Annotated in this window: 110 protein-coding genes and 4 pseudogenes (1 of these 114 only partly in view); 53 read left to right on the top strand and 61 right to left on the bottom strand. The window is 71.1% G+C overall.

Translation table 11 applies throughout. The features are described from left to right. Positions 1–533 (bottom strand): maltotransferase domain-containing protein (locus tag ACZ49J_RS24705; protein WP_467451828.1); only part of this gene is annotated, 533 nt, incomplete at its 3' end. 60 nt (positions 534–593) lie between these two features. Next, the gene (locus ACZ49J_RS24710) at positions 594–905 is read right to left on the bottom strand and encodes a DUF5133 domain-containing protein (protein WP_467451841.1); all 312 of its coding nucleotides are present in this window, start codon (positions 903–905) and stop codon (positions 594–596) included. Between the two features lie 298 nt (positions 906–1,203). Here ACZ49J_RS24710 and ACZ49J_RS24715 point away from each other — a divergent pair, with 298 nt between their 5' ends. Next, on the top strand, positions 1,204–1,776 hold the full coding sequence (locus ACZ49J_RS24715; protein WP_467451827.1) for a pep a2: 573 nt from the start codon (positions 1,204–1,206) through the stop codon (positions 1,774–1,776). Further along, positions 1,773–3,941: a glycogen debranching protein GlgX gene (gene glgX / locus ACZ49J_RS24720; RefSeq protein ID WP_467451826.1), complete on the top strand. Its 2,169-nt coding sequence runs from the start codon at positions 1,773–1,775 to the stop codon at positions 3,939–3,941. Before ACZ49J_RS24715 ends, glgX begins: the two co-directional genes overlap by 4 nt. 4 nt (positions 3,942–3,945) lie before the next feature. Here the strand turns inward: glgX and ACZ49J_RS24725 are convergent, their stop codons facing one another. From ACZ49J_RS24725 to ACZ49J_RS24760, 8 genes are all read right to left on the bottom strand, one after another. Continuing rightward, positions 3,946–4,773, bottom strand: a complete 828-nt coding sequence (locus ACZ49J_RS24725) for a VOC family protein (protein ID WP_467451825.1) — start codon at positions 4,771–4,773, stop codon at positions 3,946–3,948. 147 nt (positions 4,774–4,920) lie between these two features. Beyond that, positions 4,921–5,880, bottom strand: a complete 960-nt coding sequence (locus ACZ49J_RS24730) for an LLM class F420-dependent oxidoreductase (protein ID WP_467451824.1) — start codon at positions 5,878–5,880, stop codon at positions 4,921–4,923. A gap of 194 nt (positions 5,881–6,074) precedes the next feature. After that, a complete protein-coding gene (locus tag ACZ49J_RS24735) occupies positions 6,075–7,334 on the bottom strand; it encodes an MFS transporter (protein ID WP_467451823.1) in 1,260 nt (419 codons plus the stop codon). Continuing rightward, positions 7,325–7,840, bottom strand: coding sequence for a MarR family winged helix-turn-helix transcriptional regulator (locus tag ACZ49J_RS24740; RefSeq protein ID WP_467451822.1), 516 nt, complete (start codon positions 7,838–7,840; stop codon positions 7,325–7,327). The genes ACZ49J_RS24735 and ACZ49J_RS24740 overlap by 10 nt, the downstream gene beginning before the upstream one ends. Before the next feature lie 33 nt (positions 7,841–7,873). Beyond that, entirely contained in the window at positions 7,874–8,404 is a 531-nt protein-coding gene (locus tag ACZ49J_RS24745) for a DUF2269 family protein (RefSeq protein WP_467451821.1), read from the bottom strand. 278 nt (positions 8,405–8,682) lie between these two features. After that, a complete protein-coding gene (locus ACZ49J_RS24750) occupies positions 8,683–9,666 on the bottom strand; it encodes an aldo/keto reductase (RefSeq protein WP_467451820.1) in 984 nt (327 codons plus the stop codon). Positions 9,667–9,741: 75 nt separating this feature from the next. Beyond that, on the bottom strand, positions 9,742–10,602 hold the full coding sequence (locus ACZ49J_RS24755; RefSeq protein WP_467451819.1) for a fructosamine kinase family protein: 861 nt from the start codon (positions 10,600–10,602) through the stop codon (positions 9,742–9,744). Positions 10,603–10,643: 41 nt separating this feature from the next. Beyond that, positions 10,644–11,174, bottom strand: a complete 531-nt coding sequence (locus ACZ49J_RS24760) for a GNAT family N-acetyltransferase (RefSeq protein WP_467451818.1) — start codon at positions 11,172–11,174, stop codon at positions 10,644–10,646. A 204-nt stretch (positions 11,175–11,378) separates the two neighbouring features. Between ACZ49J_RS24760 and ACZ49J_RS24765 the strand changes: the two genes are divergently transcribed. The 12 genes and pseudogenes from ACZ49J_RS24765 to hemC all read left to right on the top strand — a co-directional run bounded on the left by ACZ49J_RS24765 (position 11,379) and on the right by hemC (position 20,867). Next, positions 11,379–11,930 (top strand): RNA polymerase sigma factor, encoded by a 552-nt coding sequence (locus tag ACZ49J_RS24765; protein WP_467451817.1) that lies wholly within the window; start codon positions 11,379–11,381, stop codon positions 11,928–11,930. Further along, a complete protein-coding gene (locus tag ACZ49J_RS24770) occupies positions 11,927–12,757 on the top strand; it encodes a zf-HC2 domain-containing protein (protein WP_467451816.1) in 831 nt (276 codons plus the stop codon). The genes ACZ49J_RS24765 and ACZ49J_RS24770 overlap by 4 nt, the downstream gene beginning before the upstream one ends. Before the next feature lie 100 nt (positions 12,758–12,857). Continuing rightward, positions 12,858–13,667 carry an ABC transporter ATP-binding protein gene (locus tag ACZ49J_RS24775; protein WP_467451815.1) on the top strand — a complete coding sequence of 270 codons (810 nt, stop codon included), beginning with the start codon at positions 12,858–12,860 and terminating at the stop codon, positions 13,665–13,667. Then, on the top strand, positions 13,664–14,995 hold the full coding sequence (locus ACZ49J_RS24780; RefSeq protein WP_467451814.1) for a hypothetical protein: 1,332 nt from the start codon (positions 13,664–13,666) through the stop codon (positions 14,993–14,995). Before ACZ49J_RS24775 ends, ACZ49J_RS24780 begins: the two co-directional genes overlap by 4 nt. After that, the gene (locus ACZ49J_RS24785) at positions 14,992–15,600 is read left to right on the top strand and encodes a hypothetical protein (RefSeq protein ID WP_467451813.1); all 609 of its coding nucleotides are present in this window, start codon (positions 14,992–14,994) and stop codon (positions 15,598–15,600) included. Before ACZ49J_RS24780 ends, ACZ49J_RS24785 begins: the two co-directional genes overlap by 4 nt. Before the next feature lie 162 nt (positions 15,601–15,762). Further along, a complete protein-coding gene (locus ACZ49J_RS24790) occupies positions 15,763–16,194 on the top strand; it encodes a hypothetical protein (protein ID WP_467451812.1) in 432 nt (143 codons plus the stop codon). Between the two features lie 121 nt (positions 16,195–16,315). Further along, entirely contained in the window at positions 16,316–18,070 is a 1,755-nt protein-coding gene (locus tag ACZ49J_RS24795; RefSeq protein WP_467451811.1) for a S8 family serine peptidase, read from the top strand. A 190-nt stretch (positions 18,071–18,260) separates the two neighbouring features. Then, positions 18,261–18,551 (top strand): hypothetical protein, encoded by a 291-nt coding sequence (locus ACZ49J_RS24800; RefSeq protein ID WP_467451810.1) that lies wholly within the window; start codon positions 18,261–18,263, stop codon positions 18,549–18,551. A gap of 104 nt (positions 18,552–18,655) precedes the next feature. Next, positions 18,656–18,763: pseudogene (locus ACZ49J_RS24805) on the top strand (DUF4396 domain-containing protein); the annotation flags it as partial. A gap of 121 nt (positions 18,764–18,884) precedes the next feature. Beyond that, a complete protein-coding gene (locus ACZ49J_RS24810; protein WP_467451809.1) occupies positions 18,885–19,292 on the top strand; it encodes a four-helix bundle copper-binding protein in 408 nt (135 codons plus the stop codon). A gap of 69 nt (positions 19,293–19,361) precedes the next feature. Continuing rightward, complete coding sequence (locus ACZ49J_RS24815; RefSeq protein ID WP_467451808.1) at positions 19,362–19,811, top strand: DNA-binding protein; 450 nt, start codon at positions 19,362–19,364, stop codon at positions 19,809–19,811. Positions 19,812–19,931: 120 nt separating this feature from the next. Beyond that, positions 19,932–20,867, top strand: a complete 936-nt coding sequence (hemC, locus tag ACZ49J_RS24820; RefSeq protein WP_467451807.1) for a hydroxymethylbilane synthase — start codon at positions 19,932–19,934, stop codon at positions 20,865–20,867. Positions 20,868–20,884: 17 nt separating this feature from the next. Here the strand turns inward: hemC and ACZ49J_RS24825 are convergent, their stop codons facing one another. After that, positions 20,885–21,802 carry an SMP-30/gluconolactonase/LRE family protein gene (locus tag ACZ49J_RS24825; RefSeq protein WP_467451806.1) on the bottom strand — a complete coding sequence of 306 codons (918 nt, stop codon included), beginning with the start codon at positions 21,800–21,802 and terminating at the stop codon, positions 20,885–20,887. A 97-nt stretch (positions 21,803–21,899) separates the two neighbouring features. Here ACZ49J_RS24825 and ACZ49J_RS24830 point away from each other — a divergent pair, with 97 nt between their 5' ends. Together ACZ49J_RS24830 and ACZ49J_RS24835 are read left to right on the top strand one after the other, a co-directional pair. Next, a complete protein-coding gene (locus ACZ49J_RS24830) occupies positions 21,900–22,337 on the top strand; it encodes an Lrp/AsnC family transcriptional regulator (RefSeq protein WP_467451840.1) in 438 nt (145 codons plus the stop codon). An 88-nt stretch (positions 22,338–22,425) separates the two neighbouring features. Next, positions 22,426–24,468, top strand: a complete 2,043-nt coding sequence (locus ACZ49J_RS24835) for an NAD(+) synthase (RefSeq protein ID WP_467451805.1) — start codon at positions 22,426–22,428, stop codon at positions 24,466–24,468. Positions 24,469–24,498: 30 nt separating this feature from the next. On the opposite strand, the gene ACZ49J_RS24840 is transcribed toward ACZ49J_RS24835, so the two are convergent. The 7 genes from ACZ49J_RS24840 to ACZ49J_RS24870 form a co-directional block, all read right to left on the bottom strand. Next, on the bottom strand, positions 24,499–25,290 hold the full coding sequence (locus ACZ49J_RS24840; protein ID WP_467451804.1) for a sugar phosphate isomerase/epimerase family protein: 792 nt from the start codon (positions 25,288–25,290) through the stop codon (positions 24,499–24,501). Beyond that, entirely contained in the window at positions 25,287–27,236 is a 1,950-nt protein-coding gene (locus tag ACZ49J_RS24845; protein ID WP_467451803.1) for a DUF2264 domain-containing protein, read from the bottom strand. Before ACZ49J_RS24845 ends, ACZ49J_RS24840 begins: the two co-directional genes overlap by 4 nt. Positions 27,237–27,309: 73 nt before the next feature. Then, complete coding sequence (locus ACZ49J_RS24850) at positions 27,310–28,290, bottom strand: hydroxyacid dehydrogenase (RefSeq protein WP_467451839.1); 981 nt, start codon at positions 28,288–28,290, stop codon at positions 27,310–27,312. 44 nt (positions 28,291–28,334) lie between these two features. Beyond that, the gene (locus ACZ49J_RS24855; RefSeq protein ID WP_467451802.1) at positions 28,335–29,201 is read right to left on the bottom strand and encodes a carbohydrate ABC transporter permease; all 867 of its coding nucleotides are present in this window, start codon (positions 29,199–29,201) and stop codon (positions 28,335–28,337) included. Continuing rightward, positions 29,198–30,175 carry a carbohydrate ABC transporter permease gene (locus ACZ49J_RS24860; protein WP_467451801.1) on the bottom strand — a complete coding sequence of 326 codons (978 nt, stop codon included), beginning with the start codon at positions 30,173–30,175 and terminating at the stop codon, positions 29,198–29,200. Before ACZ49J_RS24860 ends, ACZ49J_RS24855 begins: the two co-directional genes overlap by 4 nt. A 9-nt stretch (positions 30,176–30,184) precedes the next feature. After that, positions 30,185–31,495, bottom strand: a complete 1,311-nt coding sequence (locus ACZ49J_RS24865) for an ABC transporter substrate-binding protein (protein WP_467451800.1) — start codon at positions 31,493–31,495, stop codon at positions 30,185–30,187. 179 nt (positions 31,496–31,674) lie between these two features. Next, a complete protein-coding gene (locus tag ACZ49J_RS24870) occupies positions 31,675–32,769 on the bottom strand; it encodes a LacI family DNA-binding transcriptional regulator (protein ID WP_467451799.1) in 1,095 nt (364 codons plus the stop codon). Between the two features lie 388 nt (positions 32,770–33,157). Between ACZ49J_RS24870 and ACZ49J_RS24875 the strand changes: the two genes are divergently transcribed. The 3 genes and pseudogenes from ACZ49J_RS24875 to ACZ49J_RS24885 all read left to right on the top strand — a co-directional run bounded on the left by ACZ49J_RS24875 (position 33,158) and on the right by ACZ49J_RS24885 (position 35,837). After that, on the top strand, positions 33,158–33,616 hold the full coding sequence (locus ACZ49J_RS24875) for a hypothetical protein (protein ID WP_467451798.1): 459 nt from the start codon (positions 33,158–33,160) through the stop codon (positions 33,614–33,616). A 389-nt stretch (positions 33,617–34,005) separates the two neighbouring features. Next, positions 34,006–34,413 (top strand): RidA family protein, encoded by a 408-nt coding sequence (locus tag ACZ49J_RS24880; protein ID WP_467451797.1) that lies wholly within the window; start codon positions 34,006–34,008, stop codon positions 34,411–34,413. 262 nt (positions 34,414–34,675) lie between these two features. Further along, positions 34,676–35,837: pseudogene (locus ACZ49J_RS24885) on the top strand (alpha/beta hydrolase family protein). Between the two features lie 109 nt (positions 35,838–35,946). Here ACZ49J_RS24885 and ACZ49J_RS24890 read toward each other — a convergent pair. From ACZ49J_RS24890 to ACZ49J_RS24905, 4 genes are all read right to left on the bottom strand, one after another. Next, the gene (locus ACZ49J_RS24890) at positions 35,947–36,276 is read right to left on the bottom strand and encodes an antibiotic biosynthesis monooxygenase family protein (RefSeq protein WP_467451796.1); all 330 of its coding nucleotides are present in this window, start codon (positions 36,274–36,276) and stop codon (positions 35,947–35,949) included. A 133-nt stretch (positions 36,277–36,409) separates the two neighbouring features. Further along, positions 36,410–38,629 (bottom strand): protein kinase domain-containing protein, encoded by a 2,220-nt coding sequence (locus ACZ49J_RS24895; RefSeq protein ID WP_467451795.1) that lies wholly within the window; start codon positions 38,627–38,629, stop codon positions 36,410–36,412. Between the two features lie 101 nt (positions 38,630–38,730). Further along, complete coding sequence (locus ACZ49J_RS24900) at positions 38,731–39,207, bottom strand: GNAT family N-acetyltransferase (RefSeq protein ID WP_467451794.1); 477 nt, start codon at positions 39,205–39,207, stop codon at positions 38,731–38,733. Between the two features lie 25 nt (positions 39,208–39,232). After that, positions 39,233–39,820, bottom strand: a complete 588-nt coding sequence (locus tag ACZ49J_RS24905; RefSeq protein ID WP_467451793.1) for a helix-turn-helix domain-containing protein — start codon at positions 39,818–39,820, stop codon at positions 39,233–39,235. 46 nt (positions 39,821–39,866) lie between these two features. On the opposite strand from ACZ49J_RS24905, the gene ACZ49J_RS24910 reads away from it, so the two are divergent. Next, complete coding sequence (locus ACZ49J_RS24910) at positions 39,867–40,391, top strand: GNAT family N-acetyltransferase (protein WP_467451792.1); 525 nt, start codon at positions 39,867–39,869, stop codon at positions 40,389–40,391. Positions 40,392–40,482: 91 nt separating this feature from the next. On the opposite strand, the gene ACZ49J_RS24915 is transcribed toward ACZ49J_RS24910, so the two are convergent. Then, the gene (locus tag ACZ49J_RS24915) at positions 40,483–40,992 is read right to left on the bottom strand and encodes a DinB family protein (protein ID WP_467451791.1); all 510 of its coding nucleotides are present in this window, start codon (positions 40,990–40,992) and stop codon (positions 40,483–40,485) included. A gap of 306 nt (positions 40,993–41,298) precedes the next feature. On the opposite strand from ACZ49J_RS24915, the gene ACZ49J_RS24920 reads away from it, so the two are divergent. Next, complete coding sequence (locus ACZ49J_RS24920) at positions 41,299–41,898, top strand: hypothetical protein (protein WP_467451790.1); 600 nt, start codon at positions 41,299–41,301, stop codon at positions 41,896–41,898. 6 nt (positions 41,899–41,904) lie between these two features. On the opposite strand, the gene ACZ49J_RS24925 is transcribed toward ACZ49J_RS24920, so the two are convergent. Beyond that, complete coding sequence (locus tag ACZ49J_RS24925; protein WP_467451789.1) at positions 41,905–43,056, bottom strand: DUF4037 domain-containing protein; 1,152 nt, start codon at positions 43,054–43,056, stop codon at positions 41,905–41,907. Between the two features lie 209 nt (positions 43,057–43,265). On the opposite strand from ACZ49J_RS24925, the gene ACZ49J_RS24930 reads away from it, so the two are divergent. From ACZ49J_RS24930 to ACZ49J_RS24965, 8 genes are all read left to right on the top strand, one after another. Next, positions 43,266–44,411 (top strand): SchA/CurD-like domain-containing protein, encoded by a 1,146-nt coding sequence (locus tag ACZ49J_RS24930; RefSeq protein ID WP_467451788.1) that lies wholly within the window; start codon positions 43,266–43,268, stop codon positions 44,409–44,411. Positions 44,412–44,500: 89 nt separating this feature from the next. Further along, complete coding sequence (locus ACZ49J_RS24935) at positions 44,501–44,917, top strand: cupin domain-containing protein (RefSeq protein ID WP_467451787.1); 417 nt, start codon at positions 44,501–44,503, stop codon at positions 44,915–44,917. Beyond that, a complete protein-coding gene (locus ACZ49J_RS24940) occupies positions 44,914–46,182 on the top strand; it encodes a beta-ketoacyl-[acyl-carrier-protein] synthase family protein (protein WP_467451786.1) in 1,269 nt (422 codons plus the stop codon). Before ACZ49J_RS24935 ends, ACZ49J_RS24940 begins: the two co-directional genes overlap by 4 nt. Further along, positions 46,179–47,432, top strand: a complete 1,254-nt coding sequence (locus tag ACZ49J_RS24945; protein ID WP_467451785.1) for a ketosynthase chain-length factor — start codon at positions 46,179–46,181, stop codon at positions 47,430–47,432. The genes ACZ49J_RS24940 and ACZ49J_RS24945 overlap by 4 nt, the downstream gene beginning before the upstream one ends. An 18-nt stretch (positions 47,433–47,450) precedes the next feature. Beyond that, positions 47,451–47,720, top strand: a complete 270-nt coding sequence (locus tag ACZ49J_RS24950; RefSeq protein ID WP_467451784.1) for an acyl carrier protein — start codon at positions 47,451–47,453, stop codon at positions 47,718–47,720. A 1-nt stretch (position 47,721) separates the two neighbouring features. Continuing rightward, on the top strand, positions 47,722–48,201 hold the full coding sequence (locus tag ACZ49J_RS24955; protein ID WP_467451783.1) for an SRPBCC family protein: 480 nt from the start codon (positions 47,722–47,724) through the stop codon (positions 48,199–48,201). An 11-nt stretch (positions 48,202–48,212) separates the two neighbouring features. Continuing rightward, entirely contained in the window at positions 48,213–48,545 is a 333-nt protein-coding gene (locus ACZ49J_RS24960; RefSeq protein ID WP_467451782.1) for a TcmI family type II polyketide cyclase, read from the top strand. Positions 48,546–48,690: 145 nt separating this feature from the next. Next, entirely contained in the window at positions 48,691–49,605 is a 915-nt protein-coding gene (locus tag ACZ49J_RS24965) for an alkaline phosphatase family protein (RefSeq protein ID WP_467451781.1), read from the top strand. 9 nt (positions 49,606–49,614) lie between these two features. Here ACZ49J_RS24965 and glpK read toward each other — a convergent pair whose 3' ends face one another. Beyond that, positions 49,615–51,129, bottom strand: a complete 1,515-nt coding sequence (gene glpK, locus ACZ49J_RS24970; protein WP_467451780.1) for a glycerol kinase GlpK — start codon at positions 51,127–51,129, stop codon at positions 49,615–49,617. Positions 51,130–51,140: 11 nt separating this feature from the next. Beyond that, positions 51,141–51,971, bottom strand: a complete 831-nt coding sequence (locus tag ACZ49J_RS24975; protein WP_467451779.1) for an MIP/aquaporin family protein — start codon at positions 51,969–51,971, stop codon at positions 51,141–51,143. Positions 51,972–52,198: 227 nt separating this feature from the next. Between ACZ49J_RS24975 and ACZ49J_RS24980 the strand changes: the two genes are divergently transcribed. Together ACZ49J_RS24980 and ACZ49J_RS24985 are read left to right on the top strand one after the other, a co-directional pair. Then, entirely contained in the window at positions 52,199–52,423 is a 225-nt protein-coding gene (locus tag ACZ49J_RS24980) for a hypothetical protein (protein ID WP_467451778.1), read from the top strand. A 230-nt stretch (positions 52,424–52,653) separates the two neighbouring features. Further along, positions 52,654–53,133 (top strand): GNAT family N-acetyltransferase, encoded by a 480-nt coding sequence (locus ACZ49J_RS24985; protein WP_467451777.1) that lies wholly within the window; start codon positions 52,654–52,656, stop codon positions 53,131–53,133. Between the two features lie 12 nt (positions 53,134–53,145). Here ACZ49J_RS24985 and ACZ49J_RS24990 read toward each other — a convergent pair whose 3' ends face one another. Next, a complete protein-coding gene (locus ACZ49J_RS24990; RefSeq protein WP_467451776.1) occupies positions 53,146–54,411 on the bottom strand; it encodes an MFS transporter in 1,266 nt (421 codons plus the stop codon). An 86-nt stretch (positions 54,412–54,497) separates the two neighbouring features. Continuing rightward, the gene (locus ACZ49J_RS24995; RefSeq protein ID WP_467451775.1) at positions 54,498–55,805 is read right to left on the bottom strand and encodes an SGNH/GDSL hydrolase family protein; all 1,308 of its coding nucleotides are present in this window, start codon (positions 55,803–55,805) and stop codon (positions 54,498–54,500) included. Between the two features lie 164 nt (positions 55,806–55,969). Between ACZ49J_RS24995 and ACZ49J_RS25000 the strand changes: the two genes are divergently transcribed. Both ACZ49J_RS25000 and htpG read left to right on the top strand, forming a co-directional pair. Next, positions 55,970–56,437, top strand: coding sequence for an SRPBCC family protein (locus ACZ49J_RS25000; RefSeq protein WP_467451774.1), 468 nt, complete (start codon positions 55,970–55,972; stop codon positions 56,435–56,437). Between the two features lie 313 nt (positions 56,438–56,750). Next, the gene (gene htpG / locus ACZ49J_RS25005) at positions 56,751–58,682 is read left to right on the top strand and encodes a molecular chaperone HtpG (RefSeq protein ID WP_467451773.1); all 1,932 of its coding nucleotides are present in this window, start codon (positions 56,751–56,753) and stop codon (positions 58,680–58,682) included. A gap of 144 nt (positions 58,683–58,826) precedes the next feature. Here htpG and ACZ49J_RS25010 read toward each other — a convergent pair whose 3' ends face one another. The 4 genes from ACZ49J_RS25010 to ACZ49J_RS25025 form a co-directional block, all read right to left on the bottom strand. Beyond that, positions 58,827–59,609, bottom strand: coding sequence for a DUF899 domain-containing protein (locus ACZ49J_RS25010; protein ID WP_467451772.1), 783 nt, complete (start codon positions 59,607–59,609; stop codon positions 58,827–58,829). Positions 59,610–59,970: 361 nt separating this feature from the next. After that, positions 59,971–61,044, bottom strand: coding sequence for a glutamate--cysteine ligase (locus ACZ49J_RS25015; RefSeq protein WP_467451771.1), 1,074 nt, complete (start codon positions 61,042–61,044; stop codon positions 59,971–59,973). 314 nt (positions 61,045–61,358) lie between these two features. Next, positions 61,359–61,562 carry a hypothetical protein gene (locus ACZ49J_RS25020; protein WP_467451770.1) on the bottom strand — a complete coding sequence of 68 codons (204 nt, stop codon included), beginning with the start codon at positions 61,560–61,562 and terminating at the stop codon, positions 61,359–61,361. A gap of 247 nt (positions 61,563–61,809) precedes the next feature. Continuing rightward, the gene (locus tag ACZ49J_RS25025; protein WP_467451769.1) at positions 61,810–62,481 is read right to left on the bottom strand and encodes a MerR family transcriptional regulator; all 672 of its coding nucleotides are present in this window, start codon (positions 62,479–62,481) and stop codon (positions 61,810–61,812) included. 108 nt (positions 62,482–62,589) lie between these two features. On the opposite strand from ACZ49J_RS25025, the gene ACZ49J_RS25030 reads away from it, so the two are divergent. Next, positions 62,590–63,012 (top strand): DUF3291 domain-containing protein, encoded by a 423-nt coding sequence (locus ACZ49J_RS25030; RefSeq protein ID WP_467451768.1) that lies wholly within the window; start codon positions 62,590–62,592, stop codon positions 63,010–63,012. A 28-nt stretch (positions 63,013–63,040) separates the two neighbouring features. Here the strand turns inward: ACZ49J_RS25030 and ACZ49J_RS25035 are convergent. The 6 genes and pseudogenes from ACZ49J_RS25035 to ACZ49J_RS25060 all read right to left on the bottom strand — a co-directional run. Continuing rightward, positions 63,041–63,394: pseudogene (locus ACZ49J_RS25035) on the bottom strand (ribosomal maturation YjgA family protein); the annotation flags it as partial. A 302-nt stretch (positions 63,395–63,696) separates the two neighbouring features. Beyond that, a complete protein-coding gene (locus ACZ49J_RS25040; RefSeq protein ID WP_467451767.1) occupies positions 63,697–64,980 on the bottom strand; it encodes an alginate lyase family protein in 1,284 nt (427 codons plus the stop codon). A 305-nt stretch (positions 64,981–65,285) separates the two neighbouring features. Next, on the bottom strand, positions 65,286–66,245 hold the full coding sequence (locus ACZ49J_RS25045) for a hypothetical protein (RefSeq protein ID WP_467451766.1): 960 nt from the start codon (positions 66,243–66,245) through the stop codon (positions 65,286–65,288). Positions 66,246–66,303: 58 nt separating this feature from the next. Continuing rightward, positions 66,304–66,468 carry an SAM-dependent methyltransferase gene (locus ACZ49J_RS25050; RefSeq protein WP_468350392.1) on the bottom strand — a complete coding sequence of 55 codons (165 nt, stop codon included), beginning with the start codon at positions 66,466–66,468 and terminating at the stop codon, positions 66,304–66,306. A 216-nt stretch (positions 66,469–66,684) separates the two neighbouring features. Further along, entirely contained in the window at positions 66,685–67,875 is a 1,191-nt protein-coding gene (locus ACZ49J_RS25055) for an alginate lyase family protein (RefSeq protein WP_467451765.1), read from the bottom strand. A gap of 693 nt (positions 67,876–68,568) precedes the next feature. Beyond that, positions 68,569–69,297: an aggregation-promoting factor C-terminal-like domain-containing protein gene (locus ACZ49J_RS25060; protein WP_467451764.1), complete on the bottom strand. Its 729-nt coding sequence runs from the start codon at positions 69,295–69,297 to the stop codon at positions 68,569–68,571. Positions 69,298–70,019: 722 nt separating this feature from the next. Between ACZ49J_RS25060 and ACZ49J_RS25065 the strand changes: the two genes are divergently transcribed. After that, positions 70,020–70,583, top strand: a complete 564-nt coding sequence (locus ACZ49J_RS25065; protein WP_467451763.1) for a snapalysin family zinc-dependent metalloprotease — start codon at positions 70,020–70,022, stop codon at positions 70,581–70,583. A 607-nt stretch (positions 70,584–71,190) separates the two neighbouring features. Here ACZ49J_RS25065 and ACZ49J_RS25070 read toward each other — a convergent pair. After that, a complete protein-coding gene (locus tag ACZ49J_RS25070; protein WP_467451837.1) occupies positions 71,191–72,447 on the bottom strand; it encodes an MFS transporter in 1,257 nt (418 codons plus the stop codon). Between the two features lie 181 nt (positions 72,448–72,628). Here ACZ49J_RS25070 and ACZ49J_RS25075 point away from each other — a divergent pair, with 181 nt between their 5' ends. Beyond that, positions 72,629–73,009 (top strand): ArsR/SmtB family transcription factor, encoded by a 381-nt coding sequence (locus tag ACZ49J_RS25075; RefSeq protein WP_467451762.1) that lies wholly within the window; start codon positions 72,629–72,631, stop codon positions 73,007–73,009. Positions 73,010–73,326: 317 nt separating this feature from the next. Here ACZ49J_RS25075 and ACZ49J_RS25080 read toward each other — a convergent pair whose 3' ends face one another. Continuing rightward, the gene (locus ACZ49J_RS25080; protein ID WP_467451761.1) at positions 73,327–74,046 is read right to left on the bottom strand and encodes a DinB family protein; all 720 of its coding nucleotides are present in this window, start codon (positions 74,044–74,046) and stop codon (positions 73,327–73,329) included. Between the two features lie 183 nt (positions 74,047–74,229). Between ACZ49J_RS25080 and ACZ49J_RS25085 the strand changes: the two genes are divergently transcribed. Continuing rightward, a complete protein-coding gene (locus tag ACZ49J_RS25085) occupies positions 74,230–74,886 on the top strand; it encodes a TOPRIM nucleotidyl transferase/hydrolase domain-containing protein (RefSeq protein ID WP_467451760.1) in 657 nt (218 codons plus the stop codon). Positions 74,887–74,949: 63 nt separating this feature from the next. Here the strand turns inward: ACZ49J_RS25085 and ACZ49J_RS25090 are convergent, their stop codons facing one another. The 14 genes and pseudogenes from ACZ49J_RS25090 to ACZ49J_RS25155 all read right to left on the bottom strand — a co-directional run. Then, a complete protein-coding gene (locus ACZ49J_RS25090; protein ID WP_467451759.1) occupies positions 74,950–75,627 on the bottom strand; it encodes a 4'-phosphopantetheinyl transferase family protein in 678 nt (225 codons plus the stop codon). Positions 75,628–75,668: 41 nt separating this feature from the next. Beyond that, the gene (locus tag ACZ49J_RS25095; RefSeq protein WP_467451758.1) at positions 75,669–75,923 is read right to left on the bottom strand and encodes a hypothetical protein; all 255 of its coding nucleotides are present in this window, start codon (positions 75,921–75,923) and stop codon (positions 75,669–75,671) included. Beyond that, positions 75,916–77,076, bottom strand: a complete 1,161-nt coding sequence (locus ACZ49J_RS25100) for an acyl-CoA dehydrogenase family protein (protein ID WP_467451757.1) — start codon at positions 77,074–77,076, stop codon at positions 75,916–75,918. Before ACZ49J_RS25100 ends, ACZ49J_RS25095 begins: the two co-directional genes overlap by 8 nt. After that, positions 77,073–77,726 carry a hypothetical protein gene (locus ACZ49J_RS25105; RefSeq protein ID WP_467451756.1) on the bottom strand — a complete coding sequence of 218 codons (654 nt, stop codon included), beginning with the start codon at positions 77,724–77,726 and terminating at the stop codon, positions 77,073–77,075. The genes ACZ49J_RS25100 and ACZ49J_RS25105 overlap by 4 nt, the downstream gene beginning before the upstream one ends. After that, positions 77,723–78,637, bottom strand: coding sequence for a hypothetical protein (locus ACZ49J_RS25110; protein ID WP_467451755.1), 915 nt, complete (start codon positions 78,635–78,637; stop codon positions 77,723–77,725). The genes ACZ49J_RS25105 and ACZ49J_RS25110 overlap by 4 nt, the downstream gene beginning before the upstream one ends. Positions 78,638–78,643: 6 nt before the next feature. After that, positions 78,644–78,940, bottom strand: coding sequence for an acyl carrier protein (locus ACZ49J_RS25115; protein WP_467451754.1), 297 nt, complete (start codon positions 78,938–78,940; stop codon positions 78,644–78,646). Positions 78,941–78,972: 32 nt separating this feature from the next. Then, the gene (locus tag ACZ49J_RS25120) at positions 78,973–80,268 is read right to left on the bottom strand and encodes a type III PLP-dependent enzyme (RefSeq protein ID WP_467451753.1); all 1,296 of its coding nucleotides are present in this window, start codon (positions 80,266–80,268) and stop codon (positions 78,973–78,975) included. Beyond that, positions 80,258–81,847 (bottom strand): preATP grasp domain-containing protein, encoded by a 1,590-nt coding sequence (locus ACZ49J_RS25125; protein ID WP_467451752.1) that lies wholly within the window; start codon positions 81,845–81,847, stop codon positions 80,258–80,260. The genes ACZ49J_RS25120 and ACZ49J_RS25125 overlap by 11 nt, the downstream gene beginning before the upstream one ends. A gap of 35 nt (positions 81,848–81,882) precedes the next feature. Further along, a complete protein-coding gene (locus ACZ49J_RS25130; protein ID WP_467451751.1) occupies positions 81,883–82,815 on the bottom strand; it encodes a 3-oxoacyl-[acyl-carrier-protein] synthase III C-terminal domain-containing protein in 933 nt (310 codons plus the stop codon). Beyond that, positions 82,815–83,099, bottom strand: coding sequence for an acyl carrier protein (locus tag ACZ49J_RS25135; RefSeq protein ID WP_467451750.1), 285 nt, complete (start codon positions 83,097–83,099; stop codon positions 82,815–82,817). The genes ACZ49J_RS25130 and ACZ49J_RS25135 overlap by 1 nt, the downstream gene beginning before the upstream one ends. A 46-nt stretch (positions 83,100–83,145) precedes the next feature. After that, positions 83,146–84,924: an acyl-CoA dehydrogenase gene (locus ACZ49J_RS25140; RefSeq protein WP_467451749.1), complete on the bottom strand. Its 1,779-nt coding sequence runs from the start codon at positions 84,922–84,924 to the stop codon at positions 83,146–83,148. Next, positions 84,921–86,636 (bottom strand): acyl-CoA dehydrogenase family protein, encoded by a 1,716-nt coding sequence (locus ACZ49J_RS25145; protein ID WP_467451748.1) that lies wholly within the window; start codon positions 86,634–86,636, stop codon positions 84,921–84,923. Before ACZ49J_RS25145 ends, ACZ49J_RS25140 begins: the two co-directional genes overlap by 4 nt. Continuing rightward, complete coding sequence (locus ACZ49J_RS25150) at positions 86,633–88,405, bottom strand: fatty acyl-AMP ligase (RefSeq protein ID WP_467451747.1); 1,773 nt, start codon at positions 88,403–88,405, stop codon at positions 86,633–86,635. The genes ACZ49J_RS25145 and ACZ49J_RS25150 overlap by 4 nt, the downstream gene beginning before the upstream one ends. Positions 88,406–88,740: 335 nt before the next feature. Continuing rightward, positions 88,741–88,918, bottom strand: a pseudogene (locus tag ACZ49J_RS25155) (IS256 family transposase); the annotation flags it as partial. A gap of 131 nt (positions 88,919–89,049) precedes the next feature. On the opposite strand from ACZ49J_RS25155, the gene ACZ49J_RS25160 reads away from it, so the two are divergent. The 3 genes from ACZ49J_RS25160 (at position 89,050) to ACZ49J_RS25170 (ending at position 90,878) form a co-directional block, all read left to right on the top strand. Further along, the gene (locus tag ACZ49J_RS25160) at positions 89,050–89,325 is read left to right on the top strand and encodes a hypothetical protein (RefSeq protein ID WP_467451746.1); all 276 of its coding nucleotides are present in this window, start codon (positions 89,050–89,052) and stop codon (positions 89,323–89,325) included. Between the two features lie 530 nt (positions 89,326–89,855). Next, the gene (locus tag ACZ49J_RS25165; RefSeq protein WP_467451745.1) at positions 89,856–90,113 is read left to right on the top strand and encodes a hypothetical protein; all 258 of its coding nucleotides are present in this window, start codon (positions 89,856–89,858) and stop codon (positions 90,111–90,113) included. Between the two features lie 207 nt (positions 90,114–90,320). Next, positions 90,321–90,878, top strand: a complete 558-nt coding sequence (locus ACZ49J_RS25170) for a dihydrofolate reductase family protein (protein ID WP_467451744.1) — start codon at positions 90,321–90,323, stop codon at positions 90,876–90,878. A 717-nt stretch (positions 90,879–91,595) separates the two neighbouring features. Here ACZ49J_RS25170 and ACZ49J_RS25175 read toward each other — a convergent pair. Continuing rightward, positions 91,596–93,077: an alpha/beta hydrolase gene (locus ACZ49J_RS25175; protein WP_467451743.1), complete on the bottom strand. Its 1,482-nt coding sequence runs from the start codon at positions 93,075–93,077 to the stop codon at positions 91,596–91,598. A gap of 551 nt (positions 93,078–93,628) precedes the next feature. On the opposite strand from ACZ49J_RS25175, the gene ACZ49J_RS25180 reads away from it, so the two are divergent. Then, positions 93,629–94,690, top strand: coding sequence for a glycoside hydrolase family 5 protein (locus tag ACZ49J_RS25180; protein ID WP_467451742.1), 1,062 nt, complete (start codon positions 93,629–93,631; stop codon positions 94,688–94,690). A gap of 116 nt (positions 94,691–94,806) precedes the next feature. Here the strand turns inward: ACZ49J_RS25180 and ACZ49J_RS25185 are convergent, their stop codons facing one another. Continuing rightward, on the bottom strand, positions 94,807–95,805 hold the full coding sequence (locus tag ACZ49J_RS25185) for a helix-turn-helix transcriptional regulator (protein WP_467451741.1): 999 nt from the start codon (positions 95,803–95,805) through the stop codon (positions 94,807–94,809). A 135-nt stretch (positions 95,806–95,940) separates the two neighbouring features. Between ACZ49J_RS25185 and ACZ49J_RS25190 the strand changes: the two genes are divergently transcribed. Beyond that, the gene (locus tag ACZ49J_RS25190; RefSeq protein WP_467451740.1) at positions 95,941–96,336 is read left to right on the top strand and encodes a RidA family protein; all 396 of its coding nucleotides are present in this window, start codon (positions 95,941–95,943) and stop codon (positions 96,334–96,336) included. 384 nt (positions 96,337–96,720) lie between these two features. Here ACZ49J_RS25190 and ACZ49J_RS25195 read toward each other — a convergent pair whose 3' ends face one another. Both ACZ49J_RS25195 and ACZ49J_RS25200 read right to left on the bottom strand, forming a co-directional pair. After that, complete coding sequence (locus ACZ49J_RS25195; RefSeq protein ID WP_467451739.1) at positions 96,721–98,019, bottom strand: cytochrome P450; 1,299 nt, start codon at positions 98,017–98,019, stop codon at positions 96,721–96,723. Positions 98,020–98,030: 11 nt separating this feature from the next. Further along, entirely contained in the window at positions 98,031–99,380 is a 1,350-nt protein-coding gene (locus tag ACZ49J_RS25200) for a glutamine synthetase family protein (protein ID WP_467451738.1), read from the bottom strand. Positions 99,381–99,572: 192 nt separating this feature from the next. On the opposite strand from ACZ49J_RS25200, the gene ACZ49J_RS25205 reads away from it, so the two are divergent. From ACZ49J_RS25205 to ACZ49J_RS25250, 10 genes are all read left to right on the top strand, one after another. Next, positions 99,573–99,761 (top strand): ferredoxin, encoded by a 189-nt coding sequence (locus ACZ49J_RS25205; protein WP_467451737.1) that lies wholly within the window; start codon positions 99,573–99,575, stop codon positions 99,759–99,761. A gap of 5 nt (positions 99,762–99,766) precedes the next feature. Continuing rightward, entirely contained in the window at positions 99,767–100,975 is a 1,209-nt protein-coding gene (locus ACZ49J_RS25210; protein ID WP_467451736.1) for an NAD(P)/FAD-dependent oxidoreductase, read from the top strand. Positions 100,976–100,987: 12 nt separating this feature from the next. After that, entirely contained in the window at positions 100,988–101,794 is an 807-nt protein-coding gene (locus ACZ49J_RS25215) for an acetoacetate decarboxylase family protein (protein WP_467451735.1), read from the top strand. Positions 101,795–101,826: 32 nt separating this feature from the next. Continuing rightward, entirely contained in the window at positions 101,827–103,293 is a 1,467-nt protein-coding gene (locus tag ACZ49J_RS25220; protein ID WP_467451734.1) for an aldehyde dehydrogenase, read from the top strand. After that, positions 103,286–104,206 (top strand): 3,4-dihydroxyphenylacetate 2,3-dioxygenase, encoded by a 921-nt coding sequence (locus ACZ49J_RS25225; RefSeq protein WP_467451733.1) that lies wholly within the window; start codon positions 103,286–103,288, stop codon positions 104,204–104,206. The genes ACZ49J_RS25220 and ACZ49J_RS25225 overlap by 8 nt, the downstream gene beginning before the upstream one ends. A 39-nt stretch (positions 104,207–104,245) precedes the next feature. After that, entirely contained in the window at positions 104,246–105,091 is an 846-nt protein-coding gene (locus ACZ49J_RS25230; protein ID WP_467451732.1) for a fumarylacetoacetate hydrolase family protein, read from the top strand. Between the two features lie 33 nt (positions 105,092–105,124). Continuing rightward, complete coding sequence (locus tag ACZ49J_RS25235) at positions 105,125–105,733, top strand: TetR/AcrR family transcriptional regulator (RefSeq protein ID WP_467451731.1); 609 nt, start codon at positions 105,125–105,127, stop codon at positions 105,731–105,733. A gap of 166 nt (positions 105,734–105,899) precedes the next feature. After that, on the top strand, positions 105,900–107,345 hold the full coding sequence (locus ACZ49J_RS25240; RefSeq protein WP_467451730.1) for an APC family permease: 1,446 nt from the start codon (positions 105,900–105,902) through the stop codon (positions 107,343–107,345). Between the two features lie 57 nt (positions 107,346–107,402). Next, positions 107,403–108,893 (top strand): aldehyde dehydrogenase, encoded by a 1,491-nt coding sequence (locus tag ACZ49J_RS25245; RefSeq protein ID WP_467451729.1) that lies wholly within the window; start codon positions 107,403–107,405, stop codon positions 108,891–108,893. Then, on the top strand, positions 108,890–109,591 hold the full coding sequence (locus tag ACZ49J_RS25250) for a gamma-glutamyl-gamma-aminobutyrate hydrolase family protein (RefSeq protein ID WP_467451728.1): 702 nt from the start codon (positions 108,890–108,892) through the stop codon (positions 109,589–109,591). Before ACZ49J_RS25245 ends, ACZ49J_RS25250 begins: the two co-directional genes overlap by 4 nt. A gap of 12 nt (positions 109,592–109,603) precedes the next feature. Here ACZ49J_RS25250 and ACZ49J_RS25255 read toward each other — a convergent pair whose 3' ends face one another. Then, on the bottom strand, positions 109,604–110,176 hold the full coding sequence (locus tag ACZ49J_RS25255) for a MarR family winged helix-turn-helix transcriptional regulator (RefSeq protein WP_467451727.1): 573 nt from the start codon (positions 110,174–110,176) through the stop codon (positions 109,604–109,606). A gap of 58 nt (positions 110,177–110,234) precedes the next feature. On the opposite strand from ACZ49J_RS25255, the gene ACZ49J_RS25260 reads away from it, so the two are divergent. Next, positions 110,235–111,188 carry an LLM class flavin-dependent oxidoreductase gene (locus ACZ49J_RS25260; protein ID WP_467451726.1) on the top strand — a complete coding sequence of 318 codons (954 nt, stop codon included), beginning with the start codon at positions 110,235–110,237 and terminating at the stop codon, positions 111,186–111,188. A gap of 74 nt (positions 111,189–111,262) precedes the next feature. Here the strand turns inward: ACZ49J_RS25260 and ACZ49J_RS25265 are convergent, their stop codons facing one another. Then, entirely contained in the window at positions 111,263–111,466 is a 204-nt protein-coding gene (locus tag ACZ49J_RS25265) for a response regulator transcription factor (RefSeq protein ID WP_467451725.1), read from the bottom strand. Between the two features lie 34 nt (positions 111,467–111,500). Next, a protein-coding gene (locus ACZ49J_RS25270; RefSeq protein WP_467451724.1) for a hypothetical protein crosses the window boundary here: on the bottom strand, positions 111,501–111,777 show its 3' portion. The gene runs 125 nt beyond the window's last position; the window shows 277 of its 402 coding nt (coding positions 126–402); its start codon lies off the right edge, out of view; the stop codon is at positions 111,501–111,503.

Here is a 111,777-nt window from a genome sequence, read left to right on the forward strand (position 1 = left end):
GGATGGCGGGCCAGGACCTCGTCGACCTCGGGGGTGAGCGCGGCCGCGAGACGGGAGGCGGCCGGACGCGACTCGTCCCGCAGGGCGTCCACGGCGGTCAGGACCACGGCACGTGGTGCGCCCTTGGGCACTCCCGCGGCGGCCCGCTCGTACAGCTCGGCGCCTTCCTGGAGCACGAGGCCGGTGTCGAGGCCCGCCGGGATCTTGATCCCGGCGTGGTGCCGCCAGGTGGCCACAGGGTCGCCCCAGGCCTCCACCCGGTACGTCCACAGCCCCGGCTCACCCGGTGTGACGTCGGCGCCCCAGCGGTCGGTGCCGGGCGCCAGCTCGCGCATCGGCGTCCACGGGCCCGTACGGCCGTCGGGGTCCTTGAGGACGACGTTGGCGGCCACCGCGTCATGACCCTCCCGGAAAACCGTCGCCGAGACCTGGAAGGTCTCACCCGCGACGGCCTTGGCCGGGCGTCTGCCGCACTCGACGGACGGCAGGACATCCCGGACCGGGATGCGGCCGATGGCTGGCGTCGACCTCATGTGTTCCACCTCCGCCGTGCTCGGTGCCGGGCCCATCCGATGACCGTGCCCGACGGTTTCCTACCTCCCTGACGTGCTGCCTCCTGGTGGCCGGTAGCGGCGGACGGCCGGAGGGCCGCGTCTGCCCACGTGGCGCTGCTGGGACTGGCCGTTCTCCCGCAGATAGGTGACCAGGTTCGACCGCAGGTAGCGCTCGGCGGCCTCCACGGCCTCCCGGGCGCAGCGCTTCCCCATCAGGACGCACAAGGTGTAGCCCGAGTCCTCGAAATTCCCCCTCGCCGTGCGGTCGGTCGGGGCCGCGAGCATCACGCGTTCCCACGCCCGGTACCGCTCCAGATGCCGGGCGACCTCGGCTTTGGCGGGCAGCAGCATGGCGCTGGTCACCTTTCCACGCTCTCGACGGGGGGCACGGTCTCCCGGACGAGCCGCAACCGTGCACTCAGGCGCCGGCCGCTGTCGGAGGCCGAGACCTTCACTCATGGTGCACGGATCGCGACCCAGCGTCTTGTTGGAACTTCAACCACCTCGTGGGTCTCTCATGTTGCACGAATGGCGTAGCACTCCCACTCTGGAGTGACTCAGAAGCGATCAGTGCTCACGCCTCGTGTTCAGGGCTCCGTCCGTGACGACGAAGACGAGCGAGAGCTTCGCAGGTGAGGAGCCAACGACGATGAAGACCGCGGTGCCCTGCTACTACCACCTCGACGTGGAGGTGAGCCCGGAACGGGTCGGACAGGTGAGGCGCATCCTGGCCGCCCACCTCCGGTACTGGGATCTGGACACGCTCGTCGAGCCCGTCTGCCAGGGCGCGGAGCTGCTGCTGCGCGCCATCGACGAGCACGCCAGGGACAAGAGGACGTCGATCGAGATGTGGTGGAACCGCCACCATGTCATCACGGCCTTCGGCCAGAACGACCGGCACCTGAGGCCCGACCAGGATCTGCGGTCGTGCCTGGTGAGCATCGCCGCGCTGAGCGACGGCTGGGGCTGCTGTCCCACGGCCACCGGCAGCACGCTCATCTGGTTCTCCCAACGTGCCCGCGCAGGCGAGCGCGCGCCCCTCGTCCCGACGGCACCCGTCCCGACGGAACGGGAGGCCCTCCAGGCGCCCCGCGACATGCCGGTCCCCGTGCTGGCCGGCCCGGAGGACATGACGTCCGACGAGCGGGAGGGCGAGGCGCCGGTTCTCGCCCTCGCCGGCTTCGAGGGCACCATGCCGGACGAGCCGGACGAGGCGCCGTGACCGCCCGGTCGCGCCGGAAACGGGTGCCCGCGTGGAGCGGGCACCCGTACCCACTGGGCGCCGCCTTCGACGGCGCGGGCACCAACTTCGCCCTGTTCAGCGAGGTCGCCGAAGGTGTCGACCTCGTCCTCGTCGACGACGACGGCACCTCCCGTTCGGTGCCGGTCACCGAGGCCGACGGATTCGTGTGGCACTGCTACCTGCCCGGTGTCGGGCCCGGGCAGCGCTACGGCTACCGGGTGCACGGCCCCTGGCGCCCGCCCGCGGGCCACCGCTGCAATCCGGCGAAACTGCTCCTCGACCCGTACGCCACGGCGGTGGACGGAACTGTCGACGACCACCCCTCGCTCTACGAGCGGGCCCCGGCCGGACCCGCCCCCGGCGACAGCGCCGGGCACACCATGCTGGGCGTGGTGACCGACCCGGCCTTCGACTGGGGCGACGACCGGCCTCCCCGGCGGAGCTACGCCGAAACGGTGATCTACGAGACGCACGTCCGCGGTCTGACCCGCACCCACCCGGAGGTCCCCCCGGAGCTGCGGGGGACCTACGCGGGCCTCACGCACCCGGCGATCCTCGACCACCTGACCTCGCTCGGCGTGACCGCGATCGAACTGATGCCGGTGCACCAGTACGTCCAGGACGGCGTTCTGCGGGGACGCGGTCTGTCGAACTACTGGGGCTACAACACCATCGGCTTCTTCGCCCCGCACAACGGCTACGCGGCCCACGGCACCCGCGGCGAACAGGTCACCGAGTTCAAGTCCATGATCAGGGCCCTGCACGCGGCCGGGCTCGAGGTGATCCTCGACGTTGTCTACAACCACACCGCCGAGGGCAACGAACAAGGGCCCACCCTGTCCTTCCGCGGCATCGACAACGCCTCCTACTACCGTCTGGTCGACGGCGACTGGGCCCACTACTACGACACCACCGGCACCGGCAACAGCCTCCTGATGCGCCACCCGTACGTCCTTCAGCTGATCATGGACTCGCTGCGGTACTGGGTCACCGAGATGCACGTCGACGGCTTCCGTTTCGACCTCGCGGCCACGCTGGCCCGGCAGTTCCACGAGGTGGACCGGCTGTCGGCGTTCTTCGACCTGATCCAGCAGGACCCGGTGATCAGCAGGGTCAAGCTCATCGCCGAACCGTGGGACGTCGGCGAGGGCGGCTACCAGGTCGGCAACTTCCCGCCGCTGTGGTCGGAGTGGAACGGCAAGTACCGTGACGCCGTACGGGACTTCTGGCGCGGCGAGGAGCACACTCTCGGTGAGTTCGCCCTCCGGCTGACCGGCTCCTCCGACCTGTACGAGCACAGCCGGCGCCGCCCGCGCGCCAGCGTCAACTTCGTGACGGCACATGACGGGTTCACCCTGCGTGACCTCGTCTCGTACAACGACAAGCACAACGAGGCCAACGGCGAGCACAACGAGGACGGAGAGAGCGCCAACCGTTCCTGGAACTGCGGAGCCGAGGGCCCCACGACCAACGTCCGCGTTCTCGCCCTGCGCGCCCGTCAGCAGCGCAACTTCCTCGCCACCCTGTTCCTCTCCCAGGGCATCCCGATGCTCTCCCACGGCGACGAACTGGGCCGCACCCAGCGCGGCAACAACAACGCCTACTGCCAGGACAACGAGGTCTCCTGGATCGACTGGCGGCTGACCGGGGAACAGCGCGAGCTGATCGACTTCACCCGGGGCCTCATCGCCCTGCGCGCCGCCCACCCCGTCCTGCGCCGCCGCCGCTTCTTCCGCGGCGACACCGTCACCCACGCGGGCCAGCCGCTGCCCGATCTGATGTGGCTGCGGCCGGACGCCCGCGAGATGACGGACGAGGACTGGCGGCGCTCCGACGCGCACTCCGTCACGGTCTTCCTGAACGGCGACGCCATCGCGGAACGCGACCCGTACGGCCGGCGTGTGGTGGACGACTCGTTCCTGCTCCTGCTGAACGGCTACTGGGAACCCGTGACCTTCCGCCTGCCCGACGTCACGTACGGCGAGCGCTGGACCACCCGTGTCGACACCGCCGCCCCGCAGGGCACCCCGGACGAGGCGGAGTACAAGGCGGACGCGGAGATCGTCGTCGAGGCCCGCAGCCTTGTGCTGCTGTCGCGGCCCTCCAGGGCCGTACGGAGCGGCGGTGACGATCCACTGACCTGACGCGTCAGTGGTCCGGCTCCGGCCGCCAGGTCACATCCGGCCGCCAGGTCACCGTGAACTGGGCGCCGTCCGGGTCACGCAGGACGGCCTCGTCCTCGCTCTGCCGCAGCACGGTGCCGCCGTGCTCCTCCACCGTCTTCGCGGTGGCGGCCACATCGGAGACCGCGAAGTGGACCTGCCAGTGGGGCCGGATCGTGGGGTCGGGCGCCGCCTCCAGCGCCCCGGAGCTGATCCGGGCCACGACCTTGCCCCGGCTGCGCAGCACGACCTCGTTGCCCTCGTAGTGGACCTCGCAGCAGCCCGGACGTTCCGTGGCCCATTCCAGGACCTCTCCGTAGAAGATCGCCGCATCGAAGGCGTCCCGTGTGTGCAGCCTGATGAAGGCCGGAGCGACCCGGAGCCAGGCGTCCCACTCGGCGATGAGCTCGCCCTCCCAGATCCCGAAGGTCGCCCCGTCGCGGTCGGCCACCAGAGCCGCCCGGCCCGGCGGAAAGGAGAGCGGCCCGACGGCCACCGTGCCCCCGCGCTCCCGGGCCCGGGACACGGCCTCGTCGGCGCTGGGCACTGCGAAGTACGGCGTCCAGGCGACGGCCACCTGCCACATCGTCGCCACCCCGGCGATCCCCGCGACCGGCGCCCCGTCCTGCAGCGCGATGCGGAAACGGTCCCCCAGCTTCGCCGACCGCCACTCCCACCCCAGCACCGCGTGGTAGAAGTCCTCCGTGGCCCGCATGTCGCGGCTGGTCAGGCTCACCCAGCAGGGGGCTCCGAAAACGGAATGGCTCGAGACGACGTTCGTCGTCCCGCTGGAACGTGTCGAGTCGTGATTCATGGCAGTAGCGTCCTGGTCTCGTCGACCGGCCCACGCCGGCAGGACACCAGTGTCCGGCCTGACGCGGGTCCGGCGCCTGTCGAGTACCCCGGGAATGCCGTCGAAACGGGCGCGGCAGGGGGGCCGGCGTCAACGGGTCCAGGCCCGTCACTCATCCGTATGGCGTCCGGCCGTACGGATGACATGAGGGTCGGTGCCGGCACCGACAGGGAGCAGATCGGCGAGGCGACGCCAGGCGTCGCGGGGGAGGGAGTCGCGGGGCTGGTCGTCGACGACCTGGAGGGCCACATGGTCCGCTCCCGCCTGGTGGAGGGCGTCGATAGCCGCCCGGACCCGGTCCTGGTCGCCCCACGCGAACACGGCGTCGATGAGCCGGTCACTGCCGCCGCCCGTGAAGTCGTCCTCGGTGAAGCCGAGCCGCAGGAAGCTGTTGGTGTAGTTCGTCAGCCCGAGATAGAGGGAGAGGTAGTCGCGGGCGATCGCCCGGGCGCGTCCCGGATCCGTCTCCAGCACCACCTTCAACTCCGGTGCCAGCAGCGGGCCGTCTCCCAGGATCTCGCGGGCCTGAGCGGTGTGCTCGGGTGTGACCAGGTACGGGTGCGAACCGGCGGCCCGGTCGCGCGACAGTTCCAGCATCCTCGGCCCGAGCGCCGCCAGCACCCGCCGCCCGGCCGGCACACCCGCGGCGTCCAGCGCGTCCAGGTACTCCACCATGGCGGAGTAGGGGCGACGGTACTGGTCGGTCCGCTGGGCGTGACTCACCCCGAGGCCGAGCAGGAAACGACCGGGATGGGCGGCCTCCAGACCGGCGAACCCCCGGGCGGAGTCGGCCGCCCCGTACTGCCAGATGCTCTGGATACCCGTGGCCACCGTCACCCGCTCGGTCGCCTCCACGAGCGGCGCGGCGTGCTCCACCGCGCTGTTGCCGCCCAACCACACCGCCCCGAACCCGAGTTCCTCCAGCTCGGCCACGGCCTCCGCGCGCTCACCCCGCCGCGCCGGGTCCTCCGACCGCAGCCCGAAGCTCCAGATGCCGTACCGCCCGACGGCCTCCTTCGCCGAGCTCCCGTGGTTGACAGCGGTCACGTTCCCGATCGATTCCGACATCGGCTCCGATTCCCTCCGTACTCGATGCTGCGTGGTGCCAAGTGATCCACAAGTGCCAACGGGTGCGGGGCTCGGGATAGTCCCGAACGGTCGTCGACGTCCCAAGTACGCGACACCGGCGCCCTGGACGAGGCACAGGTGCCGCTCAACCACGGCACTGCTCGCCGTGCCGTGCCGTGAACGAGCGGCGTCGGCTATGAGCCGGCCGAGGGCGGGTGGGGAGCGGGCGAGGCCGTGGACCACCGGCGCAGCCCCGGCGTCGTGACTGCCACCAGGGCGACGGCGCCGAGGCAGAGGAGGCCGCCGCTGACGAGGGCCGCCGTTCCCGACGCGGCGTCCGCGACGAGACCGCCGCGCAGGTTGCCGAGGTCGGGGCCCGCCTGCCCGACGACCTGGTCGGCGGCGCTGACGCGCCCCAGGAGTTCTTTCGGCGTGTGTGTCTGGACGATGGTGCCGCGGGACACCACGGAGACGGTGTCGGCGGCGCCGGCCAGGACGAGGAAGGCCAACCCGGTCCACGGATCCGGCGACATGCCGAACAGCGCGAGGGCCGCGCCCCACGCGGCGGACCCACCGAGCATGACCAGGCCCGGGCGGGGGAGCCGAGTGAAGGTCCCGGAGAAGAGGGACGCGATGGTGCCGCCGACGGCCATCGCGGTGAGGAAGAGTCCGAGCGTTCGTGGACTGCCGCCGAACCGCTCCGCGTTGATCAGGGGGAACAGACTGATCGGCATGGACAGCACGGTGGTGGCCAGGTCCGTGACCAGCGCTCCGCGGATGACGGGAGTCCTGGTCAGGAAGGCCAGGCCGTCCAGGACTCCGCGGAGGCCGGGCCTGGAGGGCTCGCCTGCGGGGTCCATCCTCGGCAGACCGAAGGCACCGTACAGCGCGGTGCCGAAGGTGGCCGCGTCGATCACGTAGCAGGTGCCGACTCCCAGGGCGCCGACGATCAGCCCGCCCAGTGCGGGTCCCGTCAGCATGGCCCCCTGGAAGGAGATCCGCCGCAGCGCCAGCCCGGCAGCCAGTTGGTGTCCGGGCAGAAGGTGGGGGATGAAGGTGTGGGACGCCGGGCCGCCGCCGGCGGTGAAACAGGACTGCGCCGCCACCAGTACCAGCACACCACCGGCCGGCAGGCCTCCGAGGAAGCCCTGGAGCGCGAGCAGGACTGAGCAGACGGCTTGTCCGCAGGTCGTGAGGAGGTAGAACTTCCGCCGGTCGACGCGGTCGACGAGCGATCCGGCGAAGAGACCGAGCGTGACGAGCGGGATCGCCTGTGCCAGGCCGACCGCGCCGGTCCACGTGGTGCTCCCGGTCGTCTGCCAGACCTGGAACATCACGGCGACGGCCGTCATCTGGCTGCCGAGACCGGAGAGGGTCTGCCCGATCCACAGTCGCCGGAACGGCGGCGACGACCGCAGCGGGGTCACGTCGAGCAGTACGTGTCTCAGCGCCACTCGGGGTCCTCAGCCAGTTTCTGGGCGATCCGGTCGTGAAAGCTCCTGCGCTTCAGGGCCTGCTCGATGTCGGCGACGACCCGGCTGAGCGGGTAGGGGATCTCCGCCTCGATCTCGGCGAGGGCGGCCTCGGTCGCTCGCCATTCCGCCGCCAGCCGGCCGACGACACCGCGAGCTCTGTTCGTGAGCGTCACCTTCTTGCTGCGCGCGTCCTCGCCGACGACGGTCTCGACCCAGCCGGCCGCGCGCATGGCGGCCACCTTCTGGCTGAGCGCCGAGTGTGTCCTGCCGACCGACTCCGCCAGTTCGCTGATGGACATTGGCCCACGGGCGTGGAGGCGAAGCAGCTCCATCACGAAGCTCGGCTTGAGTCCTTCGATCCGTCCCTCGGAGTAGATCCGGGCGATGTCCGCGTCCATCGACGCCTGGAGCCGGCGCAGAGGCCGCCAGAGGCTGTCGTGGGTGGGGTCGTCGGGTACGGGGGATACGGGGCCGGGTTCGGTCATGGACGAATCGTAACAGCACTTATATAAGCACTGTTACGACCTGTTCGTCGCCGACGCCACCGGCCCGCGGGCGGACGCGCGCAGCCTGCGGCCCCGCCGTGTCGGCCCCCAGGGCTTGAGGACCGAGAGCACGGTCATGAACACGTACGCGGACAGCGACACGATGGGCCCGAACAGGACGTCGCCCGCGTCGGGGAGCGGCCGGCCCGCGGCGACGGCGGCGACCGCGGAGTTCACCCCGGGGCGCAGCGCGAGGGCCGTGGCGGTCGTCGTGGCCAGGGTCAGCCAGAACTTCGTGCAGACCCACCGGTACCTGGCCAGACCCCATGGCGTGCCGAGGGACAGCGCCAGCCCGCTGAGGAGTGTCAGGAACGCGACGGGGAGCAGGAGCCAGTCGGCGAAGAGCTTCATGGCCCGGACGGAGGCCTCCACGGTCGCCGCGGACCCGGTGGTGGCCGCGGCGACCCCGAGCGCGAGCAGCCCGAGCGTGAGCCCGAGCCAGCCCGCTGAGGCGACCACATGGACGACGAGGAGAACCCGGCGTGCGGGTCGGGTGAGTTTCACCCGGCTCACGGTGCCGGGCGGGAGCGGCGAGCGCGTCCGACGGCGGGAGTAACCGCGCGTACCGGCCTCGGCGTACAGGACGAGACGTCATCTCGTCGCTGGGGCGGTGGCGCGCGCGACCACGAGGCCATGGCGGGCGTCGTCGCCCGCCCGGGGGAAGCGGCGCAAGCGCGCACCTTTCCCACGGGCGGACGGAGACAGCCCGCACGGCCCACCAAGCGGCAGCCTGACGGCCTGCGGGCGGCGGCCGCGGTTTTCGCCGACGGGGCCCTGGCGGCCTACCAGCGGCCTTCCACCTGATCCTTGATCCTGCGGTCGTACAGGTCCTGGATCGCGGTGAGCGTCTCCTCGGGCAGCGGCGCCCCCTTCGCGGCGGCCGCGTTGGCCCGGGCCTGCTCGGGCGAGCGGGCCCCGGGGATGACGGTGCTGACACCCGGCTGCTGGATGATCCAGCGGAGCGCCAACTGGGCCGGGGTGTACCCGTCCGGGGCGAGGGCGGCGAACTCGGCCGCCGCTTCCACGCCCGTCTCGAAGTCGACACCGGAGAACGTCTCACCCTGGTCGAAGGCCTCGCCGTGCCGGTTGTACGTGCGGTGGTCGTTGGCCGCGAAGACCGTGTCCTTGGTGTACTTGCCCGACAGCAGCCCCGAGGCGAGCGGCACCCGGGCGATGATGCCCACGCCCGCCTTCTCGGCCGCCGGGAGCACCTCCCGCAGCGGCTTCATGCGGAACGGGTTGAAGATGATCTGCACGCTCGCCACGTTGGGCCGCGTGATCGCCGTGAGCGCCTCGGCGCAGGTCTCCACACTGACGCCGTACGCGGCGATGCGCCCCTCGTCGACGAGCGTGTCGAGGGCGTCGAACACCTCGTCCGACGAGTAGACGGGCGTCGGAGGGCAGTGCAGCTGCACCAGGTCGAGGCAGTCGACACCGAGGTTGCGCCGGGAACGGTCGTTCCAGGCGCGGAAGTTGTCCAGGACGTAGTTCTGGGGGATCTGCTCCACACGACGGCCCATCTTCGTCGCGACCAGCACGTGCAGATCGGGCCGGCCGCGCAGGAAGGCGGCGATGGTCTGCTCGCTTCGCCCGTCCCCGTACACGTCGGCCGTGTCGAAGAAGGTCACCCCCGACTCGGCCGCCGCCTCCAGTACCTTCAGGGCGTCCTTGTCGTCGACGTCCCCCCAGTCGGCCCCCAACTGCCAGGTGCCCAGCCCCACGACCGACACCTGCTGACCCAACCTGCCGATTACGCGCTCATCCATGCGCTCAGTCTGTCATCCGCCGGCCAGCAACCCACGGGCACGTCATCCTCCGGTAGGTCATCCGCCGTCGCCATGTCAGCCGGTCAGGGCCGCGCGGGCCGCCGCCAGCGACTGCTCGGCGTAGCCACGCCCGAACAGCACGGTGTGGACCAGCAAGGGGAACAGCTGGTGCAGCGGGATACGGTCGGCCCAGCCGTCCGCGAGGGGCGCGGAGTGCTGGTAGCCCTCCAGGACGTGGTCGAGATGGGGACAGCCGAAGAGGTGGAGCATCGCCAGATCGGTCTCGCGGTGTCCGCCGTGCGCGGCCGGGTCGATCAGCCAGGCGTGTCCGTCGGCGCCCCACAGCAGGTTGCCGTTCCACAGGTCGCCGTGGAGCCGGGCGGGCGGCTCGGCGGGGCCCGCCAACTCCGGCAGCCGCTCGCAGACTCGCTCCACCACGGCCGCCTCGGCGGTACGTATGACGCCCTCGTCGACCGCCCGGCGCAGATAGGGCAGCACCCGGTGCTCGGCGTACCAGTGCGGCCAGTCGGGCCCCGGGGTGTTCCGCATCGGAGCGAGCCCGATGTACGCGTCGGCGGGGCCGTCGGGTGGCGCGGCACCGAACGCCGCCGCGCCGGCGGAGTGCAGGGCGGCCAGATCGCCGCCGAACCGGACCGCCGCCTGCCGGCCGGGCCGACCCCGTGGGACACGCTCGGTCACCAGCCAGTGGGCGTCGTGGCCGTACACGGCGGGGACACGGACCGTCCCGGCCTCGCCCAGCCAGCGCAGCCCCGCCGCCTCGGCCCGCACCGCCCCGGGCCCGTCCCCGCGCTTGACCATCACGATTCGGCCGCCGTCGAGGGTGACTTCGGCGAGCGCCGATGACAGCGGGCGCTCGCCCGTCGTCCGGCGTCCGGTGATCCGCTCCGCAGCCCTCCCCGGGCTCTCACTGCACACAGGCACCAGGGTAGGGCCGCGGCCGGCAGGGGCCCGCGCCGTCAGCCGAGGCGGCGGGCCAGTACCTGTCCCGGCCAGGCCCCGGACAGGAAACGCTCGGTGGGGGCGAAGCCGTTGCGCTCGTAGAACGCGACCAGTTCGCCTCCGCCGCCCGCCCAGCAGTCCACCCGCAGCAGGCCCACACCGGCCCGCCGGGTCTCCTCGGCGGCATGGGCCAGCAGCGCCGCGCCGACGCCCAGACCGGCGTGCCGTCGGTCGGAGACCAGCAGCCGGACGTACCGCTCGGGTTCGCCGGCCGGCGTGATCGGCAGCTGTGGGCTGGGTCCGGTGTCCAGCACCAGGGCTCCGACGGGTGTGCCCTCCGACTCCGCGATGTACGGGGCGTTCTCGGTCGTGTACCGCTCGACCCGTGCCACTCCGCCGGGCCTCCGTGAGAACGGTGTCGTGCCCCATTGCTCGGTGATGCCGCGATCGTTCATCCAGGCCACCGCCGCGTCGAGCATGTCCAGCATGGCGGGCGCGTCGGACGGGCCGCCTGGCCTGATCCGTATGCCGGATGGGGTGTCGTTCACGGCGGAAGCCTATGCGCCGCCGCACCCGGCGCCGTTCGGACACGAAACCCACGGCGCGCGACAGGGCGGAAGCGGTGCGGACAGCCGGGGAGAGGGGCTGGCTCCAGCCGTCCCGGCATCCTTGTGAGGGGCATCACAGCCCATGAGTGAACCCGCGGGGGTGTTCGGAACGACCGGCCTGATGTGTGGAGAAGAGTGACCGCCATGAGGCGGTTGGACGAGGAAGGCCTGCTGCGCAGGGTGGCCAAGGGCGACCGCGCGGCGTTCGAGGAGTTCTACCGCCGTACCTCGCCGTGGCTCGCGGTGCGGCTGCGCCGCCGTTGCGCCGACGAGCAGATGGTGGGGGAAGTGCTGCAGGAGACCTACCTCGCGGTGTGGAGAGCGGCGGGCTCGTTCGCCGGCAGCGCGGCCGGCGGCAGCGCGGCGGGCTGGCTGTGGACGGTGGCCGCCCGGCGGCTCGTCGACGCCTTCCGGTCCGAGGGACGGCACCGGACCAGCGTCCGCGTCGCGGCGGTCGTCGACACGGCCGACGCGGACACCCCCAGCGCCGAGGAGACGCTGCTGGAGACGATGCTGTCGGGCGACGTGGGCGACGCCCTCGCCACGCTCGCACCCGAACTGCGGCAGGTCCTGCAGGCGTTGGTCCTGGACGGGCTGAGCGTCCGGGAGACCTCGACGCTGCTCGGCATACCAGAAGGAACAGTCAAGACGCGGGCGCGGCGCGCGAGGCTGGCCATGCGGAAGGCGATGTCATGAGCGGTACCACGGGACCCCACGCGGGGCGCGACCTGATCACCGCCTATGTAGCGGGGGACACCACGCTGCCCGCGGACGCGGAGTGGGCGCTGGAAGCGCACCTGGAGGCCTGCCCCGAGTGCAGGCGACGCGTGGCCGAGGCGGTGTCGGCGCACGCGCCCGCGGTGAACACGCTGCTGGACGACGTGTGGGCCGAGGTCGACGCGACGGCACTCGGCCGGCCCGCACCCGTGCGGTCCCGGCTGCTGCGCGGGGCGCGCCGCTGGGCGCCGCCCTCGCAGCAACCGTGGCTGCTGATGAGCGTGCTGATGGTTCTCTCCGCGCTCGGCATCGACATGCTCTCCCGGGGGACGACCGTGCCGTCGCTGGTGCTGCTGTTCTCCCCGGTGGTCCCTCTGCTCGGTGTTGCGGCCGCCTGGACCCGGCGGCTGGACCCGATGGGCGAATTGACGGTCACCACACCGCGTGCGGGGCTGCGCCTCGTGCTGCGGCGCACGGCGGTGGTGCTCGGCGTGGTGATCCCGGTCCTGGCCGTGGCAGGGGGCGTCGTCGGAGTGTCGCCGGGCCTGTGCCTGCTGCCGTGCCTCGCCTTCACGCTGGGCACACTCGCGCTCGGCACGGTGACCGGCGTACGGCGCGCGGCCGCGCTGCTGGGGACGGCATGGGTCCTCGGGGCGATCATGCCCAGTCTGTTCACTGCGCGGCTGTCCGTGCTGCTTGCCCCCCAGAGCCTGCCCGCCTGGGGCCTGGCCGTCATGTTGTCCGCCCTCGCGGTCACGGTACGGGCCCGCGCCTTCACCGTGCTGCCCGGCAGAGAACTGCCCTGACACACAAGCGACTTCCGACCAGCGACTTCTCACCAGTGGCTTCCCGCCAACGGGCGAAGTCACGAGCGACTTTCCAGCAACCAACCAACAGGAGCAACGCATGGTACGCACGGTGGCCTCCGCCGATCTGGCGCCGACCACGTACGCCTGGCACATACACGCCCAGGACCTCCGCGTGCGGGCCGGACGCCGCACAGCCGTCGACGGCCTGGACCTTCGGCTCGGCCGAGGCGTGCACGGACTGCTCGGCCCCAACGGCGCCGGCAAGACGACACTGATCCGCTCCCTGGCGACCGTGCTGCAACCGGCGGGAGGCGAACTGGAGTTGCTGGGCCGGCGGATCGGAGCCCGGACCGACCTGCGTGCCCTGCGCAGGAGGATCGGGTACCTGCCGCAGGACTTCGGCTACTACCCGCGGTTCACCCTGCGCGAGTTCGTGGAGTACATGGCCTGGCTGAAGAAGATGGACGCGACGCAGGTTCCCGGAGCGGTGCAGCGCGCGATCGAGCGGGTCGGACTCGCCGCTCGCGCCGACGACCGGCTGAAGACGCTGTCCGGGGGCATGCTGCGCCGCGCGGGCATCGCCCAGGCGATCGTGAACGATCCGGACCTGCTTCTGCTCGACGAGCCCACTGTGGGCCTTGACCCGGCACAGCGTCTGGAGTTCCGCACTCTCCTGCGTGATCTCGGCGAGCAGGCGTGCGTGCTGGTGTCCACCCACCTGGTCGAGGACGTCGCCGCGTCCTGCTCCAACGTGGTGCTCGTCGACCAGGGCCAACTGGTCTTCGAGGGAACACCGGAGGAGATCGCCGCCCTCGGCGACGCGCGGGACGTCGGGGACAGCCCGATCGAGCGCGGCTACACCGCCCTCCTCGCTCGCCCACGCGCACGGCGGGAGGCGGGCCGATGAGCATCCGGATCCTGGGCACCGAACTGCGCCGCTCCTCCGCGGTGGTCATCGGCACGCTGATCGCCGCACTCGGCGTCGCCGGACTGTGGTCACTCGTCATGTCGCAGCAGGGGGAGCTGTGGGACACGCAGTGGACGATGCTGGCCGCCTTCCAGCGGATCATGCTGGTCCTGCTCTGGCCGCTCGCCCTCGGTGGAGGCGCCTGGCAGGCCCGGCGTGACCGCCGCTCGGGCATGGAGGAACTGCTCGGCACCACCCCGCTGCCGGCCTGGCGGCGTACGCTGCCCATCGCCGTCGCACTGGCGCTCTGCCTGATCCTCGCCTACCTGGTGACGCTCGCCGCGGGCGCCGCCCGGGTCGCCGGCAGGACCGACTACCTCCCCGGCGAATGGCTGCCCATCACGGCCGTGGGGGTGCTGGCCCTCGTCGCCGCCGGATGGCTGGGCATGGGCGTCGGCCGGCTGATGCCGTCGGCCTACACCCCTCCCGTCCTGGTGGTGGCGGGCTTCCTGCTGCTGCTCCTTCCGGTCCAGCTGTCCAAGTCGTCGGAGCCCGGCCCCGCTTCGCTGCTGGCGCCCAACCTCACCGAGAACTTCGACGAGTTCACCACGATCGCCGCCTCGGTGAGCCTGGCACAGTCGCTCTGGTTCACGGGTCTCGCCGGCAGTGGGCTGTTGCTGTTCATGGTCGCGCGGCGTCGCACGGCGGTCGTCGCGCCCCTGCCCGCGGTGCTCGGCCTCGTACTGGCGATGCCGCCGCTGGGAGCCGCGCCGGCCGCGGGCCTGCAGCGCGACGAAGGGGCGACCGCCGAGGTCTGTACGCACGACGGTGGCCCCACGGTGTGCGTGACCAAGGCGCACGAGCGGGGCCTGCCCGAGCTCGTCGGACCGGCCCGCCGCGCACTGGAGCTGATGGGGAAACTGCCCGACGCGCCCACCTCGGTGCACGAGGTGACCGGCGACCGCCCCGGCCCCCAGCCGGCCCGCGAGGTGTGGCTGCACGCCGACACCTACGTGTCCGGTCGTGGTTGGGCCGCCGACGGTGAGGACGCGCTGGTCGCCCAGATCCTGGCCGGAGCGGGCACCCGCCCGTGCGAGCCCGTGGCCTACGGTGCGCGCGCTGTCGTGAGCGCGTGGCTGTACGGCCGGTACCCGGCGCCGGGCCTGCCCCCTGTGCTGGGCGAGGAGGCAGGCAAACGGGACGCTGCGTGGCGGAAGTTGAGAGCGCTGCCCGCCCAGGAGCAGGTGCGCCGGATCGCCACCGTACGCGACGCCGAACGCAGGTGCCGGGGCAACCTCGATGAGGTGCTGGCCGAGGGGGCCTCATGACGCGGCTTCTCACGCTGTACCTGCGTTCGCGTCAGGTTCCCGTCGCACTGGGCGTGGCGGCGGCCGGGGTCGGCGGGGTGGCCCTGCTCGGCAACGCCCCCGAACGACCGCTGCAGACGCACATCTTCGCCGTGCTCTCCCTGGGCCTCGGTCTGGGTGTGCTCGGCAACGGCCTCGGCGGTGCCGCCGCCGCACTGGAACGTACGGCGGCGATCCGCTGGGCCGGATGGCGCACCGCGCACCTCGGGGCGGTCGCCGTCGCGGTGTTCGTCGTGGCGGCCGCCACGAGCGACGCGTCGACGGGCGTCATCCTGCGCGCCACGGCCGGACTCGTCGGACTGACCGCGCTGGCGGCGACACTGCTGGGCCACCAGCTCGCCTGGACCCTGCCGACCGCCGGGGCGGGAGCCGCCGCGGTCCTGCCACCCCTCACGGAACCGGAGATCCTCAGCGTCCTCACCTGGCCGATGCAGCCATCGGACAGCACGACAGCGACCGTGGTCGCGGCCGCACTGGCCGTCGGCGGGCTGGTCGCGTACGCCGTCCGAGGCAGCCGTCCGGATTCCGCGGAGCGCCCTGCGCCGTCGCGGTCACCGCGTTCCTAGTCGGCCTCCAGTCGGGGCACTCGTCCCCCGAGAGGCGACCTCGGATTGCGGCCCGGTCGGAGCCGTCTTAGCTTCAGACACGTCGTGCTGTACGACAAAGCCGATATATCCGTTATCGGCTTTCCGCCTTGATGGCATCGAAATGGAGCATTCATGTCGGTGATGACCGGTACCCAACCCATGCAGCAGGCCGGTGGCCCGCAGCAGATCGCCCAGCTGGTTCAGCAGACCATCCAGCAGGCGTGCCAGCAGACGGCCCAGCAGGTCGCTCAGCAGGTGCAGCAGACGTTCCAGCAGATCCAGCAGGTTCAGCAGCAGCTCCAGCAGCAGGGCATCGCCCACCAGGCGCACCCCTACCTGGCGCTCGCGCTGCACCGCTCGCTGCACGCCGGCATCCGCCACGCGGTGGAGCAGTCCGTACAGCAGGCGCTGCCCACCGCCATCGTGAACCTGCTCCAGCAGAGCCAGCAGGGGCAGCAGGGCCAGCAGTGGGGCGGTGGTTTCGGCCAGCAGTACCAGCAGCAGCCGTACGGCCAGTACCAGCAGCCCGGCTTCGGCTTCGGCCAGATGAGCCAGCCGTTCGGTATCGGCTGACCTGAGGGCGGCGCGATGCGGTGTGCCCGGAGCGGTTACCGGGCACACCGCATCAGTTTGTGAGCGTGAGCCGCCCCGTCGCCCGATCAGAAGGTCAGTTTCGCGCAGGTACGACGTAGGCGTGGTGAAGGTGGACGTGATGGTCAAGGAAAGGCCCGGAAACAGCCGTGCGAGCGGGTCCGAGGGTGGCGGCGAGGGTGGGCCCGAACCCGAGGGCAAGAAAGCCGAACCAATCAAGAAGGGCGCGCGGTCCCCGGTCTCGGTGCAACCGCGCCGGGAGCGGTACATGGTGACACCGCTGCCCCAGCATCTGCTCCCACCAGGAGTGTCCGAGCTCAGCATGGACGCGGTGTGCGACCGGCTGGAACGGATGACCGAGGTCAAGGTGGTCCGCAGGCTCCAGCCGTCGGAGAAGCTCCGTTCAACCGGGCTGCACCCCTCCTGCCCGGAGATCGCGGTCGTGGAGGCAGCCGAGTCGCAGGTACCGGCGATGCGGTCGCTGCACGTGCACATCGAGCCGGACCTGCCGCTGACCGGCACAGGACCCGCCGCCGCGGCGGCCGCGGGGATCCTGCCGCTGCGCGATCCGGGACTCGTCCTGGCGATGGACGAACCCGTGCGGATCTCGCTGCGGGTGTGCGGACCGGAAGGCGAACCGCTCGCCGGTGCGGGGGTGTTCCTGATCGGGGCGACCTGGCCGGGGCAGGGGGTCACCGGGGACGACGGGACGGTCACCGTCACCTTGGCCACGGAGACCCCGGAGTCCATCCAGTCCCTGTACGTCCGCCCCACGGGCGGCTACCTGGACCGCTGGATCCATCGCCCGGAACTGTCGGTCACCCAGGAGAACCAGGTCACCCTCACACCGCTGGGCAAGGTGGCCCCGGGGCTGGAGGAGAGGCAGAGCTACGGCTGGGGCCAGAAGGCCATGCGGCTGGACCGGCTGCCTCCCACGTTCCGCGCCTTCGGAGTCAGGATCGCGCTCATCGGTTCGGGCGTCGCCGCGGACCACCCCGACCTCAAGGAACGGGTGCGCTCCGGAATCGCTCTCGATCCGGACAAGGAACCCGCCTGGGCCCGCGACATGGTGGGCACGGGCACACACGTGGCGGGCATCATCGCCGGAGCGGACACCGCCACGGGGCTCGTCGGCATCGCGGTGGACGCCGACCTCGAAGTGTGCCAGGTGCTGCCCGACGGTTGTTTCAGCGACCTGATCGCCGCTCTGGACCACTGCATCGAGCGCGAGACCGACATCGCCCACATCGCCGTGGCCGCCCCCTACTCGTCCGCCCTCGTCTCCCGCAAACTCGCCGACGCGAACGCCGCGGGTGTCGCCTGCGTGGCCCCCGCGGGCGACACGGGCGGGCCTGTCGCCTTCCCGGGTTCCCTGCCCACCGTGTTCGCCGTGGGCGCGCTGGGAGCCTTCGGCACCTACCCGGCCGACACGTCCCAGGCCACCCATTCCGGTTCCCAGCTCACGCCGGAAGGGCTGTTCGCCGCGCCGTTCAGCTGCTACGGCCCGGGAGTCGACGCGGCCGCGCCCGGTGTGGCGGTGCTGTCGTGTTCCTCGCAGGGCGGATACGTGGCCCTCGACGGCACGGCCGCGGCCTCGGCCCACGTCGCCGGTCTCGCCGCCCTCGTGCTCGCCCACCACGAGGACTTCCACGGCCAGTTGCTGCCCCGTGGGCCCGGCAGGGTGAACCACCTGTTCGAACTCGTCGCCGCCAGCTGCCGCAGGCTGGCCGCCCCCGGGACCGTGGAGGCGTCCCGCGTCGGACGCGGTATGCCCGACGCCCTCGTCGCCCTCGGCCTGGCCCCGGGAGTACAACTCGCCCCGGCCCTGTCCCCCTACACCCCCTCGATGGCCGGTTAGGCCGGCCCGGGCCGGGGATCACCGATGGCGCCCGTTCTGGAAGGAACGGGCGCCATCGGGCGCTCCGGGCAGGCCCGACGCCCGCTGCCGCGCGAGGCGACGCGAGACCGGGGGCGGCGCCATGCCGGGGCTGACCGGTCGGCTAGGATCCGAACAGGATTTGAACTCGTTCAAACAGGGGGAACATGTCATGCCCGCATCGACCATGCCCGGCCGCACCGACACACCCGCCACAGCTCTGGGCCCCACCGCCCTGGTGCTCGGCCTCTTCTCCGCCGTGGGCGCATGGGTGCCGGCGCTCGTGGTGATCACACTCCCGTGGGCGGTCCTCGCCGGCGCCCTCGCCGTCACGTTCGGAGCCGCGGCCGTCCACTACGCCCGCCACGGCATCGGCCGCCTGGGGACCGCCATCGCCGGAACCACCCTCGGCGGCGCGGGCCTCGTCGGCACCGTGACCCTTCTGTGGGCACTCGGCGCCTGAGACCGTTCCGCCGCGGCGTCCGTGCCGGGACGCAGCCCCCGCGCGGTGGCTGCGGGGAGCCGTGGCGCGGGCCGCGCTGAGGACGGAGGGCGACGCTTGGAGTGGCGCTGCTGGGCGGGTTCGCGGTCGCCTTCCCGGTCACCACGCAGGTCGACAAGTGGATGACCGGCCGCGGCGAGGGGCACGCCGTCGTACACGCCTCCCACCCATGACCGGACCGACGCCGGCGCGTTTGCTTCCCCGGGCCTGAGCCAACTCGGTGAGGAGCCGGAGTCCGAAGAGGCGGACCGCTCCCGGTCCGCCGGCTTCCGGCGGGAAGAGGAGTGATGCGTCATGGCCACGGTCAAGGACATGCTCGCCACCTACCCGGCCGACCTCGGGCAGGTCGACCGCGACAAGCTCACCCGCTGCATCGAGGAGTGCGTCGCCTGCGCCCAGGCGTGTACGGCGTGTGCGGACGCCTGTCTGTCCGAGGGCATGGTCGGCGAGCTGACCAAGTGCATCCGTACCGACATGGACTGCGCGGACATCTGCAACGCCACCGCGTCCGTGCTGTCCCGTCACACCGGCTACGACGCCAACATCACCCGCGCGATCCTCACCGCGTGCGCGACCGCCTGCAAGGCCTGCGCCGACGAATGCTCCGCGCACGCCGACATGCACGAGCACTGCCGCCTGTGCGCCGAAGCGTGCCGCTCCTGCGAGCAGGCCTGCAACGACCTCCTCCAATCCCTCGGGTGATCAGCGATGTGAACGAGTTGTTTACAACAGTCAGTTGACGTGGGGGTGCCGGCCGGGCATGCTGACGCCATGTCCGCCAGCCCTGATCAGCCCGCCGACCCCTTCACGCCCCCGCAGCCGGAGCGCGCCCGCGCGCAGCGCGTCCACGCGTCGCTCTTCCGCATCGCCGAGCGGCACGCGGCCACCGACGAGCAGCGCCGCCGGCAGGTCCACCCGTCGGTCCTCGCTCCACACGAAGCCGTCAGGCTCGTGTCGTTCCTGCTGAGCGGGACCGCACGGCCGGACGAGGGAGAACCGGAGGTGGATCAGGCCGACATCACCGCCGCGCTGAGCCTCGTCCCGCTGGTTCGGGGAGAAATGGACGAGCTCGAAGCCGGGCTGCTCCAGATGGCGCGAGGCCGTGGCATGACCTGGCAGGAGATCGCTTTCGGGCTCGGGCTCGGCACGCCGCAGGCCGCCAGGCAGCGGTACGAACGACTGGCGAGCCGCGCCTCCACCGAGGGGGAGGGTGCGGAGTAGAAGGGCGTTCCCTGTATTGGCGCACACCTGTGCGAGACATCCCACTTCCGGGGCGTGCGCCTGAGCCGGGCTCTCGGATTGTTGCTCGAAGCCCGCGCGCGAGGGCCTACCGTGGACGGCATGACCGACCCCGAGCTGATCCGCATCGTCTCCCGGGACTCGCCCATGGCCCTGGCCCAGGTGGAGCGCGTACGCACCGAACTGGCCGCACTCCACCCCGGCGTCCGCACCGAGGTCGTACCGGTGAAGACGACCGGCGACAAGTGGATGGGAGACCTCGCGAAGGTCGAGGGAAAGGGGGCGTTCACCAAGGAGGTCGACGCCGCCCTCATCGCCGGGCAGGCGGACCTCGCGGTGCACTGCGTCAAGGACATCCCCGCCGACCGCCCGCTGCCTGCCGGGACCGTCTTCGCCGCCTTCCTCAAGCGCGACGACATCCGTGACGCCCTCGTCCATCCGGGCGGCCTCACCCTGGACGAACTCCCGGTCGGTACCCGCATCGGCACCTCGTCCGTACGCCGCGTCGCCCAACTCGCCGCCTCACACCCGCATGTGGACTGCGTGCCCATGCGCGGCAACGCCAACCGGCGCCTGGAAAAGCTCGCGGGCGGCGACGCCGACGCACTCCTGCTGGCCGTCTCCGGCCTCGAACGCATCAACCGCCCGGACGTCATCACCGAGATCCTTCCGGCCGACGTGATGATGCCCCCGATCGGCGCAGGGATCCTCGCCCTCCAGTGCCGCGAGGACGACACCGCCCTCATCGACACCGTCAGCGCCCTCGGCCACGCCGACACCCACCGCGAGGCCACGGCCGAGCGGATGTTCCTCCACGTCCTCCAAGGCCACTGCAACTCACCCATCGCCGGCTACGCCAGGACCGAACGCAACGGCGAACTGTCCCTGCGCGCCTGCGTGTTCACCCCCGACGGCAAGACCGTCCTCAACGCCCACGAATGGGCGGGCCGCCTCGACCCGGCCACACTGGGGACCGCCGTCGCCGTGGCACTCCTCCGCCAGGGCGCACGCGAGCTGATCGACTCCATCCCTCACTGACGGCACGGCGAACGGCCTCACAGCACCCTGGGCAGGCCCGTCACGGACATCATCAGGGAGTACAGCGAGGTCGTCGCCGTGATGAACAGCTTGTTGTTCCTCGGGCCGCCGAAGGCGATGTTGGAGACCGGCTCGGGCACCAGCAGCCGTCCGATCAGCGTGCCGTCGGGGTGGTAGCAGTGCACGCCGTCGTCGAACGCGGCGGCCCACAGCCGCCCCGCGTCGTCGAGACGGATGTTGTCGAAGCCGCCGTCCGTGCGCTCGGCGAAGACCCTGTCGTGGGTGAGAGTGCCGTCGTCGCGCACGTCGAAGACGCGGATCCGCGCCGCTCGTGTGTCGGCGACGAACAGCCTGCTCTCGTCCGGTGAGAAGACCAGGCCGTTCGGTCCGTCGAAACCGTCGGCGACGCGGCGGACGCCGCCCGTGACGGGGTCGATCCGGTAGACGTCACAGGAGCCGATCTCACTCTCGGCACGGTGTCCCTCGTAGTCGCTGAGGATCCCGAAGTCGGGGTCCGTGAACCAGACCGAACCGTCGGAGCGTACGACCGCGTCGTTCGGGCTGTTGAAACGCCTGCCCTCGAAGCGGTCGGCGAGCACCGTGACACGGCCGTCGTGCTCGGTACGGGTGACCCGGCGGTTGCCCTGCTCGCAGCTCACCAGCCGGCCCTCACGGTCGAGCGTGTTGCCGTTGACGTACCCGGCCGGGGAGCGGAACACCCCGGTGGTGCCCGTGGCCTCGTCCCAGCGCAGCAGGCGGTCGTTGGGAATGTCGCTCCAGACCAGCTGCCGCCAGGCCGGCAGATAGAGCGGCCCCTCGGCCCACCGGCAGTCGGCGTACAGCCGCTCCAGCCGCGCGTCGCCGCTCGCGCACCCTTCGGTGTGGAAGCGCTCGTCCAGGACCTCGTACAGATTCTTCAGCACCACGCCGGACACGGCCCGCCTCTTCTCCAAAGCTGCTGAATGAGATTCAGCAGAATCCTAATGCGTCCGAACCAGATATGGTGGAGGCGTGGGGATGGTCAACGGGATCGTGGACGACGTCGACAGAGCACTGATCGCCGAGCTTCAGCGCGACGCCACCCAGGCCTACGCGGCACTCGGCAGAGCGGTCGGCCTGTCCGCCGCGGCGGCCCATGACCGGGTACGCAAGCTGCGTGAACGCGGTGTCATCCGCCGTACGACCGTGGACGTCGACCCGGCCGTCCTCGGGCGGGACGTCCTCGCCTTCGTCATGGTCGACGCGTCGGCATGGATGGGGGACGCGGCCGAATCCTTCGCCGCCGTCCCCGAGATCCAGGAAGCCCACATCATCGCGGGCACCGCCTCCGTCCTCGTGAAGGTGCGCACGGCCACCACGGAGCAACTGCAGGACGTCCTGCGGCGGCTCTACACGATCGAGGGCGTGAGCGGGACGCAGGCCACGGTCGTACTGGAGACCTTCTTCGAAAGGCCCGTCCGCGCCGACTGAGACCGCCGACTGATACTTGCTGGTGCAGGGATGCATCCGTCACGTGTCCCCGTCACATGGAGCTGCCGGAAAGGGGCACCTTCGCATCGTGAACTTCTGGTCCATCTACAGCCACGGCTTCGCGCGGATCGCCGCGTGCACCGGTCACGCGGCAGTCGCCGACCCGCCCGCCAACGCGGAGGCGGTCCTCAGGCAGGGCCGCCGGTGCGCGCAGGAGGGGGTCGCCGTCGCCGTGTTCCCCGAACTCTGTCTGTCCGGATACTCGATCGAGGACCTGCTGCTGCAGGACGCGATGCTCGACGACGTCGAGACGGCCCTCCAGACCGTGGTGGCCGGGTCGGCGGACCTGCTGACGGTCCTCGTCGTCGGTGCCCCGCTGCGCCACCGCAACCGGATCTACAACTGCGCGGTGGTCGTGCACCGCGGGCGGATCCTCGGCGTGGCGCCCAAGTCCTACCTGCCGAACTACCGCGAGTTCTACGAGAAGCGGCAGATCGCCCCGGGTGACGACGAGCGCGGCGGGACGATCCGGATCGGCGGCGCGGCCGTGCCGTTCGGCACGGACCTGCTCTTCGCGGCCGAGGACGTCCCCGGCCTCGTGCTGCACGCCGAGGTCTGCGAGGACATGTGGGTGCCGGTGCCCCCGAGCGCCGAGGCGGCCCTGGCCGGAGCCACCGTCCTCGCCAACCTCTCGGGCAGCCCGATCACCGTCGGCCGGGCCGAGGACCGCAAACTGCTGTGCCGCTCGGCGTCCTCGCGCTGCCTCGCCGCCTACGTCTACGCGGCGGCCGGACTGGGCGAGTCGACCACCGACCTGTCCTGGGACGGCCAGACCATGATCTACGAGAACGGCGTCCTGCTGGCCGAGACCGACCGCTTCCCGCAGGACGACCAGTACGCGGTGGCCGACATCGACCTCGACCTGCTGCGGCAGGAACGGCACCGGATGGGCTCGTTCGACGACAACCGCCGTACCCACGCCGCACGGACCGGCGACTTCCGGCACGTGTCGTTCCGGCTCGACCCGCCCACGACCGACCTGGGACTGCGCCGCCGGGTCGAGCGGTTCCCGTTCGTGCCCGCCGACCCCACCCGCCTCGCCCAGGACTGCTACGAGGCCTACAACATCCAGGTCGCGGGTCTGCAGCACCGACTGGCGGCCATCGGCGGCCCGAAGATCGTCATCGGAGTGTCCGGGGGCCTCGACTCCACCCACGCTCTGATCGTCGCCGCCCGGGCCATGGACCGCGCGGGCCGACCCCGCAGCGACATCCTCGCCTTCACCCTGCCCGGGTTCGCCACCGGCGAGCACACCAAGGGCAACGCCCACAAGCTGATGCGCGCGCTCGGCGTCACCCCGGCCGAACTGGACATCACGCCGACCGCCCGGCTCATGCTCCAGGAGATCGGCCACCCGTTCTCCTCGGGAGAGCCCCAGTACGACGTGACCTTCGAGAACGTCCAGGCAGGGCTGCGCACGGACTACCTGTTCCGGCTGGCCAACCAGCGCGGCGGCATCGTCCTCGGCACCGGCGACCTGTCGGAACTGGCGCTCGGCTGGTGCACCTACGGCGTCGGCGACCAGATGAGCCACTACAACGTCAACTCCGGTGTGCCGAAGACGCTCATCCAGCACCTGATCCGATGGGTCATCAGCAGTGGCCAGTTCGACGAGGAGACCAACGAGACACTGGCCGCGATCCTCGACACGGAGATCAGCCCGGAGCTCGTGCCGGGGGAGGAGCTGCAGTCCACCGAGTCCAAGATCGGCCCGTACGCGCTGCACGACTTCACCCTCTTCCACGTCCTGCGCTACGGCATGCGGCCGTCGAAGATCGGCTTCCTCGCCTGGCACGCCTGGCACGAGAAGGACGCCGGAGCGTGGCCGCCCGGGTTTCCCGAGGCCGAGCGGGTGGCGTACGACCTGCCGGAGATCTGGCACTGGCTGGAGTACTTCTGCCGCCGCTTCTTCGCCTTCGCGCAGTTCAAACGCTCGGCCATGCCGAACGGGCCGAAGGTCCTGGCCGGCGGTTCCCTGTCCCCTCGCGGCGACTGGCGCGCACCGTCCGACAGCACGGCGAAGGCATGGCTGAGGGACCTCGCCCGCTGGGACGTGCCACGCGCCGACTGAGTCCGGGCCGAGGCGGCAGAGGCGGCCGCCTCAGGCCGCCAGCGACCGGAGCGTCCCGGCCTCACGGGCGAGGATCCTCTCGTCGTTGCCGGGGACGAACTCCAGGAGGACGTCCAGCGGCCGGCCGCGTGCACCCAGGCGGGCGAGGACCGCGCTCCACAGCCCGGCACGGGTGGCGAGCGGGTGGCGGGTGGTCCCGGGCCACCAGGAGAAGGCGTGCACCGCGGCCACCCGGTCGATCACCGTGTCGAGTCCGGAGAGTGCCTCGGCGTCGGGCACGTCGAGCGGCGGCTGCCAGTAGGTGCCGACAGCCGGGTGGTCCACCTCGTCGAGCAGCCGGAGGGTGCGGTCGGCGCCGTCGGTCAGGGTGTTGCGGTGGAACTCGTACGCGAGTCGCACACCCGCGTCCGCCGCGAGCGCCGCAGCCCGGCGGGTGTCCTCGACGACCGCCGCCCGCCCCTCGGGCGACATCGCCTCGGTGCCCGCCGCCCCCGCCCAGATCCGGATGCGGGGCGCCCCGAGCAGCACGGCGGAGCGCAGGACCCCGTCGAACTCCGCCGGGTCGGTGTGCCCGGCGCGGTAGTACGAGCCGTACGAGGCGACCGCCAGGCCCGCGTCCTCGGTGGCCGCGCGCACCCGGGCGGCCACGGCCTCGTCGCCCGCCGGTACGTGGATGTCGGCGCCCCACTCGACGCACTCCAGTCCCGCCTCGACCGCGGCCGCGAGAACACCGTCGACGTCGAGGTGGCGCAGGGTGACGGAACACAGCCCCAGGCGCGGCATCACGCCGGAAGCACAGGGAGCACCGGAAGCGCCGCTCACGCGGGCTCCTCGGTGACCGAGGGCACGCCCGTGCCGAAGTCGACGACGGTACGGCCTCCGTCCGCCCAGCGAACGGCGACCGCGAGACCGCTCACCTCGGCGGTCGCCTGCCCGGCGAGGGACGGCGCGCCGGGTTCGCCGGTGAGGGAGGCCAGCGCGGCGAACACCGTACGGGCCGGTTCCATCCCCACGGTGCCGGTGAGTTCGGGGACGAGGGCCCAGGGACCGTACGCCGTGCCCTGCGGGGCGCGGACCGCGGTATGCGACTCCCAGCCGTACAGACCGAGCAGCTGACTGGTCACCTCCGGCCCGTCCAGCCGTACCTCCGCCCGCACGTGCCGTCCGGTCTCGGAGGCGGCCCCCGGCGCGAGCGCGACGGCCCAGCCGCTGTGGTGGACCGGGGTGCCGACCGGTACGCCAACGGTGCGGTGCACCCGCAGTTCGAGACGGCCGCGGGCCAGCGTGAGGCTCTCGATCCGGGCCGAGGGGAGGACGGGACCGCCCTCGGGGAAGACCGGCCGGTGCCACGAGGCGAGCCAGTGGGGACCGGCGGCGAGAGGCTCGATACGGACGCGTGCGCTGCGCAGGCCGCGGACCTGGAGCGCGATGTGGTTGTCGGGGACGTTGGCGGCGCTGGTCGGGCCGGTGCGGGTGGAGTACGCGAGACGGGCGTAGAGCGGGTTGCCCGGGGCGCGTTCCGGTTCCCGGAGGTCGAGTTTGCAGCTGCCATGGTTGTGCAGACGCGCCAGACCGTCCGCGCCGGTGGTCTGGACGAGCAGCCCGGGAGCGGGAAGGGCCGCCGCGCGGTCGGGGCCCTCGGCGGGCGCCCTCTCCTCGGTGGCCGTCCACACCGGGTCCTCGGGCGGGATCAGCAGGGCGAGGAACCCCTTGGAGGCCCAGTACGGCGAGCCGGGCCCGGAGTAGCGCTGCAGGGTCGCCTCGTGCGGGCCGTACCAGCCGAGGCTGAGCACGCCGTCCTCGGTCAGGGCACCGCGGTCGAGGAAGTGGCGGAGCGCCCCGCTGAGGACGCGGCGGGTGGCGCCGGGGGCGAGCGGTGTCCGGTCGGTGAGGGCGCCGAGGGCCACGGCCGTGACGGCGGCGAACCGGTACGTGAGGGAGCGCCCGTGGTGGACGGGCGCTCCGTTCGCGTCGAAGAGCAGCGCGAAACCGTCGAGGAACTCCCGCAGCCGCGGGCCGAGCCGGCCGAGCAGTTCCCGGTCGCCCGCGAGGTGGGCGTGGAGCAGCGGGTAGAAGTGCAGGGCCCAGCCGTTGTAGTGGTCGAAGGACCGGCCGTCGCCGTCGGAGTACCAGCCCTGCCCCCGGTACCAGCCGTCCAGCAGGTCGAGCCCCCGCTCGATCGCGCCGCGCGTCTCGGCGTCACCGCGCCCGGCGGACTCCAGGAAGCCCGCGACGGTCAGGGGGAAGAGGTACCAGTTGTTGGGGGCCGGGGTGTGCCGCAGTGCGCCCCGCAGCCACCGCTCGACGCGGTCCTGGTCGTCGGCGGGGAGACAGTCCCAGGTCCAGGGCGCGGTCAGCCGCAGCGCCAGCGCCACGGAAGCGGACTCCACCATGGGCTGGCCCTGGATGCCGTGGTGGCCGATCTCCGGCCAGGACTCGGCGTCGTCGCGGCCGGGGGTACGGGTGCCGCGCGCCAGGCCGGCGGTGTAGCGCTCCAGGAAGCCGTGCGGGTCCTTGCCGGACGCCCCCGCGGTGCGGAACGCGGCGAGCAGGAACGTACGGGCGAACCCCTCCAGGCCGTCCGAGCGCACTCCCGACTTCGAGGGCGGCCCCGGCAGGTCGATCAGGGCCTGGCCGGGCGTGGCGTAGCGCAGGGCGGAGGCCAGCAGCCGGTCGGCGGTCGCTTCCCAGTGGGCGCGGGTGAAGCCGGTGTACGGGCTGAGGGTGCGGTCTTCCTCGGCGGCGGTGGGGAAGGGGTGCTCGGGCATGGGAGGGGCCACGTCTCCTGTTCGTTCCTGTTCGTCCTGTTCGGTCCGGCAGGCGCGGGTGAGGTGGGTGTGTTCAGGCGAGGCGGGCCAGGTGTTCGGGCCGGACCGGATGGGCGAAGGGGCGGCCGAGGGCGTACGACTCGACCTCGGCCAGCGCCAGGTCGGCGAGGCGGCGCAGTTCCCCGCCCTTGGAGCCGGCGATGTGCGGGGTGATGACGACGTTCGGGCAGTCCCACAGCGGCGAGTCGACGGGCAGCACCTCGGGCTCGGTGACGTCCAGGATCGCGTTGAGCCGCCCGGAGACCACCTCGTCGGTCAGGGCTCCTTGGTCGACGACGGCGCCGCGTGCGGTGTTGATGAGCGTGCCGCCGGTACGCAGCCGGGCCAGCAGCTCGCGGCTGACCAGACCACGGGTCTCGGGCAGCAGAGGTGTGTGCACGCTCACGACGTCACTCGACGCGAACAGCTCCGGAAGGGAGACCGGCTGCGCCCCGAGCTCCCGGGCCTCGGTGTCCGAGACGTAGGGGTCGTGGAGCAGGACCGTCAGATCGTGCGGGCGGAGTAAGCCGATGACGCGGCGCCCGATGACCGAGGCGCTCAGGATGCCCACGGTCCTGCGGTAGTTGCCCGCGCCGGGGTGGCGTTCGTTCCAGTCGATGCGGCGGCGTTCGAGGCGGTAGAGGCGGGCGGTGTCGAGGACGCGCTTGTTGGCGAGCAGGATCATGGCGAGGGTGTACTCGGCGACCGGCACGGCGTTGGCCGCGGCCGCGGAGGACACCGAGATGCCGCGCTCCCAGCACGCGGGGGTGATGTGGTGGCGTACGGTCCCGGCGGTGTGCACGACCGCGCGCAGCCGGGGCGCGGCCTTCAACGCCGCCTCATCGACGGGCGGACAGCCCCAGCCGGTGATGAGCAGTTCGGCGTCGGCGAGCGCGCGGTGCGCGGTGGGGGTGGTGAGATCGTCCAGGACGAGGTGCGGGTCGATGTCGGTGAGGGCGGCCAGCCGGGCCCGTACGTCGGTGTCGAGGACCTGTCGCGCGGTCCTGTGCGCCATGGCCAGCACGGCGCGTGGGCGGTGGGGGGCCCGGACGGGTGGGGTCACTTGACGCTCCCTGCGGTGAGGCCGGACTTCCAGTAGCGCTGCAGCGTGACGAAGGCGACGACCAGCGGCACGACGGCGAGCAGCGAGCCGGTGACGACGAGCGGGTAGTACTCGGGTGAGACGGTGGCGGAGCTGTTCCAGGTGTAGAGCCCTAGGCTGAGCGGATACAGGTGCTGGTCGGAGAGCATCACCATGGGCAGGAAGAAGTTGTTCCAGATGGCGGTGAGCTGGAACAGGAAGACGGTGACGAATCCGGGGCCGAGCATGCGCAGGCTGACACGCACATACGTCTGCAGCTCGCCCGCGCCGTCCACCCGGGACGCCTCCAGCACCTCGTCGGGTACGTAACCGCTGCTCAGCAGGCGGGCGAGGTACACGCCGAACGGGTTGAACAGCACTGGGACGAACACCGCCCAGAAGGTGTTGACCAGGCCGATACCGGAGGCCACCAGGTAGAGCGGGAGGGCCAGTACGGTCGGCGGGACCATGACGCCGGTCAGTACGAGCCCGAACAGCTTCTCCTTGTGCCGGAAGTCGTACTTGTCGAAGGCGTACCCGGCGGCGACGCTGATCAGCGAGCCGACGAGGGCGCCGACCACCGCGTACAGCAGGCTGTTGACGTACCACCGGCCGTAGACGCCCTCCTCCATGGAGAACAGGTCGGTGAGGTTGCGCCCAAGGGAGAAGTCCCCGAAGGAGAGGATGTCGCTGCTGAAGAGCGCGTCGGAGTTCTTGGTGGCGGCCAGCAGCAGCCAGATCGCGGGCAGCAGGGTGTAGAGGGCGGCGAGGCCGACCACGGTGTTGGCGACGGCGCGGCTGGTCAGTCTGCTGCCGCCGGGCGCGGTGGGGGTCGTGGTGGTCACTTGGCGCTCCGTTCCCTGCGGCCGGACCATCGCGTCACGGCGTACGACAGGGCGCAGGTGACGAGGAGGAGGATGACGGAGGCCGCGGAGGCCAGCCCGTAGTTGTTGCGGCGGAAGGCCGCGTCGTAGATGTACATGTTCGGGGTGAAGCGCGAGTTGACCATCGGCGTGGCCTGGTTCATCAGCATCGGCTCGGTGAACAGCTGGAGTGCGCCGATCAGCGCGAACATGCACACCATCACGACGGACCCCTTGATGATGGGCACTTTCACCATGAGCGCGGTGCGCAGGCCCCCGGCGCCGTCTATCCGCGCCGCCTCGATCACCTCGCGCGGCAGGGCCTGGAGCGCGGCGTAGAAGATGACCATGTTGTAGCCGAGCCCGCTCCACAGCGCGATGTTGACGATCGACGGAAGCACGGAGTGCAGCCCCAGGAAGTCGACGCTGATGTCTGCCTGGGCGAACAGCTTGATGACCGGGCTGAGGCCGGGGGTGTACAGGTACAGCCAGATGACGGCGGCGATGATGCCGGGCACGGCGTGCGGCAGGTACAGCATCATCTGCGCGGTGCGCCGCAAACGGATCAGCCCGGAGTCGAGGAGCAGGGCGAGCGCGAGCGCGCCGGCCACGACGACCGGCACGAAGATCACGCAGTAGAGGGCGATGACGCCGAACCCGGACACGAAGCTCGGGTCGTCCAGAACGGCGAGGTAGCTGCGCAGCCCGGTGAAGACGGTGGTGCCGCCGCCGAAACCGAGGCCCTTGTGGTCCTCCGAGAAGAAGCTGAGGTAGACGGCGTAGCCGACGGGGACGAGGAACACGGCGACGAGCAGAGCCGTGAACGGGGCCAGGAGCGTGACGCAGGCGAGCACCTGCTGTCGGCGTCCGGCCTTACGGGGGCGGGCCGGGCTCGCTGCCCGCGCTGTCGTGGCCGTCCGTTTGCCCGGTTTCCCTGGAGAGATCACTGTGCTCACGGGTGCACCTCAGTTGGTAGTGACCGACAGGCCGAGGCTCTTCAGATCCGGCAGCGTCCTGCGTTCGCCTTCACGCAGTGCGCCGATGATGGTGCCGCTGCCGGCTCCCGCCTTCGCGAAACCGTCCTCGACGGAGGTGATGGTGGAGGTCATGCGCGGCCCCCACTTCCACCGGGGGGAGATCAGCTCGGCGGACTGCTGGAAGAGGCCGAAGATGTCCTGGCCCGAGTAGTAGCTGGTGTCCATCTCCTCGCGGGCCACGGGAACCAGGTCGGGCACCACGGGGAACGCGCTGCTGATGCCACTGGAGAGTTTGGCGCGCAGGGCGTCCGGGCTGGTGACCATCCAGGTGATGAACTCCAGCGCCTCCTCGGGGTGCCGGCTGTCCTTGGTGACGGCGAAGGTCGACCCGCCCTGGGTGCCCAGGGACGGCTTGGCCGGGTCCCACTGGGGCAGTGGCGCGATGGCCCACTTGCCCTTGCCGCTGGGAGTGGAGTTCATCAGCGAACCCGCCGCCCAGGCGCCCGCCATGTAGCCGACGGTCTCTCCGCTCTGCAGATGCGCCCGCCACTGCTGGCTGTCCACCGGCTCGACCCGCACCAGGTCCTGGTCCACCAGGCGCTGCCAGTACGCGGCGACCTTGCGGGTCGGGGCGTCGGCCATGGAGATCCGCCAGGTGTCGCCGGAGGTCCTGAACCACTGGCCGCCGGCCTGCCAGGCGAACCCGGCCATGTGCTGCGAGCCGTTGGTGAAGAAGCTGGCGATACGGGAGCGGGGCTGGGCCTTCTTGAGCTTGCGGGCCGAACTCTCGAACTCCGCCCACGTCCTGGGCACCGGGATGTCGTACTTCGTGAAGACGTCCTTGCGGTAGAAGAACATCATCGGCTCGATGTCCACCGGCACGGAATAGACGCGCCCGTCGAGGGTGGTGAGGTCCAGTGCCTGCGGGAGGATCTTCCGGCGCACCGAACCGGGCAGGAGCTCGGTGATGTCGCGGGGCACGCCGTCGATGGCGTAACCGGGCAGCTGGGGGTACTCCATGGTGGCGACGTCGGGGGCGTTCCCGGCGCGGGCGGCGTTGCTGAGCTTCGCCCAGCCGCCCTGGGGGCCCGAGGGGACCTGCTGGTAGTCGACCCGGACCTTGTCCTGGATCCGGTTGTACTCGTCGACCACTTCCTGTGTGCCGCGCAGCGCCGACCAGAAGGTGAGATGGACCGGACCGCTCCTGGCGCTGGTGCTGCTGCCCGAGGCCGAGCAGCCCGTCATCAAGACGGCGAGGATCGTGAACAGAGCCGCTCCGACCCTGCGGGTACTTCGCATGAGCCCTCCCGCGTCCTTGCTGGGTTACGGGCATCCTCAGCGGCGAACGAAAAAGGCGTCAATAGATCGAACAGAAGAAACTGAAGCGGTCAAACGAACATCCTGCGCGCGGAGGGACCCGCGAATCGGAGGACACGGGACCGGGCGCGGATCGAACGCGGGACCGGACCGGGCAGTCGTCACACCGCCGGCGGTGCCGTGGTCGTGGACTCCCTGATCACGAGGTCCGGGAGGAGTTCGATGTGGCGAGTGGCGCCGGGCCGCAACCCGCCGCGCACCATGTCCAGCCGCCGCAGCAGCAGGTCGACCCCGACCCGGCCGAGCTCCGCCTTGGGCGGGGCGACGGCCGTCAGCGGGACCGGCCCCATGTCGGCGACCACGTCGTTGTACGCGACCACCGAGCAGCGCCCCGGCACGTCGACGCCTGCCGCCTGCAGCCGCTGCACCAGGACCAGCGCGTCCATGTCGCTGTGGATCAGCACCGCCGTGGCACGGCTCTCCCCGACGGTCTCCGCCAGATCGACCGCTCGCGGGTCGGCGGCGCTCGGGTCGGGCCCGGCGGTGCGCGAGCTGAGGATCGTACGGCACCCGTCGGCGAGTCCCCGGGCGGCGGTCTGCTCGGCGAACTCGGCTCGGATGACCCGCGCGGTGGGGCTGTCGTCGCGTGCGGCCAGAACGATCCGCCGGTGCCCGAGGCGCACCAGGTGCCCGAGCGCCAGATGGACACCGAACGCGTGGTCCGAGCGCACACAGTCCAGCGAGTAGATCCCGCCGGTCCGTGCGGGACGCCGCTCCACCAGCACCGTGGGAACGTCCAGCGCGGCCAGCCACGAGTGGTCCGCCTCCGCCTCGGCCCGCGTGCGCCAGTGCGGCGACAGCAGCAGACCCCGCGCCCCCGCGTCCAGCGCCTGGTGCACCGCCTCGCGCTCCGCTCCCGCGTCGCCGGCGGCGATGTGCAGCGCGAGCCGCAGGCCCGCCTTCTCCGCGGCCTCCCGCGCGCCCTGCACGGCCTCGGTGAGGTAGGTGTTGCTGTCGGAGACGACCATGGCGACGGCGTCACCCCCGGTGGCGACCTCCTCCGGCACCGGCCGGAGCGAACGCACCACCCCGTGCCCGCGGCGCACTTCCCCGCGCCGGGCCATCTCCTCGACGTCCCGGCGCACGGTCACGACGGAGACGCCGAGTTCGCCGGCGAGATCGGTGATGCGCGCGCGGCCCCGGTCCCGCACCACTTCCGCGATCCGGCCCTGCCGCTTCCGCGCCGACTCCCGCATGGCCCCACCGCTCTCGTTGGCGTCCTTCGCGTCGCGCGATCGGTTGCGCGCGACGCGCTCATGGTACCGATCAATCGATCAATACGCTGCCTGTCAGGCTGAGGGGGAGGGGTCCGGGCCGTGCGCTATACTGGATCTTGAGCTGGTCGCCAGAACTCCTGGTGCCCGGTTGTGCGTTGGTGGTCCAAGGAAAGACGTCCCGCTTCCTGCGGGGAGATGCAGGTGCAAGGCCTGCCCGGCGCTCCGATGGATACGAGGGTCCGCCCCGCGTCACGCGGGACGGGCCCTCGTTCTTTGCGCGGTAACGCCGACCGATGAGTTTTCCGCCCCGCGGCCGTCCTGTCTTCACCAGGCATGGATGGCGGGCGACGCGAAAGGGGCGTTCATCGTGGATGGAGCCACCCGTGAGGAAGCCTTGGAAAGGCTGGACGTTCTCGTCGGCGAGTGGGCGGTCGAGGCCGACTTTCCCGGTCTGGCCGCGCCACCCGCGCGCAGCGTGTTCGAGTGGACGCTGGACGGACGTTTCCTCGTCCAGCGAACCGAGATCGCGCTTGCCGAGGTTCCGGACAGCATGGCGATCGTCGCGGCCGATCCCGAGACCGGTGGATACAGGCAGCACTACTTCGACGCGCGGGGCGTTGTCCGGGTGTACGCGATGACCTTCGCCGACGGGGTGTGGCGGCTTCTGCGTGAGGCGGCGGACTTCTCGCCCCTGTCGTTCCGGCAGCGGTTCACCGGATACGTCGGCGACGACGGCAACACCATCCGCGGCACCTGGGAGATGGCGAACGACGGATCGACCGCATGGGAGAAGGACTTCGCGCTGACCTACCGCAGGAGCGGTTGAGCCGGCGTACGGCCGGCGACAACGCACGAGCACCCGCCCTGGACAACCCAGGGCGGGTGCTCGTATGTGGAGCGCCGGGCAGGCCTTGCACCTGCATCTCCCCGCAGGAAGCGGGACGTCTTTCCTTGGACCACCAACGCACAACCGGACACCAGGAGTTCGGGCGACCAGTTCGAGACCAAGCTTAACGCACCCCCGGCATCGGCGTGACGACGTCCTCGAGGTGCCGCTGAACTGCTTGGTCACCATGAGGTTCCTCAGTCACTGAAAAGTGCGTTCTTCCATGTCAGCGCTCACTCTCCTACGGTTCCCGAGTAACCGAGAGAGACCGCGCGGGTCCTGCCCCCGAAGGAGGGCGCACCCACTCTCCTGACAAGAAGGCGGACAACATGGCCATCACACTCGTCAACCCCAGTGGACTGCCGAAGATCGACGCGTACCGGCAGGTGTCGATCGCGACCGGGTCGAAGCTGGTCTTCGTCGCGGGGCAGGTCGCCTGGGACGCCGAGGGGGTGACCGTCGGCGAGGGCGACCTCGCCGCCCAGGTCGAGCAGAGCTACCTCAACATCGGCACCGCCCTCGCCGAGGCAGGTGGTTCCTTCGACGACGTGGCGAAGCTGACCGTCTACGTGGTCGACTGGACGCCGGACAAGATGCCCGCGCTGCTGGAGGGGATCTCCCGGGCGGCCGCCGCACTCGGAGTCACCCCGGTGCCGCCGGCCACGCTGCTGGGTGTCGCTGCTCTGGACGTACCCGACCATCTGGTCGAGGTGGAGGCCACCGCGATCATCGACTGACCAGGCGTTCCACGCTCCGAGGGCTCGGCAGACCCGGCTTGTGGGCGTCTACGCCCCAGCCCTGACGACAGGTCAGGACCATCCGGATCAGGCCGCGACCGTTATCAGCCCGCACCCGTTCCGGACGGCCGGCGCGGGCGCCCCCCGCCGGTCTTCCTAGGTCCTCGGCATGACGACGCGCCCCCGCATCCGCCCGTGGGCTGATCACGGATCAGCTCACCGCAGGAGGTGGGCAGGGACGCTGTTTCCTAGGCTCACCTGCATGAATCGTCTGACTCGCGGCGCCACCGCCGCGTTACTCGGCCTGTCCCTCGCCTTGCTGGGGTCGGGGACGGCCCACGCCTCACCGGCATCGGCCGACGTGCCGATCGCCGGGGAGAGCGACCGTGTCCACCTCGAACTGCCGCGCCCCACAGGGCCGCTGGCGGTGGGGCGCGACACACTGCATCTGGTCGACACGGACCGCCCCGACCCGTGGGTACCGCAGGCCGGGGCACGCGAGCTGATGGTCTCGCTGTACTACCCCGCGCTCTCCGGCCGCGGCGGGACGGCACCGTACATGACCACTGACGAGGCCCGCGCCTTCCTGGAGGACAGGAACCTGGCCGAGGTGGTGCCCACCGAGACGCTCAGCGGCACCCGCACCCACGCCCGCCCCGGTGCCACCCCCGTCCGCGGGAAGTTCCCGCTGGTCGTGCTGTCACCGGGATTCACCGTCAACCGCTCGACACTCACCCTGCTCGCCGAGGAACTGGCCAGTCGGGGCTATGTGGTCGCCACCGTCGACCACGCCTACGAGTCGGTGGGCACCACGTTCCCGGGCAACCGGCTTCTCACGTGCGCCGCCTGCGACAAGGTCGACGAAGCCGGGTACGAAGGCGTCCCCCGCGGCAGGGCCCAGGACATCTCCTTCGTGCTCGACCGGCTGACCGCTCGCTCCCCGGCGTGGCGGTACGCCGGCATGATCGACCCCAAGAGGATCGGCATGGCGGGCCACTCGATCGGCGGTGCCTCCGCCGCGTCCACCATGGTGGGCGACCGGCGTGTGCGTGCCGGCCTCAACCTGGACGGCTCCTTCTTCGACCCGGTCCCGGCGGGTGGCCTCGGCGGCCGGCCGTTCATGGTGCTGGGCACAGAAGACGAGGACGACTCCTGGGTACGGGACTGGCCGAACCTCGACGGGTGGAAGCGCTGGCTGAGGGTCGCTGGTTCCGGGCACTTCACCTTCACCGATGTACCCGTGCTCGCCGACCAGCCTGGGGCTCCTGCCTCCGGAGGAGCCCCTGTCGGGCGATCGGTCACAGAAGATCACCCGCCGCTATGTGACGGCCTTCTTCGACCTCCACCTCAAAGGCGCCAGCCGGCCCCTGCTGGACGGGCCGTCGTCCCAGTACCCGGAAGTGAGTTTCCACCGGACCCGCTGAGGCGCGGCGGGGAGAGCGGCTCGGTACGGACAGGCAGGCGCAGATCCGCGCCTGTGCGCCTGCCCACCGAGCCACAGGGGCCTTTGGCCCGGGGGCGGCGGCGACCTGCCTACGCGCCGGCCGGACCCGCCTGCTGCACCACCTCGAAGGACCAGAGTGTGGATCCGCTGGCCGCCGGCTTGGGCCGGTCACCGCTCTCCGCGTCGCCGCCCTGATGGGCCGCCTTCATGGGACCCTCCATCCAGGCCTGGAAGGACTCCTCGTCACGCCACCGCGTGTAGACGAGGTAGGTGTCGGTGCCCTCGACGGGACGCAGGAGTTCGAACCACTCGAATCCGTCGGAGCCCTCCACGGCGTGGGCACGGGACGCGAAGCGCTTCTCCAGGGTCTCCCGCTGCTCGGCGGGGACGGTCAGTACGTTGATCTTGACGACGCTCATGGACCCATCCTGCCGTACGGCGACCGGCGGGCGAGGAGCGGCTCGGCCGTTGCGAGGCTGGTCCTCGTCCTTCTGCCGATCAGCGGCCCGTCGGTGGCGTGGGCGAGCGCGGCCGCCGCTGGACGGGGCGGGCTCACGCGGAGGAGACGTCGGCCACCGAGAAGACACCCGGCCCACTGATCCCGTACAGCACCCCGTCCACCAGCAGCGGTGGTGTCGGGCTCGGCGTCAGCTCCTCGAAGGAGCGTCCCTCCGTGTCGAAGGACGGGTCGGTGCGCCCGATCACCTTGCCGGTGCGCGGGTCGAGAGCGAGGATGCTGGTGTCCGGCATGGTGACGTACAACCGGCCGTCGTGGATGGCCGGTTCGCTGAAGACGCGCAGATCGCGTGAGCTTGTCCAAAGCGGCTTCCCGCGCTTCAGATCGAGCGCGAGCAGGGTTTCGTTGCCGTAGTCGAAGATGTACATGGTGTCGCCGTGCACCAGCGGCGGTGCCTCCGGCTCGACGCTCCACGGGAAGTCGACACGGCGGGTCTTCCCACTGCCGAGGTCCTGGACGAAGAAGGCCGCGGAGACCCCGGTGTCGTCCTCCCAGCGCGCGTAGTACGCCGTACCGTCGTGGACCGTGGCCAGCCACAGATCACCCTTGGGTGCTTTGACCGTGGCCACCGTCCGGCCCGTACGCGCGTCGACGCGGGCGATCCCGCCGGAGCCCCCGCGCAGGTCGGCGTAGAGGGTCCCCTCGGGTCCCGCGTGGAAGGGGCTCGACGAGGTGGAGGTCAGCTCGCGGCGCCACAGCTCCTTGCCCGTGCGCGGCTCGTACGCGGCATAGCGGGCGGTGTCGGACGGCCCGAGCTGGTCCAGCCGTACGACCAGTACGCCGCCCATGTACGCGAACTCGCCCAGCGGACCGTCCAGATGCCACAGCCGCTTGCCGGTCCTGCCGTCGAAGGCGTCCACTCCCTCCGAGCGGTCGGCGCTGTTGACGTACACCACGCCGTCATGGACGACCGGCTCGCGCAGTGAGAAGCCGCTGACCTTCTTCGCGCTCATGGGCTTCGTCCAGTCCACCTGGCCGTTCGCCGGATTCAACCGCATCAGCGCGATCGTCGGGGACGAGCAGAACACCCCCAGCGCGTCCGCGGTGCACGTCGGGCCCATGGCGAACGGCTCGTCCTCGTCCGGCTTCAGGGCGTTGTGCCAGGGCTTCCATCCGGGAGGCACCGCGCCGCGGGGTGCCGTCCGCGAGCCGTCCTGGCCGGCCTCACCGACCACGGTCGCGGGGCTGTCGGCCAGCTGGACCACTGAAGCCGTCCCTGCGATCCCGAGGACGACCACGCCCGCGAGGGCGGTCCACAGGGCCTTCCTGCCGCGCCTCGGTCCGCTCCTGCCGTCCTGCTCGCTCTTCTCCGCGTCGCCGGACTTGCCCGTCGCGCCGGACTCGCCCGTCACGTCGGCCGTCCCGGGCGGCTGCGTAGCTGTTCCCGGCGGCACCGGAACCGGGGGCCGCTTTTCGACGGGCCCGTTCTCGGGCAGCTCCTCCGGCAGCTCGGCCAGCGCGTCCAGCACCTCGCCCGACGTCGGCCGGTCAGCGGGCTCCTTCGTCAGACAGGCCGACACCAACGGGCGCAGCCGCTCAGGAAGACGGCCCAGCTCGGGCGTGCTGTGCACGGTGTTGTACGCGGCGAGGTAGGCGTTCTCCGCCTCGAAGGGGCTGCGCCCGGTGGCCGCGTACACGAGCACCGCTCCCAGGGAGAAGACGTCCACGGCGGGGCCGACCTCACGCGGGCTGACGAACTGCTCCGGGGCCATGAACGGCGGCGAGCCCATCACCATGCCGGTCTGGGTGCGGACCTCACTGCTGGCCGCGCGTGAGATGCCGAAGTCGATGACGCGTACCGCCCCGTCGTTGTCCCCCTCCTCCAGCAGTACGTTGCTGGGCTTGAGGTCCCGGTGCACGACCTCCGCACGGTGGATCTCACGCAGTGCCTCGGCGAGTTCGGTGCCGAGGCGGCGCAGCGCGGGCCAGTCCAGCGGACCCGACTCGGCGACCCGCTCGGCGAGCGTGCGGCCCGGGACGAACGCGGTGGCCATCCACGGCCGTTCCGCGTCCGGGTCCGCGTCCACGACCGGTGCCGTGAACGCTCCGCTGACCCGGCGCGCGGCCGCGACCTCCTGGCGGAACCTGGCCCGGAACTCGGCGTTGTCCGCGTACTTGGTGTGCACGACCTTGACGGCGACGGCCCGCCCGGAGACCGACCTGCCCAGGTAGACGACGCCCATGCCGCCGGCCCCGATGCGCGCTTCGATCCGGTACCCGCCGACGGACCGCGGATCGTCCTCGCGCAGGGTCACCGTTTCTCCTCCACCGGTTCTGGCCTGAACGGCTCCGACGGGACCCCTCTGGCATGGACCGCTCACTTTAGTGGCACACCGTCCCGCCCACCACGAGCCCGTCAGCCGGGCAGGGTGAGAACGACCTCGTCGATCTCCTCGCCGCGCGCGTTGGCGAAGCCGCGTTCGGTGCCGGTCACCACGAATCCGGACCTTTGCAGCACGCGGAGGGAGCCGCCGTTGTCCGCGGCCGCGCGGGCGTGCAGGGGACGGTCGGCAACGACGGCGAGCAACGCGCGCAACGCGGCCGTAGCGGCTCCGCGCCCCCAGTACTCACGCCCGATCCAGTACGTGACCTCGCGCTCCTCGGGCGGGCCGAACACGGCGGCGTGGCCGACGATCTCCCCGCCCCCGCCGACGACGGTGCGCATGACGACGCCCGGATCGCGGCGGATCCGGGCCCAGTGCGCGTCGAACGAGGCACGGTCCGAGGGGTCCTCGGCGGTGAACGCGGCCATCCGCACCCCCTCGGGATCGCTCATCTGGGCGAAGAACACCGCCAGGTCGCTGTCCCGCACTTCTCGCAGTGTGACGTTCACCAGGACCTCCAGGTAGGGGACCTCGTCATGGTGCCGGGCGGCGCCGTTGCGCGGAGCGGGGACGCATCACGAGGGCGGCCACATGATAAGTGCACGGCGCCGGGCCGGGGTTGGCGTAAGCATGGGTGACGTCGGCGGCGAAGTAGGCGGAGTCCCCGGCGCCGAGGTCGAGTTCTTCGTGCCCCACGGTCAGCCGGAGGGCTCCGGACTCCACGGCGATGAACTCGTGGGAGCCCGGGGCGTAGGCGGGGAAGGCGCCGGCGTCGCAGCCCGGCGGCAGAGTGGTGCGGATCCATTCGAAGTTCACTCCGGGGACCACCGGGGAGAGGATCGTCCGCCGCCATCCGCCCGGCTCGTCGACGGTGTCCTGCTCGGCCGCTCGTCGCACGACGGCGCGGCTGTCCGCGCAATCGGCGACGAGTTCGGGGAGAGGAACGCCGAGCCCCTCGGCGATGCGGGCGAGGACGGTGATGGTCGGGGCCTTCTGCCCGCGCTCGACCGAGGACAGCATGCTGACGCTCACCTCGGCGGCGTCCGCCAGGTGCCGGAGCGTCAGGCCCCGGTCGTTCCGTAGTCCCTGGACGCGCCTGCCCAGCGCCAGCAGATCGAGCATTTCGCTATAATAGCGCTTTGTTTCACTATAGAGAAAAGAGCCGCTGGTGGCAGATTCCGACGTGACGATCCGCCCGGCGACCCCGCGGGACCTGAAGGCGGTGGCCGACATCTACGCGCACTACGTCCTGCACACCGTCGCGACCTTCGAGACGACCCCTCCGGGCGTCGACGACTGGGAGCGCAAGCTGGACGATCTCACCGGCCGCGGTCTGCCGTTCGTCGTCGCGGACGTCTCCGGGCAGGTGGCCGGTTTCGCGTACGCGGCACCCTGGCGGCCCAAGCCCGCCTACCGCCACACGGTGGAGGACACCATCTACCTCGCCCCGAGCGCCACCGGCCGGGGCCTGGGCGGCGCCCTGCTGCGCGAGGTGATCGCCGGGGCGGCCCGGGCCGGAGCGCGGCAGATGATCGCGGTCGTCGCCGACACGGGCAGCGAGGCCTCGGCCGCACTGCACCGCCGTTTCGGATTCACCGACGCCGGCCGCCTGACCGGTGTCGGCCGCAAGCACGGACGGTGGATCGACACACTGCTGCTGCAACGCGACGTGACGACGGGCGAACCGGAATGACCCGCAGCCGTACCACCTGCGGCGGCGCGGCCCGGGTGCACGGGTTCCGTCAGGGAGTGAGCCGCGGGTCCTTCCGGGGCGGGCCGCGGACTCAGGCGCCCACGGTCCCGTCGATCCCTTCCCGCAGAAAGTCCGCGTGCCCGTTGTGGCGGCCGTACTCCAGGAGCACGTGCACCATGACCATCCGCAGCGAGACCTCCTCGCCCCACCTCGGCTGATACCCGGCGAGGTCCAGGGACCCGGCCTCCCGCTCGATCCGCCGCGAGACCGCCACCTCGGCCTCCCATGCCGCGAACGCCTCGGCCCTGGTCGACGCACTCGCGTCGTAAGCCGCCTGGAAGTCGATCTCGTCGGACCAGACCATGGGCGCGTCGTTGTCCTCGAACACGCGGCGGAACCAGGCGCGTTCCACCTCCGCCATGTGCCGCACCAGCCCGAGCAGCGACAGCGTGGACGGCGGCATCGACTGCTGCCGCAACTGCTCGTCGGTCAGTCCGTCGCACTTCATGGCGAGGGTCGCGCGGTGGTAGTCGAGGAAGGCCCGCAGCGTCTCGCGTTCGCTTCCGAAGTGGGGCGGACCTGTGCGGTTGTCGCTGGTCACTGGCGGTGCTCCTGATCGGTACCTGTCCGGGCGGTCAGTATCCACCCCGGTCGGCGCTCACCGGAGGGAGATGAGGACTTGCCAGTGGGACCGCCGTGTTCGACGAACGCGGGCTGGTTGTGCGGCTGAGCAGGAGAGTTGACGTTGCCGGTGCGGTGGAGCGGCGCTTCGCCGGACCGGGAGTCCGGATCGGCAGCCAGGCCCGCGGTGGGATTTGACCTGCTCGAACCGGCCCGGGCAGGATCGCCGTGAGCCGGCCGGGCACGGGCGGCGGGCAAGGGCAACGGCACGGGGGAGAGGCCGGCGTTGAAGACGCACACGCGTGACGGCGGGTATCCGCGGAAGACCGGACCCGGCGGGAGCACGGCGGCCACCCGCAAGACGGGCACCGCGAGGGGCGCCGGTGGCCGGGCGGGAGCCGGAGTGCTGGGTGTCCTCGTCCTGCTCCTCGGCCTGATCCTCGTCGGCGTGGGCTATGAGGACGGCCCCAAGAAGGTGGCCGACGGCACGCCCGGGACGATCACCATCGCGCGGTGCGGCGAGGACAACGGCACTGACGACGTGGAGTGCTCGGGAACGTTCCGCTCCGACAACGGCCAACTGCGGTACGACGTCGAGGACTTCGAGGCCGGCGAGAACTACGGCGAGGGCGAGGAGGTGGACGCGATGGCGTTCAGCGAGATCTCGTTCAGGCGCGGCACCGCGGCGTCGTTCTACGTCGAGGGAGCGAAGTCCTGGTGCGTGGCCGCGGCGATGTTCGGTGTGTCGGTGCTCATGCTGAGCCGGGCCTTCGGCTCCCGCACGCGCCCCGTGCGGCGCGGGATGGCCGTGGCCGGCATCGGCCTGCTCTTCGGCGGCCTGCTGGGCAGCGGCGTCTGCGCGGTGGTGAACTCCGTGCTGCTGTAGGGGGTCTCAGCCGCCGTACGGCCGGCCCGCGCCCCGGCCCGCCCGGTGCGAGGGCCATCCCATCCCGTGCGTCGCGGCCCGGACGGCGTGGTGCTGGTCGAGCAGGTCGGTACTGTCCGCCCACTGATCCACGCTCCCCACCAGCGGCAGGGTGCGCAGGTCCGGGTCCGTGACGGTGCGCGCGAGCGCTTGCGCGAACCGGTCGGCGTGCAGGACCAGGAAGGGGCGCGCGTGATAGCGCCGACGCCTCGGGTCCACCGGCGGGGTGAGTCCGGACGCGTTCTGCAGCGACGCGACGGCCTCGTAGGCGTCGCACAGGTGCGCCTCGCGAGCCGGGTAGTCCGTCGCCGACAGCACACCGCGCAACGCCGGGGTGAGCGAATCGGCCACCGCCAGACGGGCGAACGCGCTGCCGAGCCACTTGCCGTAAGGGGCGTAGCGGCGCTCCAGCAGCAGGCACAGGCGCATCAGGTCCCGCACCAGACGGGCGGCCGCGACGGCCGACCCGACGTCGTCACCGACCTCCGCGCAGCGCCCCACGAACGCCTCTTCCCGCGAGACGCGCTGCCACTGGCACGCCAGCAGGTACCGCCACACCTGCTCCGGATACCACTCCAGCCTGCGCCGGCAGTCGGTGAGCGTGCCGAGTTCGTCGTGGAACACCGCGCCACCGGTGGTCTCGGCGAGCCGCTGCTGCGGTACGGCAAGCCAGTCCCGGGCGCCCAGCGCCACCTCGACCCCGCCCACTCCCAGCTGCGCGGCCAGCCAGCCGTCCACGTCGTACACGTCCACGCGGTGGTTGACCGGGCCGTCGGTCGGCTGCATGCGGCCGACCGGATCCAGCGGGTCGTCGCTCTCCCGGAAGTGGGTGGGCCAGCCACGCACCTGCTTCGGCAGCCGCTCGGCCAAGGCACGACGGATGTCCGCACCGTACCGCCGGTGCTCTTCGGCGGTCAGGAAGATCTCCAGCCGCGGCCCCCACTCGTGGTCCGCCGACCGCTCTGTGTCGAAGCCCAGCACCTCGGACCCGCTGCCGACCCGCGCGGCCGCGTACCGCAGCCCCGGAAAGACCTCCCGGAGGACCGGCCGCACCGCCTCCTCGTACAGGACCCTCGACAACTCGATACCGGGCATGAACGTGGCGCCGGAGATCGTCATGACCCCACTGTGCTGGACCTCACCGCCCGGAGGCCATCGATTTCCGCGCCGCTCGACGGGCTTCGACAGGCGGCGCGACCAGGGGTCACCCGCATGGCCCGGCTGGTTCGCGGTGGCGCACGGCACGACACACGATCGTTGCCATGCGACCGGTACGCGCTCAGGTGCCCGCGACGGTCCGCCCCGTTCCCCAGGAAGAGGTGCTCCGGATGGCAATCTCCCCAGCCGTGTCGATGGTCCCGGACGGTGTCTCCACCACAGCGTTCGACGGGTCCCGACTGCGTGTCGTGCTGATGCTGGACATCCATGACGGAACACAGCAGGAGTTCCTCGCCGCCTACGAGCACATGTGCGATCAGGTCGCCTCCGTGCCCGGGCACATCAGTGACCAGCTCTGCCAGTCCCTCGAGAACCCCACCCAATGGCTCATCACCAGCGAGTGGGAGAGCGCACCACCCTTCCTCGCGTGGGTCAACAGCGAGGACCACCTGGAAATCGTCAAGCCCCTGCAGAGTTGTGTCCGCGACACCCGGTCGATGCGCTACACCGTCCTGCGAGAGACCTCCGGAAAGACCCACAGGGCACGCGTCGCGGCCCGCGAACGGCTGCAGTCCGCGCCGCGCATGGGCGGCAACACGGTACGGCAGGCGCTGACCTTCACCGTCAAACGCGGCAGCGAGTCCAAGGTCGCGGAGATCCTCGCCGGTTACGAACCACCCGAGGCCCGCGTCGACGACACAACCCGGCTGCTGCGTACGTCACTGTTCATGCACGGCAACCGTGTCGTCAGAGCGGTCGAGGTACGGGGCGACATGCAGGCCGCGCTGCGGCACGTCGCCCGGCAGCCCGAGATCCGCGCCGTCGAGCAGGCCCTCGACCCCTACCTGGAACAGGAACGCGACCTCAGCGACCCGCAGTCCGCCCGGCTGTTCTTCACCCGCGCCGCGGTCCCCGCCGTCCACCACGTGGCGTCCGGCCGCCAGGAGGGTCTGCACGTACAGCGCTGCGCGTTCTACTACCCGGCCATGCCCGGGAACGGCCACGCGCTCGCCATGCTTCTGTCCCAGCAGGACGTGGCGTCCATGAGCGACCCGGCCGGCCCCGTCCTCGCCTGCACGGTCTTCCACCGCGACGACCTCGTCGTCCGGCTCGTCGACATGGAGGACGAACCGGAGAACTCGCCCGGGGCCGCGCTGGCCCTGCACACGTCCGCTGTCGTCGCCGAGGCGGGGCGGCTGCTCGATGCCGGAGCACTCGGCCTCGGCGAGGCCCCGACGGACGACCAGGCACTGCCACGGCTCTTCACGCGCGCCCGGATGAAGCCCCTCACCGACCGCCGGGCGCCGGCCTCCTGACCCAGGCTTCCCCACCTCCGGCTGCTGTCCGCCGCAGCCCGCCGCAGTACCTCGTCCCGCACCTTCGCATCCTGCTCCGGGAGACCGTCATGGCAGAACAGCACGCACGCATCGTCGACCTCGACGACATCGCGCCCAACCGCCGGCGAGGCGGCGACCTCCGTGCCCTACTCACGCCCACCACGGTGGGGTCCACCAGCGGATTCATGGGCGTGGCCATCGTGCAGCCCGGAGAGCGCATCGGCGAGCACTACCACCCGTACTCCGAGGAGTTCGTGTACATCACCGACGGAGCCCTCGAAGTCGACCTCGAGGGCGAGCCCCACGCCCTCCGGCCCGGCCAGGGGCTGCTGATCCCGCTGAACGTCCGGCACCGCTTCCGCAACGTCGGCGACATCGAGGCCCGCATGGTGTTCCACCTGGGCCCGCTGGCCCCCCGGCCGGAACTCGGCCATGTCGACACCGAGGAGACGGAAGGGACCGCGCGGGCCGAGGTGGTCTCGTGAACCGGCGGGTGGCTGTCACCGGCGTCGGTGTCGTCGCCCCGGGCGGAATCGGCATACCCCAGTTCTGGGACCTGCTGTCCAACGGCCGTACGGCAACGCGCCGTATCTCCCTCTTCGACCCCGCGAACCTGCGCTCACAGATCGCGGCCGAGTGCGATTTCGACCCGTCGGCGCACGGCCTGGACCACGAGACCACCGAGCGGTGCGACAGGTACATCCAGTTCGCGCTGGTCGCCGCCAACGAGGCTGTCCGGGACGCGGACCTCGACCTGGAAGAGATGGACCCCTGGAGAATGGGGGCCAGCCTGGGCAGCGCCGTGGGCGGCACCACGCGGCTTGAACACGACTACGTCCTCGTCAGCGCGAACGGCGCGCGGTGGGACGTCGACGACCGGCGAGCAGGACCGTCACTGCACCGGGCCTTCACCCCGAGCACGCTCGCCTCCGCGGTCGCCGAGGAGTTCGGCGCCAACGGTCCCGTACAGACCGTCTCCACGGGGTGCACGTCCGGGCTGGACGCGGTGGGATACGCCTATCACGCCATCGCCGAGGGCCGCGTGGACGTATGCCTCGCGGGCGCCGCGGACTCCCCGATCTCGCCGATCACCATGGCGTGTTTCGACGCCATCAAGGCGACCTCGCCGAACAACGACGACGCCGCACACGCCTCCCGCCCCTTCGACGCCCGCCGCGACGGGTTCGTGATGGGGGAGGGCGCCGCGGTACTGGTCCTGGAGGAACTCGAGCACGCGCGTGCCCGTGGCGCGGAGGTGTACTGCGAGATCGCCGGATACGCGACGTACGGCAACGCCTACCACATGACCGGGCTCACCAAGGAGGGCCTGGAGATGTCGCGGGCCATCGACGGCGCCCTCGCCCAGGCCCGTCTGAACGGCTCCGACATCGACTACGTCAACGCCCACGGCTCGGGCACCAAGCAGAACGACCGGCACGAGACCGCCGCGGTCAAGCGGTCGCTGGGCGACCACGCGTACGCCACGCCGATGAGCTCGATCAAGTCGATGGTGGGCCACTCGCTCGGAGCGATCGGTTCCATCGAGGTCGCGGCCTGCGTGCTGGCCCTGTCCCACCAGGTGGTACCACCGACGGCCAACTACGAGACCCCGGACCCCGAATGCGACCTGGACTACGTGCCCCGCGTGGCACGCGAGCGGAAGCTGCGCCACGTGCTGTCGGTGGGGAGCGGCTTCGGAGGGTTCCAGTCCGCGGTCGTGCTGAGCGGCCCGGAGGGGAGGCGGCAGTGAGCAGTCAACGCCCCAGGCGCAACGCGGTCGTCACCGGTCTCGGTGTGGTGACACCGCACGGAATCGGTACCGACGTGTTCTGGAAGACGGTCAAGGAGGGCGGCAGCAGCCTCGCGCCCGTCGGCAAGGAGGGCTGCGGACACTTTCCCCTGCGGATCGCGGGCGAGGTACGGGACTTCGACGCGGACGCCCTGATCGAGGGGACGTTCCTCGTCCAGACCGACCGCTTCACGCACTTCGCCATGGCGGCGGCCCAACTGGCGCTGAGCGACGCGGGTTTCGGGACCGCCGACATCGACTCTCCCTACTCCGTGGGGGTCTTCACCGCCGCGGGCTCCGGCGGAGGTGAGTTCGGGCAGCGCGAACTCCAGAAACTGTGGGGGCAGGGGTCGCGCCACGTGGGCCCGTACCAGTCGATCGCGTGGTTCTACGCGGCCAGCACGGGACAGATCTCCATCCGCAACGGCTTCAAGGGCCCTTGCGGTGTCGTGGCGAGCGACGAGGCGGGTGGCCTGGACGCCCTGGCGCACGCCGCCCAAGCGGTGCGCCGCGGCACCGACGCGATCGTCGTCGGCGCGACCGAGGCCCCGCTGGCCCCGTACTCGATCGTCTGCCAGCTGGGTTACCCCGAGCTCAGCCGCAGCGACGACCCGGAACGCGCCTACCGGCCCTTCACCGCCGCCGCCTGCGGGTTCGTGCCCGCCGAAGGCGGGGCCATGCTCATGGTGGAGGCGGAACAGGCGGCACGCGAACGCGGTGCCCAACCGCGAGCGACGGTGGCCGGCCACGCGGCGACGTTCACCGGCGCCTCCCGCTGGGAGGACTCCCGGGCGGGGCTGGCCCGGGCGATCAGCGCCGCGCTGTCGGAGGCCGGCTGCCGTCCCGAGGACGTGGACATCGTGTTCGCGGACGCCCTCGGTGTGCCCGAGGCCGACGAGGCCGAGGTACTGGCCCTCACCGACGCGCTCGGCCCGCACGCACGGCGTGTGCCGGTCACCGCTCCCAAGACGGGTACCGGGCGTGCCTACTGCGCGGCACCGGTGCTCGACGTGGCGACCGCGGTGCTCGCGATGGAGCACGGGGTGATCCCGCCCACGCCCAACGTCTTCGACATCTGCCACCACATCGACCTGGTGGTGGGCCGTCCACGCCCTGCCGAACTGCGCACGGCACTGGTGCTCAGCCGCGGACTCATGGGCTGCAACTCGGCGCTCGTCCTGCGCCGGGGCACCGCTTCGCCCTCCGACTGACCGAAGGAGTACATCCGTATGACCGACCAAGTGGACCACCAGGTGACCATCGAGGACCTGGCCGAGCTGATGAAGCGCTCGGCCGGAGTGAGCGTCGACCCTCTCGTTCTCGAGGAGGAGGCCGGTTCGGGCTGGGACACCTTCGGCCTGGACTCCCTCGGCCTCCTCGGGATCGTGGCGGAACTGGAGAAGCGCCACGGCATGGGCCTGCCCGAGCAGATGGAGCGCTGCAAGACGCCCGAAGAGTTCCTCGCCGTGGTGAACGGCGTGCTGGCAAAGGGAGCATGACATGTCCGGCCACACCGAGAACGAGATCACGATCGCGGCACCCCTGGACCTTGTCTGGGACATGACCAACGACATCGAGAACTGGCCGCGGCTGTTCAGCGAGTACTCCTCCGTCGAGGTGCTCGAACGCGACGGCCACCGCACCAAGTTCCGGCTCACGATGTACCCCGACGAGGAGGGACGGGTGTGGAGCTGGGTGTCCGAACGCGTGGCGGACCCCGTGACGCGGAGCGTCTGGGCCCATCGCGTCGAGACCGGACCCTTCGAGTACATGAAGATCCGCTGGGAGTACACCGAGACCCCCCATGGCACCCGGATGGACTGGATCCAGGACTTCGCGATGAAGCCGGACGCACCCGTCGACGACGCCGGGATGACGGAGATCATCAACCGCAACTCCCGCAAGCAGATGGCCCTCATCCGCGACCGCGTCGAGCGGGCCGCGGACGAACGGCACGGCGCCGCGACCCGCACAGAGTGAAGGGGACCCTGATGCACCACACCCTGATCGTCGCCCGCATGGCGCCGGGCGCCGCGTCGGACATCGCCAAGGTATTCGCCGAGTCGGACCGCGGCGAACTGCCCCACCTCGTGGGAGTCGCCCGGCGCAGCCTCTTCGAGTTCGGTGACGTGTACCTCCACCTCATCGAAAGCGAACGCGACCCGGCCCCCACCATCGCCAAGCTGGCCGGCCACCCGGAGTTCCGCGACGTCAGCGAACGACTCGCCCCGTACGTCTCCGCGTACGACCCGGAGCACTGGCGCAGCCCCAAGGACGCGATGGCGCGCTGCTTCTACCGCTGGGAACGGGACGGTGCGGGCTGACGTGTGACGGTTGACGGCAGTACGGCAGGCTCCGGCAGAGGGGCAGCCGGCCAGGACGACGGCCGGCTGCCCCTCTGCGTTCCCCCAGGAGGTGGGCGTACCGCACCGCCTGCCGCACGAGTGCGCGCATCCCTATAGTTCCGCCATGCCCCGCGCGCATCGCTCCACCCCGCACGGCCGGGTGCTCGTCGTCGGTATGGACGGGCTGCGCTACGACCGGCTGACCCGATCGCCGTCCGTCGCGCCCGTCCTGCACGGTCTGCTGGCCTCGGGCGCCCACGTCACCAGTCTGTTGCCCTACGGCGAGGCGGACGGTCAGGCCGACGGCGGGCCGACGACCAGCATGGCCTACACCGACTCCGGGCCCGGCTGGTCGAGCGTGCTCACCGGGGTGTGGCCCGACCGGCACGGGGTGACCGGCAACGACTTCACCGGCGCCGACTACCTCCGCTACCCCGACTTCCTCACCCGCGCGGTGACCGCCCGGCCGGATCTGCGCACCGCGGCCGCGGTGTCGTGGGCGGAACTGGTACGGCGCGGCACGCTCGGCCCTGCCATCGGCCACCTCGTGCACTACGACGGCGACCGTGACGGCTACGGGCCCTCGGACGCCCTCGTCGCCGACAGCGTCGCGCGCCGGCTCACCGAGGACGACCCGGACGCCGTGTTCGTGTACTTCGGCGCCACCGACGAGGCCGGACACGAGGCAGGACCCCTCAGTCCCGCCTACGATCAGGCCCTGTTGGACCAGGACGCCCACCTGGGACGCCTCCTGAAGGCCATAGAAGCCCGCCGCTCCCGCCCCGACCGCGCCGAAGAGCACTGGACCGTGCTGGTCACCACGGACCACGGCCATCTCGACGGCGGCGGTCACGGAGGCGACACCCGTGCCGAGCGGGAGGTCTTCGTCATCCTCGACGAACCAGGGACGCCGGGCGGAACGCGCCTCGACGACCCCCGGCTCATCGACATAGCTCCCACGGTCCTGGACCGCCTCGGCGTCGCCCTCGACCCCGAGTGGCGACTCCAGGGCCGGGTACTGCCGAGGACGTCACCGTGATGCCGTCCGTTACTCGACCTCGACCCAGTCGAGGCTGCGCTCCACGGCCTTCTTCCAGCCCGCGTAGCCCTTCTCGCGCTCCTCGTCGTTCCATTGCGGCTCCCACCGTTTCGACTCGTGCCAGTGCTGGCGCAGTTCGTCGGTGTTCTGCCAGAAGCCGGTGGCGAGTCCCGCCGCGTACGCCGCTCCGAGCGCGGTGGTCTCGGCGACGACGGGGCGGCTGACCGGTACGCCGAGGACGTCGGCCTGGATCTGCATGCACAGGTCGTTGGCGGTGACGCCGCCGTCGACCCGCAACACGTCGAGGGTCACCCCGGAGTCGCGCTCCATGGCCTCGGCGACGTCGCGGCTCTGGTAACAGATGGCCTCGAGGGTGGCCCGGGCGAGATGTGCGCTCGTGTGGTAGCGGGCAAGGCCGACGATCGCGCCGCGGGCGTCGGAGCGCCAGTAGGGCGCGAACAGACCGGAGAAGGCCGGCACGAAGTAGATGCCGCCGTTGTCCTCCACCTGCCGGGCCAGCGTCTCCACCTCGGGCGAGGAGGAGATGATCCGCATCTGGTCCCGGAGCCACTGCACCGCCGAACCCGTGACCGCCATGGACCCCTCCAGCGCGTACACCGCCGGGGCGTCCCCGAACTGGTACGCCAGCGTGGTCAGCAGACCGCTGCTGGAGCGGACGATCTCCGTGCCGGTGTTGAGAACCAGGAAGTTGCCGGTGCCGTAGGTGTTCTTGGCCTCGCCCGGGCGGAAGCAGACCTGGCCGACCGTGGCCGCCTGCTGGTCCCCGAGGACACCGGTGATGGGCACCGCGGTGCGCAGCGGACGGGTGGTGCGCGTGGTGCCGAACGCCTCCGCGTGCGAGGACGGGTTGATGGCCGGGAGCATGGCGCGCGGGATGCCGAAGATGCCGAGCAGTTCGTCGTCCCAGTCGAGGGTCTCCAGGTTCATCAGCATGGTGCGGCTGGCGTTGGTGACATCCGTCGCGTGGATGCCGCCGTTCGGGCCGCCGGTGAGGTTCCACAGGACCCAGGCGTCCGTGTTCCCGAAGAGGGCCCGCCCGTTCTCGGCGGCCTCCCGGACACCGTCGACGTTCTCCAGGATCCACTTGATCTTGCCGCCGGAGAAGTACGTCGCCGGGGGCAGTCCCGTCTTGCGGCGGATGAGGTCGCCGTGCTCCCTCTCCAGCGCCGCCGCGATGGAGTCGGTGCGGGTGTCCTGCCAGACGATCGCGTTGTAGTACGGCTGACCGGTGCTGGGATCCCAGATGACCGTGGTCTCCCGCTGGTTGGTGATCCCGATCGCCACCAGGTCTTCGGCGGACAGCTCGCCCAGGCGGAGGGCGTTCTGCATCGTGGAGTTCGTACGTTCCCAGATCTCCACGGGGTCGTGCTCGACCCATCCGGAGCGCGGGAAGATCTGCTCGTGTTCGAGCTGGTGACGTGTGACCTCGTTGCCGTCGTGGTCGAAGATCATGAAACGCGTGCTGGTGGTGCCTTGGTCCACCGCACCGACGAACTCGGGCATGGCAGCCCCTTTCACTTCTCCGGCGCGGGCACCCGGCCGGGCTCCTGTTCGGCGACCGGCAGGTAGCGGCCGATCAGCAGGCGGTAGAGCGCGGCACCGACCAGGCCACCGACCAGGGGACCGACGATCGGCACCCAGAAGTAGAGGTCGCCGTACTGATCGCGCCAGGCGCCTCCATAGCCCGTGATGAAGGCCGCCAGCCGGGGCCCGAGGTCACGGGCCGGGTTGATCGCGTAGCCGGCGTCGGTTCCCCACGCCATGCCGATGGCGACGACGACGAGGCCGATGATCCAGGGGGCGAGATTCGCGCCCGGCGGTGTGTTGAGCAGATCGGTGATCGCGAAGATCAGCATCACCAGAAGGGCGGTGCCGATGATCTGGTCGCGGAAAGCGCCGAGCTGACTGATCGGAAGGCTGCCGTTGCCCGGCAGCGTGGAGAAGACGATCTCCGTCGCGTTGGTGTGGCCGGGGTCGGCTGCCGCCAATACCTCGGTGTAGTTCCAGCGCACCAGCAGGGCGGCCACGAAAGCCCCCGCGGTCTGGGCCAGGCAGTACGGCAGCACCTTGGACCACGGGAAGCCCTTGAAGGCCGCGAGTGAGACGGTGACCGCGGGATTGATGTGGGCACCGCTGATCCGGGCTGCCACGTAGACGCCCAGGACGACGCCGAGGCCCCAGCCCCAGGCGATGCTGTCGTGGTCGCCCAGGCCACCGTCGGTCAACGCCCCACCGGCGACGACCTGCGCCACGACACCACATCCGAAGAGGATGAGGATCATGGTGCCGGCGAACTCGGCCGATAGTTCCCCGATGAGACGTGCCCTGGAATTCGGTTCCGGCATGTTCCGCACCTCCCGCCCGGTTGACCGAGCGCACAGTGATCACGTACCGGAATCGTCTCGGGCAGCGCCGCGGACCGCATCCGCAGGCGGGCCGTACGGGTGGTGCGGCGCCCGTGCCCGGCGCCGTGGGCAGGGACGGGTGGTCAGGCTCCGGGGGCGGCGCCGGAGCGGTGGGGCAAATGGGTGACCTGTGACTGCCTGATCGGGATTGGGTCGTTGATGCGGTCATGAACGTCTTCGGTGACAGCCCCACTCCGGGTCCCGATGAGCTGCTTGCCGGCCTCGACGAGGACACCTGCGCCTGGTGCGTGCAACTGCGGGACGCCGACGCCCTGGCCGGACCGACGCCGAGAGCCGGGACCGGACGGACGCCGACGGCCGGGAGACGCCCGCCCGCCCCGTGGATGGTCCCGCTGGGGCTGCCTCCGCGTCCCGCGCAGACCGACCGGTGAGGGCCATGAGGACGGTGATGCTCACGCTGACCGCCGTCACGATCGTCGCCGCTGCCGTCTGGGTCTTCCTGACGGATTGAGTGCTCCGAGCCCGTGAGCAGGGACGGGCACCGCTGCCGCATGTGTGCGTCAGGGAGCGACGGTGAGGCGACAAAGTCGCGGAAGTTCAGGAACGCGGTGCGCGGCACGCGGTGATGACGGCGTCACCCGGGCGCCAGCACAATGCCCGGGTGGACAACATCATCATCCGCCCGGCCGATCCCGGGGAACTGGACGCGGTCGCCGAGCTCCGATGGCAGTGGCTCCTCGAGAACCAGGACGTTGCCGCAGCGGAGCGCGAGGAGTTCGTGCGGCACTTCGTCACATGGGCCGAGGAGCACACGTCGTCGCATCGCTGCATGGTCGTGGCCCGGGACGAGGTCATCATCGGCATGGCATGGCTGGCGGTCCTGCCGCGGGTGCCCACCCCGCGCGCTCTGCAACGGGCCTCGGGTGACCTCCAGTGCGTGTATGTCGTCCCCGGGGAACGGGACAGTGGCCTGGGCGGCCGTCTCATCGACGCGGTCCTGGCCCGGGCACGGGAACTCGGGCTCGAACGCGTCACCGTCCACTCCAGTCCCCGAGCGATTCCGGCCTACTCCCGCCGTGGCTTCGAACCGTCTCCCCGTCTGCTCCACGCCCGCGTCGCCCGCACGGCCTCCTCCCTCTGAGGGGGGCGCCCTTCACATGCGGTGGGCGGTGCGCTGTGCGGGGGACCTGGCTTGGTGGGCGGCGACGGCCATGACGACGACGGAGGTCAGGACGATGCCGGCGCCGACGTAGAGGGGAGCCCTGTAGCCGAGGCCCGCGCTGATGGCCAGGCCACCGAGCCAGGCGCCAAGGGCGTTACCGATGTTGGACGCGGACACGTTGGCGCTGGCGGCCAGTGCCGCCCCGTGGGCGAAGTCGGTGACGCGAGTGATCATGCCGGGCACGCCGGCGAATCCGAACAGGCCCATCAGGAACACCAGTACGACTGACGCGATGGCGCTGTCGGCCAGCAGACCGAACACGGCCAGGGTGACGGTGAGCCCGAGCAGGGCGAGGAGGAGGGTGCGGTCCCGGTCGCGGTCGGCGGCTCGGCCGCCGATCATGTTCCCGACAACCAGGCCGACGCCGTACACCATCAGCAGCCAGGCGACATCGGCCGGCGAGAATCCGCCGACCTCGGTGAACGTGTAGGCGATGTAGCTGAAGGCACCGAACATCCCACCGTAGCCGAGCGCGGTGGCCGCCAGGGTCAGCCAGACCTGCGAGGACCGGAAGGCACGGAACTGGTCCCGCAAGCCGCTGGGCGCAACCGGACCCGAGCGGCCCGGCACGGCCGGCGACGGCTCCCGGCCCGCCCGGCCGGGGACGAGCGCGACGATTCCCGCCAGCGCGAGCACACCGATTCCGGTGACCGCCCAGAAGGCCGCCCGCCAGCCCCAGCGCTCACCGACCAGCGCGCCGAACGGCACACCCAGCACGTTCGCCACCGTCAGCCCGGCGAACATGACCGCGACCGCGCGTGACTTCCTCTCCGGCGCGACCAGACCGCGAGCGACGAGCGAGCCGATACCGAAGTACGAACCGTGGCACAGAGCCGCGACGATGCGCCCGAGCAGCATCACCGAATAGTTCGTCGCGACCGCGGACAACAGGTTGCCGATCACGAACAGCGTCACCAGGCCGACCAGGACCGACTTGCGGGGCAGGCGCGTCGTCGCCGCGGTCAGCGCGATCGCGCCGATCGCGACGCTCACCGCGTATCCGGAGATCAGCCGGCCCGCCGCCGCTTCGGACACCGCGAAACTCGACGCCACCTGCGGCAGCAGACCGGCGATCAGGAACTCGGTCAGACCGATACCGAAACCGCCGAGTGCCAGCGCGACAAGGCCACTTGGCGTCCGTCGCTGTCCGATCGCGCTCCTGGACGACGTCAGAGTCCCCGACCGTGAATCCCTCATGGCCCCACGTTCACGTCCGGCGGCGGACCCCGTCCATGGACAAAGATCGACGAACGCTTGGACGAAAGTGAGGGCAGCACCTGGCGTCAGCGGAAGAGATCCAGCGGCACGGCACGGGCCATCGCGGCCATGCCCGCGTCGTTCGGGTGGAGGTGGTCGCCGCTGTCGTACGCCGGGAGCAGCCGGCCGGGGCGCTCGGGGTCGCGCACGGCCCGGTCGAAGTCGACGACGCCGTCGTACGCACCGCTGCCGCGGATCCACCGGTTGACGGCCTGCCGGGCCGCTTCCCGCTCGGGCGTGTGGAAGCCGAGAGTGTCGCCCTCGAACGGCAGGATCGTGGCGCCGAAGATCTTCAACCCCTGGGCGTGGGCACGCTGGATGAGCTTCCGGTACCCGGCGATGAGATCCGCGGCCCTGACCTCCTCGTCGGCCGGGGCGGCGTTCCCCGGGTGGCCGAGGTCGTTGACGCCGATCAGCACGACCGCGTAGCGGGCGCCGGGCTGTGAGGTGACGTCGCGGTCGAAGCGCTTGAGGCCGGCCTCGCCGAAGTACGCGGCGTACGCCTCGGCCGGGTTGCCCGCGGGCGGGTTCGGGTCGCGCAGCAGGCGGTTGCCCCCGATGCCCGTGTTCAGGACCCCGATCCGGGCCAGTGCGGGGTCCTGGCGCAGGCGCGCGGCCAGCAGGTCGGGCCAGCGGTGGTTGGCGCCGGTCTCCGTGACGGCGCCGTCGGTGATCGAGTCCCCGAAGGCGACCAGGGAGGACCGCGCGGCGCCGCCGCTCACGCTCACCCCGGACAGGAAGTACCAGCTCGTCGTGGTCGTCGCCGGCTCCAGGCTCGGCTTGCCCGTGACGTTGCCCGCGGCGATGTACGTCTGCTCGAAGGCGCTGGAGTGGACGGTCGCCGCGCGCGTCCGGTGCGGGAGGTGCAGGCTGACCACCAGGTCCACAGCGGCCGTGGTGCGCAGGGCGACCGGGTCGCTCCAGCGCCGCTCGCCCGGAGCCAGCGTGACGGACGGTCGGCCGCCGAAGCGCAGGACACGGTCGCTGTCCGGAACGGTCTCGGTGCCCGTCGGGCCGTCGGCGCCGCGTGCGAGGTGGGCCTCGCCGACGACCAGGGGCTCGGTGCCGTACTCGTTGGTCAACCGCACCCGGACCCTGTGTCCGGGGACGCTGGTGTGCACGACCTGACGGACGGTCTGGTCCGTGAAGACGGTGTCCGCGCCGGCCGGAACCCCGCTGACCCCGGACGCCCAGGTGCCGGTCCAGGCCCCGTCCGAGCCCGGCGGCGCGGCGGTCGAGGGAGGCGTGGCCGACAGCGCGAGCAGACCGGTGAGCAGGGCGGCGGTGAGGGCGAGCAACGGGCCTCGGGCGCGGCGGGGCATACGTGCGAGCACGGGCCGGCGTTCCTTCCGTGTGGGGGACGGGACTCTGGAACCAGGGACCACGTGTGAGCATGTCAGCTCCGGCCACCGCGGGGCGCCCGAACACGTGCACTCGGCCGTAGCCGTGGCCGGTGCGCTCTCGCGCCCACCCCGGACTGGGAGCCTAGGATCCGGCCATGAGCAGGACCGACCGTGCCAGCAGGCTGATCGCCGCACCACCGGCGACCGTCTACGCAGCCCTCCTCGACCGGGAGTCCCTTGAGGCGTGGCTGCCGCCGGACGGCATGCTCGGGCGGGTCGAGTGGTGCGATCCACGGCCCGGCGGCGGGTTCCGGATGGTCCTCACCTACCTCGATTCGGTCGACAGTCCTGGTAAGACCTCGGCTGCGACGGATGTCGTCGACGTCCGGTTCGCGGACCTGGTGCCACCCGAACGCGTGGTGCAGGCGGCGGTGTTCGAGGCCGACGACCCGTCGTACGCGGGCACCATGACCATGACCTGGCATCTCGCCGCCGTTGGCGACGGGACCGAGGTGACCGTCACCGCCACGGACGTGCCGGCCGGCATCGACCAAGCGGCCCACGAGGCCGGGATCGCCTCCTCGTTGGCCAACCTGGCGTCGTACGTCGAAACGGCCGGCTGAGTCGGGTCGTCTGCGGGCCCCACTCCGGCCTTCCGGGACCACCGTCCTTCGCGCTCCGATCGCCGCGCTGCGATCGGTGGGGCGCGGCAGGGCAGCATGAGCCGAAGCGCGCACCCATGGTGATGGCATGAACGCCCTGCGGATTCGGTGATGTCAGGGGAGGGGAAGCGCATGGACTCGGGCAGGTGTCAGTTCCTCGGTACGGGGGCGTGGATCCAGCCACCGCTCCCGCATCCCGGCCCCTGCCCTGACGTGGTGCTTTACAGTGGCTGCCGTCAGTTCCGGTGACAGGACCTGTGAGGTATTCGCGACCATGCCGACTGAGACGTTTGAGTTTCAGGTGGAGGCCCGTCAGCTGCTGCAGCTGATGATCCACTCGGTCTACTCGAACAAGGATGTGTTCCTGCGGGAGCTCGTCTCCAACGCCTCCGACGCGCTGGACAAACTGCGCCTGGAGAAACTGCGGGACGACTCGCTCGACGCCGACGTGTCCGATCTGCACATCGAGATCGATGTCGACAAGGAGGCCCGTACCCTCACGGTGCGGGACAACGGCATCGGGATGTCGTACGACGAGGTCGGGCAGCTCATCGGCACGATCGCGAACTCGGGCACGGCGCAGTTCCTGCAGGAGCTGCGGGAGGCGAAGGACGCGGCAGGGGCGGAGGGCCTCATCGGCCAGTTCGGTGTCGGCTTCTACTCCGGCTTCATGGTGGCGGACGAGGTCACCCTGGTGACCCGTCGCGCCGGCGAGAGCCAGGGCACCCGCTGGACATCGCGCGGCGAGGGCACGTACACGCTGGAGAGGGCCGACGGCGTGCCGCAGGGCACCTCGGTCACGCTCCACCTCAAGCCGGCGGACCCGGAGAACCAGCTCCACGACTACACCTCCCCGTGGAAGATCCGGGAGATCATCAAGCGGTACTCGGACTTCATCACCTGGCCCGTCCGGATGGTGCCCGAGGCATCCGCCACGGCGGACAAGGGCGACGACGCACCGGACAAGACCGACGGTGCGCCCGAACCCGAGACGCTCAACTCCATGAAGGCGCTGTGGGCGCGGCCGCGCGACCAGGTGTCCGACGACGAGTACCACGAGCTGTACAAGCACATCGGCCACGACTGGCGCGACCCGCTGGAGACGATCCGGCTCCAGGCGGAGGGCACCTTCGAGTACCAGGCTCTGCTGTTCCTGCCTGCTCACGCCCCCCACGACCTGTTCACGCGGGACTTCAAGCGCGGTGTGCAGCTGTACGTCAGGCGTGTGTTCATCATGGACGACTGCGAGGCGCTGCTGCCGCCGTACCTCCGCTTCGTCAAGGGCGTCGTCGACGCGGCGGACCTCTCGCTCAACGTGTCCCGCGAGATCCTCCAGCAGGACCGCCACATCGAGATGATGCGGCGACGGCTGACGAAGAAGGTGCTGTCCACGGTCAAGGACATGATGACCAAGGACCAGGACCGGTACGCCACGTTCTGGCGGGAGTTCGGAACAGTTCTGAAGGAGGGACTGGTCACCGACTCGGAGAACCGCGACGCCATCCTCGGCGTCGCGTCGTTCGCGAGCACGCACCACGACACCGAGCCCACCACGCTCAAGCAGTACGTGGAGCGGATGAAGGACGGGCAGGACGACATCTACTACCTGACCGGCGAGTCCCGGCAGAGCATCGAGAACTCCCCGCACATGGAGGCGTTCCGCGACCGGGGCATCGAGGTGCTGCTGCTCACCGACCCCGTCGACGAGGTGTGGGCCGACGCCGTCGGCGAGTACGAGGGCAAGCAACTGCGGTCCGTGGCCAAGGGACAGATCGACCTCGACACCAAGGGCGAGGACACCTCCGACGGTGAGCGGGAGAAGCAGACCGAGGAGTACGCCGGGCTGCTCGGCTGGATGAAGGAGCAGCTCGACGAGGACATCAAGGAGGTGCGCCTGTCCTCCCGCCTCACCGTCTCCCCGGCCTGCGTCGTCTCCGACGCGAACGACCTGCCCCCGGCCCTGGAGAACATGTACCGGGCGATGGGCCAGGAGGTGCCCCGCACCAAGCGCATCCTGGAACTCAACCCGGACCACCAGCTGGTCAAGGGCCTCAACCAGGCGTACAAGGAGCGCGAGGACCGCACGGAGCTCGCCGAGACCGCCGAACTCCTGCACGGAATGGCGGTGCTCGCCGAGGGGGGTCAGCCCAAGGAACCGTCCCGCTTCGTCAAACTGATGGCGGACCGTCTGGAGCGCGCGCTGTAAGGCGGCTCCGCCAGGCGTCGGCGGCCTGCCCGGGGGACGCGGGCAGGCCACCGACGGCCGGACCCGTCACGCGGCACTGGTGCCCGGCCCGCCGAAACCCGCCCAGTTCCCCCGGCGACCGTCGACGCCGTCGGTCAGGGCGCGTCAGTGGCAGTGACCGCGCCGGCCGAGAGTCTCCACGGGGGTCGCGCCGGGGCGAGTCCACTGCGGCACGGGGCGGCTGGTCGGGCCCCAGGTGGCGTTTCCGTCCGCGTCCGAGCGCCACGACCAGCAGGGGCCGCGCCCCTCGGGCCAACCCTCGGGGTTGTCCTCCCACGCCTCGCCCCGGCCGTAGGGCGTCATGTCGAGCAGGCCCAGGGACCCGTTGACCCGCTCGTTGCCGCGGCCCGTCGTGGAGTAGGTGAGGAACACGCGATCACCCTCGCGCAGGAAGCAGGCGAGGTAACCCATGTCGCCGCCGACCGGCGCGGGGACGTCGCGCACCGAGTACCAGGGCTGGGCGTAGCCCATGAACTCGACGTAGGCGGCCACCTCGTCCGGGCGGCCCGTGGTCAGGACGGCGAACGAGACCCCGCGGGCGTTGAGGTACACGGCGTCCCTCAGGTGCCAGGCCGTGGTGGTGCAGCCCTCGCACTGTCCCTGGTGCGGCGCGCCGTCGTACCACATGTGCTGGTAGACCACGAGCTCGTCACGGCCCTCGAACAGGTCCAGGAACGGGACGGGGCCGTCGGGTCCGACGACCTCGACGGTCCCGTCGAGCTCCACCATCGGCAGCCGGCGGCGCGCCGCGGCGATGGCGTCGCCCTCGCGGGTGTGGGCCTTCTCGCGGACCAGGAGCTCGTCACGGGCGCCCTGCCAGGTGGCCAGGTCGACGACGGGCGGGCGGCCGGGCGGCACGGTGGTCGGATCGTCCGGTGCGGTCGTCATGGTGTCCTCCGTGGTGTCTCGTGCCGGGCAGCGTCGTACGACGCTCCACGGCGCTCACCAGAACGGACTCGTGGCCCGGCCGGAACTCATCGCGGCAGAGGGAGGCTCTTGGCCGGGCCCGCACGGACCACCGCGGACTGACAGGTTCACAGCCGTACCTCCACTGGCGTGGCGCAGCCGTCGCCACGCACCCGGGCCGGCGCCTTCGACGACGGGCGCCTGTCGGCCGAAGGCGAGCGCCGCTCCCACAGCGCCCGCCCGTACCGTCCGCGCACTCGTCATCACCGTGCGCTCCTCTCGCGAGGAGCACTGTCGATGATCATCGGCAGGTGCACCCGCACCGGCCCGTGGCGAGGCCGGGCTAGGCCGCCGTGCGGGCCGCGCAGTCCAGGACGACCGCTCGGAGTTCGCTGGTCCGTTCGAAGACCTCCCGCTGGCGCCGTGCCCCGCTCCCGCGCTGCAGCAGCTCCGCGAGATGTCCCTCCGCGGACTCCAGGTCTCCCGCCTCGTCCAGCGCCTCCCGGACATGATCGAGCAGTGCCCGCAGCACCGTCTCCGCCGGCGCCGGGGTCCAGATCAGCGGCTGGACGAGGTCGGCGTCGAGGCCGGAGCGCCCGGCGCGCCAGGAGGCGAGTCGCAACAGACCGATCCCAGCGGGTTCGGGAGGTTGCCCGGTGCGCCACTCACGGGCGGCGGTCTCCACCAGGGCCCGTACCAGCGTGGCGAGCAGGACGGCGTCCTCGGCCTCCATGCACACGTCCGCGACGCGCACCTCGACGGTCGGGTAGTGGCGGGAGAGCCGCGCGTCGAAGTAGATCATGCCCTCGTCGAGCAGCGCACCCGTGCCGAGCATGGTGCGCACCTGCCGGCGGTACCGCTCGGCCGAGCCGAAGATCTCCATCGGGCCCGCGGAGGGCCATCGGCCCCAGACCCGGCTGCGATAGCTGCTGTAGCCGGTATCGCGGCCATGCCAGAACGGCGAGTTGCTGCTCAGTGCCACGAGGGGGGCGAGCCAGGGCCGGATGCGGTCGAGCACCCCGACGCCTTCTTCGTCGGACTCGACACTCACGTGGATGTGGCAGCCGCAGGTGAGCTGTTCCTGCGCGGTCAGCGCGTATTCCTCCCGCATCCAGCGGTAACGCTCACTGGAAGTGAGCGAGGGATACACGGGCAGAGGGGACGTGGCGAGGGCCACCGGGACGGCGCCGACCTGCTCCGCACGTCGGGTGGCCTCGGCACGCCAGCGCTTGATCTCCTTGGACAGCTCGCTCATCGCGGACTGGGGCCGGGTCGCGACCTCCAACTGTTCGAGTTGGAGTTCCTGTTCCAGCCCGTCGTCGGGCGCGAGGGCGAGCACTGCCCCGGAGACCGCTCGAGGCTCCCCTGTGCCCGGGTCCACGAGAATGAGCTCCTCCTCGACTCCGACAGTTCGCATGCGAGCCCTTCCTCGATGACGGGATGGCGGGGCGTCCGCGTGCGGCGCCGTCGCCGGTGTGCCATTGCGAGTAGCCCTCATCGCTGATCGCATGTATGGCGGGAACGGGAGCAGAGGTGCGCGGACCTGGGCAGGCGCCTGCCGTGCCTGGGCTGAGCCGGCGTACACACCCTGCCCCGCCGCAGTGAAGCGAGGACGGACCAGGCGGTCTGCCGTGTCAGCGGCGTGGCCGGGCCCGCGCTCGGGGCTCCGGCGTCGGGAGTCGTGCAGGGCCGCGCCATCAGGACGGCACTGTCGGCATCCGCCGGCCGCCGTCACCAGGGATCTCGCGCCCACGGACGTGCCCCGGGCCTCATCGTGATCGAGGCGGTGTTCGCCGTGCCCGGCGACGCGGCCGTCACCACGGTCGCCGACATCGACCGTGCCGGAGTGCCCATCGCGGCGACGCGTGGGGCCGCCAGGGGCTGGAGACCGCGGCCGGTGTCCGGCAGCAGGCGAGCGAGTTCGTCGCGGCGCATGCCCGTTCGTGGCCGACACCCAGCGGACGCCCCGCGGCGGTCGCATCAGTCCGAGACCTTGGTCGCGCCGTCCGGGAGGCGCAGCCCTCCTCGTCGGTGTCCTGGTCGCGCTGAGCCCGGTGTGCCGCCGCTCGCCAACGTCGCCGCGCCGTGCCGCGCGACAGGGGCATGGCGTCAGGCGACCGGCGCCGGTTCGGGCGGCCGGGCGGCCGGACGGCGGGCGGCGGGCGGCCGGGTGGCGCGGCCGTCACCCGCCGCCGTACCGCCGAGCCGAGTGGTGTTCCTGCGCGAGTCGCCGCAGGGCCAGCAGCGCGGGTTCCAGCAGGACGGTCAGCAGGACGGCGCGTTCGGCCTGTTGCAGCGGGTCGCCCGCGTCCGTGAGCTGGTCGAGGTCCAGTGCCGCGGTGCGGTCGGCGAGTTCGGCGTACGGCAGCAGGGAGCGCCAGTCGAAGTCCACCCCGAGGGCGCGCAGCGTCTGGAGGGTCTCCGCGACCACCTGAGCCGCGGGCGCGTTGGGATGGGTCTTCCAGCCCATCTCTGCGGTCAGGGCCGCCACTTCGGTCAGGCCGGGACCGTCGGCGTCGGCGTCCGCCCCGCCGCCGGTGGCGGGGGCGTGCGCCGAGTCGTCCCGTTCGCCGGGACGCGTGGCGGGCAGGACGCCGAGCACGATGCCGAGCAGCAGATGGACGTTGTCCCGCTGATCGTCCACGGCGGCCAGTACGTCCTTGGTGGCGCTCACCGACAGGCCCCGCACCCCGATCAGGGAGCGGATCAGCCGCAGCCGGCGCACGTGGCTGTCGTCGTAGTCGGCCTGGTTGGCGGCCGTGGCCCGGCCCGGGGGCAGCAGACCGTCCCGCAGGTAGTACTTGATCGTGGGGATGGAGACCCCACTGCGGCGGCTCAGCTCGGAGATGCGCATCCGGATCGGCTTCCTCCTCGTTCCTGTTCGCATTATCCACTGGATAACGGGAAGCGTCACTGTCTACTATGGATAGTGTCACTCGCCACTCCTGAAGGAGAGAGTACGGTGCCCACACTTCCCTGGACCATCCCGAACCCGCCCCCGACCCACGGCACGGCGTTCGTCATGGCGTCCCGCTTCGAAGTGCGGTCGCCCAGGGACGTCCCCCGTTTCCTCCTGCGCTCCCTGGCCGCCTGGGGTCAGGTGCGCACCGCTCCCGGCGCGTACGGGGCCTCCCTCGTCGCCCAGCCGTTCAAGCGCGTCTTCTACACGCTGTCCGCCTGGGAGGACCGCGACGCGCTGTACGCCTACGCCAGGGCCGAACCGCACCGCGGCATCATGACATCGCTGCGGTCGACCATGCGCACGTCCACCTTCACCTTCTGGGAGGTCGACACCAGCGGGCTGCCGATCACCTGGGACGACGCCCGGCGGCGCCTGGCGGAGCAGGCGCGGACCGACGCGGTGGGCGGCGCGTCCGCCGCCTGACCCCAGCCCCCTCGGACCAGGACAGTGTCCGAGCCGGTCGCTGACGGCGCACCAGTCTGTGCGTCACCGTATGAACGAGCCAGCCCGCCGCCGCGCCCACCGCGTACCAGAACAGGTCGGGAGGATTGAAGGTGGAGCCGAGCACGAGGCGGGCGAAACCACTGCGCTGGGAGAGTTCCGCCGGCACCTGGCTGAGTTGGAGGAACTCCACCGCCCAACTGGCGGCCAGCGCGCTCCCCGCGGCCCTCAGGGGCGTGACCTGCGGCCTCACCAGAACGACGAGCGTAAGGAGCAGGACGGTGTAGAGAGCGTCTCCAGCGTACTTGGCCACGTCCCCCGCCGCAGCGGCCCTGAGCCCCAGCCCCGCGCCGACCGTCACCATCGCGGCCCCGGCCGCCGCCAGACGGATCCGCACCGGATCGGCCACGCCATCATGGGACTCGGTTCTGAGGGTCACGAGGTCATACTGCCGCAGGGGCACCGCCGCCCGCGCCCTGCTGCCCGGCCCTGGCCGCCCGACCACCCTCGTCGCCGGGCGACTTGGCCACATGAGCATCGCGTTCAGCCGTATGACGGTTGGTTCGCCGCTCTTCGACGGCATCCGGTACGTCGGTCGCCCGGCGGTACTCGCAGAGCAGCGCCGCTCGACCGACCCACCCCGTCAGCCCTCACCGACGCGGCCGCTCACCCCGCGATCGAGTCCAACTGCTCCGCCGCGGGTCTCAGCACCCAGAGGTCACCGCCGGGCGGCGGCTCAAGCCGTGCCTCCACCGCCCGTGCTTCGCGGTTCCCGGCGTCCGCTGCCGCGTGTACGACGTCGGTGGCCGCGTACCGGCGGAAGTCCAGGTCGGGGTGCGGCCACGGCGCGGCTCCCGAGGCGGCGGGCAGCAGGTAGCCGACCGCCTTGGACAGGCTTTGCCCGTCGGGCCCCTGGTGCGACCACAGATTCACTCCCACCTGCCGTCCGATGGCGGCCAGGCGTGTGTACGCGACCAGGGAGAACGTCGAGTAGTGCCAGCTTCGCGTCCGGGTGAGCTCCTGCGGCTGGCTGCCGTCCGCGGCGATCTGCCGGTCGATCCGCTTGGCGCGGGCGTCGAGGACGATCCGGCGCGCCAGCGCCTTGTCGCCGGTCGCATGGGCGAGGGCGGCGAGCTGCATGTCATGGAAGGTGCCGTGGTTGTTCCCGGCGGCGCCTTCCTCCTTGCCGAAGGCGCTGTTCGCCAGCCAGTCGCGGAAGTCGACGTTCCAGGCGTGCATCGCGGAGCGGTCCTGGCGGGTCCAGCCGGGGGCGCCCGTGTTCAGGATCGCGACGGCGTCGAGGACGCTGGTGAAGGACTGTGAGAAGTCGATGATGCCGATGGCCCGGCCGTCGTACTTGCAGGGGATGAACTGGGCGTGGTTCAGGTGGGGGTTCATCCGGGTGGCCGGGTCGAGGAACCAGGTGCGCAGTACCGAGGCGGCCTTCCGCGCGTACTTCCGCTCGCCGGTGTAGTACCAGGCGAGCGTGAGGTCGTACGTGGAGTCGAAGACCTTCTCCACGTCCTGGCGGTCGGTTCCGGTGTCGACCTCCGGATTGCGCTCGCCGTCGCGCTGGACGTACGGGCACCCCCAGGGGTTGTCGGTGGTTTTCGGCTGTGAGGGCCACCAGTAGGGGGCCTGGCTGAGGTAGTCGTGGACGTCGCCACTGGGCGCGGGCCGCGGCTTGTCGACGACTGTCCAGGGGCCCTTGTCGAGCCACGTGTCGGCGCGTGTCGTCAACTGCTTGAGCGCACGCCGCAGACGCTGATCGCCGCTGTTGAGCCGGAGCTTCGTCTGCTGGAGCCGCTGGCCGTCGAGGACGGTGGTCTGCGGAGTCCTCGGCACCGGATGGGCCCTCGGCCCGGAGTGGGCGGAGGCGGTGGGAAGGACGACCGCGATGACGGAGGCCATCGCGACCAGCACGGCGGCAAAGCGAGGTCTTGCACTCATCGATCTCTCCAATCATCCATGTGAACGGAGTTCATGAGAAAGACCGCGTGAGCCTAGGTGGAGAACCTTGACGTTGCAATGCACCTGACATCAGTTCATAGATGAGTCGCTCGATCATATGGGTGGTCAATCGGCGCACGGATGCACGCTGTAGCGCAGACCTTCGGACCAGCCGTGGGTGAGGGCCGTGTCCGGCCCACGCCGAGCGAGCCCAACCTGGCAGCCGAGCCCTTGGCGTGATGGTCGACCCCTATGACGCCGAGCCGCAGGAAAGGGGCCGGCCGCGCACGTGCGTCAGTCGGGCTTCAGCGTGGTCGGTAGGCTGCCGCGTCCTCGTAGACCAGCCTGCGAGTGTCCGAGGAGAACCCCTTGACCGGTTCCCCTGCGGGCAGGACGGGCGCCAGCGTGCGGAAGACCGCGCGTACCCGTTCCTCACCGTAGTCCCACACGTTTTCAGTCGCCCGTAGCGAGGCCCCTCCGCCGGGCAGCGGCTCCACCTCATGGAAGGCACCGCTGGCTCGGAGGGCCTCGACACCGCCGAGGGCCGACACGACCCCCGGGGAACAGACCGTCCACCATGCGTATCCCCGCAGGACGGTGCCCAGGTCGGGGAACGTGTCCTCGAGCAGCAGCCCGAGGTCGACCTCGAGTGCGGTCCTTCCGGTCCCGGATTCGGCGTCGTCCGCGATGCTTCCGTACAGGATGTCCTCATGCCGGTGCATCTGAGTACGGAAGAAATCGATCCAGCGGGACTGTGCCTCGCTCCGGACGTGCGGGTGGGTGAATTCCTCCGTGGTGCGGGAAGCGACGAGTGAGACGACTTCCGGGGTGTCGCGGTCCCTGACCACGGACACGTCGAGCCACGGCCAGTCGGGGTGGCCGTCGAAGCCGATGGCCCTGAGGACGATCGTCGCTTGACCGGGCATGCTTTCCAGATCCCGGAGAAAGGCCCTCCAGTTCTTCGGGGACCAGGGGACCTCGTACGGTTTCTGCCGCCGCTTGGCCGGTTCCAGCACCACCAGGGTCGCCCACAGTTCCCCGGGCGCTGCTTCTCCGCGGCTGAGCTCGACAGCACGGCCGGAGAAGTCCGCGTCAGGCGTGAACTCCGCCCGCAGCGGCCCCGCTAGTGCGGTGAGCGCAGCCGTGAACCAGGGTTCGGCCAGTTCGCGGTACGCGCTGCCGTCGCCCGGACACGGCAGGTCGATCTCTGCTCGCAGCGTCCGGTTGAGTTCCATCCCGACGCGGGTTCCATCTTGTCGGGCCATAGCCTGCTCCCTGACCTCTTTAGGGGTCCGGGGCAGCCTATTGCCCCACCCGCACAGCTCAGCAGCCGGCCTTTCGCGTCACGCCCCCGTAGAAACCGACCTCCTTGGATCGTGCCGGCGGCGCAGTGTCCGGGCGCCAGAACGGGACCTGGACCAGACCGGGCTCGACCCGGTCAAGCCGTCGAAGAACCGCTCGACCTCGGCGTGGGAGAGCCGGCGGGATGCGGCCTGGCGGTGTCGATCTCCTGTTCCGGGAAGCTGCCCCGTGTCACGATGCACTCCTTGCGAGACCGCCACGGCACCCGCTGCCGGCGAACGGCTGCGCGACAGCTTCCCAGATCAACTCCCGTCGCTCCGAACACAGTTGCTCCGGTCCAGCACCATCGGCAGAGCGGGAGTCCTCGGTCCGGCCCGGCCGCACCCCATCGGCGGGCGGTGGTCAGTTGGGGTTGCCGGCGTGTGTGAGGGTCGCCCAGGCGTTGAAGTAGTTGTCCGTGCCGGACGGCCGGTGCGCCTCGGTGTACCTCTGGGTCTGGGACATGCCGATGCCGAGGCGGTTGTGGAGGGCGTTGAAGCCGACCTCCGTGACCCGGTCGAGGCCCTTGTTGACCGAACCGCCGCACAACCAGGAAGGTACGGCGGTGCCGTTCTCGTAGGAGGTGTGGAAGCCCAGCGCGTGGCGCAGCCGGTCCTGAATCCTCGGATAGAGGTCCTGGCCCTGGATCCGGCTGGTCTCAGCGACGTTCGCCATGGAGGCGATGCCCCAGCCGGTGTGCCCGAAGTCCCGGCAGGTCTCCTGGGAGAGGCCGTCGGTGAAAGTGCTCTGCCCCTGCCAGTACCTGATGATCTCGGCCCTGGTGTCGATGCTGCTGCCCGCGGGCGGCTCGGGCAGGTCACCGTCACTGCTCAGATAGACGTACGCCGGGACACGGGCGAGGTAGGTGCTGACGGCCTTGTCGTAGCTGGAGCGGTCCTCGATGAAGACGGAGATGCCGATCGCCGCCTCGGTCATGACCAGTTCCCAGTTGCCGTTCTTGGTCGCCGCGCCGTTGATCACCTCGGGGAGGTACACGTTGCGCAGCATGGTCGCGAAGCGGCCGGCACCCGGCCAGCCCCCGTCGTAGGTGTACTTGATGATTTCGGCGGCGCGCGGCCAGGTGGACCCGGCCCAGCCGGTCTGCAGTGGGGCGTTGCTGTTCGTGTGATCGGTGATCGTCGCGGACCAGGCGTCCATGATCTCGATCGACTTCTTGGCGTACCGGCTGTCCCGGGTGAAGTACCAGGCGAGCGCGTGCGTGTAGGCCGCGATGGCGTCCTGACGCTCGTCGGTGCAACCGCGGTTGGGGTTGGACGACGAACCGCACTCCACGACGGACCGCGGCTTGGCCGTACGCGACAGGGAAGCGTAGGAGCTGGCCATCATGGCGTCGTACGCGGCTTTCCACGGTTGCTGGTCGGCCTGCACTTTCGACCGGGCGTAGTCGAGTTGGCCCCGGCTGACCAGTACACCGGGGTGTGTGAAGGCGGCCGGCGCGGCAGCCGCCCGTGGGGCCGGGGCGCTGAACTGAACGCTCAGCAGGCCGGCCAGCAGGGCGAGAACACTGAGCAGGGCGGTTCTGGTTCGTGTCATCCGATGACCTCTTCTATTCACGAATGAGAACGCAGTTCCTGTAGAGAAGTTTGGTCCGGACCATAAGGAGCATTCGTGGACATGTCAATGGACGGGCCTGTCGTCGTTGGGCATACCGATAAGGCCGGTACGGGGCGGGGGAGGGCTGGTCATCCGGGCGGGCGCGCTCCGCGGGCATGCCGCCACCCACGGCCGAACCGGCAACGGGCCTGCCCGTTCCTCGCGTCTGATCTGACGGCTCGGTGAGTTCGGGCGTCGCGCGGCACCGAGTCGGGCCGGGCCGTGCCGACGCGCAGCGCAGGGACGCGCAGCGCAGGGACGCGCAGCCGAGGCGGGGTCGGCTGCGCGGAACGTCCTGTCCGCTCGCACGGACGCCGACCCGCGGCAACCAGGCGGACGGCCACCCGGCGGGCGGAGGGGAGTGGCGCCGACGATGCGCGGCAGGCGGCAGGCGGCAGGCGGCAGGCGGCAGGCGGCAGGCGGCAGACGGCCGACGACTGGTGCGTCACCACCGTGACAGCCCAAGAGCTGCGCATGCTCGTCCCCGACTGCCCCCGGGCGAAGAGGAGTTGTATGTCCTTCGGGCTCGGCGTGGCGCTGTCCGACCTGCCCGCATGGGACAGCCCCTCACCGTGGGACGGTGAGGGGCTTCGCAGGACTGAGCTGCTCCAGCGGCCTCGGTCGGGCGGCGGCTCAGTAGGAGCCGTTGGCCTGCCAGAACGCCCAGGCGTCGCAGGGGCTGCCGTAGCGGTCGTTCATGTAGTTCAGGCCCCACTTGATCTGCGTGGCCGGATTGGTCCGCCAGTCGGCTCCGGCCGATGACATCTTGGAGCCGGGATAGGCCTGTACGAGACCGTAGGCCCCGGAAGAGGGGTTGACCGCCTTGTAGTTCCAGTCGGACTCGTGGTCCACGATGTTGCTGAAGCACTGGAACTGATCGCTGGGCACCATCTGCCGTGCTATCGCCTGGACTTGGGCAATGGTGTACGAGGACCGCGGCGCGATGGTGGAGGAGCCCGTCGACGAGCGACTGGCCTTCTGCTGTGCTTCCTGCCGGTCCTTGGCGTCCTGCAGGGCCTTCTGCTGATCCGCCTTCTGCTGATCCGCCTTCTGCTGGGCCGCCTTCTGCTTGGCGATGGCGTCCTTCGCGGCCTGCTTGCGAGCCGCCTCCGTCGCGCTTCTTATGGCGTTGTTGTCCGCGGCGATGGCCTGCGCGTCGGCCTGCTGAGCCAGGGAGGCCGTCTGTACCTGGGCCTGCTGTCCCGCGGGTAAGTCCGCGAGGAGAGTCGCGTCTGCCGCTGTCGCCTCAGTGCCGTTCACCGACTCGCCGGTGCTGCTCTGGGCAACTCCCGTAACGGCGCCGACAGTGGTGACCGCGGTGGCAGAGGCCACCGCGAATCCCCGAACCAAGTTCCCGCTCACACGTTTTCCTTCCAGCGTAGCCAGATCAAGAGGTTGAGCGTCGCAAGATTAAACGGCTGAGCGGCTGCACCGGCGGCAACGGCTCTCAGCGCTGTGCGGAAGCAACAGCCGCCAAAGCCCCCGACGGTCCCGGAGCAGGCGCGCGCGACAATCGCACGGGCTACCCGTAAGGAAGACGCCGGACAGCGAAACATCGAAGACGGCATCCCGCACCACAGGGGCCGCCAACGGCCCTGGGGCCCCGTGAGCCGAAGAAGCCGTCAACCTCCCTTGGGTTGGTCGAACCGTCGCCCCACCGTGGCGGCCGCTCTTGCCGCCGGTACAGCCACTCGCTGGGCGAGCCGCTCACTGGTCACAGCGTCAGTCCTCCAGAGGCAACGGGTTACTGGACTCAGGGCGCGCAGGTCATGGTGCCCTGAAATCTCCGAACGGACAGACGAACCGGCTGCGACGCGGGTTACAAAAAGACGGTAACGACATGGCAAAGCCTGTCGGCCACATGGACAGCGCCGCCGGTCGGGGTGGCCGGAGAGCGCGTACGACTCCCGATCCGGCGCACAGTCATCGGCTGCGCTTCGGGCGGGCTCGGAGTGGCGCGGAGCCGGCCGAGGTGGCATCCGGCCGGAACCACTGCGAATTGACGGATTCTCCGCCACCATCATCGGGCAGTGAACCAGAGAATGTCATGAGCACGACTACCTTCCCCCACAAGGAGGTCGATCATGCACGTCCGTACGCTGGCCGGCGGCCTGGCCGCTGCCGTGGTGGTGTCCCTGTCCCTGACGGGCGGCCAGGCTGCGGCCGCTCCCACCGATACGGCGGACGCCTTCCTGGCCGCCCGTGTCCTGACCTATGACGCCGGTGGTTCCGCGGAGTTCAGGAGCGCGGTCGACCGGGGCGCGGCGATCTGGAACGAGAGTGTCGACGCCGTCGAACTGCGGCCGGCCGCCGCCGGGCAACGCGCGAACATACGGGTCCTCGCGGACAACGGCTGGCCCCGCGCCCTGCCCACCACCCTGGGCAACGGAACGGTCTACATCGGGCGTCAGGCCGTCGACCAGGGCTACGACACGGTGCGTATCTCCGCCCACGAACTCGGGCACATCCTGGGCCTGCCCGACCGCAAGCCCGGACCGTGCTCGAGCCTGATGTCGGGCTCCAGCGCGGGCACCGCGTGCACGAACCCGTACCCGAACGCGGCGGAGAAGGCGGAGGTCGAGGGCAACTTCGGCGGCATGCTCGCCGGGCGGGCTCCGGCGGTGCGTGCCGAGATCATCGTGGGCTGAAACGCGGGCCGCATCCCAGGTGAGGAAGGCCGTACGCCTGGTCCCCACGCACACCGGGCAGGCCGAGGCAGGACATCACAGCCGACCGCCCGCCCGCGTCCCCGAGGCGGGCGGGCGCGCGTCGGGCTCCTGCCGGTCCGGTCCCGCATCGTCCGGGCCGCGCGCAGACCCCAAGCCCGGGTCAACACTCTGCACGACGCCCCAACGACACGCTGATGCCGATGCCGCCCCGACGGCGGGCACCGAGAGGGCGGACTCCTGCGACGGGCGCCTGGCCGGGCCAGGCGGCAAGGCGCCGGCCACCGTGCCACCTGCGGCTGGTCGACGTCCGGCGCCGGCCGGTTCGGTCGGCGACCCGCCACAGCGCCGCCCGCACCTCGGCCGAGGCCCGGCACCTTGAACTCGGCGCCGCGGCACGGATCGCCGGGCACCCTGTGGTAGCCGAACACCGGCCGTGCCCACGCCGCAGCCAACCGCCGGAGGCGACATCACGTACGCCTGCTGGGGTGCCGCCTGCTCCGACTGCCCCGAGGGCCGTGCGCGCCACGCGCGCGGCCTCTGCGCACGGGGCCCGCCGGTAGCCGCCACGCACACGGGTCTCCAGCGTTCACGAGGGCTCGGACACCCGCCGCCGTCCGGCCAGGACCACAAGCCCGCCCACGACGGCCAGGCTCATCAGAACGGTACCGAACACGGTCGCCCCGTCGGTCAGTCCCACGGCGTCACTGAGGTAGCCCGCGGACACAGGAAGGAGACCGGCCGGCACGTAACCGCCCACGTTCAGCGCGGCGTTGGCCTCGGCGAGCCGCTGCGGAGAGACCGTGGAGTTGAGCAGCGAGAGGCCGCCGAGCTGCCCCATGCCCTGGCCGGCTCCGGCCAGCAGGGCGGAGGCGATGAATACGGAGACCGATGAAGCGTGCACGGCGACGATGAGCGCGACCATGCTGAGGGCCGTGCTGCTCGCTCCCGCCGTCAGGACGGTGTGCCGACGCAGCCGCTGGACCGCGAACTGAACACCGGTGGCGGCGAGGAACATGGCGAACGCCATGGCCCCGGAGACGATCCGGCTGGTGGTGCCGAGGAGCCCGCCCAGCAGCGACGGGCCGAGCGACAGTACGAAGGACGTCGCGGTGATGCCGGGTGCGAAGACCGCGATGCCCAGGGCGAGGTGCAGTCCGCTGCCCTGCGGTACGGCGGGCACGCGCATCCAAGCGCCCTTCGCGGGAGCGGCAGGACGGCGTACGGGCATCTGCAGGACTACGAGGACCGCGGTGGCCAGCAAGGCGATCTCGACGAGGAAGACGGTCACGGTGGGAGCCGGAAGCGTCTGAGAGAGCACTCCGGCGAGCAGCGGTCCCAGACCCGCCCCGAAGACCATCGCGCAGGAGGCCAGCAGTGCGGCCAGTCGCCTTCGTTCCGGGCCGGCCACGTCGGTCACGGCGGCCATGCCCGCGGAGACGACGGCACCGACGGCGATCCCGGTGAACAGCCGGGCCACGATCAGCGCGGCCACCGTCGTGGCCGTCGCGAAGATCACGCAGGCGGCCAGGGCCAGGACGAGGGCGGGCAGCAGCACGGGCTTGCGCCCCAGCCGGTCGGAGACGACGCCGCACACGAGCAGTGAGCCCAGCAGCCCGACGATGTAGCACGCGAAGACCACGGTCAGCGTGCCCTTGGAGAACCCCAGGTCGTGCTGCCACAGCACGTACAGAGGTGTCGCCGCGTTGGACAGGACGAAGACGGCGGTGACCGGCCACGCCGCCGCCCACACCCACCAGCCGGGCGCGGCGGACGCGCGTCCCCCGGTCGGTTCCGGCGCGGTGGGCCGGCCGCGCGGTGTGGGCTGTTCGCGTGCCGTGGCCATGTCACCTGTTGTGGGCTTGTCGCCTGTCGTGGGGTTCTCCTGTGCGGCCACGGACTCCGCGGGTGCCGTTCGGCTTTCGGGCATGGGTCGCTCCCTCCAGCGAGCTCAGTACGAGTTCTTTCGAACTTAGCATCCAGTACGATCGGAGTCGTACAAGGGAGCCGGGCTGTGAGGAGCCATCATGTCGTCGACGGCGCACGAGGTGCCGCCCATCAGAGTGCTGCCGGAGCCAGAGTCACTGCCCGAACCGCTGCCCGAGCCGGCGGTCGAGGACCTGCGTCTGGAGACCGTTCTGGGAGCGCTGAGCGACCCCTTGCGCCTGCGGATCGTTCGCAAACTCCTTCTGGAATCCGAGGCGTTCGACCACTCGTGCGGCTGGTTTGCTCTGGACCGCCCCAAGTCCTCTCTCACCCACCACTTCAAGGCCCTGCGCGAGGCGGGCATCACCCGGCAGCGGCAGTACGGTCTGGAGCGGCGCAGTCACGTCCGTGTCGACGACCTCAACTCCCGTTTTCCGGGACTGCTCGACCTCGTGGCGGCGTGGGTGCCCGACCAGGCCTGATCCGACGTGACGGCGGGTGGCCCGGTACGGGTCCATGTACGGGTCGCCGGCTCAGCCGGCGGTCGGCCGGAGTGGCTCCGGCCGGCCGGCGAGGCGCCCAAAGGCACCTCTCGACAGTCGAAGAGCGGCTCGTCGCCGCCCGGGTTGCCGATGGCGACGCCGGTGCCGGCGACGCAGCCGTCGAGAGAGATGGCCATGTCCGCGGTTACCGATGCCTGCCGGCCGCGCCAACGTGGTCGGTGGGGGAGTCGGTCATCGCGTGGCCGTCCGATGTCGCTCTTGGTGACTTGGTCGCGACCGTCGCGGCAGGCCCGGGCCTACCCGCGAGCGGTGAAGCGGGCCCTCCAGAGGTCGCGAAGCAGCGCGATCTCGGCCATGTGGTGGATGAGTTCGAGGTTGGCTCCCCACAGCACGGCGATGTACGGCTCCTCGGCGTCGGAGCCGTACGGGTACTGCGACAACCCGACCGTGTCGAGTTGCTCGTCGGTCAGCGTGCCGACGTCGGCGCGCCAGCGGTCAACGACCGACCAGAACCGCTCGACCGTCTCGGAGGCGGAAGGGGTGAAGTCGACCATCTGTTTCGGGTCCTGCCTCCGTTCCCCGAAGGTCCACTCCCAGGCGCCCGCGAACTGGCAGTGCAGGTGTCCCAGCCGCCATGCGATGGTGGTGACCGGTGTTTCGTCGGGTTCCGCGGGGCCGGTGTGGTTGAGGATCTGCTCGACCCGCTCGACGCTCACGCTCCAGTCGTCGGCGATCTTCGCGACGGACATGCCACCGGCGGCCTGCCGGGCGACCTCGTCGTACTCGTTCGCCGGGATGTCCGGTGCGCCCAGGTCGAGCACCCATTCACCCGGCCCGAAGGCCCTGGGCGTCGTCGCCTCGCCCCGGCGCCGGATCGACCAGCAACCGGGTACCGGCTCCCACAGGTACTCCTCGTCGGTGAGCCCCTTCAGCCGTACCTGTGCCATCTCCCTGGCGCGGTCGAACTGGTCGAGCAGTAAGCCGAAACGGTCGGTCCGCACGCCCTCAGGCTGCATACCTGGCTCCCCCCCCTTGGCGGTGACATACCTCGTTACGCTCAGGCGGAGGCTAATGGCTCGCCCTCGCAGAGCGCGATCGATTTCCGCGCGCTCCATGGACGCCTCGAGCTCTGCCCCGGAAAAACGCGCGTGCGTACGGGATTTCCGCCGTGCCAGGATGGCGCCGGGAAGCGAGGTTCCGTGGATGAGTTGAGGCGGTTCTGCCGTGCGCTGGCTGTGTGGGCGGCGGGCGGAGCGGCGGCGGGCGCGGCCGCGGCGGCGGCGCGGGAGCTGGCCGGTGGCGGGGTGCGGAGGATCGTGCTCGTCGAGGGGAGCAGTGACCAGGGCGCGCTCGAAGCGCTTGCCACGCGCTACGGCCGTGACCTCGGCGCGGAGGGCGTCGCCGTGGTACCGCTCGGAGGCGCGACGAACATCGGGCATTTCCTGGACGTGTGCGGTCCGCCAGGGCTCGGTCTCCCGCTGGCCGGTCTCTGTGACATCGGTGAGGAGCGGCATTTCCGGCGCCATCTGGAGCGGGTCGGGCTCGGGTCCGGTCTCACGCACGCCGACCTGGAGACACTCGGGTTCCACGTGTGCGTCGCGGACCTGGAGGACGAGCTGATCCGCGCACTGGGCGCCGAGAGCGTGCAGGACGTGATCGAGGCCCAGGGCGAGACGCGCCCCTTTCGCACCTTCCAAAGCCAGCCGGCACAGCGGGAACGGCCCGTGGAACACCAGCTGAGGCGCTTCATGGGCACCCACAGCGGTCGAAAGGCCCTCTACGCACAGGCGCTGGTCGCGCGCCTGGACCTCGAGCGCGTTCCCCGGCCGTTGGAACGCCTCCTCACGCAGCTCTGACACGGCCGACACCATCGACATCGACACCGCCGTGCCGGCGCGCGGCCTTGGCGCAGCCGTCGCTCAGAGGGCATCCAATCCACGGGCATGCCTGACCGAGACCCTGGGGGCCACCGGCCCCGCGACGGCCAGCGCCGCCAGATAGCCGTCCGGCACCGGCAGATCGCGCACCGACCAGGTGCCCCGAATCTGCCCGGACGGATCGCGGACGACGCCGTCGTCGGTGAGAACCGTCAGGCCCAGGCCCTGGGTGAGGCGTGCCCCGGCGGCCTTGACCACCGCCTCCTTGCGGGTCCACAGCCGCAGGAAACGTTCGGCGCGTTCCGTGGGCCCGGCCGCGGCAGCCACGAAACGGGCGTCCGACGCGGGGAAGAAGCGCCCGGCGAACGGCTCGACCGGCAGGCCCGGCCGCAGCCGATCCACATCGACCCCGACCTCGGCGTGCCGGGTCACCGCCACCAGACCGAGCTCACCGGAATGGGACAGGTTGAAGCGCAGCTCGGAGCTGCCCGCGAGCCGCGGTTTGCCATGACGCCCCCGCTGCAGGCGCAGTTCCTCCGGAGGAACATCGAGATAGCCGGCCAGAATCAGCCGCAGCGCTCCATGCGCCATGACGAAACGTGCGCGGTCGGACGCGAAACGGCAGCGGTCGGCGCGCTCGGCCTCACGCCCCGACAGAATCCGGGACAGCGCCGCCACCGCGGCCGGCGGCCCGTCCAGCGGCACCGTCCAGACGTCCACCGTGGGCTCCACTGTGTCAGAGCCGTCTGTCCTGGTCCCTCTCATGCGTGCGCGGCCCGCCCCAGGCGGCCGATGAACCCGACCGCGGCGACGGGCTCGTCAGCGGTCCACGCGTCGCCCGCCGCCAGCAGCCCCATGAGGCCCCGGCCCAGCACGTGGCGGCCGGCGTCCCGCTGCCGGTCGACGACGACCACCGCGCCGCCCAGCGCCATCGGCCCGGCCGGCGGCAGGACCGGTCGCCGCAGCTCCCGCCGCACCGCCCCCGGCCCCGCCGGCACGAGACCGGCCTCAGTCACGGTGGAGACTCCCCTGGACCAGGCCGGTGAACAGGTTCAGTTTCTGGATGTTGCCGGTCCCCTCCATGAACTCCACACCAAGGGCGTCCCGGGCGAGCTTGTCCAGCAGGGGATGTTCCAGCCGAGCGCCGGGGCCGAAGTAGCCGAGCGCTTCGAGCGTCGCCTCCTCGGCGAGGCGCGACGCCCGTGCCTTCGCCGCCGACGCCAGGGAGCCTGCGGCCGGCTCGCCCGCGTCCACGGCGATCGCCGATCGCCAGATGAGCTGCCGGAGCTCCGTCAGGCGGAGGCCGAGACGGTCGAGCCGGTGACGCTCGGCCCCGCTCAGGGTGCGCCGGCTGTCCAGGACGTACTCGTACGCGGCCCGCGCGATGCCCAGGCCGACCGCGGCGACGCCGGGGCGGAGGCGGTTCAGCCCCTGCACCGCGCCCCACATGCCCCGCTGGGTGGCCCGCAGGTGCCTGCCGAGCACCTGGCCGGCAGGCACCCGCACGTCGTCGAGGGTCACGGCGGTGACGCGCAGGCCGCGCAGGCCGATGGTGTCCAGGGGATCGGCGGTGAACCCGGCGGCCGAGGTAGCGGTGAGGACCGCGGTCACGCCGAGCGGCCCTGGACGGGTGCGGGCGAAGACGATGCCCAGGTCGGCGCGGGCCGCGTTGCCGATGTAGCGCTTGGCCCCCCGCAGCACGAAGTGGTGGTCGCCGTCCGGAGTGAGGGTGGTGTTCATCGCCCCCGCGTCCGAGCCGCGGTCCGGCTCGGTCAGTGCGAAGAAGGTCCACGTGGGCTTCTCCATGATCCGGCTGTAGAACCACTTCCTCTGCTGCTCGTCGCCCAGGACATCGACCAGCACGCCCGACATCATCGGCCCCGGTGACGCCAGCAGCATGCCGGCGTCGCCGACTGCCGCCTCCTCGGCGAGAACGACCCGCTCCAGGGTCCCGGTGCCGTAGAAGCGATGCCCGTCGACGACCACCGGATCGGGATTGAACTCGGGCGGCACCAGCCGCGTCGTCAGGTACGACACGATCGGCAGGTCCACATGGCGGTGGATCGCGTCCGGGTCCTGGTCGAGTTCCAGGGCGAGGGGCTTGAGCTCCTGTGCCCATGCGCGGGCCTGGCGCTGGAACGCCAGCGTCCTGTCGTCCAGCTGGATCATGCCGTTCCCCCGTGCTCCCCGGCGCGGGCCGGGCCGAAGTAGACGTCGGCGATCAGTTCGGACACCCGGGCGACCTGCCCCGGCCCGTCCGCCAGGAAGCTCACGGCGCCGAGCAGCCGCAGCAGCATCCGGTCGGTCTCGGTGATCTGGGCGTTCAGGCCGGCCAGGACGCCGTCGTCGAGTTCGCCGGGCGTGACGCCGGCCAGCATGGTCTCGATCTCCAACTGCTCGATCACCGCCTCCGCGACGCCGCCCTTGACCATCTGCTGGTGGAGCAGCTTCGCGTCGCCGACGGTACGGCCGCCGAGATGGGCGAGCACGGCGTCGAGCAGCCGCTCCGAGAGGCCGAAGCGCAGGCAGGTCACGCCCAGCACCCAAGCAGCCCAGGAAGCCTCGGACCCGCTCGGTGGTGCGGCCCGGCTCCGCAACGCGACAATGGTGCCGTTCTCCACCGTCATGGTCGTCAGGACATCCCCGCTGTCGGCACCGGCGACGCCGGCGGGCGCCACCACATGCCCGCCCGGGCCGCGCGGCGGAGTGCCGTCGCAGACGGTCCCGCACAGCAGGGACAGTGCCGGAACGAGGCCGTCATGGCGGGCGGTCCGCCGGTACCGGATCCATGCGTCGGCAGCAGCCGCACGGCCGGTCATGACCCCTCCTCGAGATCCATCGTGCTCACGCACAGGTAACGCAGTGTGCTGTCGTATTCGGCGACGACCAGGCGGCGGGGGCCGTGGCGGGGTCCGTCTTCCGCGAACTCGGGAAGCACTTCCGCCAGGGCCGACCAGGGGCCGGTGCACGGACGGCCCGGCGGTGCGGGACGCACGTCGAACCCTGGCCCGAACCGCTCGGCGTCGAGGCCCTGGCCGGTGATGAGAGTGACGGGCCGTCCGGCACCGCCGCCGTCCGGCTCGTTCAGCACCGTGTCGAGCGCCGCGCGGACCTCGTCCGGCGCGACGCCGGCGAGTTGCCGCGTCACCGGTTCGCCCGCGCGGCCCTCAGGGCCGAAGAGCAGCGCCACCGCGCAGTCGTGCCGCGGCACGTCAGGCGCCCCCGCGGTGTCGTACAGGAAGGACCGCTGATCGAGCAGGACGACCAGGGCATGCCGGAAGTCGTCGGCGGCCGCATACTCCGAGACCAGACGCAGGGCCGTGAACCCGGCGGCGGTCCCCTGGTCGGAGAGGTTGAAGGCCAGCGGGTCGCCGGGCAGCGCATCGGCCAGATGGCAGGACGTGGATCGGCGCGGATCGGCGTCCGGGGCGGTGTGGGCCACGAGCACCAGATCCAGGGGGTCCTCCAGCGGGGGCAGGCCGGTGAGCAGTTCCTGGGTCATCTCGATGAAAGTATTGCGCTCGCCGCGCTCCAGAAGCTCCGGGCGGAACCGAACCGAGTACGGGCGCACGAGGTCGGCCTGCAGCCGGCCCAGGCTCGGCTCCAGCGGATCGGGCAGGTAGGGCCTGCCGGCGGAGAAGGTCCGGCTGACCAGCCGCGACAGGCGCAGCGGCACCCGCCGGGCAGGCGCCGGCGTGCCGGCCGGGCCGGGAGACGTGCTGAGATACATCGGCGGTCAGGACCCGGCCTGCTCGGCGGCCTGCTCCCGGACGAGCGCGGCCAGCGTCCCCACCGTCTCGAAGTGGTGCTGCTCGAGATCGTCGGTGTCGAACTCCATACCGAGCTCCTCCTCGATCGTCATCAGCAGCCCGAGCACGGTCGTCGAGTCCAGGCCGAGATCGTCGAACAACCGGCTGTTCTCACCGATGGTGGCGGCGTCGACCTGCATCGACTTGGCGAGCGCGCCAGCGATCGTGGCGACGGCCCGGTCGTACAGGTCGGCGGTGCCGGCGTCCGGTGTGGTGTGGCTCATCGTTCACCTCTCGTGTGTCGTGTTGTCCCGGGTCAGGGCGAGACATCGGCCGCGTCGTGCGCGGACGGGGCGAAGAGCCGCTGCCGCAGCAGGAGGTCGTCGGGAGTGTCCCGCTCCCGGATCAGATGGCACCGCCCCTCGTGGACCAGTACCTCGGCCGGGTAGCCATGGCTGAGGAACAGCCCCGGTGAGGCGGTCGGGCCGTAGGCCCCGGAACGGTGCACGCCGATCAGGTCGCCGGGCCGCACCGGCGGCAGCGGGACCCTCTTGCCGATCGTGTCGCCCGGGGTGCAGAGCGGACCGGTGACGTTCCACTCCTCGGTCGGCGGCTCGTCGAGCCGGTTGAGCACCGCCATCGGGAAGTTGCGCTTGACGAACGAGCCGATGCCCACGGCCGCCATGTGGTGGTGGGTGCCGCCGTCGGCGACCGCGAAACGCTCGCCCATCGAGGTCTTGGTGTAGCGGACGCCCATCACGTAGGTGCCGGCCTCGGCGGTGAGGTAGCGGCCGAGCTCCATGATCAACCTCGTGCCGGGGTGCCGGGCCGTGAAGTCCTCGATGACGGGGTTGAGCCCGTCGGTCAGCACCTCGGCGTCGAGGTCCGACTCGCCGTCGAAATAGGCGACGCCCAGACCGCCGCCCACATCGACCGTCCGCAACTCGATGTTCAACGCGGCCGACAACCGCTCGGCCAGGCCGAGGATGCGGGTGGTGTTCTCGACGATGACGTTCTCATCGAGAATGCGGGTGCCCATGTACACCTGCATCCCCATCAGGTCGACGTCGGGGAACCGCTTCACCAGGTCGGGCTGGGCGAACAACTCCTCCTCGTCGATGCCGAACTGGCGCGGCTTGCCGCCCATCACCAGCCCGGAGCGCTTCACCGCGAAGCGCGGGTTGACGCGCAGCGCGACCGGCGCGCGCACGCCCCGGTCCCGGGCCAGCTCGTCCACCAGGGCCACCTCGGGAAGGGACTCGCAGACGACGGCGTGGATCCCGGCGTCCAGGCAGGCGGTCAGCTCCTGCCGGCTCTTGCCCGGGCCGAGGAAGATCACGTGCTGCGGTGGCACGCCGGCTCTGAGTGCGGTCGTCAGTTCCACCAGTGACGAGACCTCGGCCCGAGCGCCGAACGAGTGGAGCAGCGCGCAGACCGAGATGTTCGGGTTGGCCTTGAGCGAGTAGAAGATCTCCATCGCCGGGTGCAGCCGGTCGCGCAGGCCGTGGAACCGGTCCCGCAGCGCGGCCCCGTCATAGACGAACAACGGGGTGCCGTACCGCCCGGCCAGCTCCGACACGGGCACGCCCTGCACCTCGAACTCAGCGGTCATCCTCGTTCCTCTCCCCGCGCGGGTCCGGCGAAGTCCGCTGCGGTTCGGCAGCGCCCTGAAGGGGCGCGGGGCTGTATCGGTACGCGGCTCCCGCCGCGCCGGGGGTCCCCCCGCTCGAGTGAGGCCGGAAGTGGGGGAGCGACCGGCTCGACGGCGCCGCGGCTGGCTGACGGCCCAGGGCGGTACCTCCAGCGGAGCGCTTGGTGGCCTCCGCGACCGCGGCCAGCCTGCGGCCGGCCTCGTCGTCCAGCGCCGCCACCCGATCCGCCGAGTCGGCGACGACGACCCCGTACAGACGCCCGTCGAAATCCACCCCCGTGGCCCGTTCTGCGGACCCCGCGGCCGCGTTGACGGTGGCGTAGTTGTTGATCAGCAACCCGGCGCCCCGGGCGGGGTCGAACAGCAGGTCCGCCATGGCGCGGCGGAGCGCCCCGAACGGCAGCGGCGCGCCCAGCCGCAGGGGGTACCCGCGCACCAGCGCCGTGCTCCCGGACCCGATGAAGGCTTCCTGGATCGACGCCTGGTACGTGGACATGTTGTGGCGCGCGTTGATCTCGACGACGGGGTAGAGGCCACCGTCGGGATCGACCATCGCGTCGACGCCGACGACCCCGAAGTAGCCGTCGGCGGCCAGCCGCGCGCCCAGCAGCCGGGAGACCTCCGTGAGTTCGGCCGTCTGCCGCTCGGTGAGCCGCGCCGGGATCCGGTGGCCCAGGTGGACCCCGCGCTCGGTGAGGGCCTCCTTGACGAAGTCGACGTGCACGCCGCCGTCCCGGCCTACGGTGAACTGGTAGTTGAGGTCGGCTCGCTTGGCCACCCACTCCTCCACCACCAGGGCGACCCGGTCGTCCTCGGCCTTTCGCGCCCGGTTGCGGATCATGCGGAGCAGCCGGTCCAGGCGGCGTTCGTCCGCGACCACCTCGATGCCCTTGCCCGAGACGCCGAAGGCGTCCTTGAGAACGACCCGTTGGCCGTCGGCGAGCAGAGCGCGGGCGGCCTCGACCGCCGCGTCGAGCTCGGCCAGGCTCGCGCAGGTCCAGCCGCGGGTCTGCCGGATGCCCAGCTGGGTGGCCAGCCGCCGGCTGTAGATCTTGCTGTTGACCGCCTTGCAGATCGCCGCCGGCGGGGCGGCCAGCGGGATCCCGGCCCGCTCGGCCAGCCGCTCCTCCAACTCGCTGACCCCGTGTGCGGCGACGACGCCACCGCGAGCACCGAGTCTGCCCAGCTCGCGCAGCACCGGCCGGTCCTCCAGCGCGTCCTGGGTGACGGTGCTGCCCGGGTCCTGGCGCTCCACCACGAGCATCCCCGGCAGGTCGAATCCGAGTTCCTCCAGGTGGCTCAGGTAGTCGGCGTCGGGTTCGCCCTTCAGCACGACGTGGTCGCCCTTGCCCGCGAGCAGCAGCGCGAACTCGTCCATCCGGTTGACGATGACGCTGCCCGAGCCGAACGTCAGCCTCGGCAGCCCCCTCTCGCCGCGGGCCCACTGGTCCTCGACCTCGAAGTTGCCGAGGAACACCAGCTCCGCGTCACGGGTCCCGGTCAGGGCCGCCTTCAGGCGGCGGCTGAAACTGCCGGTCATCTCGCCCCTGCCCCTCATCTCGCCCACGCCCCCTTTCAGTGCTCGAAGATCATCGCCGAGAAGGTCGAGCCCAGACCGACCGTGGCGAGCAGATAGCGATCCCCCGGGCGCAGCAGGCCGAGATCGAGGGCGGTCCGGTAGTTGATGAAGGGATCCGCGGAGAAGCAGTGTCCGGTGACCGGCACGTTGTCCAGGAAAACGCGCTCCAGCGGGAGCCCGAGATGCTTGGCGAGCCGCGCCCACGACAGCCGGCTGACGTTGTGCGGGAAGATCATGGCCAGGTCGCCCAGTTCCAGCCCCGCCTTCCCGGCCGCCGCCACCATGACCTCGGACAGCGCCTCGGTGTAGATCCGCTGGTACTCGACGGACAGCTCGTGGGTGAGTGACAGGCAGTCATAGAAGCGGCCGTGGGTGCGGGCGGCGTAGCTGAGCATCCGGTCCCGGTCGTCGTGGGTCCCGACGAGCACGGCGGCCGTGCTCTCGCCGTTGATGGACGTACCCGGCACCATCTGCGCGGCCAGGGTGAAGGTCTTCTCGCCGGCGAGGACCAACGCCAGCGCGTCCGGGTCACCATCGCTCGCCAGCAGCTTGCCGGCCAGGTCCACCGCCAGCAGCCCCGAGGCGCAGGCGTGGTGGGTCAGCGCGAACGCCGTGGCGTGCCCGAGCCCGAGCGCGTCGCGCACCTCGTGCACGGGGTTGACCGGATGGGGGACGACCACCGGCATGGTCCGCGCCTGGATGACGTACCGCACCCGCTCCTCTCTGCCGCGCAGCGCGTCGAGCTTGCCCGCGGCGGCCAGCAGCAGATCGGTGAGCGTGCCGCCGGGCTCGCGGCAGACCTCCGCCAGGCCGTGGTAGCGCCGGTACACCTTCATCTCCGCGGCGCTGAGGCCGAGTTCGTCGCTCAGCTCGTCGATGGGCATGCGTGTCGAAGGCAGGTAGGCCGCCACCTCCTCCAGCGACGTCATCAGATCTCCTCGGACGGGGACGCCTGGGCGAGCGTCTCCTCCAGGTGCCGTGCCAGGGCTTCGATCGTGGGGTGGTCCCAGGCCACGGTCGGCTCCAGGTCCAGCCCGAGGTGGTCCTCGATGTCGCCGCAGAGGATCAGTGCGTAGACCGAGTCGAGACCGTACGTCGTCAGCGCGGCGGTGGTGTCGATGTCGGCGGCGTCGAGTTGCGCGTAGTGGGCGACCCGCGCGCACAGCCAACTCCGCAGATCGGTGCCCGACAGGGCCGATTCGGGGCTGTTCATCGCATTCTCCTTGTCATCGATCGCGGCCTCCTCCACGACGGCGGCGCTATCCATGCGGGCGCCGGTTCGACAGTCCGAACCCGCGGCGGTCGCGGTGCCGGGCAAGGACCTCCGCCGACAGCCGTTCGGTGACGTGCCGGGGCCGCTGCCCGGGGTCGCGGCCCACCCGTTCGGCGATCCGGCCCAGCGCCGCGACCGCCCAGCCGGGATCGCTGAGGAACGCGTCGTGCCGTTCCTGGCCGTGGAGCCAGATGTTCACGCAGGCGATCGCCGCGAGCACCGCGGCGTAACGCGCCGCCAGCCGCAGCGCCTCGGGCCGGGCGGCGACGGTGAGGTCCCCCGGGGGCAGTGCGGCGCATGCGCGCCGGACGTCGGCCTGCTCGTCCGCGATGACGAGAGCCAGGCGGCGCAGCTCGCCGTCGAGTTCACGGGAACCGAGGGCCGCCGCGAGCGAGGCGCTGAGGCTGTCACGCCCGCCCGAGCTGACCGACAGCCGCTCGAAGGGCAGCGGCGGCAGGTCAGCGCCGAGGCGGAACACCCCGGCGGGGGGCTGGGCGTCGTCCAGCCACCCCTTGCGGGCCAGCCGGGGGAGCTGGGGAAGCACCGTGCTGAGGCAGGCCACGCGCGCGGTGTGGCCGAAGCCCGCCGGCGCCAGGTCGCGCAGGTGCTTCTGGAAGATCCCGTAGCCGCCGTCGCGGATGTAGAACTGAGCGCCCAGCACCCGCGACAGCGCGTCCATGGCGTCCATGAGGAGGGTGGCCACGAAGTACTTGGCGGCCGAGGCGTACAGGCTGGTCTCGCCGGGGAGCAGATGCACCGAGCGCGCGGTCACGGTGGCCAGGCAGTCGCAGATCAGCAGGTCGGTGAAGGCGTCGGCGAGGATCGAGCGGATGTGTGGCGTTTCGGCCAGCGACCGCCCGTACAGGACGCGCTCGTCCGCGAACCGGGCGGTGACCTCCAGGCCGGTCTCCAGGATGCCCAGGGTCATCGCGGGCAGCGCGGTGCGGGTGACCTGGAAGGAGCGCAGCGCCGTCTCCATGCCCAGCCCGGGCGCCCCCAGTACCGCGTCCGCCGGGACCGGGCAGTCCCGGAACTCCAGCCCGCCGAGCTGGACCCCGCGCATTCCCGCGCTGTGGAAGCGCGGCAGGTGGACCGGCGCGCCCGCGGGGAGGTCCGCCTTCTCGACGAACAGTTGCGAGTGGCTCCGGCTGCCCGGAGCGGTCGACGTGCGCGCGAAGAGCACCATGGCCTCGGCGCGCAGGGCATTGGCGATCACTTCCTTGCGCCCGCTGAGCCGTAGCCGCCCGTCGTCGCCCGGCAGCGCCGAGAACTCGGCCCGCGCGAAGTCGTTGCCGTGCGCCAGCTCGTGGTAGCCGGAGACGGCTCGGCCGCCGGCCAGCAGTACCTCGGCCATCCTTCGGCGCTGCCGCGCGTCGCCCGCGGTCCAGACGTTGACCGCGGGGATGAGGCTGCTGGCTCCGTATCCGAGGCCCAGGCACGGGTCGTGCCGGAAGACCACCCGCATCACTTCGATGAGGTGGTCGAGCCGGGTGAGCCGCCCGCCCAGCTCGGGTGGGACGAATTCGGCGTTCAACCGGTAGCCGTCCAGCAGGTGCTCGCCCGAGGCGAGCATCTCGCCCGCCTCGTCGGCGGCCAGCACCGCGGCGTGACCGGTCGGATTGCCCGCATCCCAGGGGTCGCCGAACCGGCGTTCGAGGTCGTCGATGGAGATGGCCGCAGGGTCTTCGACGGACGTGGCCGCAGGACCGTCGTCCGGCCGCGTGGTGCCGGCGTGGGCGTCACGCGACCCGGTCTTGTCGATCATGATATGACCACCGAGGTCGGGGGAGCGGCGGGACGGCCGGCCGCACGGGCGTCGAAGAGCCGGTCGAACACCTCGCCGCCGGCAGGCCGTCCCGGCGGGCGCAGCGACCGCAGTACGTGGGTGAGGACGGCCTCCAGCCACAGCGGGTCCTCGCCGGGCGTGCGGTTGTGCAGCCACACCCTGAGGGCGGCCGCGCCCGCGAAGCACTGCTCGTAGCGTCGCGCCAACGCGAAGGCCTCCGGTTGTACGTCCTGAGAGGCGGGCGGGCTCAGCGCCAGCTCGTGATGGAGCCGGTCGCAGCTGCTGGACAGCTCCTCGGCGAGCTCGGCCACGCGTGCGGGCGCCTGGCCCGCGGACGCCAGCGCACGCAGTTCACCGCTCGCGGTGTGCAGGCTCTGCGTGAGGCTGCACCCGCCGCGCGCCAGCAGGCTCAGCCGGTCGAGCCGGGCCGGGGGCGGCGGGGCCGACAGGTCGGCGGCACGGGCGACGGCCTCCTCGTCGGCGGTGCCCTCCCGATGCCTGCGGGCCAGGACCGGGAAGTGGTTGATCAGGGCGTGCTGGTTGACGAAGGTGCTCCCGTCGAAGATGCCGATCACCCGGTGGTCGCGCTCCAGCTTCTGGAACGCGCCGTGCTCGTGGACCTCGGTGAGGAACGCGCGGGCGCCCAGCACCTCGCCGCAGGCGGCGATCAGCTCGTCGACGCGGGTCGGCACGTACGACTTGGCCACCGCGGAGATGACGGTCATCTCCTCCGGCAGGGTGTGCACGCTGCGGGCCGCCAGCACGCTCACGACCTCGGCGGCGTAGAGCGTCGCGTACGCCTCTCCGAGCACGCGGCGTACGTGCGGCAGCTCGATCAGCCGGCGGCCGTAGAGCTCGCGCTCCGCGGCGAACTCCTCGGCCAGCCGCACCGCCTGGTCGGCGGCGCCGAGCGACAGGGCCGTCACCGCGGTCCTGGTCAGCTGCAACGCCTTGAGCACGATCTCCAGCCCGGCGCCCTGCTCGCCGATCAGCGCGTCGGCCGGGAACGGGCAGTCGTCCAGCGCGATCCCGCTGATGTCGGCGCCGCGGATGCCGTGCGTGGGCACCTTGGGCAGTGGCCGCCAGCGGTCCGCCGGGAGCCGCCGTTTGTCGGCCAGCAGCAGGCTGAAGCCGCGCGGCCCGCCCTCCGGCCGGGTGCGCACGAGAAGGCAGAGCAGCGCGGCGCGGGTGGCGTTGTTGATCAGCCACTTCTCGCCGTGCACGCGGAAGCCGCCGGGCTCCGGCGTGGCGGTCATCTCGCCGGCGAGCAGGTCACTGCCGTGGCCGCGCTCGGTCAGGCCCCACGACACCGGCGCCCCGGCGATGATGTCGGCGCCGAGCTCGCGCGCCTGCTCCGGACGGCCCGCCAGCCACACGCAGACGCCGCCGAGGAACGTCTTGCCGTGCCCGATCGCGACCGTCAGGTCGCGGCGCGCCACCGCCCGCAGCGCCGCGAGGAGCTCGTCGTAGCGGGCCAGCGCCCCGCCGAACCCGGCCGGCACGTACAGGCGCGGCAGCCCCATCCGGTCGAGCTCCCGGCACATGTCGGCGGGGAACCGCTCGCCGCGGTCCAGCTCGGCGCTGCGGGCGAAGGAGAGGGGCGCCGCGGGGTCGGCGGGATCGCCGAGCGCCCGGTCGAAGCCGTCGAGGTCGACCCGGCCGGTGTCGATCAACAGGTCGGTCACCGTCACGAGGCGTCACCCCCCGCCGCGTCACCCAGCCGGACGCGCACGGCCGGCGACAGCTCCGCGTGCAGCACCGGAAGCTCCCCGCCGAGGAATCTCTGGCGCAGCAGCCGACGCTGGATCTTGCCACTGGTGGTCCGCGCCACCGTTCCGGGAGGCACGAGCACCACGTTCTGGGCGGGCACCCCGACATCCCGGGCGAGGCGGTCGCGGACACTCGCGGCGACGCGGGCCAGCTCCTCCGGCGCGCCCGGGTCGGCCCGGCACTCGCGGACGACCACGACCTCCTCCTCGGGCACCGGGACCGAGAACGCCGCCCCGACGCCGCGTTCCAGAGCCGGGTGGGCCTCCCGCGTCGCCGCCTCCAGATCCTGCGGGTAGAGGTTGCGGCCGCGGACGATGATCAGCTCCTTGCGGCGGCCCGTGACGTACAGCTCCCCCTCGTGCAGGATGCCCAGGTCCCCGGTGCGCAGGAAGCCGCTCTCCCCGTCGGGTGTGACGGCGTCGAAGACGCGCCGGGTCTCCGCGGGGCGTCCCCAGTAGCCCCGGGCGACGTTCGGCCCGCGCACCCAGATCTCGCCGACCCGGCCGTCCGGCAGCGTCCGGCCCGCGTCGGCGTCGATGATCCGGACGTCGAGGTGCTCGGCGGGGCCGCTGCTGACGATGCGGTGCACGGGCGCGCCGGGTGCCGGGGGCAGCAGCTCGCCGCGCTCGAACGCGGCAGCGTCCACCTCGGTGATCAGGGCGGGGCGGGCAGGCCGGTCGCCGGAGACGACCAGGGTCGTCTCGGCCATGCCGTAGCCGGGGAGCATCGCCTCGGGTCGCAGCCCGGCGGCTGCGAACCGCCGGGTGAACGCCTCGACGGTTGCTGCCTGGACGGGCTCGGCGCCGTTGACCGCACACCGCCAGCGCGAGAGGTCCAGCCGGGCCAGCTGCTCGTCGGTGATCCTCTGGATGCACAGGTCGTAGGCGAAGTTCGGAGCGGGAGAGAAGTCGATGCCGTGCCGGTCGATCAGCGTCAGCCACGTGTGCGGGCGCTTGAGGAAGGCGGCCGGCGGCATCAGCACGCTGCGACCGCCCAGGACGAGGGGCGTGAGCAGCAGCCCGATGAGCCCGAAGTCGTGGTACAGCGGCAGCCAGCCGCCCACCGGGCCGTCGGCGCTCATGCCGGAGATCCTCGCAAGGATCTCGGCGTTGGCCAGCAGGTTGGCATGGTCGACCATGACGCCCTTGGGCTCGGCGGTGGACCCTGAGGTGTACTGGAGGAGGGCCAGAGCGTTCGGGTCGGCCGGAGGCGGCCGCCACCGGCTCGCCGCGGGCAGCTCGTCCGAGGCGGAGTGGGGTGCGAGCAGGGTCATGTCCCGGAGGTCCTGCTCCTTGGCCCAGGACGCGAGGGCCTCCAGGTCCGAACCGTCGGCCAGGGCGCCGGCCACTCCCGCGTCCCGGGCGATCGCGGCGAGCCGGCCGGCCTGCCGCCGCTGATGGCCGTCGGGCGGCGGCGCGGGCACCGGGACCATGCCCGCGTACATGCAACCCAGGAGGGACCGCGCGAACCCCGGGCCGGAGGGATGCAGTACCAGCAGGCGGTCGCCGACGGTGAACCGTTCCTGCAACAGCGCGGCGATCCGGCGGGCTGCCCGGTCGAGCTCCCCGTATGTCACGGTCTCGTCGGTCTCGGCGCGGAGTGGATCCACACTGAAGATCAGGGAGGTCCGGTCACTGTGCTCGGCTGCCCTCGCACCCATGAGTTCGACGAAGGTCTTGTGCTCGTGCATGCGGTGTCAGCCTCCATCGGCGGAACGTTCTCCATCGGCGGAACGGTTGGTAACTGAGCGTCACCCGCGGGCCGTAGCCCTACCCTAAAGGTCATTTAGGCGCCGCCGGACGGGTAATGACCAAGACTTGTGGGTGAGTTGAGGCGCGGGTCACTTCTGGTCGTTCGATGAGACGGCCGTTTGCGAAGCGGGCGCTGCTTCGGACGAGGATGAGGACGAGGACGAGGAGGCGGGGCGGGGTGGCCTCCCGCCGGCGTGCCTGCTCGGTTTCGGCGGACTTGAACACCATCGAGGGCGTGGCGGCCGGGTCGCCGGCGCCGCGGGTGACCTTGACGATCCCGCACGCCAAATCGGCGGCAGTCCCGCAGCACCGGCCCCCGACTCCGTCGGTTCGGGCAGCCCCTCCGCGAGCGCGGTCAGTTCCTTCGTGCCGTCCGGGGCGGACGCCCGTAAGGCCCCGACGCAGGAGTGGACCTGCCCGAGCCGGATCTTGTGGTGGACGCCCTCGGCCCACGCGCACCACGCCGTCCAGCGGAGGCGCTGCGGAGGTCGCTGCGGCGGCTTCGGCGGTGCCGGTTAGAAGTACGGGTTTCGGGTACTTCGTCCGGATATTCCTCTCCCTCGACTCTGGATGGAGCACCCTCATGGTCATCAAGAGGCTCCACGACATGGGCATCCGCAGCGAACACGCCTACACCGCCGCCCTGGCCTCCATCGGCCTGTCCGTCGCCACCTGGGTGACGAGCCTGAGGATGGAGCCCGGTACCGGTCTGGCCCGCGCCGACCGGTGGGGCATCTTCGTCGGTGAGTGGGCGCCCACCTTCTTCGGGCTCGGTGTCGCTCTCTCCCACTACGAGCAGCAGGAAGGCACCCTGACGGCCAGCGTCAGGGAACTGAAGGAGCAGAGGAAAGCGGGCTGACGCGTGGCCGCGCCCGCCTGCTGAAGGGCGGGCGCGGCCGCCTTGTCGATCACCCTGCCTGCCGCAGCAGGCCGGCGTGCCTCCAGCGCCCTCCGCGCACCGCACGCCACGGAACGCATCCCGCACCTGGCCAGGCACACCATCGGACTGCCACGGCTACCTCTTGGCCTGATCATCCGCGCCCCGCCGCACCGACCCGATTCCGCCACTCCAATTACGGGATCGCTCTGCTGGGCGGGGCCCGGTACAAACCGCCGCAACGGGCTATTCCGGTCTTCCGGTCTTCCGGTCTTCCGGTCTTCCGGTCTTCCGGTCTTCCGGTCTTCCGGTCTTCCGGTCTTCCGGTCTTCCGGTCTTCCGGCCTCCCGGCCTCCCGGCCGTCCGCGCGCTGCGTTCCACCGGCAGCGGGTTGCTCCGTCAATAGGCGCGTGGTCGCCGGAAGCAACCACCCGGGGTGCGCTGCGGTCTTACCGGGCGCGGTGTTCAGATGATCAGCCTCCTGGCGGTACCGGCGGGAAAGGACTCAGCCCATGGACCACGATCCCGGCCTCTGCCTGGATGTACCGGAGGGTTTCGACGACGCGGATGCCGAGAGTCAGGTGCATCCCATGGCCAGGAAACTGTTCCCCGCCACCACTGCCGCGGAAGCCTTCGGTAAAGCCCATGACTGGGTGGCGAAACACAACGTCTTCCTGGTGGATGTCTCATGGGATTTCGCGCACGACGAAGACCAGCCCTACACACTGAGCATCTATTTCACTTTCGAGCTGGAGCCGGAAGACACCTGATGACGGCGGGTCAGGTCCACGTCGCCAGGTGAGCGGAACCTCAGGTGCGTGCTCAAGAGAGCATTGGTGTTCGTCGTCCGTACCGCAGGGACGTGTCCGACGCCCCCTGGGCCGTGATCCCGTCCAAGAGTCGATGAGTTCCGGGTCGTGCGGAGGTCACAGTCTGCGGGCCGCCGGCAGACCGCCGCACGTACCCGAAGGAGACGCATGGCAAAGCTCATCTACTCGATGATCACCTCGCTCGACGGTTATGCCGAGGCGGCGGAGGGCGACCTCGGCACCGGGGCCGACGACCAGGAGGTGCATACCTTCATCAACGACCTCTTCCGTCCCGTCGGCACGTACCTCTACGGCCGACGAATGTACGAGACGATGGCCTACTGGGAGACCGCGCACACCGAGCCCGGCCAGCCGCCGCACATCCTGCAGTTCGCCCGCGACTGGCAGGCCGCGGAGAAGATCGTGTACTCCACGACGCTTGAGTCCGTGTCCAGCGCGAAGACCAGGATCGAGCGGACCTTCGACCCGAACGCGGTGCGCAAGCTCAAGGCCGAGGCTGATCACGACCTCACCGTCGACGGCCCGAACCTCGCGGCCCAGGCGATCGCGGCCGGCCTGGTGGACGAGTATCACCTGTTCATCACAACGAGCGTGGTCGGAGGCGGCAAGCGGTTCTTCCCCGACGGCGTACGCCTCGATCTGGAGCTGGTCGAGGAGCGTTCCTTCCGCAGTGGACTGATCTACGCGCGCTACCGGACCCGCTGAGGCGCAGGGGCTGGCGACGCTGCCGGCGGAAGGGAGCCGGGGCAGGTGAGAACGAGCCACAGGCCAAGGGGCGGAGCGGTGGCGCTCCCGCTGGTGCGGCCCTGGGGGAGCGCATACCGGTGGCGCCGTTCGCCTTCCGCGCTTGGGCCGGGACGGGGGTTCCTCGTCCCGTTGTTGCCTTAGCCCGTTCTCACTTCGCCGTTGTGCTCAGCGGGCTGCCGTGGACGGCTGTGATCGCTGCCGCAATCGGTCTCATCCGGCTGTACCGGCTGTACTGGGCGGCGGGCGGAACCGCGGGGGTGTCGCACACCGCGGCGAGCGGGACGTCACCTGGTACGTGGGTCCGGAGTTCGCGCTGCGGGCGTTGATGGTGTCCGGCGCCCCCCCCGGGCTGCCGTCAGAGGCCGTCCCGCACGAACCCCTCGGTGGGGCCCGATGGGCGCTTGGCCGGCTCGGCTCAGGCTCGTTGTTCGCCTGGAGCGGCTGGAAGCTTCCGTCACCCTGTACCTGGCGGTTGCACCGCCGGCCGATGCGACCCCGCCAAAAGGACCTCGCGCTCGCGGCAGTCCTGCACCTCGGCGTGTGGCGAACAGCCTGGCACCCTCGCGGCGACCGCGCACGGCACAGCAACTTGGCTTAGTTGTCCACGAGTTGCGTGCGCGTCGCGATCATCTTGCTACCGGGTCCGCCGCCAGGCGGATCCGGATCGGCAAGCTGTCAGGACGGCACGGCGGGGCATCGGGTGCCCCGTGGGGGGACTGCCAGGTCGGTGAGGTAGCTGTCCACGGCGTCCTCCATACACGGGCCGCTGGTGACGCTGCCGTGGCCGTGGCCCTCGTAGGTGAGGAGCACGCCGCTGCGGCCGAGCTGCCGGGCCACCGAGACCGCCCACGGGTAGCCGGTGGCGGGGTCGTGCAGCGCGTTGGCCACCAGGATCGGCGGGGCACCGTGGGCGTCCAGGCGGTGCTGCGGATTGGCGGTCGGCGCGCCCAGACACGCCGCCACCATCTGTATCGGCAGCAGGTAAGGCAGGTCAGGCGCGGTCGCCTTCATCATGGCGACGAGCGAGGCGTAGTCCTGGTAGTCGCGCACCGGCAGGCGCCAGTCCGAGCAGAAGACCGAGGTGGCGGGAGGCAGCGGAGCTATCGAGGTGGGCGACGCGGGCAGCGGCTTGCTCGCGTCCATCCCCGCGATCGCCGTGGCCAGACCCGCGTAGTCGACCTGGTAGAACCTCCGGAACGCGATCTTGTTCACCAGGTCCGAAGAAGACAGCGAGGTGCCCGGCTTGCCCGGGTCCTCCAGCTCGCCGCGCCCGGCCCGGGCCAACAGGCCCTGCCAGACGGCGCGGACGTCGCGGCCGTTCAGCGCGCAGTCCGCGGCACCGTCGCACCACTTCACGAACTCCTGGAACGAATCCTCTGCCGCGGCCGCCCCGGACCGCAGGAAGCGGCGGGTGGTCGGGACACTGTGGTCCATGACGCTCTCCAGCACCATCGCGCGCACGCGGCGCGGGTAGGTCTCGGCGTACTGTGCCCCGAGCAGCGTGCCGTACGAGCTGCCGTGGAAGGTCAGTCTCCGCTCGCCGAGAGCGGCCCGGAGGGCGTCCACGTCCCGGACCGTCTGGGCGGTGTCAAGGTGGTCGAACACCGGGCCGGTACGGGCCCGGCAGTCGGCACGGAGCCGCCTGTTGTACGCCATGGTGGCGTCGAAGTCCGCCTGGCTCTTCAACTCCGCTGACGGCCGCTCGGCAAGCAGGTCGCGGGAGCAGGTCACCGGGTTGCTGCCGCCCACGCCGCGTGGGTCGAAGCTGACGATGTCGAACCTGCGGCGGACCTCAGGGCTGAACCGGCTGATGTGGTCCACCACCATCCCCACACCCGAGTCGCCCGGCCCGCCGGGGCCGAACACCATCGAGCCGACGCGTGCGCCGGGCTCGGTGGCCTTGCGGCGGGCCACCGCCAGGTCGAGTGTCGGCCCGTCCGGCTGGGCCCAGTCGACCGGTACCGAAAGAGTGGCGCACTCGGCTCCTGGTGCCGGGTCGTCACACGGTGCCCAGCGCAGGCTTCCTGTGGCGGACGGCGACGCGTGGGCCGCGGGAGCGGCGGCGAGGCCGGTGATGACGGCCACGGTGGCTCCCACGGCCATGGCCGTGCCCCGCGCGGCGACGCGCCGCAGTACGGATCTGCCCCGTAACGGCATGGATCCTCCCCATGAAGAGAGCGGTTGTGTCAGGCATGCGGACCCGGCCGGGGCACCATCGTCACGTTAGGCGCACTGTCGACCATGTGGTGTGCCTGTCAGGGGCTTTTCCGGGTCGGGTCGGGGACCGCTCAGGGGCGATCGGGACCCAGGGCGGAAACATGGAGGACTTCCTTGTGGCCGGCCCCCGTCCCGTCTGTGTATGCCGGGCGACGGGGCGCCGCGGTCGGATTGGACCTATGGTCGTCGCGTTGCAGGCGTCTCCCCAGTGCCCTGCGCGGCCGGTCCGCACAGTCCGCGCCCTCCGTCTTTCCTGGCGGCACGGGGGCGGGTGACCCGGCCCGGCTGATCTCGTGACCGTGGGACAAGGCGTCACGTCCCGCGTGTCCCCACCGCCAAAGACACCCTTGCCGCACCCCTTGCAAAGGTCCGTACCAACTGCTAATTCCCTTTCTGTTAGGAAAGTTTCCTTCCAGCCGACGGCTCATCGGGCCCCGACCGGCGCCCCCGTCGGTGCCAACCCTTCTCCAACGACTGCCAGGAGATCCCCCATGAGACCGGCACGATTGGTTCTGCTCGTCGCCGCGCTGCTCCTCCTCGGCCTCCTCTCGAACCCAGGAGCGGCACACGCCGGCCCGCCGGCCCCCATGCCGGGGCCGGCGGCCGCGGCCCCGGCAGCGGCCACACCGGTCGCCGCCAACGGACAGCTGAAGGTCTGCGGCACCAAGCTCTGCAACCAGCAAGGAAAGCCGATCCAGCTCCGCGGCATGAGTACGCACGGCCTGCAGTGGTACAGCCAGTGCGTCACCAACGGCTCACTCGACGCGCTCGCCTCCGACTGGAAGGCGGACGTACTGCGCGTCTCCATGTACATCCAGGAAGGAGGTTACGAGACCGACCCGCGCCGCTTCACCGACCTGGTCCACTCCGCCATCGAGCAGGCCACGGCCCGCGGCATGTACGTCATCGTCGACTGGCACATGCTCGACCCGGGCGACCCGCACCACAACCTCGCCCGCGCCAGAACGTTCTTCACCGAGATCGCCCAGCGCCACCGCGACAAGAACAACCTGCTGTACGAGATCGCGAACGAACCCAGCGGTGTGAGCTGGTCCCGCATCAAGAGCTACGCCGAGCAGCTCATCCCGGTGATCAGGGCGAAGGACCCGGACACCCCCGTCCTGGTCGGCACCCGCGCCTGGTCCTCGCTCGGCGTCTCGGACGGCGCGAACGAGTCCGAGGTGGTCAACAACCCGGTGAACGCGGCCAACATCATGTACACGTTCCACTTCTACGCGTACTCGCACCGGGACGAGTACCTGCAGACCCTCACCCGGGCCGCCGACCGCATCCCCGTCTTCGTCACCGAGTTCGGTACCCAGAACTACGCGGGCGAGGGCAGCAACGACTTCGCCATGTCACAGCGCTACCTCGACCTGCTGGCGGCCAAGAAGATCAGCTGGGTCAACTGGAACTTCTCCGACGACCACCGCACGGGCGCCGTCTTCAAGTCGGGAACCTGCAACAGCAACGGTCCGTGGACCGGCACGTCCTCCCTCAAGCCCGCGGGCGTCTGGATCCGTGACCGCATGAGGACCGCGGACGACTTCTGACCGGAGCCGACTGAGCACCCGTAGCCGGCCCGACTGGCCACGTGCGCACTCGACCGGCACAGGCCGGTCGAGCCGGTATGGGTGACTGAGACCAGGGCGTGTTACGAACGCGCTGGTCACTGTCGCTCGTTGCCGTCCGCGTCGAGGACCGTGCCCTCGTAGCGACTGGCCATCGCGGCGGCGCGGTCGCCAAGAGCAGTGCGCAGCGACGCCGGGGCCAGGGCTTCCGCATCCGTGCCGAGTTGCCACAGCGCCCACTCGGCGTGTCGCAGATCCTGGAACGTCACCTCCAGCCGCGGCCAGCCGTCTGCGTCGGGTTCCGTGGCGCGGACGGCCACCACGGTGCTCAGCAGGTCCTCCCGCCGCTCGGGGTTCACCCGAACCAGCACGGCGATATGGCCGTCGGACAGGAACTGCGCGCACCGTTCCCGCCAGACCCGGTCCAGATCGACGGCGATCGGTCGCTGTGCCGGTTCGGGGAGTTCCTCGGCGGCCAGCACCCGCGACAGCCGGTAGGTGCGGTCCGCGCCGGATCTCGTGGCCAGCAGGTAGCCCCGGTCGCGCACCGTGACCAGGCCGATCGGGTCCACCGTTCGCCACTGCGGTGCCTGGTCCGTGGCCGCGTAGTGGATGCGCAGTTTGTGTCCGGCGAGCACCGACCGCCGGATCTCGGTCATTGTCGTTCCGGGCACCTCCTCGGTGGCCGGCCGGCGCGAGAGCAGGTCCGTCTCCGGCTCGACGAGAAACCGCTGGGCCGCGTCACTCGTGGTGGCCTGATGGCTTTCGGGTAGCGCGTCAACCACCTTGCGCATGGCCGATGCGAGCGCCGAGCCGAGGCCGAATGCCTGCTCGCCGCGGCCCGATCCGGCGGTCAGCAAGGCAAGGGCCTCGTCCTGGTTCAGTCCGGTCAGCTCCGTCCTGAAACCGGGCAACAACGCGAACCCGCCGTGCCGACCGCGTTCGGCGTAGACCGGGACGCCGGCGGCGGACAGCGCCTCGATGTCGCGCAGCACGGTACGGGTGGACACCTCGAGCTCGCGGGCCAGTGTGTCCGCGGTCAACCGACCGCGCTGACGCAGCAGCAGCACCAGTGAGACCAGCCGATCGGCGCGCATACGCGGACCTTATCGAATACATGACCAAGGGTGTCGTGTTTTGTTGGGAGGCTCGTGAACATCGACGTCATGGATGGCGGCCGGCCGCCGGTGGACGTCCGTACTCCCAACGAATCGCATGGAGCTGATGTGGCAGTGGAACGAACGGCAGTCAACCCGGTGACCTGGTCCGTGGAGATGGGATTCAACCAGGGTGAGATCGTCGCCGGGCACACCCGGACCCTGTACTGCTCCGGACAGACCGCGATGAGCGGCGAAGGCAAGCCGCAGCACGACGGTGACATGGCCGCACAGCTGGCGCTGAGCCTCGACAACCTGGAGGCCGTGCTCGGCGAGGCCGGCATGTCCCTCGCGAACCTCGTCCGGCTCAATGTCTACACCACCGACGTCGATCTGCTGTTCCCTCACTACGGCGTGCTGGCGTCGCGGTTGGGCGCCGCCGGAGTGGCACCGACCACCACGATGCTCGGGGTGACACGGCTGGCGATCCCGGGCCAGATGGTCGAGCTCGAAGGGACCGCCGTCGCCTGACGCGTCCGCGCCGCCTCTGCCGCTTGTGCCGGTCCGACCGGCAGACCGAACGGTGCTGCTGGCCGATCCCGGCTTCCCTCGCATGCCGGGAATCGACCGCACCGGTCCGCGACTCCGCTACCGGCCCGAGGTACTGGTCCGGACCGCGTGACGGCACGGCAGGCGCGGGCAGAGGCAGCACGGCGCATGACGCCGTCGCAGGAGCACGTGAGAGGAGCTCGGCGGCGGCCCGGGCCCCCGGGGCGGAGCCGGGACCGGCAGCCGCCCCCTCCGCCGCATGGGCGATGCCGAATGACCCGGACCGGACCACTGCCGTCCCTTCGGCGTCCCGTTCCAGCTGTGCCGCGGGCCGGCGTCGGCCCGACCGGCAGCTTGAGCGTGCTGTCAGGCGAGCGTGACCTCGACCGGGAGCTTCTTGATGCCGTTGACGAAGTTGGAACGGACGCGCGGTACGTCGCCGGTCAGTCGGATGTCGGCGATCCTCGGGATGAGCTCCTCGAACATGATGCGGATCTCGGTGCGGGCGAGGAGGTTGCCCAGGCAGAGGTGGGGGCTGCCCTTGCCGAAGGTGACGTGGTCGTTGTGCTGCCGGGTGACGTCGAAGTCGTAGGGGTTGCCGAAGACATCCTCGTCGCGGTTGCCGGAGGCGTACCACATGACGACCTTGTCGCCCTCCTTGATCCGTTTGCCGCCCAGTTCGACGTCCCGGGTCGCGGTGCGCCGGAAGTGGTAGACGGGGGAGGCCCAGCGCAGGAACTCCTCGACCGCCGTGGGGATCAGGGACGGCTCGTCCTTGAGCTTCGCCAGCTGCTCGGGGTGCTGGAGCAGGGCCAGCATGGAGTGGGAGATGGTGTGCCGGGTGGTCTCGTTGCCGGCCACCACCAGGAGCAGGAAGTAGTTGTCGAAGTCCTGCTCCGACAGCGGGATGCCGTCGCGCGGGGTGGTGTTGACCAGCTTGGACACCAGGTCGGTGCCGTCGCCGCCGCGCCGCTGCCGGGCCAGCTCCCGGCCGTACTCGAAGACCTCCAGCGAGGCGGGGGAGCGGAACGGCAGATCGCGGTACTTCTCGCTCTCCTCGCTGTGCAGGAGTACGTCCGCGTAGTCGGGGTCGGTGTTGCCGATGATCCGGTTGCCCCAGTCGATGAGCTGCTGGTTGTCCTGCGGCGGTACGTCGAGGAGACGGGCCAGCACGTTGATGGGGAAGTCCGCGGAGACCTCCTTGACGAAGTCGAACGTGCCCTTCGCCAGGGCCGCGTCCAGCGTCCGCGCGGTCAGACCGCGCAGGAAGTCGGTGTAGCTGTTGATGACCCCGGCGCCGAACTGACGCTGGATGACGCTGCGCAGGGCCCGGTGGCGGACCCCGTCCAGCTCCAGGATCGAGGCGCGCTTGCGGATCTGGTCCTCGTCGACCTCCTCCAGGTTGACGAACCTGGTGGAGGTGAAGGTCTCCGCGTCCCGGTCGACGCGGGCGATGTCCGCGTGCCGGGTCACCGCCCAGAAACCGGAGTTGGGGGCATCCTCCGGCTGCCAGTGCACCGGATCCTCGTGGCGCAGAGTGTGGAACATCCGCCAGGGGGTGACCCCGTCGGTGAAGTTGTCGAGGTTCGCGAGGTCGACGTCGGCGAGACGCATCGCCTCGACAGGGGCGCGAGCGGGGACGGAGGCGGAGGCGGCTGTGGTCATCGCGGGGCCTTTCACAAGTGGTAGGCGTACTCGGTGAACTCCCAGTCGGTGACGTGCCGTTGGAAGCGTTCGACCTCGTTGCGCTTGTAGCTGAGGTAGGAACTGGTGAAGTCCTTGCCGAGCACCTCGACCAGAGCGGTGTCGGCCTCCAGGGCGTCGAGTGCGGCGGGCAGATCCCTCGGCAGCACGGCCGCCCCGGCGGTGTCGTAGCCGTAGCCCTCCAGTGGGGCGGGGGGTTCCTCCCCGGCGAGGACGCCCAGGAGCGCGGCGGCGGTGGTGGCGGCGATGGCCAGGTAGGGGTTGGCGCTGGCGTCCCCGAGGCGCAGTTCCAGCCGGGCGCCGGAGCCGCGCTCGGGCGGGATGCGGACCATCGCGCTGCGGTTGTCCATGCCCCAGTCGACGAGCCAGGGGGCGAGGGTGTCGGGGCCGAAGCGTTTGTAGGAGTTCACCGTCGGGTTGAGCAGTGCGGCCAGGGCGGGCGCGTGGGCGAGGACTCCGGCGACCGCGTGCCGGGCGGTGGCGGAGAGACCGTACATCCCGGCGGGGTCGTCGAAGGCGTTGCGCCCCTCGGTGTCCTCGCAGGACAGGTGCAGGTGGAAACCGGAACCACCGGCGTCGTTGAACGGCTTGGCCATGAAGGTGGCCAACTTGCCCTCCGCCCGCGCCAGTTCCTTGACGGCGGCCTTGAAACGGAACGACCGGTCGGCGGCGGAGAGGGCGTCGGAGTGGAGCAGGTTGATCTCGAACTGTCCGCCGTCGAACTCGTGGTTGCCGCCCAGCACGCCGATGCCGAGATCACGGACGTGCCGCAGGGTGCGCAGCAGATGGTTCTCCGGGTCGGCCCGCAGCCCGGCCGTGTAGACAGCCCCGGGGTCCCGCCCGTACCGGCGCCGGCCGCCGGCCGGGTCCGGCTCGCACAGGAAGTACTCCAGCTCCGGTCCGACGACCGGGCTCAGGCCGTGCTCCGAACACCGCGTGAGCACCGCCCGCAGCAGGTCCCGCGGTGATTCGGGCGCAGGCGCCCCGGTGGCCGGGTCGACGACGTCGCCGAGACAGGCCGCCACCCCGGGCTCCCAGGGCAGCGGCACGCAGGTGGCCAGGTCCGGTCGTATGGCGATGTCCGGCAGTCCTGCGTCCAGCCCGCCGCTGACCGGCACCACGTCGCCCTGCGGGCTGGTGTGGTAGACCGCCCGGCAGAAGGCGAGCCCGTGCTCCATGGCCCGGGGCAGCGCCTCGACCAGGACGTCCCGGGCCCGGTCCGTGCCGATGAGGTCGGGATACATCACCCGCACCACGTCGATGCCGTCGGCGGTCAGCCGCTCCACGTGGCGGCGGACTTCTGACAGGTCTTGAGCGCTCACCGTTGTCTCCTCGGGCGGCTGTCGGGACATCTCCGGACCGAGAGCCCGGCAGTCATTTGATGTCAAACGGTATGGAGGGTGCGCCCTCCCTGCAAGAGGCTCGGGCCAAGAATTTATCCATCCGGATAGGTATTGACCAGAGGGTGGGGCATGCCTACCTTATTTGAAGCCAAACGACTTGGAGGGCCGGCCATGAAGGTCGTCGTCGACATGAACAAGTGCCAGGACCACGGCCAGTGCGTCTTCGCGGCTCCCGACGTCTTCTCCATGGACGAAGGCGGGCATCTGGCGTACGTCTCCGACCCCGACGACGCGCTGCGCGACGAGGTCGAGGAGGCCGCCGACGTCTGCCCGCTGCAGGCCATCCGGATCGAGGACTGAACCCCATGACCGGACGCATAGTCGTCGCGGGCGGCTCGATGGGTGGCCTGCGGGCCGCCGAGCAACTGCGTGCGGCGGGCTGGACCGGGGCCGTCACCGTCGTCGGCGACGAACCCCACATGCCCTACAACCGGCCTCCCCTCTCCAAGGACGTCCTGTCCGGCAGGGCCTCCTTCGAGTCGCTCGCCCTCACTCCGAAGGCGGCTGCCGCCGACGTGCAGTGGCGGCTCGGCACGAAGGTCGTCTCTGCCCGGCTCGACGAGCGGACCGTGGCACTCGACGACGGCTCGACCCTCTCCTACGACGGCCTCGTCGTCGCCACCGGCATGCGCCCCCGGCGCCTGCGCTGCCCCGGCCCGCTCGCCGGCCGTCACACGGTCCGCACCCTCGCCGACGCCCAGGGACTGCGGGAAGAACTCACCCGCCCCGATGCGCGGGTGGTCGTGGTGGGTGCCGGATTCATCGGGTGTGAGGTCGCCGCCACCGCCGTAGGACTCGGCGTGCGGGAGGTGACCGTCGTCGATCCGCTGCCCCTGCCGATGGTCGCACCGCTCGGCGAACTGCTCGGCCGGGCGCTGCTGAAGCGCCACGAGGAGCGCGGGGTGCGCTTCCGGCTCGGTACCGAAGTGGCCGGGTTCGAGGGGGACTCGGAGGTGACCGGGGTCGTCCTCGGTGACGGCACCGTGCTGCCCGCCGACGTGGTGGTCGAGTCGGTCGGCTCGGCCGCCAACGTCGAATGGCTGGAGGGCAACGGCCTCGACCTGTCGGACGGAGTTCTCACCTGCGGGCAGCTGCGGGCCGGCGGACGGCCGGAGGTGGTCGCCGTCGGCGATGTCGCCCGGTTCCCCAACGCCCGCTACGACGGAGTACCCCGCCGTGTCGAGCACTGGTCGATCCCGACCGACACCGCCAAGCACGCCGCGAAGGCGCTCGTCGCTCATCTCGCCGGTGTGGAAGTGGAGTTGGCGCCCTTCGCCCCGCTGCCCACCTTCTGGAGCGACCAGCACGAGTTCCGGCTCCAGTCCTTCGGAGCACCCGTCCTCGGCCTCGACGACGTCCGTGTCCTCGACGGCACCCCGGAGAGTGACGTCGTCGTCGGCTATCACACCGCCGGCCGGCTGACCGGCGTCATCGCGCTCGGCGGCCAGGCAGCGGCGAAGGGCGCCGCCCGGTATCGCGCCCAGTTGCTGAAGCAGCCCGCCCTCACCGCGTAAGGAACGTCCGCCATGTCCTCTGTCCGTGGTTACTTCCATCCCAAGACGGCGAGCGGTTCCTCGTCGCTGATTCCGCCGCCTCCGTGGCGCTACTCCGGTGATCTGCTCACCGTCGAGTACCGGACCGATCCGGCGCGGGTGCGTGAACTGCTGCCCGAACCGTTGGAGTTGGCCGACGAAGACCCCGGCGCGGTCGCGTTGATCTGGGCCGACTGGCAGTCCTGCTCCGCCTCCGGTGACGAACTGCTGGATCCCGTGCTCTCCCAGTACAAGGAGGCGTTCGCGGTCGTGCGCTGCACGTACCGGGGGCAGACGTACTCGCGCTGCGTGTACATCTGGGTCGACAAGGACTTCGCCATCGCGCGCGGTCTGCACCAGGGCTACCCGAAGAAGCTCGGCTCCATCCACCAGACCCGGCCCCACCCCTACGGTCCCGCCCCCCGGATCGAGCCCGGGGCGCGGTTCGGTGCGACGCTCGCCGCCGCGGACCGGCGGCTCGCCCAAGCGGTGGTCACACTCCGGGAGCCGTCGGAGGCCAACGGGTTCGTCAACGGCCACCCGATGGCCCATCACCGGTGGCTGCCGTCGATCGAGAAGGGGAAGGGGCTCGCGCTCGACGAGCTGATCGAGTCCGGGGCGGCTTCCTTCGAGGGCGGTCAACCATGGGTGGGGGAGGCCCAGTTGGAGCTGTTCGAGGCGCCCACCGAGGAGCTGGCCCGGCTGGAGATCCGGGAGCCGATCGCCGCCTACTACCGCCAGGTCGGCGTGGTGTGGGACGGCGGCCGCCTGCTCGAGTCGGGCGCTTCCGGAGCCGAGTGACCCCCCTACAACACAGGACCTGGAGATCGGACATGACCGAGCACACCCTCACGGTGGCGGGGGTCGCCATCGACACCCGGCACTGGATCGGCGGCGAACGCGTCGCCTCCACCGAGACGTTCACCGACCTCTCGCCGATCGACGGCGGCACGATCGGTGAGATCGCCCGGGGCACCGCGACGGAGGCAGCGGCCGCCGTCGCCGCCGCCAAGGCCGCCTTCCCCGCCTGGGCCGCCACCCCCCGCGCCGAACGGGCTCGCATCCTGCACGCCATCGCCGACGGCGTCGAGAAGCGCACCGAAGAGCTGGCCATCGTCGAGACCACCGACAACGGCGCCCTCCTGCGCTCGCACCGCCGGGGCGTGATGCCCCGCGTGGCGCACAACTTCCGTTTCTTCGCCGACTGGTTGCTCGAGCTGGACCATGACGATTTCGAGACCCGCGGCCACACCAACCACGTCTCCTGGGATCCCGCGGGCCCCTGCGTGCTGATCACGCCGTGGAACGCGCCCCTGATGCTGGCCACCTGGAAGGTCGCCCCGGCGCTGGCCGCCGGAAACACCGTCGTCCTCAAGCCGGCCGAGTGGTCCCCGCTGACCGCGTCCCTGCTCGCGGACATCGCCGCCGAGGCGGGGCTGCCCGCAGGCGTGCTGAACATCGTCCAGGGCTACGGCTCCGAGATCGGCGACGCCCTCACCTCGCACCCGGACGTGCGCAGGATCAGCTTCACCGGCTCGGTTCCCACCGCCAGGCGCATCGCCGTATCGGCCGCCCCCAATCTCACCCCTTTGAGCCTCGAACTCGGCGGCAAGTCCCCGCTGTTGGTGTTCGCCGATGCCGACCTGGACCTCGCCGTCGACCTCGCGGTGGAGCAGTACGACAACGCGGGGCAGGTCTGTCTGGCCGCGACCCGGCTCCTCGTCGAGGAGGCGATCGCCGAGGAGTTCACCCGGCGGTTCGTCAAGAAGGCCGCGGCTCTGAAACAGGGCGACCCTCGCGAGGCGGCCACCGACATCGGGCCCACCATCCATCCCCGTCAGCTGGAGAAGATCGACGGATTCGTGCGGCGGGCGATCGCGGACGGGGCCCGGGCCGTCATCGGCGGGCACCGCAAGGACGGGCAGTACTACGCGCCCACCCTGCTCACCGGTGTCGCCCAGGACTCGGAGATCGTTCAGGAGGAGGTCTTCGGGCCTGTCCTGACCCTGCAGACCTTCGCGGCGGAGGAAGAAGCCGTCCGCCTGGCCAACGACACCCGCTTCGGGCTCGCCGCCACCCTCGCCACCGGCGACTCCGAGCGCGCCGAACGCGTCACCGCGCGGCTGGTCGCCGGCACGGTCTGGGTCAACTGCTTCTTCGTGCGCGACCTGCGGGCGCCCTTCGGCGGCTCCCGCCACTCCGGCGTCGGCCGCGAGGGCGGCACCTGGAGCTTCGACTTCTACTGCGACGTCAAGAACACCGTGACCGCCCCGAACGGATGGAGCCGGAACCATGGGTGAGATCGTCGGGGCCGGTCTCCTCGCCCATGTCCCCACCATCGTGCTCCCGGAGGCCGACCGGCTGGAGCTGAACGAGGGCAAGGAGATCACCCTCGTCACCGGACTTCGGCAGCTCCGCAGGGACGTCTTCGAGCGGGACGACTACGACACCGTCGTCGTCCTCGACTCCCACTGGGCGACGACCGTCGAGTTCGTGGTCACCGCCCAGCAGCGCCGGGCGGGCCTGTTCACCTCCGAGGAACTGCCGCGGGGGATGTGCCGGATGCCGTACGACTTCCCCGGCGATCCCGAACTCGCCGCCGGCATCGAGCGGTTCGCCGACAAACACGGCACCTGGATCACCGCGATCGAGGACGAGTACCTGCCGATCTACTACGCCACCATCAACCTCTGGAAGTTCCTGGGGGAGGGGCTGCCGGACAAGCGGTGGGTGAGCATCGGGGTGTGCCAGACCGGTGACATGGAGGACCATCTGCGGCTCGGGCGCGCGCTCGCCGACGGGATCGCCGCCACCCCGGGACGGCGGGTACTGGTGATCGCCTCGGGTGCGCTGTCGCACACCTTCTGGCCGCTGCGCGAGCTGAGGGACCACGAGGCCAGCGACCCGGTGCACATCTTCACGCCTCAGGCGCGGGAAGCCGACTACGAGCGCATCGCCTGGTTCAAGGACGGCCGTCACGACAAGGTCCTCGACACCATGGACGAGTTCTGGAAGTACAAGCCCGAGGCGAAGTTCTTCCACTACCTGATGATGGCCGGCGCCCTCGGCGAGCACCGGTGCGTGGCCAAGGCCCGGCAGTACGGGGAGTACGAGAACTCCGTCGGCACCGGTCAGGTGCACCTGTGGTTCGACCGTCCCGCCGAGGGCTGGACCGGCGACGGCCCGCCCGCACCGAGCACCCCGAACAGCTGAGTCCGGACAGCCGTACCGAGTCGTATCCAGGAGCCTGTCATGCCCGAGTACCGCCGCATCCTCCTCGACGGCGCCGCCGTCGAGGTCACCGTCGACGGGGACGAACTCGTCGCCGGGGACGGCCGCCGCGTCAAGACCGACGAGGCGCGGCACCTGCCGCCGGTCGTCCCCTCCAAGGTGATCGCCGTACACCTCAACCACCGCAGCCGCGTCGACGAGTTCCAGATCGACCTGCCGGACACCCCCACCTACTTCCACAAGCCGACCTCGGCCCTCAACTCCCACCGGGGCGCGATCGTCCGCCCCGAGGGCTGCAAGTGGCTCAACTACGAGGGCGAGGTCGCCATCGTCATCGGGAAGACCGCGCGGAACATCTCCCCGCGGGAGGCGGGGGAGTACATCGCGGGCTACACCGTCGCCAACGACTACGGGCTGCACGACTTCCGTGACACCGACGCGGGGTCGATGCTGCGGGTGAAGGGTTCCGACACCCTGTGCCCGCTCGGCCCGGGGCTCGTCACCGACTGGGACTTCCACGGCAAGACCCTGCGCACGTACGTCAACGGCGAGGTGGTGCAGGACGGTTCGACCGACGAGATGAAGTGGGACATGCACTACCTCGTCGCCGACATCGCCCGCACCATCACCCTCCACCCCGGCGACGTCCTGCTGTCGGGGACTCCGGCCAACTCCCGTCCCGTGCGGCCCGGCGACGTGGTCGAGGTGGAGGTCGAGGGTCTCGGCAGGCTGACCAACCACATCGTCACCGGCCCCACCCCGATCCGGACCGACGTCGGTGCCCAGCCCACGGAGTCCGAGGAGGTGCTGTCCACCGCGCTCGGCGGCGACTGGGAGTTCCGCGGCATCCGTGCGCCCCGCCGGTAGGCGCCGCAATCCGGGCCGGGTAGGGTCGCGACCATGACCGAGGCCGCCGACACCCCGCAGGACTCCCGCGCGGGGTCGCGCAGGCGGCTCGGCTACGGAGAGGGGCGCGAGGCGCTGCTCGAAGCCGCGGTCCGGGTCGTCGGGCGGCGCGGTCTGCGCCACCTCACCTACCGTGCCGTCGCCGAGGAGGCCGGTGTCACCCACGGCCTCGTCGTCCACCACTTCGGCTCCCGCGACGCACTGATCGAGGAGTCCCTCGCCTACGCCGTGCGCACCAGCCTGAGCAGCAGCCTTCTGGAACCCGGCACCGGACGGCCCGAGGACTTCGTCAGCGGGCTGACCGGCATGGTGGAGGACGACGCCGATCTCCAGGCGTACCAGTACGAGCTGCTGTTGGAGGCCCGCCGCCGCCCCGGACTGCTGCCGCAGGTGCGTGGGCTGTACGACGAGTACTTCGGCGCGGCCCGGCGGGAGCTGGAGCGGATCCTGGAGGGCGAGGTGAGTCCGGCGTTCAACCGGCTCGTCTTCGCCGCGCTCGACGGGCTTGTGCTGCATCAGCTGACCGGGATGGGCAGCCGTGCGGACACCGAGGCCGCGCTGACGGAACTGCGGTCCCTGCTGCGAGGCCTCGGCGAGCGCTGAGCAGGCCGTCGATCGGCCGCGGCGCTGACGCGGGTACCGCTCGCGTAAATTTCCTTTTCACCCCCTTGCCAGATGGATAGTTCCGACCCACCATGAGGCAACTCGTTTGACCCAAAACGAGTTCTCCCTCTCTTTCTCGTCCCCCTCCCCTCAGCAGGTGATCCGCGTGGACAGTCAGACGGTCGACACCTCTTCGAAACCGGAAGAGGGCACCCGTGCCCCGGCAACCCTCAAGCGCAACGCCCTCGGTGTCCTGGGCATCCTCTTCTTCGTCCTGTCCGCCCAGGCACCGCTCACCGGCATCGCGGGTGCCGTCCCCATCGCCGTCGCCCTCGGCAACGGTCCCGGCGTCCCCGCCGCCTACGCCGTGGCCGGCGCGGTGATCCTGCTGTTCTCGGTGGGCTTCGTGACCATGGGACGGCACGTGGTCAACGCGGGCGCCTTCTACACGTACATCGGCAAGGGCCTCGGCCGGACCACCGGCAGCGGCAGCGCCGCCGTGGCCCTGTTCGCCTACTGCACGGTCCAGGCCGCGATCTACGGCCTCTACGGCGCCACCGTCAGCGCCCTGGCCGAGCACTACGCCGGCGTCCGCATCGACTGGTGGATCTGGGCGCTGGTCACCATGATCGTCGTCCAGCTGCTGGGCGCCGCCGGCATCGAGATCGGCGCCAGGGTGCTCGCCCTTTTCGTCCTGGCCGAGTTCAGCATCCTGCTCGTCTTCGCACTGGTCACCCTGGTCAGGGGCGGTGGGCCCGAGGGGCTGGGCCTCACCGACACCTTCTCGCCGAGCGCCGCGTCCCAGGGCGCGCCCGGGGTGGCACTGATGTTCGCGGTGGCCTCGATGTTCGGCTTCGAGGCCACCGCCATCTACGGCGAGGAGGCCCGCGAACCCCACAAGACCGTGCCCCGGGCCACCTATCTCTCGGTCGCGGTGGTCACCGGGTTCTTCGTCGTCGTCTCGTGGATGCTGATCTCCTCCTACGGCCCCTCGAAGGCCACCGCGGCCGCGGGCGCGGCGCTCGAAGGCGGCGACTCCACCGTGTTCGTCTTCGCACCGATCGCCGACCAGTTCGGCGGCTGGGTGAACGACGTCCTCCCCATGCTGCTGGCCACCTCCCTGTTCGCCGGCATCCTCGCCTTCCACAACTCCGCCAACCGCTACCTGTTCTCCCTCAGCCGCGAGGGGCTGCTGCCCGCCCGGCTGAGCACCCTCAACCGACGCCAGTCACCGCAGGCGGCCGGACTCGTGCAGACCGCGATCGCGGCACTGCTGGTCATGCCGTTCGCCCTGGCGGGCAAGGACCCCGTCCTGACCCTGTTCTCCTGGTTCAGCGGCGTCGCCGTCCTCGCCTGCATGCTGCTGTACTTCCTGACCTCGGTCTCCGTGATCGCCTTCTTCCGCCGCGAACGGCTGGACACCCGGCTGTGGCACACCCTGATCGCCCCCGCCCTCGGCGCCGTCGGAATCGCGGGCGCGATCTGGGTCGTCCTCGCCAACTTCACGACCCTCATCGGCGGCGACACCGCCACGGCCACCTGGCTCGCCCTCGCCGTCCCGGCCGTCCTGCTGCTGGGCGCCGGAACCGCCCGGCTGTCCCGCACCCGCTGACCCGTCCGCACCCGGCCCGGCCCCCGTGCGGAGCCGGGCCCCAGAACGAGGAAACCCATGCTGGACGCCACCCACGACGAACTCCTGTGCCGCGCCAAGGCCCTCGACCTGCCTGCTCACCACCACATCGACGGAACCGACGAGCCCGGCGGCGGCACCACCTTCCCCGTCGTCTCACCCCGGGACGGCCGGATCCTCGCCCACGTCGCCGACGCGACCCGGGATGAGGTCGACCTCGCCGTGGCCGCCGCCCGCCGCGCCTTCGACTCAGGGCCCTGGCCCCGCCTGGCCCCCGCCGAGCGTGGCCGGATCCTGGTGCGCGTCGCCGAACTCCTCGAAGAGCGGCGGGAGGAGCTGGCCCTCACCGTCACCCTGGAGATGGGCAAGCCCATCACCGACGCCTACGCCATCGAACTGCGCGCCGTCATCAACACCTTCCGCTGGTACGGACAGCTCGCCGACAAGCTCACCGACGAGTCCCCGCACACCGCCGCCGATGCCCTGGCCCTGGTCACCCGGGAACCGGCGGGCGTGGTCGGAGCGGTCGTCCCCTGGAACTTCCCTCTCACGCTGGCCGGCTGGAAGGTCGCCCCCGCGCTCGCGGCCGGCTGCACGGTCGTACTGAAACCCTCCGAGCACTCGCCGCTGTCGGCCCTGCTGCTCGGGCGGATCGCCACCGAGGCCGGACTGCCCCCGGGCGTCCTCAACGTCGTGACCGGCGACGGCCCGACCGCGGGCAGCGCACTCGGCCTGCACCCGGACGTCGACGTGCTCGCCTTCACCGGCTCCACCGCCGTGGGAGGGCACTTCCTGCGGTACGCGGCCGACTCCAACCTCAAACGGGTCTGGCTCGAACTCGGCGGCAAGTCCCCCAACATCGTGCTGCCCGACGCCCCCGACCTGGACCGGGCCGCGGCCACCGCCGCCTGGGGGATCTTCTTCAACCAGGGCGAGATGTGCACCGCGCCCTCCCGGCTGCTGGTGCACTCCTCGATCGCCGACCGGGTGACCGAGGCCGTCGTGCGCCGGGCCCGCGAGCTGCGCGTCGGCGATCCGCTGGACCCGGCCACCGAGATGGGCGCGCTGGTCGGCGAGGACCACCTCGGGCGGGTCCGCGAGCACGTCGACCGGGGCCTGGCGGAGGGCGCCCGGCTGCTGACCGGCGGCTCGCGCGTCCTCGCCGACACCGGGGGCAGTTTCCTGGAGCCGACCGTCTTCGACCAGGTCGGGGCGGGGACGCGGCTGGCCCGGGAGGAGATCTTCGGACCGGTGCTGTCGGTGCTGACCTTCGGCGACCTCGACGAGGCGGTCCGGCTGGCCAACGACACGGAGTACGGTCTCGCCGCCGGTGTGTGGACCTCCGACCTGTCCACCGCGCACCGCGTCTCGCGGGCCCTGAAGGCGGGGACCGTCTGGGTCAACTGCTACGAGGAGGGCGACCTGACCGTCCCCTTCGGCGGAATGAAGCAGTCCGGCAACGGCCGCGACAAGTCCGCCCACGCCCTGGAGAAGTACACCGAGCTCAAGACCACCTGGATCCAGCTGTGACGCGCCCCCTGATAGCCGTCCCGGCCCGTTTCTCCGCGACGACCTCCGCCCTGCGCTTCGCCGCCGAGGTCAACGCGCGCATGCTGATCGAGGCCGTGTGGCGGGCCGGCGGCGAACCGGTGAGCATCCATCCCGCCGACCAGGGGACGGCAGCCCGCCTCACCCGTTTCGACGGCCTGCTCCTGCCCGGCGGCGGCGACCTCGCCCCGCGGCGCTACGGCGCCACCGACATCCACGACACCGTCTACGACGTCGACGACCTCCAGGACACCTTCGATCTCGACGCCGCCCGTGCCGCCCTGGAACTGGGCCTGCCGATGCTGGCGATCTGCCGCGGCCTCCAGGTGGTCAACACGGCCCTCGGCGGCACCCTCGAACAGGACATGGGAGGGCCGGAGCGCGACCACCGGCACCGCGTCCACCCCGTGACCATCGAGCGCGGCAGCACGCTGCACCTGGCCGTCGGAGCCGAGAAGGCGGACGCGTCCTGTTACCACCACCAGCGCGTCGACCGCCTGGGCACCGGCCTGACCGTCACCGCCACGGCGGCGGACGGCACCGTCGAAGGGGTCGAACTGGCCGGCTCCCGCGGCTGGTTCACGGCCGTGCAGTGGCACCCGGAGGACACGGCCCACGACGACCCGGTCCAGCAGGCGCTGTTCGACGCGCTGGTACGGGCCGCCGCCGAGACCGCCTGAGGCCGACCGGTGTCAGCTCCGCGGCCGGCGCCCGCTGCGCCGCGGCGCGGGCTCGGCGCCGTCCAGGAGCGCCTGACGCCGTTCCTCGCCGTTCTCCTCCACCTGCATCACGACCCGGCGCAGCCCCTCCGCGAGGCCGCGGCAGTCGGCGTCGCTGAGACCCGCGGTGACGAAGGCCTCCTCCTCGTTGAACGCCGGGAACACCCGCCGCATGAGCTCCTCGCCCTCGTCGGTGAGGCTCAGCAGCACCAGCCGCCCGTCGGTCGGATGACCCGCCCGCCGCACCAGCCCACGGGACTCCAGGGTGCGGGCCACACCCGTCAGCGTGCCCTTGGAGATCCCCGCCTCCTCCGCCACATGCCGGGTCTCCGACTCACCCCACACCCACACCACCCACAGCACGACGAACGCCGTCCAGGTCAGGTCCGAACCGCGCAGCACCGAGTTCTCCAGATGCTGCCGCACCGCGGAGGCCGCCCGGTAGATGTTCGCCACGGCGGCCATCTGGTCCCGGCGGATCGGAAAGCCCCCCAGCTTCGCCTCCGCGAGCTTCTCGGCTTCGGTGATGGATCGCTGACCGGGCACGGGCGGCTCCTTCATGTCGTTCGCGATCAAATTGTACGAAGAGAAAGGGCAACCGGACATGACAGGTCCCCGCTCCCGCACCCCCCGCATGCTGCTCGTCCTCAGCGAGAACTGGACCCTGACCGGAGGCCGGGCCGACCTGCCCACCGCCGTACGGTGGGCCCGCGAGGCGGAGGACGCCGGCTTCGACTCCGTCATGGTCAGCGAGCACATCGTCCTCGGGCCCGACGCGGGAGCCGACGGGATCATGGGCAACCCACGGGAGTACGCGCTGCCGGGCAACCAGGACCCGTACACCCCCTGGCCGAACTCCCTGCTCCTGCTGGCCGCGATCGCCTCGGTCACCGAGCGCCTCCGGCTGGCCGCCGCGGCCGTCCTGGCCCCGCTGCGGCACCCGCTGGTGCTCGCCCGGGAACTCGGCACCCTCGACCTGATCAGTGAGGGCAGGCTGGTGGTGCAGCCCACGGTGAGCTGGAGCCGGGACGAGTACGAGGCCCTCGGTGTGCCGTTCGGCCGCCGGGGACGGCTGCTCGACGAACATCTGGAGGTCTGGGCGAAGGCGTGGGGTCCTTCGCCCCTGTCCCACGACGGCCCGGACTACCCCTTCCAGGACGTCTACTTCGAGCCCAAGGCGTACCGGCCCGACGGCCCCCGGCTGTGGTTCGGCGGACAGCGCCTGCACGGCCCGGTGCTGCGACGGCTCGTACAGTACGGTCACGGCTTCCACCCGCTCGGCCGGCCCACGCCCGATGACCTCCGGGCCCTCAAGGACGCGATGGCCGCGGCCGGGCGGGACGTCGCCGACCTGGAGATGATCGGGGGCACCCGGGCCGTGTTTCCGGACGACCACTCGCCGGCCGATCTCGGGGCCGCCCTCGCCTCCATTCCCGAGCAGCTGGAGGGCGGTTTCACCACCTTCTGCATCAAGCCCAACCAGTTCGTCGACGACGCGGACGGCGTCGGGGCGTTCTGCCGCGAAGTCATGCGGCGGGTGGAGGCCCTGACCTCCTGACCCCGCAACGGCGGCGACGCCCGGCCCCCGGACGGCTCGGATCCTGTGTCATACCGCCGGTACGGCACAGGCTCTCACCGTTCCACGAAGCGGACCACCTGCTCCGGGGCCGGGAGCAGCAGCCCGTCACGGACCGCGAGGGCCGTGGCCTCGGCCCGGGAAGCGGCGCCGGTCTGGCGCAGCAGGTGCTCCACGTGGGTGTGCACGGTCCGTGGCGACAGGAACAACGCCTGGGCGATGGCCTGATTGGTCTGGCCCGTGGCCGCCCGGGTGAGCACCTCCAGCTCCCTCGGGCTCAGTCCGTACGGCAGCTCAGTAGGCGTCTCGACACACCAGCACGGCGTCTGCGACCGGCACCGACCGGTGGCGGTGCAGGACGACCCGGTGCCAGGCCCCCTCGGCCGGCCACAGCAGGCGCAACCGCCGCCCGCCGACGTCGGCGAAGGCCCGCAGCAGCTCATGGAACGCCGTGTCCCGCACGGCTCGTTCGCGCTCCTGCCCCGGCACGTCGATCACCGATCCGTCCGCCACCAGGCTCGCCGCGCTCTCCCGCCCGAGGCCCTCCAGGTCGTCGGCCCGCGGCACCGGG

The organism is Streptomyces sp. NPDC030840 (genome assembly GCF_055572015.1).

What these genes read in the sequence shown, in the direction of transcription:
- ACZ49J_RS24710 (WP_467451841.1), bottom strand. Translation starts at nt 905, where the DNA reads ATGCTGCTGCCCGCCAAAGCCGAGGTCGCCCGGCATCTGGAGCGGTAC.
- ACZ49J_RS24715 (WP_467451827.1), top strand. Translation starts at nt 1,204, where the DNA reads ATGAAGACCGCGGTGCCCTGCTACTACCACCTCGACGTGGAGGTGAGC.
- ACZ49J_RS24725 (WP_467451825.1), bottom strand. Translation starts at nt 4,773, where the DNA reads ATGAATCACGACTCGACACGTTCCAGCGGGACGACGAACGTCGTCTCG.
- ACZ49J_RS24730 (WP_467451824.1), bottom strand. Translation starts at nt 5,880, where the DNA reads ATGTCGGAATCGATCGGGAACGTGACCGCTGTCAACCACGGGAGCTCG.
- ACZ49J_RS24740 (WP_467451822.1), bottom strand. Translation starts at nt 7,840, where the DNA reads ATGACCGAACCCGGCCCCGTATCCCCCGTACCCGACGACCCCACCCAC.
- ACZ49J_RS24750 (WP_467451820.1), bottom strand. Translation starts at nt 9,666, where the DNA reads ATGGATGAGCGCGTAATCGGCAGGTTGGGTCAGCAGGTGTCGGTCGTG.
- ACZ49J_RS24765 (WP_467451817.1), top strand. Translation starts at nt 11,379, where the DNA reads ATGAGGCGGTTGGACGAGGAAGGCCTGCTGCGCAGGGTGGCCAAGGGC.
- ACZ49J_RS24770 (WP_467451816.1), top strand. Translation starts at nt 11,927, where the DNA reads ATGAGCGGTACCACGGGACCCCACGCGGGGCGCGACCTGATCACCGCC.
- ACZ49J_RS24775 (WP_467451815.1), top strand. Translation starts at nt 12,858, where the DNA reads ATGGTACGCACGGTGGCCTCCGCCGATCTGGCGCCGACCACGTACGCC.
- ACZ49J_RS24780 (WP_467451814.1), top strand. Translation starts at nt 13,664, where the DNA reads ATGAGCATCCGGATCCTGGGCACCGAACTGCGCCGCTCCTCCGCGGTG.
- ACZ49J_RS24785 (WP_467451813.1), top strand. Translation starts at nt 14,992, where the DNA reads ATGACGCGGCTTCTCACGCTGTACCTGCGTTCGCGTCAGGTTCCCGTC.
- ACZ49J_RS24790 (WP_467451812.1), top strand. Translation starts at nt 15,763, where the DNA reads ATGACCGGTACCCAACCCATGCAGCAGGCCGGTGGCCCGCAGCAGATC.
- ACZ49J_RS24800 (WP_467451810.1), top strand. Translation starts at nt 18,261, where the DNA reads ATGCCCGCATCGACCATGCCCGGCCGCACCGACACACCCGCCACAGCT.
- ACZ49J_RS24810 (WP_467451809.1), top strand. Translation starts at nt 18,885, where the DNA reads ATGGCCACGGTCAAGGACATGCTCGCCACCTACCCGGCCGACCTCGGG.
- ACZ49J_RS24815 (WP_467451808.1), top strand. Translation starts at nt 19,362, where the DNA reads ATGTCCGCCAGCCCTGATCAGCCCGCCGACCCCTTCACGCCCCCGCAG.
- hemC (WP_467451807.1), top strand. Translation starts at nt 19,932, where the DNA reads ATGACCGACCCCGAGCTGATCCGCATCGTCTCCCGGGACTCGCCCATG.
- ACZ49J_RS24845 (WP_467451803.1), bottom strand. Translation starts at nt 27,236, where the DNA reads ATGCCCGAGCACCCCTTCCCCACCGCCGCCGAGGAAGACCGCACCCTC.
- ACZ49J_RS24850 (WP_467451839.1), bottom strand. Translation starts at nt 28,290, where the DNA reads ATGGCGCACAGGACCGCGCGACAGGTCCTCGACACCGACGTACGGGCC.
- ACZ49J_RS24865 (WP_467451800.1), bottom strand. Translation starts at nt 31,495, where the DNA reads ATGCGAAGTACCCGCAGGGTCGGAGCGGCTCTGTTCACGATCCTCGCC.
- ACZ49J_RS24870 (WP_467451799.1), bottom strand. Translation starts at nt 32,769, where the DNA reads ATGCGGGAGTCGGCGCGGAAGCGGCAGGGCCGGATCGCGGAAGTGGTG.
- ACZ49J_RS24880 (WP_467451797.1), top strand. Translation starts at nt 34,006, where the DNA reads ATGGCCATCACACTCGTCAACCCCAGTGGACTGCCGAAGATCGACGCG.
- ACZ49J_RS24890 (WP_467451796.1), bottom strand. Translation starts at nt 36,276, where the DNA reads ATGAGCGTCGTCAAGATCAACGTACTGACCGTCCCCGCCGAGCAGCGG.
- ACZ49J_RS24905 (WP_467451793.1), bottom strand. Translation starts at nt 39,820, where the DNA reads ATGCTCGATCTGCTGGCGCTGGGCAGGCGCGTCCAGGGACTACGGAAC.
- ACZ49J_RS24925 (WP_467451789.1), bottom strand. Translation starts at nt 43,056, where the DNA reads ATGACGATCTCCGGCGCCACGTTCATGCCCGGTATCGAGTTGTCGAGG.
- ACZ49J_RS24930 (WP_467451788.1), top strand. Translation starts at nt 43,266, where the DNA reads ATGGCAATCTCCCCAGCCGTGTCGATGGTCCCGGACGGTGTCTCCACC.
- ACZ49J_RS24935 (WP_467451787.1), top strand. Translation starts at nt 44,501, where the DNA reads ATGGCAGAACAGCACGCACGCATCGTCGACCTCGACGACATCGCGCCC.
- ACZ49J_RS24950 (WP_467451784.1), top strand. Translation starts at nt 47,451, where the DNA reads ATGACCGACCAAGTGGACCACCAGGTGACCATCGAGGACCTGGCCGAG.
- ACZ49J_RS24955 (WP_467451783.1), top strand. Translation starts at nt 47,722, where the DNA reads ATGTCCGGCCACACCGAGAACGAGATCACGATCGCGGCACCCCTGGAC.
- ACZ49J_RS24960 (WP_467451782.1), top strand. Translation starts at nt 48,213, where the DNA reads ATGCACCACACCCTGATCGTCGCCCGCATGGCGCCGGGCGCCGCGTCG.
- ACZ49J_RS24965 (WP_467451781.1), top strand. Translation starts at nt 48,691, where the DNA reads ATGCCCCGCGCGCATCGCTCCACCCCGCACGGCCGGGTGCTCGTCGTC.
- glpK (WP_467451780.1), bottom strand. Translation starts at nt 51,129, where the DNA reads ATGCCCGAGTTCGTCGGTGCGGTGGACCAAGGCACCACCAGCACGCGT.
- ACZ49J_RS24975 (WP_467451779.1), bottom strand. Translation starts at nt 51,971, where the DNA reads ATGCCGGAACCGAATTCCAGGGCACGTCTCATCGGGGAACTATCGGCC.
- ACZ49J_RS24980 (WP_467451778.1), top strand. Translation starts at nt 52,199, where the DNA reads ATGAACGTCTTCGGTGACAGCCCCACTCCGGGTCCCGATGAGCTGCTT.
- ACZ49J_RS24990 (WP_467451776.1), bottom strand. Translation starts at nt 54,411, where the DNA reads ATGAGGGATTCACGGTCGGGGACTCTGACGTCGTCCAGGAGCGCGATC.
- ACZ49J_RS25000 (WP_467451774.1), top strand. Translation starts at nt 55,970, where the DNA reads ATGAGCAGGACCGACCGTGCCAGCAGGCTGATCGCCGCACCACCGGCG.
- htpG (WP_467451773.1), top strand. Translation starts at nt 56,751, where the DNA reads ATGCCGACTGAGACGTTTGAGTTTCAGGTGGAGGCCCGTCAGCTGCTG.
- ACZ49J_RS25010 (WP_467451772.1), bottom strand. Translation starts at nt 59,609, where the DNA reads ATGACGACCGCACCGGACGATCCGACCACCGTGCCGCCCGGCCGCCCG.
- ACZ49J_RS25015 (WP_467451771.1), bottom strand. Translation starts at nt 61,044, where the DNA reads ATGCGAACTGTCGGAGTCGAGGAGGAGCTCATTCTCGTGGACCCGGGC.
- ACZ49J_RS25020 (WP_467451770.1), bottom strand. Translation starts at nt 61,562, where the DNA reads ATGCGCCGCGACGAACTCGCTCGCCTGCTGCCGGACACCGGCCGCGGT.
- ACZ49J_RS25025 (WP_467451769.1), bottom strand. Translation starts at nt 62,481, where the DNA reads ATGCGCATCTCCGAGCTGAGCCGCCGCAGTGGGGTCTCCATCCCCACG.
- ACZ49J_RS25040 (WP_467451767.1), bottom strand. Translation starts at nt 64,980, where the DNA reads ATGAGTGCAAGACCTCGCTTTGCCGCCGTGCTGGTCGCGATGGCCTCC.
- ACZ49J_RS25045 (WP_467451766.1), bottom strand. Translation starts at nt 66,245, where the DNA reads ATGGCCCGACAAGATGGAACCCGCGTCGGGATGGAACTCAACCGGACG.
- ACZ49J_RS25055 (WP_467451765.1), bottom strand. Translation starts at nt 67,875, where the DNA reads ATGACACGAACCAGAACCGCCCTGCTCAGTGTTCTCGCCCTGCTGGCC.
- ACZ49J_RS25065 (WP_467451763.1), top strand. Translation starts at nt 70,020, where the DNA reads ATGCACGTCCGTACGCTGGCCGGCGGCCTGGCCGCTGCCGTGGTGGTG.
- ACZ49J_RS25070 (WP_467451837.1), bottom strand. Translation starts at nt 72,447, where the DNA reads ATGGCCACGGCACGCGAACAGCCCACACCGCGCGGCCGGCCCACCGCG.
- ACZ49J_RS25075 (WP_467451762.1), top strand. Translation starts at nt 72,629, where the DNA reads ATGTCGTCGACGGCGCACGAGGTGCCGCCCATCAGAGTGCTGCCGGAG.
- ACZ49J_RS25080 (WP_467451761.1), bottom strand. Translation starts at nt 74,046, where the DNA reads ATGCAGCCTGAGGGCGTGCGGACCGACCGTTTCGGCTTACTGCTCGAC.
- ACZ49J_RS25100 (WP_467451757.1), bottom strand. Translation starts at nt 77,076, where the DNA reads ATGATCCAGCTGGACGACAGGACGCTGGCGTTCCAGCGCCAGGCCCGC.
- ACZ49J_RS25105 (WP_467451756.1), bottom strand. Translation starts at nt 77,726, where the DNA reads ATGACCGGCCGTGCGGCTGCTGCCGACGCATGGATCCGGTACCGGCGG.
- ACZ49J_RS25110 (WP_467451755.1), bottom strand. Translation starts at nt 78,637, where the DNA reads ATGTATCTCAGCACGTCTCCCGGCCCGGCCGGCACGCCGGCGCCTGCC.
- ACZ49J_RS25115 (WP_467451754.1), bottom strand. Translation starts at nt 78,940, where the DNA reads ATGAGCCACACCACACCGGACGCCGGCACCGCCGACCTGTACGACCGG.
- ACZ49J_RS25120 (WP_467451753.1), bottom strand. Translation starts at nt 80,268, where the DNA reads ATGACCGCTGAGTTCGAGGTGCAGGGCGTGCCCGTGTCGGAGCTGGCC.
- ACZ49J_RS25125 (WP_467451752.1), bottom strand. Translation starts at nt 81,847, where the DNA reads ATGACCGGCAGTTTCAGCCGCCGCCTGAAGGCGGCCCTGACCGGGACC.
- ACZ49J_RS25130 (WP_467451751.1), bottom strand. Translation starts at nt 82,815, where the DNA reads ATGACGTCGCTGGAGGAGGTGGCGGCCTACCTGCCTTCGACACGCATG.
- ACZ49J_RS25135 (WP_467451750.1), bottom strand. Translation starts at nt 83,099, where the DNA reads ATGAACAGCCCCGAATCGGCCCTGTCGGGCACCGATCTGCGGAGTTGG.
- ACZ49J_RS25140 (WP_467451749.1), bottom strand. Translation starts at nt 84,924, where the DNA reads ATGATCGACAAGACCGGGTCGCGTGACGCCCACGCCGGCACCACGCGG.
- ACZ49J_RS25150 (WP_467451747.1), bottom strand. Translation starts at nt 88,405, where the DNA reads ATGCACGAGCACAAGACCTTCGTCGAACTCATGGGTGCGAGGGCAGCC.
- ACZ49J_RS25160 (WP_467451746.1), top strand. Translation starts at nt 89,050, where the DNA reads ATGGTCATCAAGAGGCTCCACGACATGGGCATCCGCAGCGAACACGCC.
- ACZ49J_RS25165 (WP_467451745.1), top strand. Translation starts at nt 89,856, where the DNA reads ATGGACCACGATCCCGGCCTCTGCCTGGATGTACCGGAGGGTTTCGAC.
- ACZ49J_RS25170 (WP_467451744.1), top strand. Translation starts at nt 90,321, where the DNA reads ATGGCAAAGCTCATCTACTCGATGATCACCTCGCTCGACGGTTATGCC.
- ACZ49J_RS25175 (WP_467451743.1), bottom strand. Translation starts at nt 93,077, where the DNA reads ATGCCGTTACGGGGCAGATCCGTACTGCGGCGCGTCGCCGCGCGGGGC.
- ACZ49J_RS25180 (WP_467451742.1), top strand. Translation starts at nt 93,629, where the DNA reads ATGAGACCGGCACGATTGGTTCTGCTCGTCGCCGCGCTGCTCCTCCTC.
- ACZ49J_RS25185 (WP_467451741.1), bottom strand. Translation starts at nt 95,805, where the DNA reads ATGCGCGCCGATCGGCTGGTCTCACTGGTGCTGCTGCTGCGTCAGCGC.
- ACZ49J_RS25195 (WP_467451739.1), bottom strand. Translation starts at nt 98,019, where the DNA reads ATGACCACAGCCGCCTCCGCCTCCGTCCCCGCTCGCGCCCCTGTCGAG.
- ACZ49J_RS25205 (WP_467451737.1), top strand. Translation starts at nt 99,573, where the DNA reads ATGAAGGTCGTCGTCGACATGAACAAGTGCCAGGACCACGGCCAGTGC.
- ACZ49J_RS25210 (WP_467451736.1), top strand. Translation starts at nt 99,767, where the DNA reads ATGACCGGACGCATAGTCGTCGCGGGCGGCTCGATGGGTGGCCTGCGG.
- ACZ49J_RS25215 (WP_467451735.1), top strand. Translation starts at nt 100,988, where the DNA reads ATGTCCTCTGTCCGTGGTTACTTCCATCCCAAGACGGCGAGCGGTTCC.
- ACZ49J_RS25220 (WP_467451734.1), top strand. Translation starts at nt 101,827, where the DNA reads ATGACCGAGCACACCCTCACGGTGGCGGGGGTCGCCATCGACACCCGG.
- ACZ49J_RS25225 (WP_467451733.1), top strand. Translation starts at nt 103,286, where the DNA reads ATGGGTGAGATCGTCGGGGCCGGTCTCCTCGCCCATGTCCCCACCATC.
- ACZ49J_RS25230 (WP_467451732.1), top strand. Translation starts at nt 104,246, where the DNA reads ATGCCCGAGTACCGCCGCATCCTCCTCGACGGCGCCGCCGTCGAGGTC.
- ACZ49J_RS25235 (WP_467451731.1), top strand. Translation starts at nt 105,125, where the DNA reads ATGACCGAGGCCGCCGACACCCCGCAGGACTCCCGCGCGGGGTCGCGC.
- ACZ49J_RS25245 (WP_467451729.1), top strand. Translation starts at nt 107,403, where the DNA reads ATGCTGGACGCCACCCACGACGAACTCCTGTGCCGCGCCAAGGCCCTC.
- ACZ49J_RS25260 (WP_467451726.1), top strand. Translation starts at nt 110,235, where the DNA reads ATGACAGGTCCCCGCTCCCGCACCCCCCGCATGCTGCTCGTCCTCAGC.